Here is a 114,241-nt window from a genome sequence, read left to right on the forward strand (position 1 = left end):
TTCCGCCGGCCCGCCCGGGCGGCGTCGTGACGGTCAAGGGCGGCGGCGATTTCTACCTCGTCGGCAGCCGCTTCGCCGTCAGCGGCAGGAACTCGGGCAGCCTCCTCAGGATGCTGCCGCCCGTCGTGCGGATCCGCAGGGGGTCGGAGCAGGCGGCGCTGCGCTGGTCGGTCGAGCGGATGCGGGAGGAGCTGCGCGAGCAGCGGCCGGGCAGTTCGCTCATTGCGCAGCACCTCGCGCACATGATGCTGGTCCAGGCCCTGCGGCTGCATCTCGACGACGGGCCCGCCGGCGGCGTCGGATGGTTCTTCGCCCTCGCGGACAAGCAGCTCGGCGCCGCGATTTCCGCCATCCACGCCGACCCCGGGTATCGCTGGACACTGAGGGAACTCGCCGAGCGTGCCGGCATGTCCCGCTCGATCTTCGCCCTGAGGTTCAAGGAAGCGGTTGGGGAGACGGCAATGGACTATCTGGCGCGCTGGCGCATGCTGCTCGCCGGTGACAGGTTCGAGAACACCGCCGACCCCGTGTCCGTCGTTGCCCTGTCGCTCGGCTACGAGTCCGAAAGCGCCTTCAGTACAGCCTTCAAGAGGGTCATGGGCTGCACGCCCAGGCAGTATGGCCGCGACGCGTCCCTGCCGCGCGATCCGCCCGACGGCACCGGTCCCGCCCAAGCCGATCGGCAGGGTCCGGCGCCGCCCCGTGTCCGCGGCGAGCGCGGGTCCGTTCATTCGCCGATGATGCGCGCCTCCCGCACAGAACCGAAGTCGCCGTGACCGGGCCAGGCTCGCCCGCCGGAATAGCGCAACTCGCTTCCGGCAAGATCGCTCTCGTCCGCGAGCCTCATGTTGACGCCCATCATGGCGGTTCCGAACTTTTCGACGGCGCCTTCGGTCAGCGTGAAATGCGTCGTCGATCCGCACCTGGGGCAGAATCGGACTTCATTGCCCGGCTCCGCCTTGTCCTCCCGGATGTAACTGCTCGCCGCTCCCTCGACCCGGACCTGGGATGGATGGAAATAGGCCCAGCGAACGCCCGCTTTGCTGCAAAGGGTACAGTTGCACTCGTTGATGTAGTCCGGTCGCCTGTCGAACTCGATGCGGACCTGGCCGCAGTGGCAGGAGAGCTTCAGTATGAAGGGTCCTCCTCGAAACTGGTGGAACATGCGGGCGGCATGCACGGACGGGCGGATCGCTTCGTCGCTCCGGTCGGCCGACGTCCGGTACGGCCCGGCATCGAGGTCCTGAAGCCCCTGATCGACCTCGGATGCCGACCACGACGTCGCCGGGCCGAGTCCGCCGGAAGCCGCCCGGACGAATTTGTATCAGAATAAGCCAAGGTTCTCGTCGGCTGGGGCTTCGACCGTCGCGGCTGATACAAACCGTTACAATGGCCGACAATCCCGGCACAGGGCTGCGACAGGCAGCGGTTAGGTTGATCCTCGAAGCGGCCGGGACGACGGAACGGGACATCCTCCCGGTCTCGCAAGCCAGCGTCCGCGACGATCTCGGCACCGGCACCCCCTCGGACGGCATTTCGGCCAGGAATGCCTATCGATTCCTCGAAAGGCGCACGAACGATCCCCGGGAGTACGGGATGGATCGGAAAGGCCTGTCACGCTCATCGAACGCCGGACCCAACGAACCCCGTGCTCCGCGGGAAGATCCGGCACAGCCAATGGAGACTGCATGATAACCCTCACCGTCAACGGCTCGGTCATCGACCTCGCGGCGCCTGACGACAAGCCCCTCCTGTGGGCGCTGCGCGAGGACTTGGGCATCCTCGGCGCCAAGTACGGCTGCGGCGTCGCCCAATGCGGCGCCTGCCGCGTCCTCGTGGACGGTCGATCGTCGCCCTCCTGCGCGATTTCCCTCGGCGAGGTCGCGGGCGCGTCCGTGATCACGGCGGAAGGCCTCGCCGGCGCGGACGGCGCGCTGTCCGTCGTGCAGCGGGCCTGGATCGACGAACAGGTGCCCCAGTGCGGCTTCTGCCAGCCGGGCTTCCTAGTCGCCGCGACGGCCCTCCTGGCACGCGTACCCAGCCCCACCGACGCCGACATCGACGAGGCGATCACCAACATCTGCCGCTGCGGCACCTATCCGCGCATCCGCCGCGCGATCCATCGCGCCTCCGCCATGCTGGCCGAGGGGTAAGGGAAAAAGCCATGCCCCGCCACCTGTCACGACGCACCTTCCTCATCACCGGTGCCGTCATCGCCGGCACGGCCGCCACCGCCGCCGTCGCCGGCGTCGGCTATCTGTCCACGATCGATGTGGACGGATCCGCCGGTTACATCGACGGCGACCGCGCCGTCCTCAACGCATTCGTCGTGATCCACCCGGATGGCCGGGTGGTTGTCAACGTGCCGCGCACCGAGATGGGTCAGGGCATCCACACCGGGCTCGCCATGCTCGTCGCCGAGGAGTTGGACCTGCCGTTCGACGGGCGCATCACCGTCGAGCATCCAATCGAGGATCTCGCGGCGTACGCCAACTGGGCGCTGCCCCTCGGAACCCGTCCGGAGGAAGCGAGCGGGCCCGCCGTCTGGATCGGCCGGCGGATCCTCGGCGCCCTGCGTGCGAACGCGACCGGCGGTTCGTCGTCGATGTACGGCCTGTGGACGCCGATGCGTGCCGCGGGCGCCGCGTCGAGGCACATGCTGGTCACGGTGGCAGCCGCGCGGCTCGGCGTGCCGGCGGCCGAGCTTGCGACCCGGGATGGCGCCGTCGTTCACGCGGGCTCGGGACTGGCGATCCCCTATGCCGATCTCGCGCTCGACGCGGCCGCCGTTTCCCCGCCCCGGATCCCGGCGCTCAAGTCCGAAGCGGACTGGCGGCTGATCGGCACGTCCCAGCCTCGCCTGGACCTGCCGGCGAAAGTCCGGGGAGCCCCGGTGTTCGGCGCCGATGTGGTGCTGCCGGACATGCTGCACGCGTCGATCCGCCAGGCGCCGGTGTTCGGAAGCAGTGTCGTCCGGGTCGCCAACATGGCGGAAGTCCGCACGCAGCCGGGTGTTGTCGACGTCGTCGTGATCGATGGCGAGAGCGTGGCGGTGATCGCCCGATCCTGGTGGCAGGCCGAACAGGCTGCCGGCCGGCTCGATGTTGAATGGACCGGGACGGACGCGGACGATGTCTCCAGCGCCGGTCTGTCGGAACGGATGCAGGCGCTGCTCGACGGCGGCGATGCCTACGAGAACCTTGCGGAAGGTCCCGGCTTTCCTGACGGCTCGCCGATCATCCTCGAAGCGGCCTACGAGGCGCCGCTCGTCGCCCACGCCTGCATGGAGCCGATGAACGCGACCGTCCTCGTCCGAAGCGATGGAACGGCTGAAGCATGGGTTCCGGCGCAATCTCCGATAGCTCTACGCTGGGGTGTCTCGAGGGGCGCGGGCCGGGCCGGCGTCGATCTGTCGTCCGTCACCTGCCATATCCTGACGAACGGGGGCGGCTTCGGTCGCCGGACCGAACTGGACGTTTCGCTGCAGGCGGCGTATCTGGCGGCGCTCTTCCCGGACCGGCCCGTGAAACTGATGTGGTCGCGCGAAGAGGATATCGGCCGTGGCGTCTTCCGCAGCCATGCCGCCGGGCGCCTGCGTGCCGCCCTGGGACCGGACGGCCTGCCGGTCGCCTATGAGGCGGTCGTTGCGGCACAGTCCCTCCTCCAGTCCTTCCGGAGCCGCTTGATGCCCATCGGCGACGGCGGCAGCCCCGACGGCGACTTCACAACCGTCCAAGGGTTGGACAAGCCCTATTACGGCATCGCGGCGCGGCGCGTGGCTTCCCATCACGTTCCTTCTCACCTCCCGATCGGCCACTGGCGTTCCAACGGATACTCTTTCAACACCTTCTTCGCCGAATCCTTCATCGACGAATGCGCGCATCTGGCCGGGGCGGATCCCGTGGATTACCGCCGCGCCCTGCTTCGCGACAGCCCCCGCCATCTCGCCGTGCTCGAGCGCGTCGCTGCGTTGGCCCGCTGGGGCGAACCGCTGCCCCGGGGCCGGGGGCGCGGGATCGCCATCGAGGAAGCGTTCAGGAGCATCGTGGCCCAGGTCGTCGAGGTCACCGTGGCCACGGACGGCGAGATCACTGTCGATCGGGTCTTCTGCGCAATCGACGTCGGCATCGCGGTGAATCCGGACGCGGTGATCGCGCAGATGGAGGGCAGCATCTTCTACGGACTCACCACCGCCTTGATGAGCGCGATCACGATCGAGAACGGCGCGGTGGTGGAATCGAATTTCCACGACTTTCCCATGCACCGCCTGCACAACGCACCGGACGTCGCCGTCGAGATCATGGACAGCGGCGAGCTCCCTGGCGGTGCGGGAGAGCCGGGCGTCGTCCCGGTCGCTCCCGCCCTTGCCAACGCGATCTTCGACGCCACCGGCCGGCGTCTGCGCTCGCTGCCGCTTGCGGCCACCGAAACCGTCGATGAGGGGCGTACCCGCACGGTTCTGCCGGGGAGCCGGGCATGACGTTCCCGAAACTTCCCGGTCCGGTTCCCGGTGGGCGAGGCGGCGGCGCAACCACTTGGCAAGTCCAATGGTCTGACCGCGTGCGCTTCATTCGTTCCTGGATCACGGAGCCGTTGCGCGTCGCCGCCGTGGTGCCGTCGAGCGCATCGCTCGCCCGACTCATCACGTCGGAAATCGGAGCCGCGCAGTCGCCGGTCCTGGAACTCGGCCCCGGGACCGGCGTCTTCACCAAGGCGCTGCTCGACCGCGGACTTGACCAGGCCGATCTGACGCTGGTCGAATATGGGGCCGAGTTCGTGACGGTTCTGCGCCAGCGGTTCCCGCAGGCGAGAGTTCTGCACCAGGACGCCTCCAGGCTTTCGGCCCTCGACCTGTTTCCTGACGCGGCGGCCGGAGCGGTCGTGAGCGGCCTCGGCCTCCTCTCGATGCCGCCCCGGACCGTCATCGCCATACTCACGGGCGCGTTCGCCTGCCTGCGGCCACGCGGGGCCTTCTACCAGTTCACCTATGGTCCGCGCTGCCCGGTCGCCCGGCCTATCCTCGACCGGCTCGGGCTGAAGGCGCAGCGCATCGGCGGCACCGTCAGCAATCTGCCGCCGGCGTCCGTCTACCGCATCAGCCGGCGCGGACCGCATCGGCCGGGATGGCGAAACCTGTCGCCATGACCGGCCCGCCGGCGCCGTGGTCCGCGGCGCCCGGGCCGCGCGACCCGTGTCCGGGCGAACCGACCGCGGGCCATCCGCCAAGCCGGGCATTCCTGCCGGCTGGCCAGACCAGGGAACCGACAAGGGGATGCGAAGAATGATGAAATGGACCGCAGACGACATGCCCGCCCAGAACGGGCGCTCGGTCGTCGTCACTGGGACCGGCGGCCTGGGCTACGAATGCGCCCGGCTATTGGCGCGCGCCGGGGCGGACGTCATCCTGGCCGGCAGAAACCCGGCCAAGGGCGGCGAGGCGGTGGAGCGGATCCGAGCAGCCGACCGCGATGCCGCTATCGGCTTCGAAAGGTTCGACCTGGCGAACCTGGCCTCGGTCACCGCCTTCGGCGAAAGGATGCGGGCGACCCGCACACACCTCGACCTGCTGATCAACAATGCCGGCATCATGGTACCGCCGACACGGCAGGAAACGGCTGACGGGTTCGAGCTCCAGCTCGGCACCAACCATCTCGGGCACTTCGCCCTGACCGCGCAGCTCCTTCCCTTGCTGCGGCATGGGAAACGCTCCCGTGTCGTCACGTTGAGCAGTATCGCCGCCCGGAGCGGGACGATCGACTTCGACGACCTGAATGCCAGACGGTCCTACAAGCCGATGTCCGTCTATAGTCAGTCGAAGCTTGCCTGCCTCGTTTTCGCCTTCGAACTGCAACGGCGCAGCGAGGCCAATGCCTGGGGCATCGAGAGCGTCGCCGCGCATCCGGGTATAGCGCGAACCGACCTTCTCTACAATTCCACGGGCCGGTGGGACATCAGCCGCCTGGTTCGATCGGTCCTCCCGTTCCTGTTTCAGCCGCCGGCACGGGGAGCCCTGCCGGTCCTCTACGCCGCGACATCGCCGGATGCCAAGCCGGGTGGGTATTACGGCCCCGACAGATTGGGCGAGACGCGCGGGTACCCCGCTCCATCCAGGGTCCCGCCCCGGGCTGTGGACAAGGCGGTGGCCGCCCGGCTCTGGGAGGTATCCGAGGCGCTGACCGGCGTGACCTTCGGTGTATAGGGCTCCAGACAGTAATCGATTCCATGGCCGTGTTAGAGCAAGAGCCGGTCTTCATCGGTTTGGGTATGACACCTCCAGCGGCAGCGGCAGCGGCGAGCGCGTTGCTGATGTCGTCGCCAGAGTGACCAGGCGATAGCCGCGGTAGGACCGGGGCTTGGCGGGCCGGCGAGCCGCTCGCCTGGCACCGCCCGAACCGGGCCACGCTGAGCAACCTCTTCCACAACCCGATCTACGCCGGGGCCTATTCCTACGGCCGACGGCCGACCGATCCGCGCCGCCAGAAGGCCGGGCGGCCCGGGACCGGCCGCCGGGTCGCCGCCCCGGGCGACTGGGCGGTGCTGCTCAAGGACCGCTTCCCCGCCTACATCACTTGGGAGCACTATGAGGCCAACCTTCGCCAACTCGAGGCCAACATGGCGCAGGCCACGGGGGTGAGCCGCGGCGGGACCGCGCTGCTGTCGGGACTGGTGGTCTGCGGCCGCTGCGGCCAGCGGATGACCACCCAGTACAGGAGCAACGGCCACGCCGCGCGCTACGTCTGCAACCGGGCGGCATCCAGCTACGCCGCGCCGCTGTGCCAATCCCTGGTCGCGGCGACCGTGGACGAGGCGGTCACGGCCCTGGTGCTGCAGGCGCTGGAGCCGGCCGCCCTCGAGGTCAGCCTGCGCGCCGCCGAGGACCTCGCCGCCGAACGCGCCGCGGTGCAGCGGCACTGGGCGCAGCGGCTCGAGCGGGCGCGCTACGAGGTGAAGCGGGCGTTCCGGCAATACGACGCGGTCGAGCCCGAGAACCGTCTGGTCGCCCGCACGCTGGAACGGCACTGGGAGGCGGCGCTGGCGGCCGAGGCCGACCTGCGGGCCGAGTACGAGCGCTTCCTCGCGCACCAGCCCGCCGTCCTCAGCGGCGAAGAGCAGGCGGAGATCCGCCGCCTGGCCGCGGATCTGCCGGCGCTCTGGCACGCCCCGACGACGACCATGGCGGACCGGCAGGCCGTCGTCCGCCAGATCCTCGACCGGGTGGTGGTCGGCGTGGAGGGCCACAGCGAGACCGTCACGCTGGAGTGCCGGTGGGCCGGCGGCCACAGCACCCGCACCACGCTGGCCCGGCCGGTCGCCCGCCTGGAACAGCTGAGCACCTACCCGGCGTTGCTGGAGCGGGTCGCCGCCCTGCATGCCGACGGCCGGACGGCGCCGGCGATCGCCGACACGCTCAACGCGGAGGGCTGGGTCCCGCCCAAACGCCGCGGTCCCTTCTCGGCGGCAACTGTCCGGGGCCTGCTCTACCGGCAGGGGCTGAAGCGGTGGCCCAACGAGCGGGCCCGGCGCACCATGACGGCATCCCCGCACGATTGGACGCTGGAGGCCCTGGCCCGTCACCTGGACATCCCGAAGCCGACGCTCTACGCATGGCTTCGCAAGGGCGTGATCACCGGCCGGCTGGTCACCGGGGAGGGCAAGTCAGTCTGGATGATCCAGGCCGACGACGCCGAACTGGCCCGGCTACGGACCTTGCACGCGACGCCACGCATGTGGAACCCGGGCTCGCCCGACCCTGTCGAGGACGGCCCGATGTAATTACGGAGGCATCATGTCTGGTCGATCTCAATGGTCCACCGCGTTCCCGCGACATTCACCAGGGTGCTGATCGGCGTGTTCTCGGGGGCGAAGGTCAGGTAATACGTGAGCTTGTCCGGTTCGGTGAGGGAACGACGGACCAGCAGGCCACGGTTCCATCCAGGCTGAAGAGAGGAATACTCCCCGTAGGCCCAGTCGTACAGGCGTGCTCCCTTGGTGCCATCGCCGGCGCTCAGCCGCTGACAGTCCCCGGTCCCGAAGCGCGTCGCGGCGCGTTCCTCGACAGTATCGAAGCCGGACGGAGCACGCGGTTTGCCGGTCACCGCCAGGACGTAGCCGATCGGCTGGCGCTCCAGCCGCAGCCGCAGCGCGTAGCCGCCCCCATACACGCTGTCGGCCGTCACCCACGCGCACGGGACACCCGCCGCGATGGTCAGCGGTGAGGCCATCTCGGCCTGGAGGGCAGCGCCGCGGAAAATGCCGGTCGGTCAGGCGCGCCACTCGCGGACAGCGATCGAGACAGCCTTGATGGTCAGGCTGGTGTTTCACCAGTCGCTGTGCCAGACCGAGGGGCTGCTCGGATCGCTGCTGGACCTTCTGGGCATCGACCTCCCGGTTCCCGATCACACGACGATCAGCCGGCGGGCGGCATGCCTGACGCCGGCGCGGCGGACTGCCCTGCCGGATCCGCGGTCACCCCGCCGCGTGCAATCCGCCCCGGATCAGAGCCGCGAAAGTCTCGACGGCTTCCGCCTCCCCGCAACGGCCGCGTACCACCGCGGCCGACATCGCTTCGCCCGCGCCGACCAGACCGACGCAGAGACGCTCCAGATCGGGTGCCGGCAAGCTGCTGTGCGGCCGCAACACCGCCACGAACATCCGGACGCAGTTTTCGACCAGCTCCTGGAACACCGTCGCCTTGTCCTCGCTTCCCGCCAGCGCCGCCCCCACCGCGTGAAACTCTCCCTTCGTATCGGCGGCACATTTTATGTAGGCGTCCGCGAGGACCTCGCTGGTTTCCCGCAGGTCGCGCCGGTTGTCGGCCATCGCCTCCCGGAAAGCGTCGACCCGCTCGGTGTCGATCCACCTGTAGAGCTCGATCAACAGGCCCGACCGCGTTCCGAAGTGATCGTAGGCGACGGGCTTGGAAACGCTGGCACGCGCGGCCAGGTGCCCGAGCGTCAAGCGGTCCGCCCCCTCTTCGCGGATGATCAGGAGCGCCGTGTCGAGCAGCTGGCGCCGCCGCTCCTCCTTGCAGAGCCGCCGCGACGCCGTCCGGGGGGACGGACCGTGCGCAGTGCCCTTCACGTCATCGACCTCTTGCATAACCTACCATCAGTAGCTAGTCTGATTCCTACGATTGGTAGGTTATACCGTGACGCAAGGAGGCATAGCAATGTCATCGCATCCCATTCTGCTCGTCGGCGGTTCCGGAATCGTCGGCCACTGGACCGCACGCTTCCTGCGCGCCGCCCATGCCGACGTGCCGCTGCTGATCGGCGGCCGGGATCTTGCCAAGGCTCGGGAGGCCGCCGCCCGGCTTGGCAACGCGGAAGGGGTGGCGCTCGATCCCTCCGCCGACGATCTCGGCCTGGGCGACCGTCCGGTCGGTGCCGTCGCCGTCCTGTTCACCGACGAGAGGGTCGCCGGGCTGCGCTTCGCCCAGGCACGCGGCGTGCCGCACGTCAGCATCTCTCCCGGAATCGCCGAGATCGCGCCCGAGGTCGCGGCCTACATCCATAAGCCCGATGCCGCGCCGGTCGTGCTCGGCACCGAATGGCTGGTCGGCGCCACGACCGTCCCGACGCTCGAATTCGCCAAGGCGTTCGGCCGCGTCCATGACATCGCCATCGGCGCGCTGCTCGACGAGGAGGACGCCTTCGGCCCGGCGGCGGAAGCCGACCTGGAGCGTCAGACCAGGACCATGCCCGCAGCGCTTGCCCGTCGCGACGGCGCCTATGTCTGGCGCGTCGGCGACGACGCCAAGGGCAGCTTCCGCGCGGTGGACGGCACCGTGATGGAAGCGTCCGCCCTGTCCCCCAACGACGTCCTCGGCCTCGCGAACGCGACCGGTGCGCCGAACGTGCGGTTCGATCTCGCGGTCGGAGTGAGCTCCTCCCGCCGGCGCGGCGAACCGATGTCGACGGAGATCGTGATCGGGCTGGCCGGCGAGGACCATGCCGGCCGGCCGCTGCGCACCCGTCATGCCGTCGTTCACCCGCAAGGGCAGATGCCGCTGACGGGGCTGGGCGTCGCCATGGTCCTCGAACGGCTCGCCGGGGTCGATGGCAGGCCGTCACCCCCGCCGGGGCTCTATTTCCCGCACCAGCTGCTCGAACCCGCCGCCTATCTCGCCCGCCTCGACGGGATCGGCGCGCGCATTCTCGAACTGGAGGTGCCGTGATGCGCCAGGGTGCCGGTGCATGCGCCGGCGCCGTGAACGACACCCGGCCGACCGCAGACACCCGGAACGACCGGGCGGACGGCATATTCCTCGAAACCTCGGTCCGTACCGGCGATTTTGCGGCGACAGCCGGACCCATCCGGGTCATGCCTGTCCTTCACGGGCATCTTCGGGGTCATGAATGCCACTCCGGGGCGATGGCGGGGACCAGGAGCACGGCCATCGAGGCTATCGTCCGCACCGCCGTCGTCTCGGCCACGACGCCGGACAAGCCCACGGTCCGGGCGCCGTTCCGGACAGTCAGGAAAGTCTCTTCCTGACGGCGAACCCGACCGCGATGGCAAGCATGACCGCCGTGACCCCGTAGAGAGCCAGGGAAATCGGGCTCTGGAACAGGATCCCGACATCGCCGTCGCTGATGCTGAGCGCCCGTCGGAAACTGTTCTCCATATCGGCACCCAGCAGGAGGCCGAGAACGATCGGCACCAGGGAAATGTCGAGCTTGCGCAGCGCGAAGCCCAGGAGGCCGAAGCCGATCATGACCATCAGGTCGAAACTGCTGTGGCTGATCGAGTACACGCCGACGAAGCTGACCATCACGACGAGCGGCATGAGCACCCATGTCGGCAGCAGGAGCATCCGGGTGAACATCCCGACCATGGGCAGATTGAGCGCGAGAAGCACGACGTTGGCCACGTACAGCGCGGCGATCAGGCCCCACACGATATCGGGCTGACGCTCGAACAGCAGCGGGCCGGGCGTGATGTTGAGCGAGATCAGCAGGGCCAGCATGACCGCCGTGGTGCCGCTACCGGGAACCCCCAGCGTCAGCATCGGGATCAGCGCGCCGCCGGCCGCCGCGTTGTTGCCGGCCTCCGGTGCGGCGACCCCCCGGGGGTCTCCCTTGCCGAACGTACCGTTCTTGTCCGAGACGCGTTTCTCGGCGATGTAGGAGAGGAAGGCGCCCAGCGAAGCCCCGGCCCCGGGCAGGACGCCGGCTACGAAGCCGATCAGCGAGCCGCGCATCATCGCACCCAGGCTGATCCGGATATCGTTCAGCCTGGGGAGCACGCGTCCCACCCGGGGCATTTCGGCGGTGGGTTCGTGGGAGGTTTCCAGGAAGATCAGGACCTCGCTGATGGCGAACAGGCCGACGATCGCGACGATCGGGTCGAAGCCGTCGTAGAGTTCGAACTGGCCGAGCGTGAATCGCTGGACACCGCTGGCAGGGTCGAGGCCCACGGTCGCCAGGAGCAGCCCAAGGAAAGCGGCGATCAGCGTCTTGGCCGGGTTGGCGCCGGTTATGCCGCCGATCGTCGCGAACGCCATCACGTAGAGCGCGAAGTACTCGGTGGGCCCGAAATGGATGGCGGCGCCGGCAAGCAGCGGCGAGAACAGCGTCAGCCCGATCGTCGCCAGCGTGGCACCGACGAACGAGGCGACGGCCGATATGGCAAGAGCCTCGGAGGCCCTCCCGGACTTGGCCATGGGATAGCCGTCCAGGGTCGTCATGATCGCCGGTTCATCGCCCGGGATGTTGAGCATGATGCTCGATATGCGGCCGCCGTACATGCACCCGTAGTAGACGCACGACAGCAGTATCATCGACGAGGCCGGGTTGAGCTGCAGCGAGAAGGCCAGCGGGATCAGGATGGCGACGCCGTTGACCGGACCGATACCCGGCAGGGCTCCGATGATGGTCCCGATGAAGCAGCCGAATATGGCCAGGCCGAGGTTGCCCGGGGTCAGCGCTACCGCGAACCCGTCGAGCAGAGACGTCATGATGTCCATGGGGTTATCCGACGGTTTGGGGCCATAGCGGCAGCGGCAGGTCGAGGACCTGGTCGAACAGCACGAACAGCACGAGGGACAGGGCGGTACCGGTCGCGAGGGCCGGCAGCCAGCGCGCCCCGAGCAGCCGCGCCAGGAAGGTCACGCCGAGCAGGGTGGCCACCGGGAAGCCCAGCGTCTCCAGCAGCAGGGCGTATCCTCCCAGGACCGCGACCGCCAGAGCCTGGCGAAGCAAGGGCCGTCCTCCGGCCCATCGCGGGTTCGGATCCGGCCGCAGGATCAGGAACAGGCTCAGTATTCCGAGCGGCACCGCGAGCAGGCGCGGGAAGGCCGCGGGGCCGACCGGGTCCGAGAATCCGGCCTCGAAGCTCCCCGCGGTCACGAAGGCCCACGCCGCCAGTGCCGCGAACAGCAGTCCGGCGATGCGGTCGCTCACCTGATGATCCCGATCGCCTTGGAAATTTCCCGCATATCGGCGACCTGCTCGTTCACGAAGGCCTGGAACTCCTCGCCGCCGCGCCAGATCGGCACGAGACCCTTGGACGTGGCGGTTTCCTTCCACTCCTCGGACTCGTACAGGTTCTTGAGGATGTCGACCCAGCCCCGGTACGCCTCGTCGGATACCTCGCCGCCGGTGTAGAAGCCGCGCCAGTTATAGCCGGTCACGTCGATGCCCTGTTCCTTGGCGGTCGGCACGTCCGGGAAGGCGGGGATCCGCTCGTCGGAGAGTGCCGCGAGAATGCGGACGTCGCCGGACTCGACGAAGCCTGCAACCTCCCCGAGGTCGGTGACGACGGTGCCGACATGCCCGCCGAGCATCTGGGTCACCGCGGGCCCGCCGCCGTCGAACTGGACCCAGCGGATCTTCCGCAGGTCGGCACTGGTCACGCCGGTCTCCTGCGCGAGCATGAGGAGGCGGATATGGTCCCAGCCGCCGATGCCCGAAGATCCGGCGGCCACCACCGAACCCGGATCCGACTTCAGCGAGGCGAGAAGCTCGGCGAGGTTCCGGATCGGAGACTCCTTGGGAACCAGGACGACTCCGACATCGGTGCCCAGCATGCCGATCCAGCGCATGACGTCGGCATCGGCCGGGTACTTTCCCTGGGCGATCTGCGTGATGCCGACCGTGCTGGTGGCGACGATAAGGTTCTCTGCACCGGGACGCTTGGAAGCGACGTTGGCATAGGCGACGGCGCCGACGCCTCCCGCCATGTTGGTGACCTGCACCGGCCCGGGAACAAGGTTCTGGTCATAGAGCAGTTTGCCCACGGTGCGGCAGGTGAAATCCCAGCCGCCTCCCGGATCGGCCGGAGCGATGCATTCGACGTTCGCCGGCGTGAAGGCGCTCAGCGAAACTATCAAGGCGGCACCGCCGACGATGCGTTTCAGGGCCGTTATCATGATCTGGCGTTCCTCTCCATTTTTATCATTGAAGCGATGACGTTCCCGAGGAGGCGAGGCGGATCTCCCTCATGTCACGAGACGTTCGCGGGCACCGCCAAGCACCGAGCCGCGGAGCCTGGACTTGCGGATCTCGGTCTCGAACGCTGCCAGGACGGCATCGCGTCCCGATCGCACATGGGCGGCTATGGCCTGGACAGCCGCCTCGGCGTCTCCCGCCCGGATGAGCGTCACGATCCGGCTGTGCTCGCGATGCGCCGTGTCGCGGCCTTCGGGCGTACTGGCGAGCAGCCAGCGCGCGCGGTCGATGCGCAGCATGATGTCCTCGACCGCCCGGATGAGAAACGGGTTTCCGGACAGGCCGGCCAGCATGACATGCACGTCGCTGCCGATCCGGAACCATGTCTCGGGTGCCGCGTCGTGCAGCCCGCGATCGATCGTCGCCTGGATGGCATCCAGCTGTTCCGGCAGGGCGCGGGCGCAGGCCAGCCGCACAGCCTGCGATTCGACGATCTCCCGCCACTCGTAGACGGAGGCCAGCTCCCGCTCGCTGATCGGGGCGACGCGGTAGCCGCGGTGTTCGCGAACCACCAGCCCCTCGCGTTCCAGGCGCAGCAGCGCCTCGCGGATCGGTGTCCGCGAAGCGCCGACGAGCGCTTGCAGGTCCCGCTCGGAGACTCTCTCCCCAGGCACCAGGTCGAGTTCCAGGATGAGCTTGCGCAGCCGCGCAAACACCTGGTTTCCGATCTGCCTGCTGCCGTCGCCGTCGTTCCCCATCGAAAACCCTCGACTCCGCTCTGGCCTTGCGCCACCGGTTGGGTGTAGACGGTATGCCAAATTGGTCGACCACCGCAACCCCCAACGAGCCGAAAGGACGAGCATGCTAGAGCGCACGACTGACGATCAGACGATCCGTATGGAGGGCTTTCCCACCGAGGTCACGGTGATCGATGTCGGCCCGCGCGACGGGTTGCAGTCCGAGGCCGGATGGATTCCGACGGAAGAGAAGATCGCCCTGATCAACGGCCTGATAGACGCCGGGATCCGGCAGCTGGAGGCGACATCGTTCGTGTCGCCGCGGGCGGTTCCGCAGATGCGCGACGCCGCCGAGGTGATCGCCGGAATCGACCGGTCGAAGGGCGCGGCGCTGACCGCCCTGGTGCCGAACGCCCGGGGAGCCGAACGCGCCGCCGCCGCGGGGATCGACGCCATGGTGGTCTTCCTGTCCGCCTCCGAAAGCCATAACCGGAAGAATGTGAACCGTTCCGTCGCGCAATCCCTGGACGGCTTCGGCGAGGTATGCGGGGTCGCCGGCGAGGCCGGCATTCCCGTGTACGGCGCGATCGCGACGTCCTTCGGCTGTCCCTTCGAGGGCTCCGTTCCGGTAAGCCGGGTCGTGGACATCGCCAAGGCGTACCGGGACCTCGGCATCACCCGCCTGACGCTGGGCGACACGACGGGCATGGCGACACCCCCCATCGTCAAGGCGACCTGCCGCGCGCTGTGCCGGGAGTTGCCGGACATCGAGGTGACGCTTCACTTCCACAATACGCGCGGCGTCGGGCTCGCCTGCGTCTACACGGGGCTCGAGGAGGGGGTGACCCGCTACGAGGCGTCGATCGGGGGCCTTGGCGGCTGCCCCTTCGCCCCAGGTGCCACCGGGAACATCTGCACCGAGGACCTCGTCTACATGCTCGACGAGTGCGGGGTCCGCTCCGGCGTCGACCTCGCGCGCCTGGTGGAGGTCTCGCGACGGCTTGAGCGGGTTATCGGCCGGACGCTGCCGGGTCAGGTGATGAAGGCCGGGCCGCGGCTATCGCTCTATCCCGTCGACTCCGTCGCGACGGCTTGCGGTTGAGGTGAAGTCATGACCACTCCATTGGACGGCATCCGCGTCGTCGATCTCACGCGCGTCCTTTCGGGACCGTTCTGCACCATGCTGCTCGGCGACATGGGTGCCGAGGTGATCAAGGTCGAGCCGGAGAACGGCGACCCGGTCCGCGAACAGGGCACGATCCGCGAGGGCCTGAGCTGGTACTTCGCCAGCTTCAACCGCAACAAGAAGTCGATCGCGCTGGACCTCTACTCCGAGGAAGGAAAGGAGATCCTGGCCCGCCTGATCGCCACCGCCGACGTCCTGGTCGAGAATTTCAGGCCCGGCGTGCTGGCCAAGATGGGTTTCGGTCCCGAGCGCCTGGAGGAAATCAACCCCCGCCTGGTGACCTGCAGCGTCAATGGCTACGGCAGCACCGGCCCGTATGTCGACCGTCCCGCCTTCGACTTCATCGCCCAGGCGATGAGCGGCTTCATGAGCGTCAACGGGGCGGCCGACCAGGAGCCCATGCGCAGCGGTCAGCCGATCACCGATTTGGTGGCCGGCCTGTACGCCGCCTTCGGGATTTTGGCCGCCCTGCGGTCCCGCGACATGACCGGCCGGGGCCAGCGCGTCGAATCGGCGATGGTGAACGGGGCGGTCAGCCTGATGGCCTACCTGGCCTCCGAGTTCTTCGCGACCGGCCAGGTGCCGCCGCGAACCGGCAACGATCATCCCCTCGTGGCGCCATACGGGCTCTTCCAGGCATCCGATGGGGAGGTGGCCGTGGCACCCAGCAACGATGTCGTCCTCGGCCGTTTCCTGGGAGCGCTGGACCTGCGGGACTTGTTGAGCGATCCGCGCTTCGACGACAATCCGAAGCGCTTCGGCCGGCGCGCCGAGCTGAAGACGATCATCGACGAGCGCATGCGGACCCGCAGCCAGGCGGAGTGGATCGCCAAGCTAAACGCCGTCGGCGTTCCCTGCGGCAAGGTGCAGGACCTGGCCGAAGTCTTCGCCGATCCCCAGGTCAGGGCGCAGGAAATGGTGATCGACGTCGACCACCCGGGCGCCGGAACGGTCCGCATGCTGGGCTTTCCGGTCAAGCTCGCCGGGACGCCGTGCCGCGTTCTCCGTCCGGCACCGCCGCTCGGCGGCGACACGGGCGACGTGCTTCGGTCGATCGGCCTTTCCGAGAAGGAGATCGGCGATCTGGAGGCGGCGCGGATCGTGCGGGTCGCGGCCGAACCGCAGGGTCATTACATGCCGCGGAAGCCCGAGCCCGCGCCGTGACGGTGCCCGCGAAGCGGACGGCGGGCACGGCGCCGAAAGGATAGTATGGAAACCAACTTTTTCCGTTGATTCGGTATTCCCCTTGGTATACCAGTCGGTATGCGGACTCGCGGACCGGTCCGAAGACCGCGCGCACGAACAAGAACGGCCGCGGCCGCCCGGCGTGACCAACGCCCGGGAGAAGACAAGGCCCGGCCGTACAAGGGCCAGATAAGGGCCAGACAAAGGGAGGAAGAATGAAAACGAGCATCCTGGCGATCGCAGCGGCCGTCGCCCTGTTCACATCGCCCGTCCACGCGCAGAAGCTGCAGCTGTCGCACAATGCGGCGCCCGGCAATCCTAAATCCGACGCGTCGCTGCTGTTCGCGAAACTCGTCGCCGAGAAGACCGAGGGGCGCGTCCAGATCGATGTCGGAGGCAGCGCGCAGTTCGGCGAGGACGCCGAGGCGCTGACCAACATGCGCCTCGGGACCATGGCCTTCAGCGCGAACTCCCAGGGCACGACATCCGGCGTGGTTCCCGAGATCGCCGTGCTGGGCCTGCCGTTCCTCTTCCAGGACCTGCCCCAGGCCTGGAAGGTCGTGGACGGCCCCGTCGGCGAAACCATCAGGAAGGCGGCGGATCCCATGGGGCTGGTCGTCCTGGCCTACTGGGACAACGGCATCCGGCACACCAGCAACAATGTCCGCCCGATCGAGAAGCCCGCGGACCTCGCTGGCATCAAGGTCCGCACGCCTCCCGATCCGATGACGGTCGACATCTTCAAGGCTCTCGGCGCCAACCCGACGCCGCTGGCCTTCTCCGAACTCTACATCGCCCTCCAGCAGGGGGTGGTCGACGGCCAGGAAAACCCGCTGATCAACATCTACTCCTCGAAGCTCCACGAGGTGCAGAAATACATCTCCCTGACCAGCCACAAGTACGAGACCACGGTCCTCCTCGCCAGCAAGGTCGTCTTCAACACCTTCTCCGACAAGGACAAGGAAGCGATCCGGGCCGCGGCCAAGGAAGCCGGCGAGTTCAACCGCCAGCGTTCGCTGAACGACGAGATCGAACTCCGCAAGACGATCGAGGCGACCGGGGTCCGGTTCAACGAGGTGGACACCGGGCCCTTCGTGGAGAAGACGAAGCCGGTCTATGACCTGTGGCGCGCCAAGTTCCCCGACCTTGTGGACCTGGTCGTCAAGGAAGCGGCCGCGGCCAGGCAGTGATGCGGCAAGGGATGCCGGGCTCTCTCCTTGCCCGGCGTTCCTTTCCCACGCTGGAAGACGGGCACCGGCGGCGCGAGGCGGCGAAATCGCGGGACCACCCTGCCCGCCCCGACAATGAGGATACTGACTGTGTCACAGATGCACAGCGTGTACGAACAGATGCGCGAGAACATCCTGTCGCTTGGCATGAAGCCGGGAGAGAGGTTCAGCGAACGCACCCTGGAAAGCCGTTTCGAGGCTTCCAGGACGCCGATCCGGGCGGCTCTCTCCCGTCTCGAGGGCGAGGGGCTGGTGTGTCGCGACGAGCGCGGCTGGTCGGTCACCCCGATCTCCTTCGGCGAGATCGAGCAGGTCTCGGAATTCAGGCGCTGCATCGAGCGCGACGCGATCGCGCTGGCCTGCGAGCGGGCGGATCCCGGCCATATCGACGTCGTCGTCGAGATGGTGACCTCCTGCACGATCGACGGGCCCAGGGCCGAGTGGCATCGTGTCGGCACGGAGCTTCACGTCGAGATCGCCCGCATGAGCGGAAACGCGTTCTTCGTCCGGGCGATCGAGGACGTCATGCTCAGGCTGGCGCGGGCGCGGTGGCTCGAGGTCTGGACGGCCGAGGGGCGAGAACGCTCGATCCGCGAACACCTGCACATCCTGGAGCTGATCCGCGAGCGACGGCGCGACGAGGCCGTGGAGGCGATCACGACCCACGCGTCCGATGCCTGCCGGCGAAGCCTGGCCGCTCTCATGGGAGACACGAAGCAGCGCCGCGGGCTCGCCATCGTCGGAGGATTCGCATGAGCGCGCGAACGGGCGCCGGCCCGCTTGGCGGTATCAAGGTCATCGAGCTGGGCGCGTTCATCGCCGGCCCGTTCTGCGGACAGATCCTCGCCGACCTCGGCGCCGACGTCGTCAAGGTCGAGCCGCCGTCCGGCGGGGACGCCATGCGGCAGTGGGGCGCCGTGCAGCGGGACGGCAAATCCCTCTGGTGGCCGGTGATCGCCCGCAACAAGCAGTCGGTCACGCTCGACCTGCGCACCGCGGACGGCCAGGAGATCGTCCGCAAGCTCGCGCGGGAGGCCGACGTCCTCATCGAGAACTTCAGGCCCGGCACGCTGGAGAAGTGGAACCTCTCTCCCGAGGCGCTCCAGGCGGACAACGAGCGCCTGATCGTCGGCCGGGTATCGGGATTCGGCCAGACCGGGCCTTACCGGAACCGCGCCGGGTTCGGCGCCATCGCGGAAGCCATGGCCGGCCTGCGAAACCTCGCGGGATATCCGGACCAGCCGCCGCCGCGGGTCGGGGTCTCGATCGGCGATTCCCTGGCGGGCATGTTCACCGCCATCGGCATCCTGGCCGCCCTGGAAGCCAGGCACGGGTCCGGGCGGGGCCAGACGGTGGATGTCGGCATCACCGACAGCATCCTGGGCGTCCTGGAGAGCGTGGTGTCGGAATACAGCGCCACCGGAGCGATCCGCCGGCGCACCGGCTCGACGCTGCCCGGGATCGCGCCCTCCAACCTCTACCCGACCGGAGACGGCTCCTGGATCCTGATCGCCGGCAACGGGGACGGCATCTTCCGCCGCTTGGCGACGGCCATGGGGCGGCCGGAACTCGGCGAGGATCCCCGCTACGCCACGCACCGCGAGCGGGGCATCCGCCAACGGGAGCTGGACGATCTGATCGCGTCGTGGACCCGGACGCGCACCATGGCCGACCTGCTGGACCTCATGGAGGAGCACGGCGTTCCCGCCGGTCCCGTCAGCGATGCCGCTGATGTCGCGGGCAACCCGCACTTCCGGGAACGCGGATCTGTCGTCGATATCGAGACCGAGGATTACGGGACCCTCGCCATGCAGGGCGTCGTGCCGCGGCTTTCGGAAACACCGGGGACGATCCGCTGGGTCGGACCACCCCTTGGCGCCCACACCGACAGGATCCTGGCCGATCGGCTGGGCCTGGACGAGCAGGCCCTGGCGGGTCTGCGCGCCCGCGGCGTGATCTGAGCGACGCCTGAAAAGAACAAAGGAGAAAACGACAATGGCGAGTCCGACGGTATTCACGGCGATCCAGCGGCTGGTCCACGGCCGCGGCGTCATCGCCCAGCTTCCGGCCGAGATCGACCGCCTGCACGCGCGCAAGATCCTCATCGTCACGGACCCGGGCCTGGTGAAGGCCGGGATCGCCCCGCGCGTGACGGAACTGCTGGGCGGGCGCCGCGGCGATCTCTTCACCGAGGTCGAACCGGATCCGAGCATCGAGACGGTCATCGCCTGCGCCGAAACGGTGCGCCGGGAGGGCTACGATCTCATCGTCGGCCTGGGCGGCGGCAGCGCGCTCGACGTGGCCAAGTGCGCCTCGGTCCTGGCCCGCAACGAGGGCGACGTGGCGCAGTACCTGGGGATCGACAAGGTGGAGCGCCCCGGCGTGCCGAAGATCCTGATCCCGACCACGTCGGGAACCGGCAGCGAGGTCACCAACGTCGCCGTCCTGAGCCTGAAGGCCGACAAGACGAAGAAGGGAATCGTCAGCCGCCACCTTCTCGCCGATACGGCCATCCTGGACCCCGAACTCACCCTTGGCCTGCCGCCGGCGGTCACCGCCTCCACCGGCATGGACGCGCTGACCCACGCGATCGAGGCCTATGTTTCCCGCTTCGCCCAGCCGCTCACCGACGACTTCGCGCTGAAGGCCATCCGCATGATCGCCTCGTCGCTGCGGACGGCGGTCCACAACGGCCGGAACATCCAGGCCCGGGAGAGCATGCTGACGGCCAGCCTCTACGCGGGCCTCGCCTTCGGCAGCGCCGCCACCGGCATGGTGCACGGGCTGGCCATGCCTCTGGGCGGGCGGTTCAACGTCCCCCACGGCGTCGCGAACTCGGTCCTGCTGCCGTACGTGATGCGCTGGAACATGGTGAGCGCGCTGGACCGCTACCGGGACATCGCCATCGCGATGGGGGAAAAGGTCGAACAGCTTCCCGTCCGCACGGGCGCCGAACGGGCCGTCCTTGCCGTCGAGGCCCTGTCGCGCGACATCGGCATCCCGGCTTTCCTGGATGACCTGGACATTCCGCGCTCGGCGATCGAATCCCTGGCGTCCGACGGCATGACGAACAGCCGGCAGGTGCTGCCCAACCCTCGCGACGTCACCTACGAAGGCCTTGTCGGCATCCTTGAGGACGCCTTCAGGAAGGAAGCCTGACATGCGCATCCCCTCTTCCGTCTCGATGATCGAGGTCGGCCCGCGCGACGGCCTTCAGAACGAGAAGCAGATGCTTCCGACCGACGCCAAGATCACGCTCGTCCGCAGGCTCGCGGCCGCGGGGTTCCGCGAGATCGAGGTGACCTCCTTCACGCACCCGAAATGGATCCCGAACCTGGCGGACGCCGAGGAGGTGGTCAGGGCCGTCGGCGATCTGGACTTCAAGGCCTTCGCCCTGGTGCCGAACCGCCGCGGGCTCGACCGCGCCGTCGGGGCCGGGATCAAGGGCGTGACCTTCGTCTTCTCCGCCACCGACGGCCACAACAAGCGCAACCTCAACCGGACGACCGAGGACTCGATCAGCGAGATCCTCGTCCTGGAGGATGAGACGCGGCGCATGGGACTGGATACCCGCATCTCGCTCTCGGTCGTCTTCGGCTGCCCCTTCGAGGGCGATGTCCCGGAGGAACGGATCCTGTCGATCGTCGGACGGCTCGCGGACGCCGGCTCCACCCGGATCGGGCTGTGCGACACGATCGGCGTCGCCGACCCTGCGCAGGTCCACCGCCTGTGCGCCCGCCTCATCGGGCAGTTCCCGGCGGTCTCGTTCGAGCTTCATCTCCACGACACCCGGGGCCGGGCGCTCGCCAACATGCTGGCGGGCCTCGATGCCGGGATCACCACCTTCGACGCGGCGGTCGGAGGACTGGGCGGCTGTCCCTATGCTCCCGGAGCCACCGGCAACGTGGCGACCGAGGACGCGGTCTCGATGCTGGCCGCCATGGGCGTGCGGACGGGGATCGACGAGGGCGCCCTGCTCCACGCGGCTTCCCTGCTGGCCGACTGGCGGGACCGCCCCCTGGACAGCGCCACCTGGCGTACCAGCATGGCCTGCAAGGCCGCCTGAAACGGTTATCACCCGCCGGCGCGCGGCAACGAAGAACGAGCGAGAAACAGGATGACACCCAGCACACCCCATGAGTCCCAGGGTCCCGGCAAGGACGGCCTGGTCCGCTACGACATGCTGATCGGCGGCGAATGGACGGCGGCCCGGTCCGGCGAGGTCTTCGAAACCCAGAACCCCTATACCGGGAAGACCTGGGCGCTGATCCCGCGCGGCGGCGAGGCGGACGTGGACCGCGCCGTCGAGGCCGCCCACGCCGCCTTCAACGGCGACGCCTGGAGGTCGATCAACGCGACCGGACGCGGAGCCCTGCTGCGCAAGCTCGGCGACGCCCTGGCCGACCATGCCGAGCGCCTCGCCCATATCGAAGTCCGGGACAACGGCAAGCTCCTGACCGAGATGCTCGGCCAGACCAACTACATGCGGCAGTGGTATTATTACTTCGGCGGCCTGGCCGACAAGGTCGAGGGCGCCGTGCTGCCGATCGACAAGCCCGGCAACTTCACCTACATCCGGCACGAGCCGATCGGCGTCGTCGGCGCCATCATCCCCTGGAACTCCCCGCTGTTCCTGACCGCCTGGAAGCTGGCCCCGGCACTCGCGGCCGGCAACACCGTCGTCGTGAAGCCGTCGGAGTTCACGTCCGCCTCCATGCTGGAGTTCGCCCGGATCTTCGAATCCGTCGGCTTTCCGCCCGGCGTCCTGAACGTGGTGACCGGCTTCGGCGCGGAGGTGGGGCAGCGCCTGGTCGAGCACCCCCTGGTCTCCAAGATCGCCTTCACGGGATCCGAGACCACGGGCAAGCGGATCTACCAGGCCGCGGCCGCGACCCTGAAGCGCGTGACCCTGGAGCTCGGCGGCAAGTCGGCGAACATCGTGCTTGCCGACGCCAACCTGGACAACGCCGTGAAAGGCGTCGTCTCCGGCATCTTCGCCGCCAGCGGCCAGACCTGCATCGCCGGCTCGCGCCTGCTCGTCGACCGCCGGATCCATGACGAGTTCATCGGTCGGCTGGTGGCGTTCGCGCGCACCGCGACGCTCGGCGACCCGATGCTGCCGACGACCCAGGTGGGCCCGGTCACGACCAAGCCGCAGCTCGAGAAAGTCCTCTCCTACCTGGACATCGCGCGGAACGAGGGGGCCGAGGCCGTGCTCGGCGGCCGGCAACCGAGCGATCCCCAACTGAGCGGCGGCTGGTTCGTCGAGCCCACCATCTTCACCGGCGTCAACAACACCATGCGCATCGCCCGCGAGGAGATCTTCGGGCCGGTGCTGTCGGTCATCCCCTTCGAGGACGAGGACGAGGCCGTCTCGATCGCCAACGACTCACCCTACGGCCTCGGCGCCGGATTGTGGACCGAGAGCATCTCGAAGGCCCACACGCTGCCGAACCGGCTGCAGACCGGCATGGTCTGGGTCAATACCTACCGGGCGACGAGCTACATGGCGCCGTTCGGCGGGTACAAGCAGAGCGGCATCGGGCGGGAAAGCGGACAGGAGGCGATCAAGGAGTACCTGCAGACCAAGACCGTCTGGATCTCGACCGAGACCGAGGTGCCGAATCCCTTCGTGATGCGCTGACGTCGCGAGGATACCGACGGCAGGAAACGGGCAAGCCCCGATCCTGCGAAACTCAAGGTAGCATCCAGATTCAAGGATGGCCTTGAGCCGGCCGGGGCGGGCGAGCCCGCCTCGGCATGCGGCTTTCAGCTTCAGGAGGCCGGGCTCCATACCCGCCACACCCGATGAACGCCGGATGCATCCCGATCCATGCGCCGACGTCTTCACGAGCATCTGTCCGGAAAGACCCCTCCTGCATGGCGTCCGGCGACCTTGCCGGAAGTCGGGGAAACCGGAATCCGTGTAGCCTTCCCACCCTGCGCCGATGTGTATCCATCGTATCTACGCCGAGAGATCAGATGCGTACTGAAATCGCTAAATGGGGCAATAGCCTGGCGGTGCGCCTGCCGAAGCGGATCATCGAGCAGGCCGGGCTCACGGAAGGCGCGGCCATCGAACTGGCCGTTGAGTCTGGCGCGGTCGTCCTGCGTCCAGCTCGGCCGCGCTACACCATCGATGAGCTGCTGGCTGGCATGACACCGGAGAACCAGCACGAGAGCTTCGATGATGGCCCGGTCGGCCACGAGCTGATCTGATGGCCGTGCCAGGTCGCGGCGATCTGGTCTGGATCGATTCTACGCCCAACGCGGTCCACGAGCAGGCCGGGCGACGACCGGCTCTGGTGCTCTCGCCCCGGGAGTACCACCGACTCACGAAATTCGCCGTCGTGTGCCCGATCACCAGCACGATCAAGGGGCACCCTTTCGAGGTCGTTCTGCCCATGGGCCTGGGTTTCTCCGGTGCCGTGCTGACCGACCAGGTCAAAAGCATCGACCGCAATGCAAGGCGGATCGAACCGGTTGGGAAGGCGCCCGACAGTGTGATCCAGGAGGTGCTGGCTCGGATCGGCCCTCTGCTCGGAATTCAGTAATCCCGGCTCTTTTGAACCGCACCGGGTTTACCGGACGCCGGCAATCTTGGTCCACCCGCATTTCCGGTGCAACGCGAACGCGCCGAAGGGTGAGGATAATCACATAAGGGAAAACGCCTTTTCTCCGCGATCGATCTGGAATGCAACCGGCCGATCGACCTGCTGCCCGCCCGCCAAGGTGACGCGGTCGCGGCCTCGCTGAGGGATCGTCCAGGCACTGAGACGCTGTGCGGTCGTGATCTTCTGCATGCAGCAGATCGGCCCGGTGCTGGCGGATCCGCTTCTCCAGATCGGCGACCATGTCCGACAACTCGGCCCGCTTGTCCTTCAGCGCCGCAACGACAGGTGCCTCGGCCATGACGACTATTCTCTTGATGGCAAAAGAGTATGGCCATCAGCTCAAAAACCCTGGGCGCCCCGGTACCCGGCGGCGAATGCTGCATAAGGCCGTCATTCCGCGGTGAAACCCTCGATCCGGAAGCGTTTGCGTCCTCCCTGACTGGCGAGACGCGTGGTGGACCACGATTCAGGACAGAAAAATCGATAATCAAAGAGCGATGTACACCGGGTATACATCGAATAAGACGTAGACATTCTTGCTACAGATTAGTGATTCTGCCAGTGGTTTCCAAGGTGCCTCGCATATCTTGAAGTCCCACTGAACGCGCTCTTTCACTCGGCGGGCGAATTTTTGCACCCTTGGCGATCTCGGTAGAGCGTATTATTCAGAGGCTACATTGCGCAATGCCCTTTGCAGTGTGATCGACGATGTGGACGACCGCGGAAGCGCGAGAATACCGGCGGTCGGATGGCTGCTCTTGTTCACCGTCGTCGCGGCCATGCCCTTGACGATAGTGGAACTGCCGCCGTTCAATGACTATACCAATCATCTGGTCCGCCTGCGGATGATCGCCCAATGGGGGGCCGATCCCTACCTGGACGATTTTTATCAGATCGTGTGGGCCGTCGTTCCGAACTTGGCGATCGATCTGATCCTCCCGCCTGTGATCCAGCTCGTCGGGGAGTTCGCGGCCGGCAAGCTATTCATCGTCAGCCTGTTCGTCCTGCAGATGACCGGCATCGCGGCGATCCAGCGCGCCACCTATGGCAGGGTGACGGTTGCTCCCCTGCTCGGCACCCTTTTCCTGTACAACCTGTGCCTGCTTTATGGATTGATCAATTATCTCCTGTCGGTCGCCTTGGCATTGTGGGCGGTCGCCGGCTGGCTTCATCTCCGGCATCGGGGGCTTGCCCTGCGTTGGGCCTATCTGCTGGTCGCCTATGGCGTGCTCTTCCTGACGCATCTTTCCGGCGTCGGCCTGTTCGGTTTGGCCTTGGGATGCATTGAACTGAGCGCGCGCCCGATAACGCGCAGCTCGTTCCCGCGACATGCAATCCGGATACTGGTTTCTCTCGGCCCCTCCCTTCTCATCGTCCCGGTATTGATGTCCCTGGGATCCGCGACCGATCTGGCGGCGAGCGAGACGCGTTGGCTCCTGCACCGCAAGAGACTCGCTCTCGACTGGCTTGTTGGAAGCTACTATCCGGTGCTGGATCTTGCCTTCGCCGCCGCCCTGGCCGCCGTCGCGTTCTGGGCGTTGCGGCGCCGGATCATGATCGTCGACCGCCCCGGCATCCTGCTGCTGATTTTCGGCGCGGGGCTGTTCGCCGTCGTCCCTTTCACCCTGCTTGGCGCCGTCTTTTCCGACCTCCGCCTGGTCATAGGCATCCTGTTCCTGACATTGGGCTTCGTCCGCCTGGAATTCGAGAACGCCCGGCAGGTCCGCGTTTTCCTCGCCGGTATAAGCGGCTTGCTGCTGCTGAGGGTCGGCAGCGTCGCGGTCGCGTTCCTGACGATGTCGCCGATCATCGGCGAGTTCCGCCAATCTCTCGCCAACATCCGGCCCGGCAGCCGGGTCATGGTGATGGCCGACGACCGGCATCACCGATCCCGATTGCTGTGGACCACGGGCTACGCCGAGGACAGGGACGTCTTCTTCGCGTTGAACCAGGCCCCGGCGCTGGTGGTCACCCACAGGTCAAGTTATGTACCCATCGTCTTCGCGCAGCCCGGAAAACAGATTCTCGAAGTCCGGCCGGAATACAGGGATCTCCGCAATCCGGAAGACCAGGCGCCGCTGGTCCGCCACCTCCAGAAACGTCCTTCGCCCGAAACCCAGGATCCAGGCCAACGCTTCAAGGATTGGCAGAGGCGGTTCGACTATCTGTACGTCCTGTTCACGCGGCCCGACGATCCCGCTCCCTTTCCCAACCTGGAACTCCTCGCCCAGGGCCAGCACTTCCGGCTTTATCGCCTGCCGCACTGAGGGAAGGGTGTGACGAGACAGCTGAGTCTCCTTGACGACGGGGTGCCGCCGTCTGCCGTGTTTCCCGCAGGCTGTCGGGTCCATGAACCCAACTTACGGCCTGGGTCCAGACGCCGGGTGACTACTAGCGATGAACTTACCGACGTGACATTGCAAAGGATAGCCATCGCGTCCAGCCGGCAATTTGGATCAAGCCCATGAAATCCTGGAATTTCCCACTCTACCCGCTGTTGATGGCCGGCTACTGCCCGATTTACATGATGGCGGCGGATCAGGGTATGACCGACGTCGTCAATGTGATCAGGCCGACGATTGCCTGCGTCCTGCTGGCACTGCTCCTGATGGTAATTCTCAGCGCCATGCTACGCGATCGGGACCGTGCCGCCTTCTGGGTGGCGATGATTGTCGGCCTGATCTTTGGGGGCAAGTTCGCCCAACGGATCATCGCCCGTGTAATCGAAGGCGCCACGGAACCCGTGGCGGAACTCTTTATCTTGGCAGGGATGACGGCAGTTGCAGTCCTGCTTGCGATCTTTGTCAGGCCCGGTCACAACATGACCCGCATTGCCAACGTCATAGCGGCCGTGATGGTGATCTTTCCGACCACGGCTCTGCTGCAGCGCGAGTTCAGCTTCTCCGGCGCCGCGGCTGACACGCGCTTGAGTTTACCGGAAAGCTCCGGATTTCATGGCGCCATGGATACCGGTATTCGACCGAACATCGTCCATGTCGTTCTCGACGGCTATTCGCGGCAGGATGTCCTGGCAGATCTGTACGAATTCGACAACACACCCTTCCTGAACAGGCTGCGCGACATGGGGTTCGCCGTGGCAGACCGGGCCACGACGCCGTTCAATCAAACATTACTGGTCATGAGCAGCATCTTTTCAGGTACGATGCTGGAGGGCAGCCAGCGTGCCCAGTCGGGAATCGAGCTGCGCGATACTGTCCGGAGTTATCTCCGCCACAATCCAGTAATGGAAACCCTTTCGCGGCTTGGGTATCGGACCGCTGCCGTGGATGTCCGCTACGATCCCGTCAGGATGGATTTCCTCGATCAATTACTGGAAGCCAACGCGATCACTAATTTCGAGGCGGCAGTCTTCCAACGCACCTCGCTCTATTTCATAGCCTATAATTTGGGTCTTGCGAGCCCCAGCATCTCGCACGAGGTTTTCACGAAGCCTTATGAATCTGAACTGACCGACCCATTCTTCCTGTATGTCCACCTGCTGGCACCTCATCCGCCATTCGACGTGAACAGGCATGGCCAAGCCATCAGACCGGAAGGCGGTCACAGGGGAATGGTGGATGGCAATCACCTGACGGACAACAGTGATCATCGGCGTGAACTCTACCAGCGTGGCTATGTCGAAAAGCTGGAGTTCGTCAACCAAGGCGTCCTGTCGATGGTCAGGCGCATCATCAGCCGGGCCATCGAGCCCACTGTCATAATCATCCATGGCGATCATGGCGGCGGGCTTCACCTCAATCACGCCAATCTGGCCGACACCTGCGTCCAGGAACGGTTTTCGCCTCTTGTCGCCGTCTATGCCAGCGATGATCGACTGCAGCGCGCCCTTCCAACCGACCTGAACTTGGTGAACCTCTACCGGGTCGTCTTCAACACATACTTCGGGACGGAGATGCCGCTTCTGCCGAACCGGAGCGTCTTCGCCAACTGGATGAATCCTGCCCGGCAACAGACGGTGCCGTCGGAGCGTCTCACCGCGGCACCGGGGCTTTGCACGCAAGTCGAGGCCAGCCCACTCCAGAAATAATCTGCCGGCGTAGCTTGCTCTGGTGCAGGGAGGCGGGAAAGCGGATTGTTGCCCTACTTCCTTGCTTGTCAGGAGGCTCGGATAGACTCCGGGCGATCCGGGTTTCGACCTCCTGGGCCGGCCGGTCGGGCGTGCGAGCGCAAGGTGTCGCCAATGATGCGCTTGTCGCGGCTCATCGTCCCTTCGGCCCCGGCCCTCGCGTTGTAGCCCGAGGTTCGCTGCCGTCCCATGCGGCCCTGCTCGGCGATGGCCTGGATATGGCAGTCGCGCTGGGTTGGGTCCGTTTCGGTGGAGTCGCTCAGAACGGCCGTCGCCCGTGGCGGCACGACCACCGCGGCCCCTTGAGAGTGCACGGCCACAGCATCGTAAACCCGGTCCTGGTGATAAGCACCGTCAGCGACGGCTGCGGCAAGTGGCTCCTCAACCTGATCAAGCAGAGGTTCGAGTTCGGCGGCATCGTCGACTTCCTTGCTGGTCAGGGTCGAGGCGACGATCGTGCCGGTCTTCGCGTCGACACCCAGGTGCAGCTTACTCCAGGCCCGGCGGCGCTGAGTGCCATGCTTTTCGACCAGCCATTCGCCCGGCCCGCTCAGCTACACCCCGGTGCTGTGGACCAGCAGGTGCACCGGTTCATTCGCCGCCCGGGGCTGAAGGGCCACTGCCAGCGTCCTGGCCCGCCGGCTCAACGTCGAGTGATCCGGGTCGAGTGATCCGGCACCGGCAGGTCCAGCCCCATAAGCCCGAGCAGGGAGCCGACCAGTCCCTGGGGCTGGAGCAGCCGGCTGGTGGAACACCGCCCGCAGGATCAGCGACGTCTCGATCGCCAGGTCCGAGTAGCGCGCCTGACCGCCCGGCGTGATCCGAGGGGCTGCTCGCCAGGCCGCGACCGCCTCATCGGCATTGTACTTGTGCGGCATGCTCAGGCAGGGCGATCAGGCGGGGGCCTGCCCTGTATCCGACATCGCCCGGCCGGGCAACCGCGGCATCCCTGCACCAAACCAGCATGCGGCTCTCAGCTTCGGCGGGCCGGCTTCTATACCCGCCAAGCCCCGTGGCCGCCAGACGCAGGCTGATTTATTCGCCAACGTCACTCCCGATCGCAACCATAGTGGCGTCTTATCCAGGATTGAGTCCGAAACTTAGGAATTTCTGCTCATATGAAATCTTGCCCGACCCGTCTATGTTACATGTAACAGCTGGAAAGATATGCCATGCCTTCGACCGTCCGTCACCGTGTCCAGACCCACCGGGCGCAGCTTCGCGCGCAGGGACTGAGGCCGATCCAGATCTGGGTGCCGGATGTCCGCTCCCCCACGTTCAAGGAAGAGGCGCGGCGGCAGTCCCGTGCCGTTGCCGCCGCACCCGACGAAGCCGACACCATGGACTTCCTGGAGGATATCCAGGATCTTGGCGATGATGTCGGCGACAGGCCGTGAGGCGTGGCGATCTGGTCACCATCGCTGGCCGGATCGGCGGCGATTATGACGGCAAACCCCGGCCCGCGGTGATCATCCAGTCCGACGATTTTCCGGACACCGACAGCGTCACCGTTTCGCTGCTGACCTCCATCGGCATCGACGCCCCACTGCTGAGACTGCGCATCGACCCGGCGCCGGCCAACAACCTTCGCCAGACCTCCTGGGTCATGATCGACAAGATCGCGACCGTCAGGCGAAGAAACATAAGGGCCGTGTTCGGCCGCTTGAGCGATGCCGAACTGGTCCAGGTCAACCGCGCCTTGCCGGTGTTTCTCGGGATCGCGGGGTGAGCTCGACTTTGGCCATCCTAAATGGGACTGCGGACGACGTTGGCGCATAAATCGGCCTGCGTCTGGCGGCCACGGGGCTTGGCGGGTATAGAAGCCGGCCCGCCGAAGCTGAGAGCCGCATGCCGGTCAAAGTCAACCAGAGCTGTCGCCATAAGGTTGCGAAGGCTCGGTACCGCGTGCAGAACTGGTCAGCCTACGATGCGGCGCTGCGCCGGCGTGGTTACGAGGGCGAGCCCGTCAGCAGACCATTTTCCGCCACTCGCCGCGGTGATCATCCCGCCCCGATGGGCCGTCGTGCCAAGATCCACTTGAGGTCTTCAGTGCTGAGGTGGGGTGCCGGATAAATCCTGCTTGCCATCCCGCCAATCTGGGAAGCAAGGCCATGCTCCGGTATCTCTCATTCCATACGCTCAGCCAGTTTACCAAAAATGCTTGCCATCTCACCGCTCAGCCGGAAACCGTATCAGGCACTCGGCAACCGGGCACCGATGGCGGTGTGGCGTGACGGCGTCACCGGCCCGCTCGGCGCCACGGCTGTGGATATGACGCTGCGCTCGGATAACGCTCGCGCGCTGCCCACATCTCCACAGCCGCAACCAAAGGTGAAGGTAGCTTGATTTTACTTTAGGAGCGGCTTCCTCCAACTAGAGCTGTACCCGACCAGGTCGATCCGCCCGGGACAGCTGATCCAATGCGTTGCGCCATTGGCGCAACCTAAGATTGTCGGCCCGCATCACCTCCGCCCTGCATCGAGCCGTAGGTTGCGTCCATGGCGCAACACAGTGCGGCGAGTGGAGCGACCGGCTGCGAGGACCGGAGCGGTTCAACCTGATCGGGGACCGCTCTAAGCAGCCGGTCTCCGTGGTCCTCAAGGGCCGGTCCAGCTCAGTCAATTGCTCAATGAACCTGTGCCGAGGATATAATCTCATCGTTCCAGCACATGCGGGGCAACGTTATGACATGATTTTCAAAGATAAGTCAGCGCGACGGGGACGAAATGGCGGTAATCAGGGGAACCGACAAATCGGAAACCATGTATGGTACGGCCTCTGCCGACACCATCTATGGCTACGGCGGCAACGACAGCCTCTACGGCAGGGCAGGCAATGACCAGATCTGGGGCGGTGCCGGCGCAGACAGGATTTGGGGAGAGGAGGGTGCGGACAGGATCTGGGGAGGGAACGGCAACGACATTCTGCGCGGCCAGACGGGCGACGATAACGTCTACGCAGGCAACGGCAACGACACGGTCTACGGCGGGATAGGCAACGATATCCTGCACGGCGATGCCGGAACCGACAAAATCTGGGGCGATGCCGGCAACGACACGATCAAGGGTGGGACCGGCATCAGCTATCTCTACGGCGGTGATGGCAACGACCATCTGCACTACGACCCAACCAGCGACAATATCACCAATATCGGTACTTACTTGTCACCGACGGTTCTGGACGGAGGCAATAGTTACGATACGCTTTACCTTTACAGCCATGCCACTTTTACAGAGACCGGAACCGGACTGGTCAAGCGTGCACAAGTCGAGATCGACATAGAGTATGCCGGCAATTTCCTTTTCCTGGAGGGGCCGAGGCGAGTAGACCCATACATCAAGACCGGGACCTTCACGAACATCGAAGTGATCGTCGCCGGGGACAACACGCCGATTGACTTTTGGGGTTCCCAAGACAATAGGGGCATGACGGTCATCGGTTCCGGAGCCGATGATACGTTCACCAGTTCTTATGCGATCGACACTTTCGACGGAGGGGCCGGAAACGATCTTTTCCGGATGGTCGAGGGGTCGGGCGTCGATCGCGTATTCAGCAACGCCACCGACAGCGACACGTTTTACTTTACCGCCTATGATAACGGCGCTGCCGACATCACGGGTTTCAATGGTGCCGGTGTCGCCGGTGGAGATAAAATCATCTTTGCTGCATATAGGGAGTTTTACCCGGAAGCACCAGAGACCTATCTTCGCGTGTCAGAGTGGGACGACTACACAGAATTTTACTTCGGTGACGGAGCCATCTATGCGAAGGTGGATGCCGTAGGGCTAAAGCTTGGCCTGGATTACGATTTCCAGATCACCTGACTAGTGCAGGGACTCATTGAAGGGATGCAGCGGGAAGGCGCCTGAGCTTTTCCAGGATGGTCTCGGCGGTGCTCTGGTTGCAGGAAGGCGGGAAAGCGGATTGCTGCCCTACTTCCTTGCTTATCAGGAGGCTCGGATAGACTCCGGGCGTCCGAGATCGAGCATGCGGTTGAGGACGGTGACGGCGATCCGGGTTTCGACCTCCTGGGCCGGCCGGGCGTGAGAGCGCAAGGTGTCGCCAATGATGCGCTTGTCGCGGCTCATCGCCCCTTCACAACCCAAACCAACAATGCTGTACCCCTTCTCCGGCGTCCAGGTTATTGGTGGCGGAACATAAACGGGCGATGCCTGCCCGCAAGGGGCGGCCGGACAAGGTTCAGTTTCTCCACCCCTTGCCCGGCACTCCCTGGCATACTCCTTAGCCAATCAGGAAGTTCGCCTCGCTCAGGTCACTGGTCTGCAAGCCGACAAAGGTGATCGCGCCGACATCGGCACCGAGATCGAGAGAAATTCCGTAGGACTGCTGACTTAGATCGGCTAGAGGATCGAAATCCGGGCCGAAGCCGCTCAAGTCTATGACGTCCTGGCTCTTGTCGAAATCAAGGATCGCATCGGTACCGGCGGTATCGGGACGAAAAATGAACCTGTCTGCTCCGCCGAGTCCGACGAGGAGGTCGTTCCCCTCCCCTCCCTCGATCGTGTCACTGGCATTGCCGCCGATGATTACATCATTACCGGCATCTCCGACCAGGGTGTCCGGCGCGTGATTGTCCAGATCCAAATTGGCTACGGCCCTGATCAGGTCGTCACCCTCCCCACCGAAGATCGCGTCGGCCGCGACATCGCCGCCGCGCAGATCATCATTTCCGGTTTCGCCGAAAACCCGGTCTCCGTCCGGATCATTCCAGACGACGACGTCGTCGCCCTCGCCGCCGTACACGACGTCAGCACCAGCCATTCCGCCGACATTGTCGTTGCCGGCACCGCCGAAGATCAGGTCATTACCGCCTCCTGTGGTGATGATATCACTGCCGACGTTGCCATCGATGGTGTCATCACCCTCCCCGCCGTCGATCGTGTCGTCGCCCTCAAGTCCGTTGATGAGGTCCGCTCCGGCGAGGCCCTGGATCATGTCGGACTCAGGAGTGCCAACCAGGAAATCGTCTCCGTCGATACCGATAATATTGGACATTTTTTCATCCTGTTACTTGTAAGGGAAAGCCACCCACCTCTTTGGCGAGACGCATGGCGTGGCCGTGTCAAGTAATCGACACAAAAGAATTGGGTTTCATCATGTGCGTCTGAGCGTTCAAGATCTGATCAGCAGGTCCGACCCGTGGCACTGGATCGAGTATTGTTTGCCTTGGGCCGCAGCACCGCTATTGCGATCTACGTTTCTCGACGGCGAAGCCGGGCGCCGCAGACCGGACCCGAAAGCGGTGCGCATCATGATCCGGTATTGCATCGGCGGACGCCGGAACGCGGGTCCGCGGCGTCAGGAGCCAGGACCTGCCGTCTGCTTTCCGGGGCCTGATCAGGGAGGGTCCCAGCTGGCCATGAGCGCCTTGAGGCCGTGTATGGCGAAGTTCGGCTGCCACGAAGGTTCCTCGATATCCTGCAGCCGCATGCCGGGTAGACGGCCGAGAATGCCGATGAAGGCCTCCTGGCCCTCGATCTGGGTAAGCTGGGCGCCCAGGCAGAAGTGTATTCCGCCCCCGAACGAGAGCGGCCTGTTGTTCGAGCGGCCAAGGTCGAGACTATCAGGTTCATCGAACTTGGCGGGGTCGCGGTTCGCTGCCCCGACCAGGCACAGCACGACCTGGCCCTCGGCAATGGTCGTTCCGGCGATTTCGGTATCTTCGAAAGCGGTGCGGCCGACAAACTGCACCGGTGAGTCGTAGCGCAGCAATTCGGTCACGGCCGAGGGAAAGAGGCGCGGATTCAAGTGTAGCCGTGCGAGTTGGCCCGGGTTGCGGTGGAGAGCCAGCAGGCCGTTGCCGATCAGGTTGCGTGTCGTCTCGTGGCCCGCGGCGAAGAGCAGCCAGACATTGGCCAGCAGCTCGTCGTTGGTCAACCCGCCTTCGTCCCCGACCTGCACCAGGGCAGTAACCAGATCGTCTCCGGGGTCGCGACGGCGCCGCTCGAAGAGATCTGTGAAATACGCGCCCTGCTCCTCGAACATGGCATTGGCTTCGCGTAATTCCGATTCATTCATCGGAACCGGGTCAAGCATGCGGGTGCTTATCGCCGTTTCGTGGAAAAGCCGCCTGTCCTCCGCCGGAATTCCCAGCAGATCGCATATCACGGTGACCGGCAGGACGTGAGCGAAGTCGCGGATCACATCCATGGTGCCACGGGGCACAAGCTGATCAAGCAGTTCGCCGACCAGAGTCCGGATGCGCTGCCGCATCGATTCCACCCGGCGGGCTGAAAAAGCCTTGGTGACCAGTCCGCGCAGACGCGTATGATCCGGCGGCTCCTGCATCAGCATGGTCATGGCCATCAGTCGGAACGCCGTCTGGTCCATCATGCTGCGTCGGTAGATGTTCTCGAGAAGAGCCCCATACCGGCGTCCGAAACGTCGATCCCTGAGAATCTCGGAGCAGACGTCATAAGAGGTTGCGAGCCAGTAGTTGCCGGCGGGGTCCCATAGCAAAGGGCTTTGCTGGCGCAGCCAGTGGTACGTCGGGTAAGGATTTCGGATGAAGTCCGGATCTCTTGGATTGAACAGAGGAAGCGGACGCTTCGATACCATGTCGACTGTGATGTCTTCCATCATGATGCTTCCGTGGGATCTTCGGGAGGTTCGACACTGGGTTGTACTATTGTGTTCGCAGCGCCGAACATTCGGCCTGATATTTCCGGGTATTTCGCCGAGTGGATTTCAGCCTCGGCAAGTCGAACGCGTTTCGGTCAGTTTGGAGGCGCCAGGTGGCGGGGTGCGGAAGTTCCCGTGTCCGTCGGCGAAGAACCGCCGTTCCGGCCGCCTTGTCCGGCAGCCCGTTCCGAACCTTCGTCCGGTGCCTCTGCTGGGCCGTCAGGGGCCGTGAGTTTCATAACGACGAGATCGACCTTCTCATCGGGCCCGAATGGTCCCGGAACTTTCTGGCTGACGGGTGGCAGGCTGATCAGGTAGTCGGCAATGGCCCCGACATCCGATTTGCTCAGGTCGGCGAAAGCGCGCCAGGGCATGATCGGTGCCAGAATGCGTCCGTCAGGCCTGACCCCGGTCTGCATCGCGGCGATGATGTCATCCCTGGTCCAGCCGCCCAGCCCGGTTTCCCGGTCAGGTGTCAGGTTGGATCCGAAGAAGACACCCATGCCCGCCATCTCGAAACCTATGTCCGAACCGGCCAGGCGACGGAACGGGTCGGGCTTTCCGAGAAAATAGCCTGGTGTGTGGCAGTCGTTGCATCCTCCCAGATTCACCAGATACCGGCCCCGCTCGATCTGATCCGCGGAAGCCGCCTCGCGTGCCGGCAGCGGCGACTGGACATGCCTTTCGGCATGATCCGCTGTCGCCGGATGGAATATCCATGCCGCCATTACGGCACTTGCCGAAATGGCGAGCAGCACCACCGGCATCCGAAGTGATCCGTGCCTGCGTATCGGCTGGGTTTGGGGTGCCTGTTCGCCTGTCATGGGTCGATGCTCCTGTCCGTCTGACAGTCCCGAGAATGCGGCGGGAACGCTGCGGCGTTATTTCAGGAAACAGGAGTCGTGTTGCGTCTGTAACCCGCTCCGCTGCTGCCCGTTCGAGTGAACATGAGGCCCCGATGTCTTCGAGTGAACATGAGGCCCCGATGTCCAGGCATCTCCGCCCGTCCTGGGCTCAGTGCCCCGTATGATCAGGGGTTGGAGTGTGCCCAGCCCGGGGCAGTTGCCGTTCGCGAGCCTTGCGCATATTTGGCGGTGTTTCTCCGAGCCGGAGGGGAAGCTGCACATCATGCTGACCGTCCGAGATCGTTCTTGCGCGAGCATGCCGATCCGGATCGGCAGGGGCCGGGAATGCGCGCATGTTCCGGTCGTAACCACGGCCCGACATTCTGAAATCGCCTTCAAACAGATCGTCTGTAGGTCTGCCGGGGAGATGCGGCGTCCCGCGGCTGCACTCGGAATCTTGGATTTATCCCAGGGCCGCCCGGTGCCGCGAAACAATCGGCAGGGTCATGATGATCGGAAAATACGGGTTCTTCTTCGTATCGGGGCGCGGAAACCATGACGGCGGTGATGGTTATGCTTGCACGCTCCGCGGTTCACGCCGCCTGTGGTTCAGAGTTCGGATAGGGACAGCACGTCTGCTGGCTCGGGTCAGGAAGGAACATCACGACCGGCGGGAACGGGAATGGTTCAGCAGGGCGCGCAGGCAACAGCTGCATGACATCGGGGTGAACCGCATCGGATGCATGATCCATCCGGATCCGGAGCGGTTCGAGACGGGTCGGAGATGAGGCGCCCTATGCTTATCGTCACTCCTGCGAGGGGTTCCCCGATCAGATTTCAGAATGGTTCGACCGCGGCCGTGAATATGTAGCCGACTCCTCGTTCGGTCCGGATCATGCGAGGTGCGTTGGGATCGATTTCGAGCTTGCGCCGCAGCCGCAGGACCTTGACGTCGATACTGCGATCATAGACGTCCTCATGGATCCGCGTCGCCTGCATCAGGTGGTCGCGCGTCAGGGGCCGCTGCGGTGCCTCCAGGAAGGCCAGAAGCAGGGCATACTCGCCTTTCGTGAGGGCGACCTGATCGCCGCTGGGATCGAGCAGCCGGCGGGCCCGCCGTTCAACGCGCCAGCCACCAAACCTGTAGCCGCCGCGTTCCGGCTCCCGCGAGCGGCCGGCCCTGCCCATTTCCTGGCGTCGCAGCACCGCACGCACGCGTGCCATCAGTTCCCTGAGGCTGAACGGCTTGGTCAGATAGTCGTCCGCGCCGAGCTCCAGGCCGAGGACGCGATCGATTTCATCGCGGCGGTGCCCGGTGGTGATGATGATCGGCACGTCCGAGTGGGACCGGATCTGCCTGAGGAGGTCAAGACCGTCCTCCTGTCCAAGCCTCAGGTCGAGGATGATCGCACTGGGTTGCCGGTTCGATAGATGTCTGCCCAGTTCAAATCCGCCGGCAATGGCGACGGCCGGAACACCATTGTCCTCGAAGTAGCTCGTGACCATGCGCCGAATGGACGGATCATCGTCGATAACCAGTATGTATCCCGTCATCAGGGTGTCGCGCCGGGCACCGGCATCCATGCGTCCATCCGTGTTGCAACAGGCGGCGTTTCCTGGTTCTTCCGGCATGCTGGATGAATGTCCTTGCAAGTCCATGGATTTCCCTGTGTGGGGCAGGGCACCTGCCACCCAGGCCGGGGGCACCCGCCGAAGCGAGGTGGAGCACTGCCTGATGCGCCTCACAAAGCGCCAGCGTGAGACAACCGTACGGTCCTTGTGCGGCACTGGCGTGGCACGGAGAACCGGTCTTCCTGCCGGAGCAGCCGCATGTGATCCGGGTCGATACGGGGTCCGCTGCCTAGCATCGCAATGACACCCAAGCAAATTCTACAAAGATCATAGCTCCAAGAGGTAACGCGAGGTAGAAAATTACGGATGTAAGAAAATTCCGGTGCTTTGCAGTGATGCCGTAGCGCCCGTGCGCTTCAAATGTTCGTGAGGATGCATCAGGAGGCGTCATGTCATCGCAGATATCCGATCCAGAGGAACCCCCTCGACGCAACCCTCGCCGGTGGCGCGGAACGAAATCCGGAGGTGCCGGCGGTTCGAAGCGGGTGTGCTTGGCAGCGGTTGCCAGTGCCGCGGCGATCCTCACCCTGATCAGCGGCTTCGATGCTGTCCTGACCGCGTCCGTGGCAGAGCCGTCGCGACTGCCCGAGCGATACGCGGTCCGGACCGATGAGCCGCTGACTCCGATCCGGAACGTCCCCGAGCCGCGTACCGCCGGCGCAATGCTCGGCGAGCGGCTGTTTGCGGATCCCCGTCTATCCGGGGACGGTTCGCGCAGCTGTGCCACCTGTCACGATCTCGGCACCAATGGCGCTTCAGGGCGGAAACTCGACGAAGGGCTCGACGGGTCGGAGCTTCCCCTCAACACCAGTACCGTGTTCAATGCCGCGCTCAATTTCAGGCTCAACTGGGAGGGTGCGTTCCGCACCCTGGAGGATCAGGCACGGGCCACGATAGAGAATCCCCGCATCATGGGCAGCAGCGTCGATGAAGTCGTTTCCAGGCTGGCCGCGGATCCGGACATGGCGGCCAGCTTCCGGGATGCCTATGGGCGGGAGCCCGATGTCGCAGGCCTCCTGGCGGCACTCGCCGATTTCGAGCGGACGCTGGTGACCCCCGACAGTCCTTTCGACCGATGGCTGGAAGGGGATGACGGCGCCCTTTCGGCGGAAGAGCTGGAAGGCTATGAAGAGTTCAAGTCGCTCGGGTGCGCCGCCTGCCATCAGGGAGGCAACGTCGGAGGCAACCTTTTCCAGAGACACGGCATCTTCTACCCGCTGGCCTCGCCCGAGCCGGAGCTCCTTCGCGTGCCCAGCCTGCGGAACATCGAAACCACCGCACCCTATTTCCATGACGGCAGTGCCCCCACCCTTGAAGTCGCGGTCCGGAGGATGGCCAGGGCCCAGCTCAACTCCCAGCTGACCGATCGGCAGGTAAGTTCCATCGTCGCTTTCCTACGCGCACTGACCGGAAATTTCCGGGGCCGCCAGGTCGGAGCGCCGTGATGAGGGTCGGCTCGTTCGCGGCCGGAGCGGTCGCTCTCGTCTTGCTGCTGACGTGGATAGCCTTCCGCGGCATGAGTGCCGAGCTGGATGACTGGAAGCATGCCTCGACCGTACTGGAAAAGATCGAAACGGCGAGGAACATGATCGATCGAAATGTCCTGAGCGCCCGCACGGGCATTCTTCGGAACTATGATCCGATCGTCCGGGAAATCGGCCTCGTGCGAAGCAGTGTCGAACGCTTGCGCTCCGATACGGTCGGTGACGCCGAGATCGGTGATGCGGTCGGTGCCCTGCAGGAGGCCTTGGTACGGGACGAGAGATTGATCGAGGAATTCAAGAGCCGCAATGCCTTGCTGCAGAACTCCCTGGCCTATTTCGTCGTCCTGAACCAGAACCTCGAGGGCCAGAGCCAAAGCCAGGGCCAGAGCCGGGACTTTGCCGGGCAGATCGGGAGACTTGCAGCCGCCATGCTGCGGCTGACCCTCGATACCACGCCTGGATCGGCCGCGCATGTCGATGCCCAGCTGGATGTCCTGTTGATCACGAGCATTGCGACAGGAAACGTGGTGGCTGCGCAGCCCTTGCTGGAGCACGGGCGCATGCTTCGCGATCAGCTTCCCGCGACGGACGCCCTGCTCAGGGATCTCCTCTCCTCCCCGGCCTCGGGACATATGGAAGCTGTCCAGAGGCTGATCGAGGAGCGTGCCGCAGCCGCCGGGGCCGCAGCCAGCATGTTCCGGTACATGCTTTATATCATCTCCGTGCTTCTGGTATGCATGCTTGTATATCTCGGGGCACAGTTGCAGGCGCGGGCACGGGCGCTTCGGTTCCGGGCCGATTTCGAGCACGCGATCGCGGCCATCTCGACCCGCTTCCTGTCTTCAGGATCGGCTGATCCGACGTCGCATGTCGAGCGGGCGCTTTCGGAGCTTGCCGCCTGCATCGGTGCGGATCGCGCCTACTTCGTCGATGGCCGAATGGCAGGAGATTACCAGTGGAGCCGGAACGGCGTAGACCCGGCACCGGGTTGGCCTGAGCGGATGCGACGGCTTGCCGCGGCTTTCGAGCGCGGCGACAACGGAACCATCCATGTTCCGGCGATCAGGCGAAGCGCCCGGGCGACGACCCGCGCCAGGACCGGCCGGGAGATCGACCGCGGACCGGGCGACGCCATCGATCAGATGGCCGACGCCGGTCTCCACGCATGGGTCGGCGTGCCGTCCCCGGACGCCGAAAGTCCGGGCGGCATTCTGGGTTTCGACGCCCTGCGTCCTGGACCGATGACCAGGTGGCATGATTACGGCCTGTTCCGCATGGCATTCGACACCATATCGGCAGCCGTCGAGCGCGATTGGCTGACCCGCGAGAAAGAGCGGCTGGAGGCCGGCCTGCAGCAGGCGCGCCGGATGGAGACGGTCGGCGCCCTCGCCAGCGGAGTCGCTCACAACTTCAACAACATCGTAGGGGCAATCCTCGGTTATACCGAGATGGCGCGGGAGAGAGTGCCGCCGGACGGCCGGCTGGCGGAGAACCTCGACGAGATCCGGCTCGCCGCTGAACGGGCCCTGGCCCTGGTCGATCAGATCCTCACGTTCGGCCGGCGCGGCATCTCGCAGCGGAAGCTGACGCGGGTCCGGGATCTTGTCGACGAGACGGCCTCCATGCTCGCGGCATCCCTTCCGCCACGGATCGAACTCAGGGTCAGGGACTCTTCCGGAGATACCAGGATCCCTGCGGACCCGGCCCGCCTCCAGCAGGTGCTGATGAACCTGGCCGCCAACGCGGCGCAGGCGATGGACGGTGAAGGGGTCATCGACATCGCCATAGCGGCGATCGAAACCGGAGATGCGGTACGGCTTGGGTCGGACGAGCTGGGTCCGGGTCGGTACGCAACGCTCAGGGTTACCGACGGGGGCCGAGGCATGGACACGGCGACCCAGGAGCGGATCTTCGAGCCTTTCTTCACGACCCGGTCGGACGGAAACGGGCTCGGCCTGGCCACGGCGCGCGAGATAGTGCGCGAGCATGGCGGTGCGATCTCGGTCCGAAGCGCTCCGGGGGAAGGAACGACGTTCGAAGTCTGGCTGCCGTACGCCATCCCGGAAAGCCGTCCGAAGGAGTCGGCGCCTGGGCGGCAGCTTCCGGTGACTTCCCTGCGTGGCGAAGGTGAAACTGTCCTCATCCTCGACGGCGATGGTCAGCGATTGCTCCGCCTGGAAGAGATCGTGGCCGCGCTTGGCTACGAGCCGGTCGGGGTCACACGGGCGGAAGAGGCTGCGCGATCGCTCGGTCGGCCGGGTTCCGAGTTCGTGGCGGTTCTGATCTGCGAGCCCCGATCGTCGGCCTTCGACGTTTCAGCGCTTCTTCGCCGGGAAGCACCGGCGCTGCCGATCATCCTGGCAACGACATCCGCTGCCGATATCCACCCCCCTGCCCTCGCGGCCGCCGGCATCCGCGAGATCGTCCACAGTCCCGTGACCCCTGCGGAGCTTGCCCGCGCCTTGTCATTCTGTCGGAAAAGCCAGGAGACGGCCGCCGGATAAGCAAGCTGGGGCACCAGGGTTCCCGCCCCTGCCGGCGGGATATCTGCCTCCTCCTTGTGTTCAGCTGCCCGGCGTCTCCTCGATAAGCTTCGACCTGACCTCGGCGGGCGCGCCCTCCGCCCAGAGCAGCAGGGCGTCCAGCGCCGGACACAGGGACTGGCCCCATTCCGTCAGGTGATACTCCACCTTCGGCGGAACCTGGTGGTGGACGATGCGCCCGACCACGCCATCGCTCTCCAGCTGGCGCAGTTGCTGGATCAGCATCTTCTGGGAAACGCCGGGGATCGCCCGCTCCAGATCGGAGAAGCGCCGCACCTGGCCACCGAACAGCTGGAACAGGATCACGAGCTTCCACCGACCCTCCAGAACCCGGAGCACGTTCTGCACGCTCTGAGCCCCGGAATGAGGCGTATAGGATGCCCGCTTACCTTCAGGTGAGTACCTTACTTTTTCGTCCGTACTTGTCATCCGGAAAGCCTAGTAGCAATTTTCCACCGACGCAAAGTAATCCAGGAGAGAGCATATGGACACGAGAATGCCGATCGCGATCACCGCCCTGGAGATCGCGTGATGCCCGCCCTTATCGATCCGGCCGAGTTCCAGGGGCGCCGCGTCGTCGTTACCGGCGGCACCAAGGGTACCGGCCGTGCGACGGTCCGAAGATTCCTGGCGGGCGGCGCCCAGGTCCTGACCGCCGCTCGCAGCGGTGCCCATGGCCCGGAGGGGGCTCGGCTCGTGGAGGCGGACCTGACCACGCCGGAAGGATCCTCGAGGCTCGCCGAGGCGGCCCTGGAGCACCTCGGCGGCGTGGACATTCTGGTGCATGTGCTGGGGGGCTCCACCGCGCCGGGTGGGGGATTCGCGGCCCTGACGGACGATGACTGGCGCGCCGAGCTCGACCTGAACCTGCTTTCGGCGGTGAGGCTTGATCGAGCCCTGCTGCCGCAGATGATCGCGCGCGGCGAAGGGGCCGTCGTCCACGTCTCGTCGATCCAGAGGCGACTGCCGCTGTACGACTCCACGACGGCCTATGCGGCCGCCAAGGCCGCCTTGACGACCTACAGCAAGGCGTTGTCCAAGGAACTCGGGCCCAAGGGCGTGCGGGTCAACGTCGTCTCGCCGGGCTGGATCTACACGGAAGCCTCGGACGCCCTGATCACCCGGATCGCCGACAGCACCGGCGGGACGCCGGAAGCGGCGCGCCAAAGCATCCTGGACGCTCTCGGGGGCATCCCCCTGGGACGTCCGGCCCGGCCCGAGGAAGTGGCCGAACTCATCGCCTTCCTGGCCTCGGACCGGGCCTCGGCCATCCACGGCGCGGAACACGTCATAGACGGCGGAACGGTGCCGACGGTCTAGGACCCGTCGGGCTTTTCCGGCGCCTGATCGGCGGATCGCGTCCCGCGGCGTCGCATAGGAGCGCCGTGGGACGCGATCCGGCACGATCCCTCAGCCGATCGATCCAAGAAAGTCCGAAAGGATGAGGTTCACCTGCTCCGGTTGCTCGAGCGTCGCGCTATGTCCGCAAGCGTCGAGGATATGGAGACCGCACCCGATGCGCTCCGCCATCACGGCGCTCTCCGCGGCGGGGCGGGACCGGTCCTCGCATCCGGCGACGATGACGGTGGGAGCCCGGACCCTGTCCAGGACGTCCAGGGCATCCTCCCGGCCGAATATCAGGCGACCGAGAGGCGCGATCGTCCCGCGCAGGCGGGCCGCGTCGTACCGGGCGATCTGGTCGCGCAGGAGGATCGGCAGGTCCGGAGACCGGGTCGCGACATCCGGCGCGAAGAAGAGCGGGATGATATGCGACATGATCGCGTCGTTCACCCGTCCGTCGCGCTCGACCGCATCCAGCATGCCGAAATAGGTGCGACGGTTCGCCTCCGGTTCCGCGCCGAGATAGCTGTTGAGCAGGGCGAGGCCGGTCACCCGCTCCGGTGCCATGGCCGCGAGATGCGCGCCCCACATGCCGCCCATCGACGAACCGACCACCGCGAAGCGCTCGATTCCGAGGCGGTCCATCAGGGCGAGCATCTGCGCGGCGAGATCGGCATGCCGGCGCGTGTCCGCCGGCATCGGCCCGGAGTCGCCATGGCCCCACATCTCGGGGACGATGAGGCGGTATCGCGAATGCAGGGCATCGATCTGGGGCCGCCACATCCGCCAGTCCCAGAGGTAGCCGTGGCCAAGAAGCACCGCCGGCCCCCGGCCGCACTCGACCATGGAAAGCGGGCTGCCGGCGATCTCGAAAACGCGGCGGGTGGGCGGGTTGCTTTGAGTCGTCATCGTCTTCCCCGTGAGATAGGTGGCGGCCGCACGGCCGCCGGTCCCCGGCATGGCGGGATGCCTCGCCGGGTCGCCGAAGGGCGGTTGTCGAAGTGTCGGCCTACAGGCCGTGCCTGGCGCGGAGCCGCGCCGCCGCCTGCTCGCCGATGATCGCGCACGGCGCCTGGGTATTGCCCGTGGTCACGCGCGGCAGGATGGAGCCGTCCGCGACCCGAAGGCCTTCGACGCCATACACGGCGAGCGAAGCGTCGACGACCGACATGTCGTCGCGCCCCATCTTCGCCGTGCCGCATTGATGCCAGTAGGTGACGGCCGAATCGCGGATGAAGGCATCCTCCCCGTCGGCATGGAGGACGCCCGGAATGGCTTCGCGCGTGACATAGGGCTTGAACGCCTCGGCGTTTCCGAGAGCGCGGCACAGCCTGACGCAGGCCCGGGCCGTTTCCAGGTCGGCGGGGTCGGACAACATGTTGGCGTCGATGGCCGGCGGCTTGCGGGGATCGGCATCGCGCAGGCGGACGCGACCGCGGCTCTTCGGCAGCGCCAGCCCCGCGAACATCGTCCAGCCATGCTCCGGCACGCCGAGTGCCGCGGTGCGCTCGCTCGGCACCGGAAACTCGACCTGGCAGAACAGCAGGTCGGGGGCATCGAGTTCGGGGCGGCTCTTCCAGTACAGCGTGGCTTCGCTGCCGCTGTTGCGCGGTGCGATCGCCTCCTTGCATTCCCAGGTGCAGCCGAAGGAGACATGGTCCTGCATGTTCCGCCCGACTCCGGGCAGATGCCGGAGGACCGGGATCGAATGCCGCTCCAGCTCGGTCCGGTCGCCGATGCCCGACAGCATGAGCAGCTTGGGCGTGTTGATCGCGCCGGCGGACAGTATCACCTCGCAGCCTGCCCGGATCGCGAAGATGCGTCCGTCCTTCTCGACCTCGACGCCGCATGCCCGGCGACCGTCGAACAGCACGCGCCGCACCTGCGCGCCGGTCAGGATGGTCAGGTTGGAACGATCGGACCAGGGGTGGACATAAGCCCGGTACAGCGACTGGCGCCGGCCGTCGCGCACCAGCATGTCGGTCAGGGCCGCGCCGCCCGGCCCTTCCATCATGGCGCCGTTCGGGCTCCCGAACGTCGGGATGCCCAGTTCGCCCGCCGCGCCCAGCATCGCGTGCGCGAGCGGGTTGGGATCCTGGGCGGGCTGAACCCAGACGGGGCCGTCGGTGCCGCGGTAGCGCGGGTCCGGGGTCCCTCGCCAGTTCTCGATCCGCCGGTAGATGTCGAGGACCGAGTCGTAGCCCCATGCGGCATCGCCGGCTTCGGACGCGAAGAAATCCCAGTCGTTACGATGGCCCCGCGCCCACACCATCACGTTCACGCTCGAGCCGCCTCCCAAGCCCTTGCCCATCGACATGGACAAGGTGCGGCCACGAAGATGCGGGTTGGGTTCGGCCTGGAAGCCCCAGTCGCGCTCGCTTCCGAGATTGGTCGGCCAGCGGGCGGGATCCAGCACCGATTCTGCCTCGTCGCTTCCGCCGGCCTCGATCAGGAGGACTCGCACGTCGGGATTCTCGGCGAGACGACGGCCGATGACCGAACCCGACGCACCCGCGCCGCAGACGATGAAATCATGGTCGGTATCCGGTTCGGCGGCGAACCGCCGCCGATGTTCCTGCGGGTGATGGCTTGGCATCGTTTTTTCCTTTTTCGCGGATGCTTGTCGAGAGCCGGCAGTGCGGGGGAGCCGGCGCCGAAGATCAGGGAAGATCAGCGCGTCTTGCGCGGGCTTTCCGTCGCGGCCCGGTCGATCACGTCGGCGACGACCTTGGGCTGGGTCATGAAGACCGCGTGGCTGGCCGGCACCTCGGTGACCTTGGCGCCGATGCGGTTCGCCATATGGCGCAGCATGCGGAGGTCGAACGCCTTGTCATCGGTCGCGATGACGGCCCAGCTCGGCCTGGAACGCCATGCGGCCTGGGTCAGCTTGGTCCCGAAGGCCGACAGGTTGATCGGCACCTGCGAGTCGCGCATGAAGGCGGCGTCCGCGTCGCTCGCATCGGCGGCGAAGCCGATCTTGAAGTTCTCCGCCTTCACGACGCCGAAGCCGTCGCCCTGCGTGTCGATGACGAATTCGGCGGGTGTCACAAAGCCTTCATATTGCTGGGCCGTCGTTTCGCCCGCGTCGGGCGAGAGGGCGGAGACATAGACCAGACCGGCGACCTTCGGATCGACGCCTGCTTCGGTGATGACCGTGCCGCCCCAGCTGTGGCCGACGAGGATCGTCGGACCGTCCTGCCTGGCGAGCGCGCGCTTCGTCGCGGCGACGTCGTCGGCGAGCGAGGTCAGCGGGTTCTGGACGATGGTGACGCGATAGCCCCGCCGCGTCAGATCGTCATGGACGCCGCGCCAGCCCGACCCGTCGGCGAAGGCGCCATGGACCAGCACGACGTTGCGGACCGCCCGCTCCCCGATACCATGGGGGCCGTGGTTGGCCTGCTGAGCTTGGGCGGCGAACGGCAAGGCGACTACGACCGCGGCGACGGCGACGGCGCGAAGTTTGTTCATCATCGGAGATTTCCTTTCTTGAAGGATGGACGGCTCAGGCGGCCAGCGTGAGGCGAACGTCAAGGCCGCCGCGGGTGGCGTGCGAGTAGGGGCAGACGACATGCGCCTGCTCGACCAATTCCCGGGCGAGGCCGGCATCGATCCCCGGCAGAGCGATCGTCAGCGCGACGTCGAGCCCGAAGCCCTGGCCGTCGTCGCGCGGGCCGATGCCCACGGCGGCGGTGACGCTGATGTCGTCGGCGATCTTCACCTTGCGTTGGGCGGCGACGAACCTGAGCGCGCCAAGGAAGCAGGCGGCATAGCCGGAAGCGAACAGCTGTTCGGGATTGGCGCCTTCGCCACCGGCCCCGCCGAGTTCCTTGGGCGTGACGAGCGCGACGCTGAACGCGCCGTCGGTGGTGGCGGCGTGGCCGGTGCGGCCACCGGTCGCCGTGGCTGCGGTGCGATAGAGGATGTTCATGGCCATCTCCTATAGTTCGATAATTGTTATCGTGATAACAAAATGCTTAACACCCCGCATTTCCCTCGTCCAGAGAAAAATATCGCGATATTTATTTTCGCGATCGCATATCCCATATAGCGGGTGAAGGAGCATGCCATGACGAACGAAACCAACCGCCCGGTCCCGTTGGACGACCAGCTTTGCTACGCCATCTATTCGGCGGGCATCGCGATCCAACGCGCCTACAAACCCCTGCTCGACGCGCTTGGATTGACCTATCCGCAGTATCTCGTGCTCAACGTCCTATGGCGCGAGGACGGCCAGACGGTCGGGCGCATCGCCGAGCAGCTCGCGCTCGAATCGAGCACGCTCACCCCGCTGCTGAAACGGCTGGAGGCGGCCGGCCTGATCCGACGGACGCGCAATCCGGAGAACGAGCGGCAGGTAGTCATCGCGCTGACAGACCAGGGGCGCGCCCTGGAGAACAGGGCCGGATGCCTCGGCGAAACCCTGCTCGAGGCGTCCGGCCAATCCCCTGCGGAATTGGGAGACATCAACGTGAAGGTCAGGCGGCTGCGGGATGAGATCTACAGCCGCATCGGGCGCTGGAGCCTCGACCGTATCTGAAACCGGTGCGCAGTCGTGACGGGATCGAATGGAAACGGTGTGCCGCTTGGACGCGACTGCGCCAGATGCCGGTAGGGCTTGCGTGACCTTTCTCCCTGTTTCCTCCGAAACCCGATCGCCCTGGATCTGAAGCATCCGCGAAACCTAGCCCCACTACAGTCCTGGAACGGCTTTCCGGTGGACCGCGGACAAGCCGGTCGAGGAGGGCAAGGGCCAGTCATCCTTATTGGATGCCGATATCCGTAGGGTTGGTGAATAGGGCAGCCGCAGGTGCCGGATCTGTCCGCTCGTCAGCCCGTCATCATGCTGGAGCATTGGGAACGTGGCCCATCAGTTTCCCTTCCGCCGCACGCGCGCATCCCCGCCGATCCGGCACGGCGAATATTGGAATTCTCCGACTGCCCAAGGTAGTTCGCCACGTGGTGATTGGATCGTCAGCGGGAGAAAGTAGGGCGCTCATCGAGCGACAGAACCTCAACATCAGGGAGAGTCAGATGGGCACAGAAAACCGCATTCTTGAAGTAGAGACCACTCACGGCAAGGTTGTCACCGAAGACAATGGACGAGATGCATCCACTCTTGTTCTGATTCACGGCAATTCTTCTTGCCGACGGGTCTTCGATCGTCAGTCCGAAAGTGAATTGGGTCGGACCTATCGGCTCGTCACGTTCGATCTACCTGGCCACGGCGACTCCGAGGACGCGGTCCACCCTGAACACACCTACACGAGACCCGGACTCGCCGACGCGGTCGTTGAGATGCTCGCGAAACTCGATATCTCCGAGGCTGCGCTGCTGGGTTGGTCCCTCGGCGGGCACATCGCGATCGAGATGCTCGGGAAGTTCGGCGGGGTGCAAGGGCTCATCCTCACCGGGACACCCCCGTCAGAAGCGGTGGCATGGCCGAGGGCTTCAGGCGTCCTCCCCATGCGGGGCTGGGCGCCCGTCAGGATCTGTCCGCCGCCGACATCGACCGGTTCGCGCAGATGATCTTGGGCGAACCGGTCGAGCCTTTCCTTCGAGAAGCCATAAGACGAGCCGACGGGCGATGCCGCAGACTGTTGTTCGAGGCGGCGCTTGCAGGCGCAGGCGTCGATCAGCGCAAAGCCGTCGAATCAAGCTCGATCCCGATCGCGGTCATCAACGGCAGTGCGGATCCGTTGGTAAACCTCGACTACATCAGAGAGGTCAGATATGCCAACCTCTGGGAACGGAAATGCCATTGCCTTGACGGCGTTGGTCATGCGCCGTTCTGGCATGCAGCAGACGAATACAATGTAATATTGCGAAGGTTTCTTCAGGGCGTATTTTCTGAATGAGATCGACGTAACCGCTCGGCCCGGCCGGACCAGAGAGCGCGTGGTGGCGGGATGATACGTCCCATCGTCACCTTTTCCCGGTCGGGATTATCTCAGCCACCCCGTCTGCCTGTGCCATAACGCTCCGCCCATCCGGAGCGGATCGATTCTACGGCGGTTCCCAATTCAATGGCGCGAGCATCAGGTCCCCGGCATCGCTTTCGTCCGGACGGCGGCCCAACCATGTGGTCCAGCCGAGCCGCCCCTGGTGGCCAAGCTTGAGCTTCGGAACCTGATCGGCGCGCAGGATGAGCCCGAGGGTCCAATCCAGTTCGTCTCCGACATAGTTGCGCACCAGCGGCACCATCAGGCCGACGCTCTCCCCACCGGGTAGCAGCCGCTCATACTCTGCCAGGGTCAGCGGCCCCATGACGATGCGAAAGCGGTGATAGAACAACCTGATGCGCCGGCCCACCGTGGCAGTGACGCCGAGCGTGCCGTTCTCAGGATCCGCACCAAGCGCCAGGCGCTGGCCCGGTGCGATCTCGACCCATTTCGGATCGAACTCCCGAATAGTGACCGGCATCGAGTAGAAGGCGCTCAGGATGGCCTGAAGCCCTTCGGCATTGCGGGTGTGGGAACCGAGGCGCCCGGCGAAGTGCAGCTTGGCGAGATCCGGCATCCCGTCCCTGCCCCGAAGCTCCGGCATGCCATACCCGGCCAAGGCGCCGATCCGGGCAGCGAAGCCATCCTCGCCGGGACGGTCGTGGGACACCGTCGGCTCGCTCGCCGCCCAGGCGCGGAACAGCAGCGAGGCCATGCGGTGATGGAAGATGTCGGCGAAGCAGGCGAACGCTTCATCGCCAGCGTTATGGAGACGCTGATGGGCGTATTCGGTCAGGTGCAGCGGCAGCGGACCGTTGGGACCGAACAGGCCGAAGAAGAAGGTCATGATCCGGGTATGGCCACCGTCCGGCCCGACGCTTTCCAGCGCGCGGGGCGGAAAGATCGTGCTCGGTGACTGGCCGAGCCGAACCGGGTCCTCCTCCGGATGCCGCGACTCCCCTATCCTCGGACCGGGCGTGGAGCTGGCATCGATGCGACGCAGCAAGGCGAAGAAATCGAATTTCTCAGGCGCCCGGTTCGCCTCGCGGAGGATTTCGGACAGGGCTTCATGAGCCGGCGGGACGGCGCCAATGGGCATCAGGCCTGCCGCCGGCGCCCGAGTTTCATCCGCCATCGCATGATCTCTCCGCGCTGCCTCGTCCGCAGGACGCTTTCCGTGAATGAGTTGATCGAGACGTACTGGGCAAAGAAGTGCTCCAGCACCGCGGCGAAGGGAAAACAACCGATGCCCTCGAAGGCGGCTTCATCAAGCGTCGTCTCGATCTCCAGGCCGCGCGCCACCGCCGCAAGGCCGCCCGAAGGAAGACGGCGGACGATGGGACGCGACCGGATATTGCGCGTACCCGCAACCTGCCGCATGGCGCCGGCGTCGCCGGGATCGGCGTATAGCCGGAGCAACGCCCGCAGGGCATCGGCTCCCCCGTCACCGGTGTCGGTGAGCGAAAGATGGTTGAGCGAGAGATGGCTGATCAGATGCCAGGCGACCTCTCCTTCGGCGGGCGATGGACGGGGCCTGGTGGGACCGGCGATGCAGCGGATCCGGGCGACCGGTGCTCCGATCTCCAGCGTGAAATCGGTCTCGCCGCGACCGACGGGCATCAGCAGCGGCAGGTCGCGGTTGGTACACAGGCACCGGACAGCCAATTGCCGCAGGCTGGGTCGGTAGGGCGCCGCGTGTGCGTCGACGATGGAGACGAAGACGTCGCTCCCCCCATAGGATGTCCGCTGCCCTTCCCTTTGCTCACGGCTGGAGACGAGCCGCGGCGCGCGCCGGATCGTGTAATAGGAGCCGCCGGCCGCTTTCGGTTCCAGATCCTGGATGGCATAGAAGGGACGGAAGACCGTGGCGGCCGATCGGTCGTCGTGTTCACCCTGGACATCCAGCACGGAATGCACCTCGACATCGAGCGGACGGACCCGGTCGACGGGAAGATGGTACTCGAAGGTCCGCTCGCTCACGATGATGCGATCCGCCTGCCGCTCGAACAGGTTGACGATCGGGCTGGCGAACAGGACCATGGATTCGCGGGTGAGGCCGCGTTGCAGCCGCGGCTCGGCCCGGCGGAGCAGGAAGACGAGTTCGAGGTCCTCGCCGCTCGACGACCGGACGGCGTCCGCCAGCCCTCCGATCTCCACGAACAAGGCCCGCTCCGGCAGGGCGAAATATTCCTGCAAGGCCCGATAGCCCGTGAAGGAACGCGCCGGGAAGGGCAGCAGCGCCTCATCGTCGCCGAACCCGACATGCAGGACATGGGCGGCGGCGATCACTTCCTGCCAGGGCGAGGGCCGGACGATGGGCCGGGCGACGACAGCCGTCACGTCGGCCAGCAGCTGTTCGGCCAGCGCGCCGCCGGTACCGCCGGCCGGCGGCAGGTAGAGCCGGAGCGACTTAAGCTTCAAGCGGTCGAAGGGCATGCCGTTGGTCGTGCGAAGCCGCACCCGCAAGGCGGCCGCCATGCCATGCCGCTTGTCGATGGCCAGTCCCGATATCTCGGACGCCGCCGCGAAATAATCGACGGCGGCGACCGTGATCGGCCAGAGGTGGACATCCTGCGCGGTCCTGAACTCGCACTGGGTGACGGCATCAGCGGCCAGTTGCCCCACCAGGGACGTCCCGCGCGGTATCAGGTAGCCGTTCTCCAGCCGCCCGCCCTCCCGGTCCGGATCGAAACGCGCGATGCCCAGCGACGGCGTAGGCGCCAGGAAATGAGGATAGACCATTTCCAGCAGGTGCTGGGTGAAGGCGGGAAAGCGGGCGTCGAGCTTCAGTTGGACGCGCGCGGCCAGGAAGGCAAAGCCTTCGAGCAGACGTTCGACATAGGGGTCGGAGACGTCGGCCGTATCCATGCCGAGCCGGCCGGCGATCTTGGGAAAGGACCGGGCGAACTCGCCTCCCATTTCCCGGATGTGGTGAAGCTCCTGATTGTAGAAGCGCAGGAAGGTTTCGTCCATCTACTCCGCCTCGGCAGGTTGCTCGGCTATCCTGACGGTGTTGCGGTCCCGGTCCACCTCCGTCCGGAGCCTCAGGCGAAGCGGCACCGGCTGCGCCCAGAGATCGGCCTCGATGATGAAAACCAGCGTGGTGTCGCTGGAGCCGGCCGGAAGCAGCTTGACCTGGACGCCGCTCATCAGGCGGGGTTCGAAAACCGTCAGCGCTTCCTGGATCGCCCGCTCGAAGTCGCTGCGGTCCGTGGTGCCGCCGCCTTGCCCGGCCATCGGCCGCACGCCGTAGTTCAAGACACTCGAGGCGATCTCCGGATGATCGGAGAGATCGACCGACGAGCCCAGCGGGGTCGCGTTCAACAACCAGGAAACGTCACGCAGGATGACCGCGCGCAGCTGCGAGAGCGAAAAGGTGCGCCCGCCGTCCTGAGCCACTCCCTCCCCGCCGTCCGTGAGGCGGTCCAGGAGGGAGGGCTGGACGAGATCGCGATAGCTGGTTTTGGGCATATGGGATGACCGGAGCTGGGGGAGTGGCTTCGAACCGGCGTTGCCGTCAGGTCACCTTGTCGGTGGCGCTGTTGGCGATCTGGCTCCAGGCGCTTTCGCCGGCATCGACCAGTTGGCCGGCCTTGTCCTGTTTCTTGTAGGCGATCTTGCAGGCGCCGAAACGGAAGACAATCGATTCGTCAGGGGCGGGATCGCCGTAGCTCCATTCGATGCGCTCGACCGCCAGCATGGAGAAGGTCCAGGTCAGGAACACGTTGGACTGCGCCTGGGTGCCCGCTCCCTTGTCGCCGGTCGATTTCAGCAGCACCAGTTGCACATTGTCGAAATGCGCGCCGCTGCCGCAGGCGACGAAGAGATCGGCGGACGCCGTATCTACCTGTTTCCTGATCGAGAACGCCTCGAACTCGGCCTTGCCCGCGCCGGCGCCTGCGGTATGCGACGTGATGTTGAGCTTGTTCTCGAGCGAGAAGCTCCACTCGTCGCCAAGGGTGATCGCATTGGCCTTGAGCTTCGACTCACCCTTAGGATGAATGCCGCTCTTCGAGGCTTGCGTGAAGAGAAGATAGGCATCGAAAGACATGATGAACTCCGGTGGAGAAGGATGATTCCTGAACTCACGCCAGCTTGGCGGAAGGCAGCCGGGACACGAGGCGAAGCGAAACCGTCAGCCCTTCGAGCTGGAAATGCGGTCTCAGGTAGAAGCGGGCCTGGTAGTAGCCTGGATTGTCCTGGACCTCCTCGACGATGACCTCGGCGGCGGCCAAGGGTTTCTTCGCCTTGTCCTCCTCGCTCGCAAGGTTCGGCGACGAGTGGACGTAGTTCTGTATCCAGCGATTGAGCCAGGCCTCGACATCCGACCGGTCCTTGAAGGAACCGATCTTGTCGCGCACCAGGCACTTCAGGTAATGGGCGAAGCGTGACGTCGCGAACATGTAAGGCAGCCTGGCACTCAGCTCGGCATTGGCCGAGGCGTCCGGATCGTCGAACTTGATCGGCTTGTTGAGGGTCTGCGCCCCGATGAAGACCGCCATGTCGGTGTTCTTTCGGTGGAGCATCGGCAGCAGCCCGTTCCGCGAAAGCTCCGCCTCGCGCCGGTCGCTGATCGCGATCTCGGTAGGACACTTCAAGTCCACGCCGCCGTCGTCGCTCGGAAAGGTGTGGGCGGGAAGTCCCTCGACCAAGCCTCCGGATTCGACCCCGCGGATCTGCGACATCCAGCCATACAGCTTGTAGGAGCGGGTGATGTTGACGCCCATCGCGTAGGCGGCGTTGCACCAGAGATACTTGCCGCTGTCACCGCCGTCGACGTCCTCCTCGAAGGCGAATTCGGCGACGGGGTCGGTCTTGCTGCCGTAGGGCAGGCGTCCGAGCGTGCGGGGCAATGTCAGCGCGATGTAGCGCGAGTCCTCGGAGTCCCGCAGCGATCGCCAGGCCGCGTATTCCGGCGTCTGGAAGATCTTGGTGAGATCGCGCGGATTGGCGAGTTCCTGCCAGGATTCCATGTTGAGGAGCTGAGGGGCCGCGGCAGCGATGAAGGGGGCATGCGCCGCCGCCGCGATCTGACCGAGGGACGCGAGCAGCTCGACGTCGGGCGGCGTGTGGTCGAAGTGGAAGTCGCCGATCAGGCAGCCATAAGGCTCGCCGCCGATCTGGCCGAACTCCTCCTCGTAGATCTTCTTGAATAGCGGGCTTTGATCCCAGGCGATCCCCCGGTACTTCCGCGCGGAACGCGCAAGTTCCTTCTTGCTGGTGTTCAGCACCCGGATCTTCAAGGTTTCGTCGGTTTCGGTGTTGAAGACGAGCTGGTGAAGGCCGCGCCATGCCGCTTCCAACTGCTGGAAATCGGGATGATGGATGATCAGGTTCAGCTGTTCGGTCAGCTTGCGGTCGAGTTCCGCGACGATCGCCTGGATCGTGGCGACGGCATCGTCGCCGATCAACCGGGTTTCGGCCAGCGCCTGCCCTGCCAAGGTCGCCACCGCGCGCTCGATCGCGTCGCGGTACTGTTCGGTGCGCGGCTTGAACTCGCGCTGAAGGAGCTGGGCGAAGCCGTCGTCGGTCAGGGTGGCTTCCGCGACAGGCGGTGCCGCCTGCTGCATCCGGTCCGGACTCATGACTGTGCTTCCCCTTGGTCCGATGCGGCGGTCTCTTCAGAGCCGGCCGACGTGCCGGCCCTGGCCGACACGGCCTTCAGCAACTCCGGGTCGGCGAGAAGCCGGCCCAGCAGGCGTTCGGCACCGCTCTTGCCGTCCATGTATGTCAGGAGGTTGCCGAGCTCCGTCCGGGCATCCAGGAGCTTCCGGAGGGCATCGACCCGGCGCGCCACGGCGGCCGGCGAAAAGTCGTCCATCTGCTCGAACGTCAGGTCGACCGGCAGGCTTCCTTCGCCGGTCAGGGTGTTTTCGACGCTGATCGCCACCCGTGGCTTCATTGAGCGAAGCCTTGCGTCGAAATTGTCGACATCGATCTCGACCATCTTGCGATCGGCCAGATCCGGCAGCGGCTCGACGCGCTTTCCGGAAAGATCGGCCATCACCCCCACGACGAAAGGCAACTGCACCTTCCGCTCGCTGCCGTAGAGCTCGACGTCGTACTCGATCTGGACACGGGGCGCCCGGTTGCGACGGATGAATTTCTGACTGCTGGCTTTCAACATGATTTAATCTTCGTCCTCTTCGATCGGTCCGGGACTGCGAAGCCCGGCCACGTTGCGGAACTGGGGAGCGCCGTCGGGCGCCAGCTCCATCAGCAGCTCGAGAAAATCCCGCGACACCATCTGCTTGGCCCGCTCCAGCAGAACGGGGACGGGACTCGACGGCTCGTTCGTGCGGTACCACTGGCAGATGCGGTCAAGCAGGCCGATCACGTCGGCGCGGCTGGCGATTCCGCCGGCCACCGATTGCGTCGGACCGTCCTCCCGCCCGGTCTCGGTATCGGCTGGTTCGGCCGTGCGCCTGGGCCGTTGATCGTCGATCACCGACTTGACCTGCGCCAGCAACCCCTTCAGCGGGTCCAGCCGGATCGTGTCGCCTGGTCCGACACGGGTCAGGATGCTGGCTTCGATGGCGGCCAGCGAGGCAAGACAGGATGCGATCGCGGCGCTCGCCTCGTCGAGCGCCGCCGAGCCGGTCTCGCCGAACGCTCCCTCGACCTGAGCCAGCGTCGGACCATCGCCGTCCGGGTTGCCATGCCGGACCGCCTGCCAGTCGTTGAAGGTGAAGCTGCCGACGCCGCGGGCGGCCGCAAGCGGAATACGCCGGATTTCAGCCAGCAATCCGGCTGGATCACGGAGATTGGCAAGCGCGTTCAGGCGTATCGTCTGATCGCCCCCGTCGTCCGGGTCCGGAGCCGGGTGCAGTTCGTCCCAGTAGCCGTCCAGGTAACCGGCGATCAGCGAGAGACCGCCGGCAAGCCCGGCGAATCCCTCGGTATTGAGCCAAGCACGAGCCAGGGATATCGCGATGCGGATGTCCTTGCTGCGCCCGGCAAGCTCACCCCCCAGTTCCGCGATACGCCGCCAGTCCGGCGCTTCACCAATGGCGGTCTGGTCGCCGGCCTGCCGCTCGGGGCCGGCACGGGTGGCGCGTTCGAAATCCAGGAAGCCCGGATCGTAGTCCAGGGGTTCACCGCACAGGGACGCTCCGTCGATCGGCTCAAGCAATTCCGCATGATCAGCGCTTCGCATCTTTCGCCTTCCGGGCCTGCGATAAATAAGCGATGTCGATCCGATGGTCGTTCGACACTGCATGCCGTGATTATTAAGTCATCTACCGGGAAGATCGTCATACGGCATTGGCATATCGGTATGCCGCCGATGAGACGACTTCGGATCACATTGGCGAATATCGTTATTACTCTAACGCATGGAAGAACAATTCGAGACCTGTCTATCTTGAGGCCACCAAATCCAACATCAAACAAGCCCACAATAGGCGGACCGCGCGAATGTCGTGGAACAACAGGGTCATCTGGTCGGAGGGATTGTTCCTGCGGCCGCAGCACCTTCAGCAAGCCGATCGCTACATGGAGAAGTTCGTACGCGGCCGGACCCAGGCGTTGCGCGGTTACGGCTGGGGGTTCACCGAACTCCGGATCAACCGTGAACTGCTGAGCCTCGGCAAGATCGCCATCGAGTATGCGGCCGGCGTCATGGAGGACGGCACGCCTTTCGCCATCCCCGACGAAGCCGACCAGCCGGCCCCCTTTGCTCCCCCCGGCAACCTGCGCAACGCGGTCATCCATCTGGCGCTGCCGGCCTATCAGCCGGGCGCCGCCGAAGCGGATGCCAGGACCGGAGACGAAGTCGTCACCCGCTACAGGGTCGCTGAACAGGATCTCGCCGACGGCAATGCCGGAGAACGGGAGCAGGTCGCGATCGACATCGGCCGCCTGCGCTTCCGGCTGATCGCCGAAGGCGCCGAACGGACGGGCTTCATCTCCATGCCGATCGCCCGCCTGATGGAGGTCCGAGCGGACCATCAGGTCGTCCTCGACGAAAGCTTCGTTCCTCCGGCGCTCGACTGCGCCTGCTCATCGGTCCTGGCCGGCTACGTGACCGAGATCGAGGGACTGCTGCATCACCGCGGCGAAGCCCTGGCGGCCCGCGTCTCGCAATCCGGGGCCAAGGGCGTCGCGGAAATCGCGGATTTCCTGATGCTCCAGATGATCAACCGTCACGAACCGTCCTTCGCTCATCTGAGCCGGAGTTCCACGGTGCACCCCGAGACGCTGTACGGCCTGATGGTTCAGCTTGCCGGCGAGCTTGCGACATATGCCCGCCCGGACAAGCGGACGCTGGCATATCCGACATACCGGCACGAGGATCTGGCGGCGACGTTCCAGCCCGTCATCCAGTCGATCCGCCAGTCGCTGAACACCGTCCTGGAGCAGACGGCGATCCAGGTTCCGCTCCGTGAGCACAGGTATGGGATTCATCTGGCCGAAGTGAACGACCGGACCCTCTTCCGGACCTCGGCCTTCGTGCTGGCGGTACGCGCCGACGTCGAAGCGGAGCGGTTGCGCCGCGCCTTCCCGTCCCAGGTGAAGATCGGCCCGGTCGAGAGGATCAAGGAACTGGTCAATGTGGCTTTGCCGGGAATGGTGGTCGATCCGCTTCCGGTGGCGCCCCGCCAGATCCCGTTCCATGTCGGCGTGACTTACTTCGAGATCGACCGGAACAGCGCCTTCTGGAAGGAGATGCAGACCTCCGGCGGCCTGGCGCTGCATGTCGCGGGCGATTTTCCCAACCTCGAAATAACCCTCTGGGCGATCCGCGGCGACTGATCCATTCGCCCCGCTTATCCGTCCAGCCGTGGAGGCACGAACCCATGCCATTGGTCTTGCGCGTCGAGGGACCGGGAGCGATCCGGTACCGCGGATCGGACTTGCCCGAGTTGATCGAGATCGACGACCTGCTGACGGTCGGCCGCGACGAGAGGAACGACCTCGTCCTGAGCGACGAACGACGGGGCATCTCGACCGAACATTGCCGCATCGAACGCATCGACCGGGAATACAGGGCGACCGACCGTAGCCGCAACGGCACCTTCCTCAATGACGACACCGTGGCGATCGGACCTGACAATCATCCTTCGCTGAAGGCCGGCGACGTGATCCGGGTCGGCGAATTCGCCCTTCATGTCGTCTCGGTACAGGCGCCGATGCCGCTGCCAGCCCTGGAAGAACCGGACCTTCCCGTCACTCCCGACCTTGAGGCCGTCTCCGAACCGCATTCTCCCAACCCTCCCTTCCCCAGGCCGGCACAGTCGATGGGGCCGCTCGACGAAGACGAAGAGCCGGCCGAAGACATGACCTTCCGGGACGCCGCCGCCAGGAACTCCTTCGCGGACCACCTGCGGCCGGAAGCCTCGGTCTTCGTGGCACCCGCCGTCGGGCACCAACGGATTCCGGACGACTGGGAGTTTTCAGCCGAAGCGCCACCCCGCGACATCGGAGAATTCGACCGGCTCCCGCCGGCTGCCGGGTCCGAGCCGGTCGGCATCGACAAGCCGGCGGAAGACCTTGCGTCCAAGGCCGTCGATACGATGCTCGGCATCTGCGGGCTGACGCGGGGCGACGTGCCGGACGATCGCCTTGTCGACGTAATGAGCCGCATGGCGCACGCCTTCCGCATAGCGGTCGGCAATCTCCACGAGATGCTGGTCGCACGCTCGGAAGCCAAGCAGGAATTCGGGGCCGAGCGGACGATGATCGCGCGGCTGGACAACAATGCGCTGAAGTTTCCGATGGACATGAACGCCGCCCTGCGGACGCTGATGATGAACGACATGGCCGGCTTCCTGCCGGCGGAGCAGGCGGTCGCCCAGGCATTCGACGATATCAAGGCACATCAGGTAAGCCTGCTGGCCACCACCCAGGCGACACTCCAGATGCTGGTGCGCCAGTTGGCGCCGGGATCGGTCACCGCCGGGATAAAACGCGGGCACATCACCGGATGGGTGCCGTTCCTCGGCAAGGCGCGGGCCTGGGACCGTTATGTTCAGTTGCACGGCAGCATCGACGACGACCTGGCGGCCGGCGACATGAGAATGCCGGCCGACATTTCGTCCCGTGCCTTCGCCCCGCGCACGTCGGGTCGGCAGCCGTTCCGCCGAAGGGCGAAGCCTGCAACTCCCGCGACCGGGAGGCCGAAGCCATGACCGCCGACCAGACCGCAATCGTTCCCGCCGATGTCTTCCTGGGTCTCCAACGGGGCTACGACACGCTCGATCCGCCAGGGCAGGATTCGTCCAGGCCGTGGGAGCGGATCAGCCTCGGCCGTACCAGTCCGCTCGTCATGGCGGCGGCGCCGCTGCTCAGCCTGTGCGGGCGCATCAAGAGCCAGGCGTCGCATGCCGACGTCGATACCCTGCGCCTGCATGTCCTGGGCGAGATCGACCGTTTCGAGCGCAGGATCACGCCGCTTGGCCTGTCGGCGCGATCGATCCGGGCGGGCAAATACGCTCTCTGCGCGACGATAGACGATATCGTTCTCAATACTCCCTGGGGCGGCAACAGCGTCTGGACGACCCGGAGCATGGTCGGCACGCTGTTCAGCGAAACCTGGGGCGGCGATCGCTTCTTCGATCTGCTGACCCAACTGAAGCGGGACCCCGGAAACAACATCGACCTGATCGAGCTGCTCTATTACTGCATCAGCCTTGGGTTCGAGGGAAAGTACCGGATCGCGCCGCGCGGCGCGTCGGAACTCGTCACGATTCGCGAGGACCTGTATCGGCTGATCCGAAACGTCCGGGGCGACTTCGAGCAGGACATCTCCCCGCACTGGCGCGGGACCGGCCTTGGACATCGCGGCCCCGATGCCGTCGTGCCACCCTGGATCACCGCGGCGGTGGCTGCGGCCTTTCTGCTCCTGATCCTCTCCGGCCTCGCTCTCGCGATCAACCAGCGCTCCGATGGCGCATTTGCAGGATTGGCCGCCCTGCCGCCGGCCGGCGGCGTCGATCTGATCCGTGCGGCCCCTGTTCCTCCACCTCCCCCACCGCCGGAGGTCGCCGCCGGCCGGACAGAGGCGCTTCGGACGTTTCTGGAACCCGAGATTCGTGAGGGGCTGGTTTCGATGCGGGAGGATGCACAGACCATCGGCGTCCGGATCGCGGGCGACGGCATGTTTTCCTCCGGCCGCGCCGACGTGCTTGAGCGGTTCAAGCCCCTGCTCGGTCGCATCGGCCAGGCGCTGAACGACCAGCCGGGCGAGATCCTGGTCACCGGCCATACCGACAGCCTGCCGATCCGCTCCCTCAAGTTCCCGTCGAACTGGGACCTCTCGCTGGCGCGAGCGAGGGCGGCGGCGTCCCTGATCGGCGGCGCCATGGCGGATCCGTCGCGGCTGACCCCCGAAGGGAAAGATTCAAGCCAGCCGGTCGCCTCGAACGACACGGACCAAGGGCGCAAGCTGAACCGGCGAATCGAGCTGGTCATCCTCAAGGCCCAATGAGGGGAAATTCGATGATCGATGCCCTGAAGCTGCCGATCTCCCTGCGGACGGGATTCATTCTCTGCGGGCTCGCCGTCGTTTCCGGGGCGGCCTTCGTCATCGGACCGCTGATTTCTATCGGCGGCGCCGATCCCTTCTCCAGCCTTGCCGGCCGGATCGGCTTTGCCGCGCTGGCACCGGGGATCTACGGCGTGACGAGGCTGGTCGAGAGCTGGAGGACGTTCCGGCAGAATGCGGCCATGCTCGATTCGGCGGTCAGGCCGGAAGCCGATGCCGCCGGCGGGGCCGAATACGCCCATGAGAGCGCGGAGATCGCCCAACGCCTGCGGGAAGCCCTGTCGGTGCTCAGGAAGCGCCGTTTTCCGGGAGCCGCAGGCAAACGCTGGCTGTACCAGATCCCCTGGTACGTCATCATCGGACCGCCGGGTTCCGGAAAGACGACGGCGCTGGTGAATGCCGGCCTCAGCTTCCCGCTTGCCGACCGGTTCGGCAGGAATGCCATGCGCGGCATAGGCGGAACGCGAAGCTGCGACTGGTGGTTCACCGACGAAGCCGTGCTGATCGACACCGCCGGCCGCTACACGACCCAGGACAGCGATGCCGGCAAGGACCATGCCGCGTGGCTTGGGTTTCTGCGCCTGCTGAGGCGATATCGCCGCCGTCAGCCCCTGAACGGGCTGCTGGTGGCGATCGCGGTCGACGAGGTGACCGAAGGCCGGGAGGAGGCGCGTCTGGCGCATGCCCGGCTGATCCGCCGGCGCATTCAGGAAGTCCAGGCCGAGTTGCGGATCCGGCTGCCGGTCTACCTGCTCCTGACCAAGGCGGACCTGATCTCCGGCTTTACCGAGTTCTTCGACGATCTCGGCCGAGAAGGCCGGCAGTCCGTCTGGGGCTTTACCTTCGACCTGGATGGCGACCGGCAGGAAGATGGAAAGGACGACCGTGGCGTCGCGCCGGTAGACCGCTTCGGCGGTGCGTTCGACGCGCTGGTCGGCCGGCTGGACGAAAGGCTGATCGACCGGCTGCATCAGGAACGCGACGGCGCCCGGCGCAATGCCGTCTACAGCTTTCCGCACCAGGTCGCCAGCATCAAGGACGCGCTGACCCAGTTCGTCGAGGAGGCGTTCCGCCCGAACTCCTTCGAGCAGGAGATCATGCTGCGCGGTGCCTATTTCCTCAGCGGCACCCAGGTCGGTACGCCGATCGACCGCGTCCTGGCCGCCATGAGGAGGAGTTTCGGGATCGGTCCTCAGCCGAAGGCGGCCGGTATCCAGCCGAAGCGCAGCTATTTCCTGACCCGCCTGCTGCGCGAGGTGGTGTTCGGCGAAGCCGGATTGGCGAATGCCGATCCCCGGATCGAGCGAAATCGGCGCCGCATCGCCTGGAGCCTCCATGGCGCGATCGCCGTCCTGTGCGTCGCGGCGGCCGGGGTGGCGGGGATCGGCTACATGCTCAATCGGACGCTGATCGAGAAGGTCGAAGCCGCCGCGGGCGACTATGCCTTGAAGGCGCGGGAGATGGACCTGGACCAGGTCGGCGATTTCGACCTCGCCCGCGTCCTGCCCCTGCTCAACGAGGTGCGCGACATCCCGACCGGCTATGCGGAACGAGATCTCCCGCGCTCGTGGCTGGCGGGCCTGGGCCTGGACCAGACCGAAAAGCTCGGCTCGCAAACGGTCGGCGCCTATCGGCGCATCCTCGGCTCCGTGTTGCTGCCGCGCCTGATCCTGAGATTGGAGGACCAGCTCCGCAAGCGCCCTGACGAACCGGAGTTCCTCCATCAGGCCCTGAAGGCCTATCTCATGCTCGGCGGACAGGGGCCGATGGACCGCGCGTTCGTCGAGCGCTGGTTCGAGTTCGAGCTACGGGCATCCTACCCCGACCAGCAGGATGCCCGGCTGCGACAGGATCTCGGCGGCCACATCAAGGCCCTGCTCGAGCGTCCGCTGCCGCAAGTCGGCCTGGACGGCGATCTGGTGAGCCAGCTCCGCGCCGTCCTGAAACAGACTTCGCTCGCCAAGCAGACGCTCGACGCGATCGCCGCCGGTCCGGAGGCCGCCGCACTTCCCGGCTGGACGATAGCCGATCATGCCGGCCCGGCCGGCACCTGGGTCTTCCACCGCGCCAGCGGCCTGCCGCTCGCCGACGGCATTCCCGGTCTGTATACCCGTGACGGCTTCTTCAGGACCTTCCTGCCGTTGCTGCCCCATTACGCCGAAACGATGCGGCAGGAGGCGTGGGTCCTTGGCAGCGGGCCGGTAAAGATGAGCCCGGAAGCCGAGGCGGAGCACGAACGCGATACCGTCGGTCTTTATCTCCAGGCGTTCGCGCTCCGATGGGACAGGTTGCTGGGCGACGTCGCCGTCAATTCCGCGAAATCCTATGACGACGCGTTGCGCACGCTGAGCATCCTGTCTTCGCCGACCTCTCCGATCCGCCTTCTGGTCGTCTCGGCCGGCACAGAGACCAGGCTCGCACAGCCGGCCGGCGACGCGGCGCCCCCGAACCGTCAGGCGATGGCCGACGAGAAACTCGCCAAGCTCCTGCTTCGGCAGCGGAACCCCGACAGCATCGCCGCGCTGGCAGAGCGCTTCAGCGCCGAGCATTTCCGGGAACTGCACGCGCTGAGCATGGTTCCGCCCGGCAGTTCGGCCAGCGCCCAACCTCGGATCGACGAGGTGATCGTCAGCCTCGGCAATCTCTACCGCTCGCTCAACCAAGCCCGCTTCGGGGGAACAAGCTCCGGGGACGCACGGGGCGACGGTCAGATCACGCCGCTGCAAGACAGCGTCGACGGTGCGGCTGCCCTGGCCGAGATCGATGCGCAGGCCGCCAGCCTGCCGGCTCCCGTGCGTAACTGGATCACCGGCATCAGCCGGACCAGTTCCTCCATGTCGTCGGACGGCGTTCGTCAACGGCTCACCGATGCGTGGCTTGGAAACGGCGGTCGGTTCTGTGCCCAGGCGACGGCCGGCCGCTACCCTTTCGACAGGACCGGTACCGACGAAATCTCGCTCGAAGACTTCGCCCGGCTCTTTGCGAAGGGCGGGCTGATCGACAGCTTCTTCGAACAGAACCTGGCTTCCTTCGTGGACAAATCCGCCCAGCCCTGGCGATGGCGCAAGCTCGGCCCGGTCGATTTGAAGTTGTCGCGGGAGTCCCTTGCCCAGTTCGAGCGGGCGGCGCTGATCCGCGACAGCATGTTCCCGCCCGGCAGCACCAGACCGGAGGCCGGCTTCCGCCTGACGCTGGTGCGTACCAGTTTCGGGACGAGCGGGATCGACGTCTCCGTCGGCGGCAGGACCGCCAGCCTTGCTCCGGGAAGCGCCCAGTCGGCGCAATTGAGCTGGCCCGGGAACGATCCCGCCACCGGTACGAGCGTGACCTTCAAGTCCGGTCTTCCCAACTCCCGTCCGACCGCGATCGTCATCGACGGTCCCTGGTCGCTGTTCCGCCTGCTCGACCGGAGCCTGCTCCAGGCCGACGCCGCGACGCGCGATCGTCTGACGGTCCGGATCGCCAGCGGTCCCGCCGAGGTCGATCTCCTCCTTCAGGAAAGCAGCCTTGCAAACCCGTTCGGGGCTAATCCCGTCAGCGCATTCCGCTGTCCCAGAACCCTCTGACCAGAGGCCCTTTTCATGACCGTTTCACGCATCGGCTACTACGGCAAGCTTCCCGCCAGAGCCGACTTCGTCAGCCGCCGTCTTCCCGAGGAGTTCGTCAAGCCGTGGGATGCCTGGATACAATCGGCTCTCTCGGCCGGCGAATCCTGGGGCGGCGAGGTCTGGAGGCAGCGCTTCCTGGCATCGCCCACCTGGCGTTTCGCCCTGCCGGCCGGCACATGCGGCCGTACCGGCTGGACCGGTGCCCTTCGCCCGAGCGTGGATGCGGTCGGGCGCTGCTTTCCGTTCGTGCTGGCGGCGGAACTGCCGGGTGCTGCTGACATCCTCGCAGTCATGGATGCCGGTTCCGGATGGTTCGAGACATTGGAAGCGATGGCCGGCGCTACTGCCCGGCCCGACTTCGATCTCGGATGGCTGGACCGGCCGGTTCCGTCCATCCGGTCAGCCGCCGGCGGGAAAATCCGATGGCCGTCGCTCGGCGCCGCGCATTCCGTCGGGCTCTGGCACGAACTCCCCAGCATCCTTGCGGTGACGACGGCACTGCGCCGAAAGCCTGCATCCGGGCGGGCGGCGGCGCTCTGGTGGACGGCCGGCACGCCGGCCTTCGGCTCCGGCATCGCGCTCACTGCGGGACTGATCCCTCCCGCCGCCTTTCCTGCCCTGATCGACGGTTCCTGGGGCGACCATGGCTGGACGGTGACGGACGGCACGGCGCAGGCCGACGATCCGGAACCGGCCCCGCCGGAATGGGATCGGACGGCATGACGTCGATCGTAGGGAGATCGCCATGCGGCTGATCGTGAAGTTCAACCTGGTGATCACACTGGCTTGCGTCACCGGCCTGATCGTGTCGGCCCTGCTGATGCGGGAAAAGTTCGTTACCGATGCCCGTACCGAAGTCCTCGCGAATGCCCGGATCATGATGCAGTCCAGCGATTCGATCATGCGCTACACCGAGCAGGAGGTCACCCCGCTGCCGCAGGCGCTCGGGCATGACAAATTCGTCAGGGCGGCGGTACCGTTCTTCGCAGCCGGGTCGATCTTCGAGGACCTGCGCCGGCACTACCCGGACTATTCGGTTCGCAATGTGGCACTCAACCCGACCAATCCGCGGGATCGTCCGACCGAGTCCGAAGCCGATATCGTAAACGGTTTCCGGTCCTTTCCTGACCGAGCCGAAATGGTGACCGAGCGGCAGACGCCCAATGGCCCGATCATGAGCCTGTCGCGCCCGCTGGTCGCGGCACCGGAGTGCCTTGCCTGCCATAGCACGCCGGCAAATGCGCCGAGTGCCATGATCGACACCTACGGCAGCGCCAACGGCTTCGGCTGGCAGCCCAATGAGACCGTCGGGGCGCAGATCGTTTCGGTACCCCTCAGCCTGCCGCTCGCGCGGGCCGAAGAGGCCGTCGCTCACCTGCTCCTCACCTGCGGAACGGTCTTCCTGGCCGTCCTCGCCGTGCTCAACCTCTTTCTCTATTACCTTGTCGTCAAACCGATCCGGGACATGGCGAAGATGGCCAACGATGTCAGCCTGGGCAAGCCGGACACGCCGGAATACGAGCGCCGGGGCAGCGACGAGATCGCGACCCTCAGCCTGTCGTTCAACCGGATGCGTCGCAGCCTGGAAGGTGCCATTCGAATGATCGAGGGCACATGACCGCCTTGCCGGAAAACACACACGACAGGGGGAGCATCGTCGATGGAACTGCCCTGTGAATTGGGTCGCTATGTCCTGCTGGAGCGTATCGGTTCCGGTGCGATGGGGTCCGTATTCCGAGGTGAAGATCCGGTGATCGGACGTCCGGTGGCGGTCAAGGCGATCCACGCGAGCTTGCTGAACCCCGGCGACCGGGACCAGCATCTGGCGCGCTTCAAGGTCGAGGTGAAATCGGCCGGACGCTGCCAGCATCCGAACATCGTCGCGATCTACGACTACCTGGAGCAGGACGGCGACCCCCATATCGTGATGGAACTGGCACCGGGCAGATCGCTCCAGCATCTGATGACCGGGCGACGCCGGTTCCCGGTTACGCTTGCGGCCGATCTGATCGGGCAGTTGCTGGCGGCTCTCGGCCACGCGCACGGGCGCGGCGTGATCCACCGCGACATAAAGCCGGCCAATCTCATCATTGATGGGGATCGGCGGCTGAAAGTCACCGATTTCGGCATCGCCCGCCTTGGCGGGGGCGATATCACCGTCAATGGGATGATGCTCGGCACCCCCGCCTTCATGGCCCCCGAACAACTCAAGGGCGACGATCTGGATCACAGGGCCGACCTGTTCGCCGCCGGGATGGTGCTGCTGCATCTGGTCACCGGTCGTTTACCTTATGAGGGGGCGAGCTTGGCCGGTTTGCTGGTCGAGCTTGCCTCCGACCGCCCTGTCGACCCCCACCATGCCGGCGACGTCGATCCACGCCTGACGCCTGTGCTGAAACGCGCCCTGGCGAAGCATCCCGATGACCGCTTCGAGACCGCCGGCGCCTTTGCGGAGGCCCTTGCATCGGCCGTGTCGCGGCCGGACGACAGCGAGCTCTGGCCTTCCGAAGCGCCAGCGGCGACAGGCTGCCTGCAATCCGACTTCATCCAGCGCGTCGAGCGCGAATTGATGGAAGTGACCGGACCTGTAGCCCGCATCCTGGTGCGCGAAGCGGGGAAACGCGCGGCGTCGGAGGAGCAAATCGTCTCCCGGCTGGCGGCCGGCATTCCCGATGCGCGAAGCCGCGACCAGTTCCTCCATGCGTTCGCGGAGCGCAGGCCGAAGGTGCCCTCCCCCTCTCCCCCTCCCTCTCGCGAGCTCGGCAGTGGCGCTGGACTGCCGATCTCGCCCCAGGCGCTGGAAGCGGTACAGACTCTGCTGGTCAGCTTCGTCGGGCCCTTCGGGCGCATCCTGGTCCGCCAGGGATCGGTGCGGGCGGCATCCATCAGCCAATTCTATGACCAGTTGGCGGTTCACATCAAACACGAGAAGGACCGGGAGGCGTTTCGTAGGAAATTCTTGGAAAGAATCCCGCCGAAGTCTTGACGGCGTTCCGGACACTGCGGCCCCGGCACATCGTCGGTATAGGAATATCGGTAGACCGGCTTTGCATGAACCCCTCGTGTTACCGAATGGTAATTGTAACGCGACAATCCCCAACCGCCGGTATCCGGCAGTCCGGGCATGCCCGTTGAAGAAAGATCGCTGCGATGACGATCATTACCCGCGACACCGTATTCGACCGGCTCGGCGAGTTCTCGATGAAAACCCTCCAGGGCGCCTTCGAGTTTGCGACCTTGCGCGGCGATACTTACATCGAACCGGTCCATTGGCTCGATCGCTGGCTGCGTGCCGAGGACAGCGATGCCTCGCTGATCCTCGAGCGGCTTCAGGTTCCGCGCGACGCCTTGCAGAAGGACATCGAAGCCGCGCTGTCGAGCATGGTCCGGGAACGCTCCTCCCGCCTCGACTTCTCCCGCGAGCTTGAACTCCTCATGGAGCGGGGCTGGATCGGCGCAAGCCTGCTGTTCGGCCAATCCAGGATCCGCACCGGGCACCTGCTGCATGGCATGATCGAGGACACGCGATTGCGCCGGCTGGCCTGCGATATCTCACCGCTTTTCAAGCGTGTCGAGGCGGCGGTCATCGCGGAGCGCTTCGGCGACCTGACGCGGGGATCGTCCGAGGAAGGCATCGATCCTTCAGGCGATTCCACCCCGGTAGCGACCGCCCATCTCGCCGGTCACGAGACAGCCTTGGGCCGATACGTTACCGACCTGACCGCGGAAGCGGAGGCCGGGCGGATCGATCCGGCGACGGGCCGCGAACGCGAGGTCCGGCTGATCGTCGATATCCTGATGCGGCGTCGGCAAAACAATCCGATCGTCGTCGGAGAAGCCGGCGTCGGCAAGACCGCCGTCGTGGAAGCCCTGGCCGCACGGATCGCCAAAGGCGACGTGCCGCCGGCCATGCGCGATGTGAGGCTGATGTCGCTCGATCTCGCCGCTCTGCAGGCGGGAGCTTCGGCGAAGGGCGAGTTCGAGAACCGCCTGAAACAGGTGATCGCCGAAATCGCCGGATCGGCAAAACCCATCGTCCTGTTCATCGACGAGGCGCATTCCCTGATCGGCGCGGGAGGGGCCGCCGGAACGGGCGACGCCGCCAACCTGCTCAAGCCGGCATTGGCGCGGGGGACCCTGCGTACGATCGCCGCTACGACCTGGGCGGAATACAAGAAGCATATCGAAAAGGACCCGGCGCTGTCACGCCGGTTCCAGGTCGTCCAGGTCGACGAGCCGGACGAGGAGCGCGCCGTCGCCATGCTGCGCGGGATGGTACCGGTCTTTGCCGAACATCACGGGATCGCCGTTCTGGACGAGGCGGTCGTGGCGGCGGTCCGATTCTCGCACCGATATATCCAGGGCCGCCAGCTGCCGGACAAGGCCGTTTCGGTGCTGGACACGGCCTGTGCGAGAGTGGCGCTGAGCCGGAACGCCGTGCCGGCAGGCATCGAAGACTTGATGCGGCGGATCGAGCGTCTCGATACCGAACTGACGGCCCTGGCGGCGGAGCGGCGCGTTGGCCGCCTGGACGAAGCGCGGGAGGACCTGCTGTCGGGCCGATTGACGGCGGAACGGTCGGCACTGGCGGGGCTCCAGGCGCGCCATGCCGAGGAGTCCGCCCTGGTGTCGGAGATCATTGCACTGGAAGCCCGTCTGCGCGATCGGGAATCGCGGGACGAACTCGATAAGCTCCGGGGGCTGCGCGTCGACCTCGCGGCACTTCAGGGTGGTCGTCCCCTGGTGCTGCCCGCGGTCGACGAACAGGCGGTGGCAACCGTGATCGAAAGCTGGACCGGTATCCCCGTCGGGCGGATGCTGTCCGACGAGATCGACGCCGTCCTGACTTTGGCCGATACGGTGAAGCGTCGCGTCATCGGCCAGGACCACGCGCTCGACGCCATCGCAAGACGGATCGAAACCGCCCGGGCCGGCCTGGACGACCCATCCAAGCCCAAAGGCGTGTTCCTGCTGGTCGGTCCGTCCGGCGTCGGCAAGACCGAGACCGCCCTGGCGCTCGCGGAAAGCCTGTTCGGCAGTGACGACAACGTCGTCGCGATCAACATGTCGGAGTTCCAGGAGGCTCACACCGTTTCGACGCTGAAAGGCTCGCCGCCGGGCTATGTCGGATATGGAGAGGGCGGGCGCCTGACCGAAGCGGTGCGCCGCAAGCCCTACAGCGTCGTCCTGCTCGACGAGATCGAAAAGGCGCATCCCGACGTCCACGAGATCTTCTTCCAGGTTTTCGACAAGGGCTGGATGGAAGACGGCGAAGGCCGGAGGATCGACTTCCGCAATACGATCATCCTGCTGACGTCGAATGCTGGGTCCGATCTCATCTTGCGGTTGTGCAAGGATTCCATGCGGCTGCCGGCGCCCGACGACGTCTCCCGCTCCCTTCGCGATCCCCTACTGGAGGTTTTCCCGGCGGCGCTGCTCGGCCGCCTCTCGGTCGTTCCCTATTATCCGCTGACGGACGCGATGCTCGATCGCATCATCGGCCTGCGCCTGGACTCCGTCCAGAACCGCATCGAAGCAAGCTGGAATGTGCCGTTCACCTATGCCGAGACGCTGGTCAGCCATATCCGCGCACGCTGCTACGAGGTGGAAAGCGGAGGAAGGATGATCGACGCCATCATGACCGGAACGCTTCTGCCGGATATCAGCCGGGAGGTCCTGAGACGGTTGCGGGACCGGCAGCCGCTGACCGGTATCCACGTCGACGTGGACCAGGGAGAACTGCGCTACGAGTTCACGTGAGGCTTTCGCGCTGCAGGATTGCATTTCGTTACGTTACCGGCGTAACCGTCTTCCGACATGCTGACATACGACGGCAGCTTGAAGCGACGATGATCCGAAGTCACACGAGGCAAGCGGATGGCCCCAAAGCCGGGCGACCGCGAAAGACGTAAGGTGAATCAGGATCATGCAAACCGGTTTCGGAACAAGCGTCGGACGTCCCCGTCTGCGGTCGGTCGGCTCCCCTCCCCGGCAGGATGGCGGACGGCAGACATCGCCGCACCGGCGGATCAATCTCGCGGGTGTCGATCTCAATCTGTTGGTGGCGCTCGAGGCGCTGCTGGTGGAGCGCAACGTAACGCACGCAGCCGACAGGGTCGGTCTGAGCCAGCCGGCGATGAGTCGCGCATTGGGCCGGCTGCGAGGCTTGTTCGATGACGAGTTGCTGGTGCGATCGTCCTCCGGCCTCGTGCCGACCGCGCGTTCCGAACAACTGGCGGCCGAACTGCCCGAAGCCCTGAACATGCTGCGCACTCTGCTGGCATCGCGGGAAACGGCGCCGGGATCGTGGGAAGCCACGGTCAACATCGACCTTCCCGATCATCAGGCGCTGGACCTGTTGCCACGGCTGCTCCCCCGCTTGCGAGAAGCGGCGCCGGGCGTCACCGTCGTCACCGCCCCTCTCGGCAGCCGGACGCTGCGCGCCCTTGAAAGCGGCGCCGTCGATCTTGCCGTCGGTCAGCTCAGGACCACTCCCTTCGGCTTCTACCGCCGCACCATCCTGACCGATCGGTTCGTCTGCCTGCTGCGCGCGGGTCACCCGGCACTCCAGGGCGGGACGCCGGAGCCGGAAAGCTTGGTCGGCCTCCGTCATGTCGCGATCGCACCGCCGGCCCTGGAAGAGCCCGGCCTTGTCTACGATGCCGTCGCGATGCTGGAAATCCCCGACCCCAGTCCGGTCGTGGTCCAGAACACGATGGCGGCGGCGATGCTGGTAGCCGAAACCGACATGGTCCTGACCATCCCGCGCCGGACCGCGACCCGCATCGCGCGGATGCTGCCGCTGGCCATAACGGCACCCCCGACGCCCCTGCCGGCCTACGAGCTGTCGCTGGTGTGGCACGAGCGTCTTCATCGCGATCCGAACTGCGCGTGGCTGCGCGGCGAGCTGGCGGCCTCCCTGGCCCCGGCAGCCGGCTCGTCGGCTGGGCAGGCCGGCGCACACCCCCTTGCCGGGGCCGCGTGAAAGCCGCCTCCCGGCGACCATGGACCCTACCGATCCTCATTCCGAAACGGGAGCATAACGCCATGCCCTATCCGGCCGCCTCAGGCGATCTTCTGACCGACAACCGCTATGCGGAATTGACCTCGCCGGCGCTCGACGCAAGGAAAACCAAGCTCAGGTGGATGAAGGGCGTGGAACGGATCGGCGAACCATTCCTGTTCGAAGCCAAGGTCATCAGCAGCGAACCGATCAGGGATTTGTCTCCCCTGATCGGACAGTCCGCCACGACGGCCCTGAAGCTGTCGGGAGGAAGGACGCGATACTACAACGGTCTCATCACACGTTGCCGCTACGTGGGCATAGACGATACCCGGCGTACGAACTACCTGCTGGAAATCCGTCCATGGCTTTGGCTGCTCGACCAGCGGCGAAACTCGCGCATATTCCAGAAGAAGCCGACGCTGGAAATCGTCAGGACCATCTTCGCCGATCATCCGCAAGCGACATTCATCGACCGCACGAAGCCGAGCGGACTGCCGCCGCTGGAGTATGGTGTCCAGCATGAAGAGTCGGACCTTGCCTTCGTCAGCCGGCTGCTGGAACGCGAAGGGATCTATTACTACTTCGATCATTCCGCGGACCGGCATGAACTTGTCCTGGTCAACGACACTTCGGCGCACAAGCCATGCGATCCGGAAGAGATCGAAACCCATCTGAACCTGAAGAATCCGGGCATCCGCGACGACATCATCTGGGAATGGCAGGAGGAAGCGGCCCTTGTCCCCAGCCAGGTGATGCTGAACGACTACGACTTCGAGAAACCGAACGCCGATCTGAAGTGGATCTGCCCGGTCGCCGGGACTGCACCGGGAAAACGCGAGACCTATCATCATCCGGGCACCTACCGGTCGCTGTCCGAGGGACAGGTGCTTGCAAGGCTCCGTGCCGAGGAAATCGCCTGCCGGCAATCCCGCGTCACGGTTTCGGGAAATCTTCGGCCGCTCAAGCCCGGCTATGTCTTCAAGGCGGGCAACCCCTTCGACGTGACCGAAGGCGCCGGCACTCGCCAGACCAGGAACAGCTATCTGGCAATCGGCGTGACCTTCGAAATCCAAGGAGAGGGCGGAACCCGCGAGGACGGCGACCAGGATCGCTGGTTCCTGTACCGGGGCCGGGTCGAAGCCCTGACGGCGACCACCCCCTACCGGCCGCCCCTGCGGACCCCTGCACCGGTGATCGCCGGACCGCAGACGGCACTCGTCGTCGGTCATCCCGGCGAGGAGATCACGACCGACCGCTTCGGCCGCATCAAGGTGCAATTCCACTGGGATCGCTACGGCAAGAAGGACGGCAACAGCTCCTGCTGGGTCCGGGTCGCCCAAAGCCTGGCGGGACAAGGATGGGGCGGACTGGCGACACCGCGCATCGGGCAGGAAGTCGTCGTCGCCTTCGAAGGCGGCTGCCCGGACCGTCCGCTGGTGATCGGTGCGGTCTATAACCAGACCAACATGCCGGCCGCCAACCTGCCGCGGGATGCGACCCGCTCCGCCTTCAAGACCCGGACGTCACCTGACGGGTTCAGCGCCGGCAATGAACTGAGGTTCGAGGATCTTCGTGGATCGGAGCATGTCTACCTCAAGGCGCAGCGCAACCATGTGGTCGACGTGACCAACCTGTACGCGGTGGAGGCCGGCGGAAGCGCTACGATCACGTCGAAGTCCCGCACCGTTCTGGAAGGCGCCATGGTTCCAGGCGGCGCGATGGGCAGCAGGATCGAGGTGACACCGCAAGGAATCGCTTTGCGCGTGACCGGCCCGGCCGGGGTTCAAAGCCTCGTGCTGGGGCCGGACGGAGTCACCCTGGAGGGTCTGACGATCAGGCTGATGTCCAAGGGAATGATCTTCACGTCTCCCGTACCCCTGCCCCTGCCCCCGTCCATCGCGGCGGCGTTCCAAGCGACCCAGGTCCTTCTGGTCGCGAAAGCCCGGACGGACGCCCAGCTGGATGCCGCCGAGGCCGAGCGCGACCGGACCTGAGAACCGCGCACCGGCGCCAGTTTCGGAGCTCGGCATCGGCCGTGAAGGCGGCATGGGTCCATGCCGCCTTCCGGCGCCGGCTAGAATGCGTCGACCGGGTAGCAGGTCACGATCTTGTAGCCGCCTTTGCCATCCGTCTCGATGACGGCGGTCAGCGACCGGAGCTTGCCGTTCCGGCATTCCGCGTAAGCGCCTTGAACTCCCATCGTGCCTTCCGCGATCCTGACAGTGATGGACGACGAGCCGACGGATACGTTCGCCAGACTGATCCGCTCCTTCTTCTTCGAGGATTTGATCCGCTCGAGATCGCGCTTGCCACTCGACGTCTTGAAGTAGGCGGAAAGTGCCTCATTCTGGTCGCCGGAAGACTTGAAGGTCGAGAATTTCGTTCCAACCCGGAAATTATTGTTGAAGCGGGCGATCAGTTCGGCATCGCTCTTGTCGGCATGCCGTTCGCGCGAATGCATCGGCGCTCCATGGTGCGACGGAGCGCCTTCCGACTTGTCGAGCACCCGCTTGGCATCTTTGTTCTTGAAAGTGGTGGATTGCGGCATTCCGGTTTTCCTCTGTTCACGATCGCGGTCATGGGGACTGCAAGCTTGTAACCGCAGGTACTTCGAGGAAGAGCGCCGCCGATGGCATCAAGTCTAATGCGATGCGGAGACTCGCGGATCATGTTTTCCTCTCCTGCTCCGTTACAGGCGGACAGGATCGGGGACGTTGACTACCGAATGATTTCAAGTTTCAGCAACAGTATTGCAGACGTAATCTTGGCGGTGTCCGGCCTTATGTAGCATCCGCAGATGGTTACCGAGTTGCCAGGGGTCTTTGACGTGAAACGATGCTCTCGATCGTGTCCCACGGCCTGGCCCGGAACGGGCTCTCCTGCACCAAGCCATGGGACACGATCCGTTCCCGGAACGGTTTAGGGGATGCCATCGCGGGTGGCCTCCTCGATCACATGCCACCCTGTGCGGGGCCGGAGGACGCGAAACGACATCTCGGCATTCCGCACGCCAATGCCGAAAAACGCTACCTTGCTCGACCCCAGCGCGTAACACCGGCGGCGTGACCCGGCTGAACCGACCGTCGGAGAATCCGGCGCGGCTCGACGATGCGCCGGCGTCAGCCCATCCTGCCGACGAACAGCTTCTCCACCCTCATGTCGCGGAACGTGTACGGTGTTCCCCCGACGCCAAGCCCTGGACTGGCGCAGGCCGGCGAACGGCATCCGTCCACGCGGAACGCCGTGTGATCGTTCACCATGACCGCGGAACCGCCGAGCCGGGCGTAAGGAAGGGCGTTGGCCCGGCCGATCGCCCCGTCGAGGTCGTCATAGGCGTAGACGCAGACGACGGGGCCGAACACTTCGTGGGTGGACAGGCGGCAATCGGGCGGCGGTGCCGAAGATCAGCGCGACGCCATGATGGCGGCGCTCTTCGGGTGCAGCGAGATGGCGTGGGTGAACAGGGCCTCCAAGCTGAAGCCGAAGCGGGCGAGGATCAGGACCGACATCAGGACCGCTCCCGAAAGCAGCAGGACCGCCTTGATGATCTGGACCCAGGCCGTCGCCAGCATTCCGCCGAAGGTCACGTAGAGCATCATCAGGATGCCGACCGCTCCGACCGCCCTGTGGTAGGGAAGGCCGAACAGCAGCTCGATCAGCTTACTCGCCCCCACTATCTGCGCGATCAGGTAGAACCCGTGACGACCGGTCGTTCCACCATCTCCCCGTCCGCTGAGCGGTCAACCGAAGAAGCCGAGCACCTCGTCGAGTTGCACGACATGGCAATAGATCATGTTGATGATCTCCAGCTCCCGATGGTGCAGCTCCATCGTCGCGGCGGCGCAGCAGTCGTCGACGACCACGACGCCGTAGCTCTCGTCCGCGAGGCTCCGCACGGTCGAGGAGATGCACTGGTCGGTGAAGATGCCGGAGACGATGACGTCCTTGATGCCCATGTTGTGCAGCAGGGGACGCAGGTTCGTCCCGGTCAGCGCGCTGTCGGTCGTCTTCATGACGACGATCTCGTCGCCCTGCGGCGCCAGTTCCGGCACGATCTGCCCGTCCGGACGGTCCTTGGGCAGCAGGAGGTAGTTGAAGCCGGGTTTCTTCTGGCTCAGCGACCGGTCGCGTCCGTCGTTCTTGAGGCAGGCGATGCGGGCGAAGATCACCTCGACGCCGCGCTTCCGGCACTCGGCCAGAAGACGCTGGTTGTTGGGGATCACGGTGTTCCGCATGTGCTCGAAGAACGGACGCTAGCGTTCGGTTTCCTCCGGCGCTTCCTTGTCTTCCAGGTAGGTCGTCTGGATGTCCACGACCAGGAGCGCGGTCGTGGCCGGATCGAGCCGGATGTCGTCCGGCTCCTCGGCGGTGGCGTAGTAGAAGGAGCGGTAAGCGGTCTTCCAGCTCATGTCGATGATTCCCGTTTCGCTATGGCTCTCACGATGATGGCGCCGATCTCGCGCGACGGGAACAAGCCGCCCGGCCGCAGGATCAGGATGCCGATCATGGCGATGGCAAGGACGACCTCGGTAAGGCCGATCACCTGCTCGCTGAAGATCCTGGCGCTGTTCAGGGCGCCCTCCAGCGACCGCAGCCCCTCGAAGGCGCCCGTCACGAGGAAGGTCCCGACGACGGCTCCGGTCACCGTGTTGGCGCCTCCGATCACCAGCATTCCCAGGATCACGAAGGTCTCGCGCAGATAGAAGACGTTGGGCGAGAACGAGGTGATGAAGTGCCCCCACAGCGCGCCGCCGATCCCGGCGAACAGCGCCGCCAGGACGAAGGCGCGCCAGCGCAGGTGCGGGATGTGGACGCCCAGCGCCCCGGCGGCCACCTCGTCGTCGCGGCTCGCCCTCAGCAGGCGGCCGGGGTGAGCCTCCCCGACCGTCCGCGCGACGTGTCAGGCGGCTTGCCGGGCCGGGGGCGAGGCGGTCGCCTCGCCCGACACGTCGATCACGACCTTGCCGCGCAGTCCCCGTGCGGCGCCGTTCTCCAGCAGTTCGTGCGCCTCAGCCATGCGGGCGAGCGGCAGCGTCGCGCCGATCACGGGCTTGACCAAGCCGCGCTCGACGAGGCTTGTGAGCGCGTCGAGCTTGCCTCGGTTCTGGCGGGTGAACACGAAGTGGTAGGCCGCGTTCTTGCCCCAGGCCTCGACGAGGTTCTGCGGCTGTGCGATGTCGACGAGGCTGACCACGCGCCCGAATGCCGCGAGCGTGAGCGGGCTTCGCGTGAGCGTGTCACCGCCGATCGTGTCGAAGACGACGTTCACGCCCTCTCCCCCGGTCAGCCGGGCGACCGCCTCGACATAGTCTTCGGCGGTGAAGTCGATCGCCTCGTCGGCGCCGAGCGAGTGCACGAAGTCGTGGTCGCGGGCGCGCGCCGTCGTGATCACCCGCGCGCCGATCGCCTTCGCCACCTGAACCGCGATCGTGCCGACGCCGCCCGCGCCGCCGTGGATGAGGATCGTCTCGCCGACCTTCAGCTGCGCGCGCTGGACGAACGCCTCCCAAACCGTGCCGCCAACGAGCGTCAAGCTCGCCGCCTCAAGGTGCGTGAGATTCCGTGGCTTGCGGCCGACGAGTTCGACGTCGGCGACGTGCTGCTCAGCGTAGGAGCCGGCGTCGCCGAAGATCTTCGGTGTGTAGTAGACTTCATCGCCGACTGCGAACTTGCGAACGTCCGAGCCCAATTCCTCGACAACGCCCGAGATGTCATGGCCGATGATTGCGGGCAACGGCACGTAGTCCGTGTAGTCGCCGCGGCGGATTTGGTAATCGAGCGGATTGACGGCAGTGGCATGCACCCGCACCCGCACTTGGTGCGGGCCGACCTCCGGCACCGGCACCTCGCGCAGCTCGAACGCGTCCGGCCCGCCAAAGCGGGTGAGGACGGCTGCTTTCATGGTCTTGGTCATCACGATTTCCTCTCGGTAATAGAGGCATAGGCGGGCTCCATGGCCCATGGTCCCCTTGGGACTCTGCCTATTTGACTTGTCGTGATTGCTCTCGGTAGCGGGTCTGGCCTAGGATCAGTTTCAACGAAGCTTTGAAAGCGACGCCATGGACGTGAACGACTTGAACCTGTTCGTGCGCATCGCTCAACTCCGAAGCATCAGCTCTGCAGCCCGCGACTTGGGCCTCACTCCGGCGGGAGCGAGCGCCAGACTGGCGGCGCTCGAGAGAAAGCTCGGGGCCAGGCTCCTCCACCGAACAACGCGACAGGCGACCTTGACCGAGGACGGCCTCGCCTTTCTGCCGCATGCAGAGCACGTTGTACTCGCAGCAGAGTCCGCCCGAGCGGCGCTCGGGCGGGAGCAAGCCGTGCCGCGCGGCACCCTGCGGGTGGCGGCTCCGGCCTCGTTCGCGCGCATGCATATCGTGCCAGGTCTGCCCGACTTCTGCAGGCAATATCCCGAGTTGGCCCTCGACTTGCGCATCTCGGACAGCGTTGTCGATCTCGTCGAAGGTGCCTTCGATGTGGCGGTTCGCTATGCCGAGCTCAGCGACTCGTCCTTCGTCGCGCGGCGGCTCGCTCCAGATAATCGGGTGCTGGTCGCATCGCCCGAGTACATCGAACGGCGCGGGCGGCCGAACACGCCCAACGACCTCGCAGAACACGCCTGCCTCGTTGTCGGTACGCTCGATCTCTGGACCTTCCGAGGAAAGGGTGGAGAGCTGATCGAGCGGCGTATCGCCCCAGGCCTACGAATCAATGACGGCGGTGCCGTGCGCGATGCGGCCTGTGCGGGGCTCGGCGTCGCTCTGATGGCCACTTGGTGCGCTGCGGACGAGCTTCGATCTGGCGCCCTCGTACCAGCCCTTCCCGAGTACCCGCTCGTCTCGACACAGACGCTTTGGGTGCTTTACCCAAGTTTGCGCGAACTGGCACCGAAGGTGAGGGTCTTCATCGACTGGCTTGTCGAGCGATTTGGGCGGCAACCGTACTGGGACCGAGGCCTTGAGAGCATCTTAGGGAACAGTCAATGACGCTCGCTCCTGGGCACTCAGATTACTGGGAGATTTTCGTTCACCTTACCTGCCTGATGTTGGTGAGAAACTGCCTACGGCGTTGCCGTTGCGGGGAGAGCCGGATACAGGGGCAGCCCATCCGCTGCCTCCGAGCCCTGCATGCCCGACGAGGCGAAAGAACCCCGCCGCCACAAGATCCCACGGGCGCACCACAAGGTTGAGAACTGGGCCGAGTACGACGCGGCGTTGGTTCGGCGAGGCAGCTTGACGGTGTGGGTGTCGCCCGAGGCGCTGGCGGCCTGGACACCGCCGAGCACGAGCCGGCGCGGTCGGCCCCAACGCTACTCCGACATCGCCATTGAGGCCGGGCTGATGCTGCGCCTGGCGTTCGGTCGCCGGTGGCGCCAGACCGAGGGTCTGCTGGGCTCACTCGTGGGCTTGCTCGGCCTGGATCTGCCGGTCCCGGATCACACGACCCTTTCCCGGCGCAGCGCCAACTTGGCCGTCGCCACGGCGCTGAACAAGGCCAGCGGGCCGGTGACCGTCGTCATCGACTCCACCGGCCTCAAGGTGTTCGGGGCCGGCGAGTGGCAACCGGAGAAGCATGGCGGCAAGCCGCGCCGGACTTGGCGGAAGCTGCATCTCGCGGTCGATCCCGACACCGGCGGAGCCCGTCAGCCAGACCATTTTCCGCCACTCGCCGCGGTGATCATCCCGCCCCGGTGGGCCGCCGTGCCAAGGCGACAGGGCGGAAACGGTTCCGACCCGGCGCGACCGGCACATCCTGGTGATCCGGGAGCGCGGCCGGCTCGGTTGGCAGAAGGCGGTCGGATACGGCAGCCGCTCCCTCTGAGAGGTCGCCATGCTGCGCTACCAGGTCCCCATCGGCCGAAGCCTCCGGACCCGGACCCTGCGCGCCCGGAAGGTCGAGGCGACCGTCGGATGCACAGTGGTGACTACTCTCGGCCCTGAAGGGCCGAGCTTCCGCGCCTCACAACGCAGCGTTCCTGTTTCCGTCCGGCAGCCCGGCTCGATCCACAGGCCGACACCCGAAGTCCTCGGGCCTTGATAACCTTTGACGCATTGAAATCGGCGTTTTCGTGGTGACCGCAAGCGACACACAGAAACTCCGCCTGGGAACGCCGATTGTCGGCATGGATGCAGCCGCAGACGCTGCATTCCCGGCTGGTGTTCGGCGCCGGCGTGGTCCTGAGTTCTCCGCCGTACCACGCGGCCTTGTACTCCAGCATCAGCCTGATCTGATGGGGCGCCACGTCCAGTATCGACCTGTTCAGCCCTGACTTGGCCCTGACATTACTCCCCGGCTGCTCGATCGTTCCGGCCGCACTCGCCGTCATGTTCCGCACCTTCAGGTCTTCGACGACAATGACGCCGTGGTTCTTGGCTATCGCTGTCGTCGCCTTGTGCGCGGCATCCTTCCGCCGCCGCGCGAGACGGGCCTGGAACCGGGCGACGGCAAGACGCGCCCTGGCCTGATTTCTCGACCCCTTCGTCTTCCTGGCGACCTTGCGCTGAAGCGTCGCCAGCTTATGCCTTTCCCTGTCCGTGGTTCGCGGAAGCTGGATCACCTGCCCCGTCGACAGCACCATCGGCTTCGCGACGCCCATGTCTACCCCGACCGCCGGCCCCAGGTTCGGCATCGGCTCCGGCATCTCGATCTCGCACTGGATGGAGACATACCAGCAGTCGGCTTCACGACTGACCGTCGCAGTCTTCATCCGGCCTTCCATCGGACGATGCCGGACCCAGGCGACCCATCCAGCCTTGGGCAGGAATATGCGATCCGCCTCCGGTTTGAACTGCTTGGGATCGGGATACCGGAAACTATCGCGATCTCCCCGCCTGCGAAACCGCGGACAACCGGCGCGGCCTTCGAAGAAGTTCTTGAAAGCCTTGTCGAGATCGATGATGGCCTGCTGCAACGGATGGTTCGGCACCTCACGCAGCCAGGGCGCCTCGGCCTTCAGCGCCGGCAGTTCAGCGATCTGGGCGTAAGCGGTCAATCTTCTCGGATGGCTGCGGTGATATTCAAGCTTCCGCTGCTCGAGACACAGGTTGTAGACAAACCCGCACGCCCCCGCTGTCTGCCTGAACAGGGCCTCCTGCTCGACGGTCGGATACACGCGATAGCGGTATGCCTTGAGCCTGATCATGGCATGAGAGTATTCGGTCTCTCATCAGGAGGCAAGCTCATGAGTATTGAATATCGCAGAGGTCGTAGCGTCGTTTGTTCTCTGCACGTTCATTTGGTCTTCGTCACGAAGTATCGTCGCGGCGTCCTCAGCGACCGCGCCCACGAGGTGCTGCGCGACGTCTTCCTGGGTGTCTGTGCCGAGTTCGGCGCGCGGCTGAAGGAGGCGAACGGCGAGGACGACCACGTCCACCTGCTGATCGAGTACCCACCCACGGTTCAGCTTTCCAAACTGGTCAACAGCCTCAAGGGTGTATCGAGCCGCCTGCTGCGTCAGCACGACTTCCCTGAAGTGGCGCAAAGGCTCTGGGGTGGACATCTCTGGAGCCCATCCTACTTCGCGGCATCCTGCGGCGGCGCGCCGTTGGAGATCGTCAAGCAGTACATCGAGCAGCAGCGCCGGTAGGACTTCGGCGCGGACGCACCAAGGGCGCCTATCCCGGCCCTGAAGATGCCGGGTTTGCGGCACCAAGTAGTGGGATCAATCGACTCCTTCAAGGTGCCTTCGGAACGCTGAACGCCGTTGATCCAGTTGAAAGCTTTGCGGGTTCCGATGCTGTCGAGCGCCTTTGCCATAATTCTGTTCCTTGCATGTTGGCCGCCGTCCAAGGATCGGCGTGAGTTCATGGCGCTGATCGCGATCCCCGCCGTAGCCATGCCCGTTCGATTGCTGTAACGGCCGCCTTGACGGCAGGCTCGGTGATATTGGCGACGATCGGCACGATGATGATTGTCGCGCCCAGCACGCGCAGAGGCAGCGACCAGTCCTTCAACACGTCTCCGACAAGCGAGATCACCAGAAGAACGCTCGGATAGACCGCGAGCCAGACCATCGCCGTCTTTTTCAGGCGTTCGAGTATCGCGTGTCGCACCCCCGGCCGCTTTCACCCTTTGAGCCATTGACTGACGCGCTCGGCCAGCATGACCACCGTGGGATTGGTGGCGACAGACGGGACGTCGGGGAAAATGGAGGCGTCCGCGACGCGAAGATTTGCAACGCCGCGCACGCGGCCCTGATAGTCCGTCACGGCATTCGGATCGTCGTCGGCTCCCATCGGCGCGGTGGAGGTTGGGTGATGATAGATGTCGAGCGACGCCGGCAGCGACGCCTCCAGTTCCGCCGGCTCGATGATAGAGGGGCCGGGGACCAGTTCCTGCGCGATGATCTCGGAGAGCGGTCCCTGGCTCGCGATCTTGCGGATCATCTCGATGCCCTCGACCATCAACTCCCGATCTTCGGCTTCGCCCAGGATGTTGAGGTCTATGACGGGCGCGGTCCCGGGATTCCGGTCGCGAAGTTTCACGGTGCCGGTCGATCTCGGGCGGGTCAGCGCCAGCGCGAGCATGAAGATCGCTCCGGTGGGCGAGTCCGCCGGATTACCATAATGGACAGCGCTCACATGCAAGTCGCCGTCATCCGGCCCGCCCTTCGAGGACCGCGCCCAGAGGATTGCGCCGACTGGAGGGATCGGTAGCCCCAATCGCTCGGGACGAGCCGCCCAGACCGTGGAATAGAAGGGATGCTCCTGCAATCGCTGCCCGACCGGCAGATCGGCGACCACAGGAATATTCTGCGCCTGGAGATCGGCGGCAGGGCCGATCCCAGAACGCAGCAGGATTGCAGGCGATCCATATGCGCCGGCTGACAGGACAATCTCACCGCCGCTGATCCGTTCGCCGTTGGCGAGGATCACCGCTCGCGCCGCTGCGTTCTCGACTTCGACACGATCGACAAGCGTTTCGCTGCGGATTGTCAGGTTCGCTCGCGCGCGAACGGCGTCTGAAAGGTAGGTCATGCCCGTGTTGAGGCGCTGACCCGTGCGATTGTTCATGGGATAAGGGCCGGCTCCGAAAGGTGACTCGCTGTTGAAGTCCTTGACGCGCGCGAATCCCGCCAACTCTGCCGATGCAATGAACGCCTGCTGCATGTCGGAAATTTCGTCGTCTTGGAGCTGATGAATCGGCTCCGGTCCGGAGCGGCCGTGGCATTGGTCGGATCCGGATACGGTTCGCTCGCTCGCTTGGAATGCCGGCAGAACATCGCTGATGGACCACTGTGGGAGACCCGCCCTCGTCCAGCGCTCGAAATCGACGGCCGGAGCGCGCATCCAGACGCCCGCGTTCACGGCGGAAGAACCACCAAGCACCTTGCCGCGTGGAACCGGAAACGACTTATCCCCCCAACTCGGCTCGGACGTAAATCCCCAATCATGGTCCGGATCGCCGCCAATGACGGTCTGGAGTCGAACCGCATCGGGGTAAGCGTGCGGCGGATAAGACTTACCCGCCTCGATCAACAGCACACGACGCGACGCATCTTCGCTGAGGCGATTGGCCAGCACGGCACCAGCAGAACCACCACCGACAATGATGATGTCAAATTCGGGCTTGCCACCGGCTACCTCTGAAGGAATAGGGCGATCAATGCTGAAGACCGCCTTCTCATTGTTGTTGGCCACGAGTGAATTTCCTTTTAGCTCTACCGGATGATCGGCCAGGATTTACGCCGTCGACTTCGTACAAACTCCGGTGGAAGATCAGGGAAAAATCCATTTGACGGAATAGGTCTGTCGGTCCCATCATACTGGACACAATGTCCGCAATCCTTTCGATCGAATCGCTTAGCGGCCTTGTGGCGTTTTCGGTCGCTGTGGAGTCTGGTAGTTTTGCGGCCGCGGGGAGGAAGCTCGGATTATCCGCTTCGGCCGTTGGCAAAGCCGTGGAGCGACTTGAAGCACGTTTGGGCTTGCGACTGCTGAATCGCACAACCCGATCCCTTGCTCTGACCGGCGAAGGCGAAGTTCTATACCGATATGTCACCCGCATCCTGAAAGACCTTCAAGATGCAGAGCGGGAGCTTTACCTGGTCCAGAAGACGCCACGAGGCCGACTCAAGATAAGCGTGCCGACGGTGATAGGGCGAAAGATCGTGATGCCGGCGCTTCGCGACTTCCAGACCTGCTTCCCGGACGTAACGACCGACATCAGCCTCGATGACGTGAAAGTGGATATAATTGAGGGTGGCTACGACCTGGTGCTACGGCTGGGTGATTTGGAGGATTCAACCCTACGCGCGCGGAGGATCGGGCCGCATACCTTCATGACATGCGCGTCGCCCGAATATCTGGCTCAACATGGCACACCTCAGACACCCTCGGATCTCAGCGATCATTGTTGTATCCATTATCGTTTCCCCACGACCGGGCGACCGGAAATATGGGGGTTCAAGGGTTCGCCACTGGCGAAGCCGATCAAGCCGGCCATCATTCTGAATGATGGCGAGGCCCTCGGGTCCGCTGCGCTCGGCGGGCTGGGGATTATTCAGGCACCAAGCTATCTTGTGAAAGAAGACGTTGCGGCGGGACGCCTTCAGCCCGTCCTTGCGGATTATACGGACGAACGCGGCAGCGTTTGGCTTGTTTGGCCGCCAATGTCCGCGCAGGTTCCAAAAGTTCGCGCATTTATCGACTTCATCGCCGAGCGAATCTTTGAAAAGCTATATTGAGCCAGCTTGCTAGAGCGGCGAGCGGTACTTGGGGCAAAAGGCCGGGCAGGCATGAGGCGGGCTGGGGTTGGTTGTGATCGGCCCTGGTGCCATCTTTCCTGATGTGTCCGCCCTTGAGAAACTTTCACTTTCCGGCCTGTCGCGCGGCGACCTTGAAGCCCTGACCGAACGCCTGCTGGCAGAGAATGCCGCGCTGAAGCAGGCGATTGCGGACTTGCGAGCGGAGATCGCCACACTCAAGGGCGTGAAGGGTCGGCCGGTGATCCGGCCGAGCGGCATGGAGCGGAAGACCGAGCCTAAGCCGGAGGGCACCGACAGCCGACGCGGGAGGAAGCGCCGTAAGACCGAGCGGCTGGTCATCCACGAGGACCGGATCATCAGGGCTGACGTACCGACCGGCTCGCGCTTCAAAGGTTACGAGGACTTCGTCGTCCAGGATCTCGAGCTGCGCCCGCACGTCGTTCGCATCGTAAACCAGCGACGAAGGCACCTACTCGAGCGCCGTCACGCGCGTAAATTCCTGGTCATGGATAAGCGGAAGACTTGCCCACGGATGGGAGCCCTGGCGTGGTTGGATCAGGCGGCAGCGGCAGCGGTGTGAGGGGCGATGTTCATGCGGCCAGGATCGGCGGGGTTGCCGGCGTCGGGCGGTCGCCAGTTGAACGGCAGCAGGGTATCGAGCGCCTGGATCCTGGTCCGTCCGATCCGGCCGATGACGTCGGTCAGGTAGGCTTCCGGGTTGATCCCGTTCAACCGGCAGGTTTCCACCAGGCTGTAGATCACGGCGGCGACCTTGCCGGCGGCATCCGAGCCGATCACGTTCCAGTTCTTCCTGCCGACGGCTATGCCGCGCAGCGCCCGCTCGGCCGTCAGGTTGTCGATTTCCAGGATGCCGTCGGCGGCGTAGCGGACCAGGGCATCCCACTGTGCGTTCATGTAGCCGAGCGCCTTGGCCAGTTCGCTGCGCGGCGCCACCTGGCTCAGCCGCTCGGTCAGCCAGATCCGCAGAGCATTGAGCAGCGGCACCGCCTCGCTTTGGCGCACCGCCAGGCGTTCCGCGGGCGGCAACCCGTAGATCCGCCGCTCGATGCGGTACAGCGCGGCAATCTGCTTCACGCCCTCGGCGGCAACCGGCGAGCCCTTGGCGCGCACCAGATCGACCAGCTTGCGGCGGGCATGGCCAAGGCAGCCAGCCTCGACCATGGTGCCGCCCCGATACAGGTGATCGAAGCCGGAGAAGGCATCGGCCTGCAGCGTGCCGGTGAAGCCCGCCAGGTGCTGGCCCGGATGCTTGCCAGCCCGTCCGGCGGAGAAGCGGAACACCGCGATCGAGGGCTCGGCGCTACCGCGCGGCCTTGTGTCGTCGGCGTAGACCCAGAAGCGGCCGTCGTGAGTACCGGAGCGGCCAGGATTGAGTACGGTCACCGGCGTGTCGTCGGCATGGATTTTGGTCCGCCGGAGCAGCAGTTCGAGCAGGCGGTCGGCAATCGGCGCCAGATCGCGCGCGGCCGCCTCGACCCAGCCGTACAGCGTGGTGGTGGCGAGCAGAACGCCGAGCCGGGCGTAGTGCGCCGCCTGCCGGTGCAGCAGCATGTGATTGAGGTACTTGGCGATGACGACCTGAGCAATCGTGCCGGCGGTGGGCAGGCCGCGCTCGATCGGCCGGTCGTCAGGCGCCGGTGCCTGGGCCAGCTCGCCGCAGGCCCGGCAGGCGAACTTGGGCCGGACGGTGACGTGAACCTCGGCATGGGCCGGCACGAGGTGGAGCTGTTTGCTCTCATCCTGGCCAATCCGGGCCATCTCCCGGCTGCAGCACGGGCACTGCGTGCTGGCGGGCAGGATCTCGCGGACCACCTGCGGCAGACTATCGGGCAAAGGACGCCGGCCCCCGCGATTGCGGCGGCGCCGTCCGGTCGTGTCCGCGCCTGAGGGTTCCGCCTCGCCGGGATCGGCTGGCGCAGGTGCTGCCGTATCGAGCAGGCTGAGCTGGTCCGGGTTCATCCTTTCCGAGGAACGGCCGAAGATCCTGTGGCGCAGAACCGCCAGGAACGTCTCCAGCCGTTCGTTCTCGCGCGTCAGCACCGCGACCCGACGTTCCAGCGCGGCGATCCGCTGGAGCGGATCATCCATCGGGTTCGCAGGATTGCTGTCGCGCGGGGCTTCATCCATGTAAAGAAAGTATCCGCATCGGCCCTCCTGGTAAACAGCAGCAGAAGCAGTAACATAGAAGTAACGTAACCTCTGTTCAGACGATAAAGAGAGGCTTCGCAATGGGCTTTGTCTTGGCGGATCGCCAGTCCAGACCGTCAACGAGCAGCGACATCTGGGCCCGGCTGATCGTCACGATGCCATCCGCCGGGCTTGGCCAGATGAACTTTCCCTCGGTCAGGCGTTTCTGCATCAGCAGAAAGCCGGTGGTGTCGTACATCAGAACCTTGATCGTGTGCGCCGAACGTCCCCGAAAAACGAAAAGATGGCCACTGAAGGGATCCTGGAGCAGCACTGTCTGGATCTGTGCGGCCAAGCCGTCGATGCCGCGGCGCAGGTCGGTCCGACCCGCTGCCAGGTAAACACGCACGCCATCCGGCAGCCCAATCACGATCGCCTCTCGACAACATCGAGCAGCCGGTCCAGGGTCATGGCGTCGAAGCCACGCCCAATCCGGAGGACGCTACCCCCCTTCAGAACCAGTTCGATCCGGTCATCCCGCGGTTCCGGGACACTCACCACCGGTTCGGCGACATGGACCGCCAGAAACGTCGCCGCGGTTTCTGATCCGGCCGATGATGTCAGGGCGTCGGCGGCCTGCGCTTTGAGCCGGGAGTTCCAGTAGCCCAGCGTGCCCGCCTTCAGCCCATGCTCCTCACTGTACAGCCGCAGCGACAGGCCGCTGCTCCTCCAGCCCGCCACGTGATCCCGCCAGAACTGCTCCCGGTCTCCCAAGTGCCCGCCATCGGCCATCGCAGCCTCCATCGATTTCCTGCCATCAGGAAAACTCGGCTTCAACAGACCGGTGGAAAAGGTGCCTTCGTCGCTGGTTTACCTTGGTCTTGGACGGACGGCCTCGGATGGAGGCGGCCCGGACTTGCGGCATGGACCGTCAAACGCTGTGCGACTGGGTTCACCGCTACAATGCCGAAGGGGTTCGGGGCTTGTCCGATCGCAAGCCTCCTGGGGGCATCCCGAAGCTCACGGCCGGGCAGGAGGCGGAAGTGGCGGAGTGGGTTCGTGCCGGCCCCGATGTGGCGGAGGATGGCGTGATCCGGTGGCGCCGGAAGGATCTGGCGGCGCGCATCGAGCGGCGGTTCGGGGTCGTGCTGGCCGAGCGCAGCGTCGGCGCGTTGCTCAAGCGCCTGGCTTTCCGGCACGTGTCGGTTCGGCCCGTGCATCCGCAACAGGACGCGCAAGCCCTTGAAGCGCATAAAAAAACTTCGCCGCCCTGATAGTCAGGGCAGTACCCGAGGCGGCCAGGAGCAAGCCGGTCGAGGTATGGTGGCAGGATGGGGCGGAGGGGCCCCATGCCCGTGTCGGCCAGCAAGGCACCTTGACCTATGTCTGGGCCGATCACGGCAGCCGGCCGCGCGTGGCGCGCGACCTGCGCTATGAATGGACCTACCTGTTCGGGGCCGTCTGTCCCGCCCGGGACGTCGGTGCCGCTCTCGTCCTGCCCCGGGTCAACATCGACGCCATGAACCTGCATCTGGCCGAAATCGGCCGGCACGTCGCCAGCGGTCACCATGCGGTAGTGGTGCTCGATGGTGCCGGCTGGCACAAGCCGGGCGACAAGCTGAAGGTGCCGGACAACATCAGCCTGCTCCATCTGCCGCCCTACTGTCCGGAACTCAATCCGGTTGAGAACATCTGGCAGTTCCTCCGCCAGAACTATCTCAGTCATCGCGTCTTCGACTCATATGAAGCCATCGTCGATGCCTGCTGCAAGGCTTGGACGGCTCTCACAAGTACTCCGCAGCGCATCCGATCCATCGCAACCAGATCATGGGCGAAGGTCGATGTCTAATGCCGTTGGTATAAGAACAAATCCGCCCAAGAAAAAACAAATCTGAGGGAGAGAGCAGTGTACGTTTGCATCTGCAATGCTTTCACGGAAAAGCAAGTTTGCACGGCGATCCGCAAGGGAATATCAACACCGTCCGGCCTGTTCCGACATCTCGGTTGCGTTCCGCAATGCGGGAAGTGCGTGCCCACGGTGCGGTACATGGTGAAAGAGACTGACAATCTTTCGAGCGCCTCCGTACATTATGATGAGATTGATCATTTTGGATTGCAGGCTGCCGGATAATGGCCGCAGTTTCCCAATAGTTTCCATAAGCACGGTCCTTGATGACCGGCCTTGGCATGCCGGCGTTCAGTCGGATTACCTGACCGCCGCGGGATCGGGCGAAGTCTGCCCGCCCGGTGATTTCTGCACCAGCGTCCATCAGATTACTGTGTTACCGGATAATTGGATCCGGAGCGATCTCGGAACTTCTGAAGGCATGAGCCGCGATGTTGCGGCATCCATGTTGCCTCATGTCCTCGAACATCTCGGTGATCGCTGGATTGGTCAACGCGCTGACCGCAGCCTCCGCCGACACAAGCCTGATCAGGGCCATGGTGTTCGGCGACATGTCAAGCGCGTTCCAGTGAGCGGAGAATTCCTGGAAACCATTGAGTCTGACCAGCTCGGCGATCCAGCTCTTGGAACGCTCCCGATAGCCGGTGGCATCGAGATCAGCTGGCCGGTCGAAGAGCAGCAGGTAAAGTGCCATCTCACCCTCCGTGGCCCTCACCGCGGTGCGTGGCAAAGGCCGACTATCGGCATTCAGAACAGCGCTACGATATTGAGCCATATTACTTGCCACCACCCGTACAAACGCTTGGATGCCGCCGCGTCACATACTGGATCCTGTAACCGCCAGCGGCGTCTTGATCAGCGTCCGGAAAAATCCAACTTTCTACCGTCAATCATCAGCTGCCGGTGTCCGGAAACAAGGATCTTTCCAGGCGGTTAGCCCTCGATTGTCGCTTCAGTGGGCCATGAAGACCGGCACGCTGGCCATGGCCAGGATGTGGCTGGTGGCCCCGCCCAGTATCATCTGACGCAACCGGCTCTGGGTGTAAGCGCCCTTGATCAGCAGGTCACCACCAAGCTTATCGGTCTGCTCCAGGATGGTCTCACCAATGCCGCGATGCTGCGGAACATGAAGGGCGTGCGCCGGGATTCCAGCCCGGACGAGGGCGCGAGTCATCTCGTCCCCGGACGGGCCGGCGACCAGGCTACCCTCGACGGTAAGCACAATGACCCGGTCGGCTTGCTCAATCAGCGGGCGGGCAAAGGCGACCGTGCGCGCCGTCTCGGTGCTGGCGTTCCAGGCGATCACGATCGTCCTGCCGATCTGCGAGGGCGATCCGGGCGGCGCCACGAGGACCGGGCGACCGCTGTCGAACAGAAGAGTTTCCAACACAGCCATGCGCGGCGGGGTGGCGCCGCGGGAGGGCTGGCCCACGACCGTCAGGTCGAACAGCCGGGCATGCTGGCCGATGAACTCGTCACCCGGCGGCGCCTCGGCTCGGAAGGCTGCCCACGGACCGCCCGCTTCAGGCTTGGTGTCGACCGGGATCTGACGGTCGCGCAGGTAGACCTCGAAGGTTCTGTGCGCGCGTTGGATACCCTCCCAGTCCTCGCGCCGGAACTCCTCGATTACGTAGGGCGCGCCGATGCCGCTGGCCGCGATGCTGCCGGCGAAGTCCGGGCGGACGTGCAGCCCTTCCAGGTAGCTGGCGAACCGGCGCGCCACCAGCACCGCCGATTGCAGGGCCGATGGCAGAAACTCACTCTCTTCGATCGGGATCAGAAGGTTTTTCATCGCTTCATCCCCTCTGGATTGGCTTCAGCCATCCGCCTCGGACCAGCGCGGTACTACAATGACTGCCACTTCCACCATTGCAGCCCCGCCATTGGGTCGGACACCGCGATGCGCAATTGCTTTCCTTGACGGGCCATCACAGCATTGCAGGAAGGATCAATCCGGATCGACAAGTCGGGCTGGATCCTATCGATATCCGGCCGGTGGAAGAGCCGCCTGGCGACCCTGAGCGATTGCGCACCGCAGTCACACCACCTTTCCCCTGACTCCCGGCGGATGATCTACTGCGTCTTCTGACGTGGGTCGTCTTCAGGGTTCACGTAGTTCAGCCCCCACGGCCCTATGGAACTGATCTGAACAACCGTTTCCTCGTCGGTGTAAGCGAAATGCGTCATACCGGGACTGAAGGCGAAGAAGCTGCCCGCAGGCAGGGGCTGGGCCTTGTCCTTTTCGGCGGTCTCTCCGCTGCCGAGCTTGAACGTGCCCGATATCACAGTGACGACTTCAGCAACCGGATGCGTGTGAGGCGAGATGTGATAGTTGCTCGGCAACTTCAGCCGCAGGACGAACGGCTCCGCCTTGCTCGGATCGCCGTACAGCAAGGACGCCTCAGCCCCTTTTGGAATAACCGGCGGGGCGGCTGACCACTTGATCTCCTGTGGCGTCAGAATCGTATGAACTTCGGGATGCTCCCCTGTCTGAGCGGCTGCGGCACAACCCGTTCCTATCAGGAAGAGAATGCTTGTTGCTGCCAAGACGGCGTTCATAATGCACCTCCCTGGATTTCCGAAGCTTTCGTGTCTACGGCGCAGAGTCTCCAGGCAAGCCATATTGCGCGCTTTTCAAGCGGCACACATTTGCAATAAAGATAGAGCCGCCCTCCGACAGCAGCATTGTATCGCCGCAATTCGGCATACGGTCATCCTTTAGCCCACCGTTGGCGTGAAAGACTTGAACCGCAGGGAAGGTGAGAGAGGACATCAAGATCGTGATCCGCTGCAGGATGACACTGCCGTGCCGGCTGCTCCGATCGTCGAGCAAGAGGTGGAATAGAGGAAGCGGCCATATCATCTCGCTTCTCAACGGTGTGCGAGCCCGCGGAACTGAAATCAATCCATGCCAGCCGATCCGAGCCTTTCTGAATGTGACAGCAGCCGGAAACCCTTACCGTCCCCGGCGGACTTGGATGCGGTCTACGAGGCGGCGCTCACCCGGTACTTCGCTGATCGGCACTCCAGGGTCGATGACTTCGTCGGTCGGCATTTCTCCCTCCGGGGCACCTTGAAGATCCACCGCCGGGCGTTGGGCCTGGACATCCTCCGGGCACCGGTCAACCTGATGTTCACCGTACCGACCGCGACACTCAAGCTCTGCGCGACGCTGGCACGCTGGGCCGGGAAGTCCGACGCCGCTCACTGGCTCGACACCCGCAACCTGTTCCTCGAGACCGCGGTATCCCGCCACATCACCGAGTTGATCGAGGGTGAGCTTCTCGCCGGCCCCGGGGACAGGGCAGGACAGCAAGACCAGAGCGATCCGCTGGCCGAGGCGATGCTCGCCACCCCGGCGATCCGGACACTCCTCGCGCAAGCCGCGACACAGGGGAATGACCGCGGCGCCCACGCGTTCGAAACGCGGCTGCGCCAGGCGTTGACCGCCTACGGCGGCGCCCGTACCGCCGCGGGAGAGATCACCACGGCGGCTGTCAGCCTGTCCGTCGGCGCCATCGTCTTCCACCAGATGACGCCCGGCATGCTCACGCTCGGCCCCAGCATCGCCGCCGTGCTCGCCCACCAGGCAGCCATCGAGGCGTTCCCGCTGGGCGTCGGCTTGGGTGCGCTGTGGTACTCCTTGCTTCCGGTGTCCCCTTCGACGGAGCTGGTGGTCGGCATCACCGTCGGCCTGGCACTCCTTGGCGCTACCCTGGCGGCCTTCGCCGGGATCCTTGCCGATCCGATCCAGCGACGCCTCGGCCTGCATCAGGCACGGCTGCACCACCTCCTCGACGTCCTGGAAGCCAACCTTCGCGGTAGGACGGCGAGCAGCTTGAGAGTGCGGGACCACTATGTTGCCCGCCTGCTGGATGCTCTGGATTATGCCGGTCTGGTTCTGCGCCTGACGCGCACGGGCTGAGCATGTCTCGATTTCGATCCTGCTGCTACCACCCGGCCGACACTCCTATGCCGCAACGAATATGCTTAATGCGACAATACTCGTCATGACATGGCCAAAAAGTCATCAAATGGAAAATACATTGAAGCTTGGGAGAATGGGTCACACAATGAGATCCAACAAGACACAGATGGACAAAGCGCCATGGATCCCGCTTCGTACCCTGACGTGACGCTCAGAAGCTTTTCCACCAGCGCGAAAGCCGCGGATTACCTCAAGAACGAAGACTTTGTCTTCATGGAGGCTCCTGGACGTTGGCTGCGCCTTGAAGAGACAGGGCCGGTATATGCCCGGATCGTGCCAACCGCGGGAACCTTTCAGGTTCGGGTGTGCCGGTTGCAGAGGGGAACGTAGATCGCGCCCCGCCAACGCATACTCGATCCGGGGAGCCTCCTCATTTGCCTAAGACGCGGCCGATAAGTTGTATTTTCAACCTTCTTCACTGTCCATGATGTGACTAGGGACGAGGCAGTACCAGCTGGAGATAGATTCATCTGTTTCTGCCAGCGCTTCATACGGAGAGGTGGCAGACAGGCGCCTACAAGAGTTCTCACCTTCAACAGCCCGCACGTGCCATGTCCAGCGCGGCCCCCAAACCGACCAATTGCCTAGATCGATTTGGTGGTTGACCGCTTCCAGCGTGGCGGAGTATCGGCAGTTTTTGAGCTTTGCCCTGGAGAGTCATCGTGGTGGATGCTTTGCCAGCCGGTCCTGGCTCGGCGCCAGTGTCCAGTGATCGGCGGTTCCAGCTTCTCGTCGACGCCATCAAGGACTACGCCATCTACATGCTCGATCCGCAGGGGATCGTGAGCAGCTGGAATCCGGGGGCGGAGCGGTTCAAGGGCTACAAGGCCGAGGAGATCATCGGCCAGCACTTCTCCCGCTTCTACACCGAAGAGGACCGGCAGGCCAGCGTGCCGCGGCAGGCGCTCGCCGCCGCCTCGGATGAGGGGAAGTACGAGACGGAAGGCTGGCGGGTCCGCAAGGACGGCAGCCAGTTCTGGGCGAGCGTGGTCATCGACCCGATCCGCGGCGAACACGGAGAACTCCTGGGCTTCGCCAAGATCACCCGCGACATCACCGAGCGCAAGAACGCTCAGGAGGCCCTGCGCCAGAGCCAGGAGCAGTTCCGCCTGCTGGTCCAGGGTGTCACCGACTACGCGATCTTCATGCTCGACCCGACCGGGCGCGTCACCAACTGGAACTCGGGCGCGGAGCGGATGAAGGGCTATGCCGCCGCCGAGATCATCGGCCAGCATTTCTCCCGCTTCTACACCGACGAGGACCGGGCCGCCGATGTTCCGAACCGGGCGCTGCGGACAGCGGGACGGGAGGGGCGGATCGAAATGGAGGGCTGGCGGGTTCGTCAGGACGGCCGCCGCTTCTGGGCGAATGTCGTCATCGACGCCATTCGCGACGAGACCGGAGGCTTGATCGGCTTCGGCAAGGTGACCCGCGACATCACGGAGCAGCGGCAGGCCCAGAAAGCCCTGGAGGAAGCGCGTGAAGCTCTGTTCCAGGCGCAGAAGATGGAGGCGGTGGGCCAGCTGACCGGAGGCGTGGCGCACGACTTCAACAATTTGCTCCAGATAATCAGCAGCAGCCTGGAGGCCGTGGAGCAACGGCTCGCGGCCGGACAGATCACCGTGGGCCAGCACATGGCAGCGGCCCGGACCGCGGTGGATCGGGCCGCGTCGCTGACGCAGCGGTTGCTTGCCTTCGCCCGCCGCCAGCCTCTCAAGCCGGAGTACACGAACCTGAACGCGCTCGTGCCTGGAATGCGGGACCTGGTCCAGAACTCGGTCGGGGAGGCGGTTCAGGTGGAGATGAGGCTGTCCGAAGGGCTCTGGCCGATCCGGGTCGACGCCAACCAGGTGGAGAGCGCGCTGCTGAACCTGGCGATCAACGCCCGTGATGCCATGCCCGACGGAGGACGGCTTGTCTTCGAGACGTCCAACATCCGGATGAGCAAGGCTGATGTGGCGTCGGAATCCGGAGTGGCGCCCGGCGACTACGTCATGCTCGCGGTGACCGATACCGGCAACGGCATGACACCCGATGTCCTGTCCCGCGCCTTCGAACCCTTCTTCACGACGAAACCCGTCGGTCAGGGAACCGGCTTGGGGTTGAGCCAAGTTTACGGCTTCGCCCGGCAGTCGGATGGGTGTGTACGGCTCGAGAGTGAGGTTGGGCGGGGCACCTCGGTGAAGCTGTATCTGCCGCGCTATCATGGGGCGGAGGAAATGAGGTTGGTTCCCCAATCAGCCCCTGAACCCCAGACGCTGGTGGCAGGGGCTGTTTTGGTGGTGGAGGACGAGGCAATTCTCCGCATGTTGCTGGTGGAAGTCCTGGAGGAGCAGGGCTACACGGTGCTGGAAGCCGAGAGCGGAAATGCTGCGTTGCCCCTCATCACCTCTGCGGAGCGGATCGACCTTCTGGTGACCGACGTAGGCCTGCCCGGCATCAACGGCAGGCAACTTGCGGAGATGGCGCGGTCACTGCGGCCTGACCTGAAGGTGCTGTTCCTGACCGGCTACGCCTACACTGCGATGGACAGGGAAGTGCTGGGACCGGGCACGGAGCTTCTCAGCAAACCTATTCCCATTGACAGATTCTGTTCCAGGGTGCGTCGCATGCTCCAGGGCAGTTGAGATTTCCTGACCTTGCCCCGCCCGACCGGCCCACCCGGCTGGTGAGCGATGACACTGCCCCTCACTCCTGCTCGCCTTTTCGGGGTGCAATCAGGAAAGGCTTGTCGCCCCGGGCGATGCGGTCGAGCAGGCGACGCACCCCGCGGGTCCGCTCGTCGGCCGCCGCGACTAGCCGGTCCAGCGCCTCGAAGTCGAAGCTCACCGGCGCCAAGCGCGCGGGTTCGATCAGATCCGCGTCCGGCGCCACCGCGGCTTCCCGGGGCTCAGTCGCCAGTTCCGCGAACGGCGGGGTCAGCGCCCGCCTGGGCCGGCCGCGCGGTCCGCCCCTGGCCCGGCGCCGGGCGGCGGTTGTCTCGGCCCGAATCGGCAGCAGGTGCTTGAGCCCGTAGAGCCGCCGCGCCCCCTGTCCGGTCCGGCCGGTCACCTCGGCGGCGCCCTCGAGCCCGACCAGCGCATCGAGCATCCGCGACGCGCCCTCGACCGAGCAGCCCAGTGCCTCGGCCAGGGCCGAGACGCTGAGCAGCGGCGAGGCGGCCAGCAGGTCGACCGCCGCCGGCAGCCGGGAGTTGGACCGGCCGCCGGCGCGTCGGGCGACCCGGGCGCGCGCCGCCAGCCATTCCCGCTCCATGGTCAGCAGCAGGTCGCGGCCGTCGGCGGCCTCGCGCCGGACCGCGTCGAGGAAGCGCACCGTGAAGCCGTCGGGATCGGCCGCACCCGCGCGCAGTGCGTCGCCCCCAGTAACGGCGGCCAGCAGGTGGATCATGGTCCCGTGCTCGCGCAGGTACAGCGGTACGGCGGCGCGGATCGCCGGCCGGCTGCCCTGCCCGGCCAGCCACTCCAGCATGCCCAGCGCGGCGGCGAACAGGGCCGGCCGGTCGCGGCCGCCGGCCCGCAGGCTGTCCAGGGCGGCGTCGCGCAGGGCCGCTTGGTCGGCATCGGACGCTGCCAGCCACCCCCGCAGACCGACCGCGTGGTTCAGGCCGGTGGTGTCCCGGCCGCGGTCGATCGGCGGCGCGGCGGGGTCGGTCCGGAGCGGCAAACCATGCAGGTGGGCGGCCAGACGGAAGGGATTGAACCGCGCCGGATATATCGGAGGCCATCTGGCTTGAGTCACGCCGCCATGGCAACGTCCTTGGTTTGTGAACCGCACCGGGTTTGCCGAAGGCTCCGCCTCGCTGTGAGCCGACACCTCCGGGCGTGTCCCCTCCCAACGGTCGGGGCCAGGCTCTACTCGCTGCGCTCCTCGTGCCGCGCGAGCGCGTCACGGCCCTCCGGGTGACGATCCCTCACGCCGGCTACGCCCCGACGGCGGCCTGCCCGGCCCGGGTCGCGCGGCCTGGACGGCCGCGCTCCACCGCCGTGCCACGGCCTTGAGCCGCGGCGGCGGGCCGTCCCGCCTCGGCTCCGCCATCGGCCGGCAGGCGCCTCCCGGCGGCCGCGCTCGCTTGCAGGACGGCCAGCGCCGGCCGCAGGGCTGCCGGCCCGGCTCCACCGGATCCGCCAAGCCCCGCGTCCGGACGCATGACCGTCCCGCGCGCTCGCTCCGAACCGCTCTCTCGACGCCGGCATCATAACCGAGGGGCCCCCCCGGGCCGTCAAGGGCGGCGCCATGCTCGGGCAGCGGCACCGCGCGACCCGCAAGGCGGACCCCGATGTCTCCCGCTCCCCGTCCCCTCCGGCCGCCTCGCGGCTCGCGCACCGCCGCCGCCCTGCGCGTGGCTTGCGGCCTCCGGCCGGAGCTGCGCTCCCCTTGACCGCTCTCCCCCTCGTTCGCCCAAGGCGCGTCGACAGAGGCGCGGCAGCGCGCCCCGCGACGATGGCGCGCGCCAGATCCCCCCCGCCGACGGCAGGACGGGAAAAAGAGGGAACCCGCGCGACCGGTCAACAACAGCCGAACCCGGAGTCCAAGCCATGACGCAGACGCACACCCCGCTGAAGCTCACCCTGTCCTCCCACGGCGAAGCCCTGCGCAAGCTGAACGACACGGTCCGCCTCAAACTCCGCCAGCAGCACGAGGAGGCCAAGCTGCGCGCCGAGGAGCTCACCCGCCAGTCGAAGCTCTGGCTCGAGGCCAGGCGCTACCCGGCCGACGCCCCCGCCGGCCAGGTCCGGGCCGACGTGCTCGCCGGATCCCACGATGACGCCGCGAGGGGCATCCGGGCGCCCGAGCTGCCGGGCTACATGCACCGGCCGACCGGCTCCGATGCGACCGCCCGGACGCTCCCCGCCCCGGCCTTCTGGATCGTCTGGCAGGACGGCCGGCCGCAGCCCATGACGCCCGGCGAGATCCACCGCGAGAGCCTCCGCCTCATCAACCTGCACGACCTGGGGGAGATCCGCCGCTCCGCGCTGAGCGACCGGCTGCGGCGCGAACGCGAGGCGATGGTGCTGACCCTGAAGCATCACCGCCGCATCACGCCGCTGGTGAAGTACACCGACCTCGACCCCGCCGAGGCGGCCGAGCGCTTCGAGGCCCAGGTCAGGGCCTTCCTGACCGACGCCAGCTTCGCCGACTGGGACGGGGCGCTCGCCTGGTGCCAAGTCCAGACCGTCTACGGCGCCTGCCTCAACGCCTACTCGAACCTCAACACCACGGCCGACCAGATGGGCCGCATCGCTGCCGAGGGGCGCGCCCTGCGGGCCGAGGTCGGCAGCCGCGACGTCGGCGAGGACAATCTCGAGCGCCTGCGCGACCGCTACCGCAAGCTCGAGAAGCAGCACGCCTTCTGGGAATGGCGCCTCGAAGCCGCCTGCGAGGCCTACCGGCGGATCGTCGCGACCGTCCAGGTCACCGACAGCGGCGACATCCCGCTGTTCCGGAACCTGGCCTCGGAATGGACCCCGCCGGCGGGCGGCGCCCGACGGTCCGGACGAAAGCACCGCCCGGCCTGACACGGACCGCCGGGGAGCCGGGATGACGCCCCGGTTCCCCGGTCCCCGATGCCGACCGCCGCCAAGGCGGCGCGGGGAGCGCTCCCGCGCTCCCCGCGCCGTTCCCGAACCCGTCGCGTCGGCCCGAAACCCGTCGCCACCGCCGCTCCCTGCCTCCCGCCCGCGCGCCGGCACACGGGAAAAGAGGAGCCGGGCGTCCTCGCGAAACGAAGGCAGGACATCCCGCCACCCCGCGGCCGGACCGCCGGCCCGGCATCCAGGAGATCGACGCCATGACCACCTTCAACGCTCCCGCCTTCCGCCTGTTCTTCAACACCGGCAAGCGCTTCATCGAGACCGGCGCCGCCTGGCCCAACCGCGCCGGCACCGGCTTCAACGTCCAGCTCGACAGCCTGTTCGGCTCCCGTCCGCTGTTCCTGGTCCCCAACCTCGACCGCGACGGCCAGCCGCAAGGCCCGGCCCCCTTCAAGGTGCTCTACCCGACCGGCCGCATCCGCTCCGACGGCAGCTACCACACCCGGGCGTGCGGCGTCGCCCATGTCAGCCGCGACACCCACGGCTACGACCTCTACATCGCCGATCCCGCCGGCAACATGCGGCTGTTCCTGCGGCCCGCAACCGATCCGGCGCACGCCGCCAACGATCCGCCCGGCGACGACTCCGCGACCGCCGACGGGATCGGCCACGACCCCGATACCGGCGAGATCCTCGACGAGGAGACGGCGGTCCCGGACCGGGTCGCCGCCGGTCGCCGGCGCCGGGCCGCGGGGGCCTGACCGCCCCGGCCTGCCCAGCACGGCGGCGGGGGACCGGCCCCGATCGCCGAAGCCAACCCGGCCGGGCTCCCGCACCGGTGCCCGGCCCTCCCGGAAAAACCCGCCCCGCCGGCCAGCGGCGGTCCGGCGGCGATGCCGAAACAGGAGACACCATGAGCACTCTCCAGGACGATCCCGACACGACCAGCCCCCCGGACAGCCTCCGGGCCGGCCGGCCCGGCTCTCCGGGCGTGCCCCCCTGCGGGGGTCGGGCTCTACTCGCTGCGCTCCCCAAGCCCCCTGGACGGGGTCTTGGCCCTTCGGGTGACGATCCCTCACGCGGTTCCGACGGGTGCCGCCCGGCGGGCCGCTTCGACCTCGCGCGGCAGGTCACCGACCGCATCATCGCCCAGCTCGAAGCGGTCGACCCCGCCGACTGGCGCTGCCCGTGGAACAAGGCCGGGGCATCCCGCCTCCCGGTCAACGGCTTCACCGGCAAGGCCTACACCGGCACCAACACCCTCCTGTTCTGGCTTGAGGCGCGGCGCCACGGCTACGCCAGCCACCGCTGGCTGACCTTCAACCAGATGCTGAGGCTCGGCGGCCGGCTGTCCGAGGAGACCCTGGCGCGGCCGAAGGGCCGGCGCGACTGCGTCGGCATCCGCTACGGCACCTTCGAGAAAAAGGTCGCACCCTGGGTCGACCGCGACGGCCACATCCGCGACACCGAGACGGTGCCCTACGCCAAGGCCTTCCGGGTCTTCAACGTGGACCAGATCACCGGCCTGCCCGACCGGCTCTACGCCGGCCTGCCCGCCGACCACGGCGAGACCACCCGCCGGCGCATCCGGGACTTCGTCGTCACCGCCGGGGTCAACCTCAGCCACGGCGGCGACGAGGCCTGGTACCACCCGGCCAGCGACCAGGTCAGGATGCCGTTCCTCTCCCGCTTCGTCGAGCGGTCCGGCGCCGAGGGGCCGGAACACTACGACGCCACCCTGCTGCACGAGATCGTCCACTGGAGCGGCCATCCCGCCCGCCTCGGCCGGCCCGACCTGGCCGCCCCGGACGTGCGGGCCACAGCCCGCGAGGAACTGTGCGCCGAGTTCGGCGCCGCGATCCTGTGCGCCTATTTCGGGGTGGCCGGCCGGCTCCGGCACCCCGAGTACATCAGCCACTGGCTGGCCCACCTGAGGTCGGACAGCCGCGCCCTGTTCACCGCCACCCGGCAGGCGCGCCTGGCCTTCGAGTTCCTGCTCGAGCGCGGCGGCCTGCCCAGCCCCGACGAGGAGCCGGCGCCGGCCGGCGACGCCGCCGGGCCGTCCGCCTGGAAATGAGAGACGGGGCGGGGTCCCGACAAGAAGGAGGTGCGACGGACCCGGTGACGCGCCCGACCCCGGCCCCCGCCGATCCCGGCGGGGGTTTTCGCTTTCCGGAGGATCACGACCGATGCCAGACTTCCCGCTCAGCATGCTCCGCCACAGCCCGCGCAACATGCGCTCCGTCGGCAAGGACGACGGCCTGGACGAGCTCGCCGCCTCAATGCGCGAGCGCGTCGCCCGCGGCCAGCCGCCGCTGATCCAGAGTCTGCGCGGCTGCCGGATCAGCCCCAAGAAGATCGAGATCCACGCCGGCGGCCGCCGGCTGTCGGCCCTGCTCAGGCTCCGCCGCGAGAAGGTCATCCCGGCCTCCCTCCCGGTTCCGGTCGAACTCGACCGCCCCGAGGACGCGGTCGAGATCTCGATGGTCGAGAACCAGATGCGGATCCCGCCGCACCCCTACGACCAGGTCGCCGGGTTCCGGAAACTGGCCGAGCAGGGACTCGACCCGGACCGGATCGCCCAGCGCTTCGGCGCCCGGGCCTTCTGGGTCCGGCAGCGCCTCGCGCTGGCCGGCCTGCACCCGGACCTGCTCGACCTGCTGAAGCGCGACGCGCTGCCGATCGCCTGCGCCCAGGCGCTGACCCTGACGGCGGACCAGGACCGGCAGCTCGACTGCTGGCGGCAGCTCCCGCCGTGGCAGCGGGACGCGTGGCAGATCCGGCGCATCCTGCGCGACGCCAGGACGCCGGTGGGCGCCGCCCTGTTCCCGATCGCCGACTACGTCGCCGCCGGCGGCGTCATCGAGCGGGACCTGTTCGACGAGCGCGACCAGGGCACCATCGGGAGCCCGGCGCTGTTCGCCGCGATGCAGCGGGCCGAGGTCGACCGGCGCATCGCGGCGCTGAAGGCCGAGGGATGGGCCGAGGTCATCGAGTGCGACCCCGGCCTCGGCTGGAGCCGTCACGCCCGCGACCTGAACCTCGAGGAGATGGCGTGCGCGGGCCAGCGGGGGCTGACCGAGGACGAGGCGGCCGAGTGCCACCGCCTCCTGGCCTTCATCCGGGAAACCCCCGATCCCGGGGATCCCGCGGAGGAGCGGGACGCCCGCCAGGCCGGGATCGACGCCGAGCGGCGGCTCGAGGCCCTGGACACGCTGGCCAAGTCCGGGGTCTACAGCCCGGAACAGCGGGCGGCCGGCGTGGTCCTGGTGCTCTACGACCCGCCCGGCAGTCTCCAGGTCCGGGAAGGCTACGCGCGCCGGGCCGACGGCCCCGCCCCGAGCGCTTGCGCGGACGCGCAGGACAGCCAGCCGGGCGATGCCGGCTCGGGGACGCTTCCGCGCCGGGGGATCCCGCCGGGGCCGACGGTGCTCCGGAGGTCCCCGACGGAGGCAGGCCCTACGCCGCCGCGGTGCTGCAATCGCTCGCCGCCGCCAAGAGCCACGCCCTCCAGGACCTCGTCAGCGGCGATCCCGAGACGGCGGTGCGGATCGCGGTCCACCAGCTGATCGACGGCGGCTACCGGCTGAACCCGGGTCCCGCCGGAGCCGACCGCGTCGGCTGCGGATGGTCGAGCACGTTTTCGCGCGGGAGAACCCGGTCCTCGACGACGGCCTCCGGGAGGTGCTGGGCCGGATCGGGCTGGCCGACACGGCGGTGGTGCCCGCCGCCCGCGACGACGCCTATGCGCGGCGTCATCCCGAGCGGTGGCGCGCCCTCCTGGACGCCCCGTACCCGCTGGTGCTCCAGGCCTTCGCCCTGCTGGTGGCGCGCGGCGTGGGAGTCCAGGCCGGGACGATGCGCAGCCCGGAGATCTTCGCTGCAATCGCCCGGGCCGGTCGGCTGCGCATGGCGGACCGCTGGCGGCCGGACGCCAGGTTCCTGGAGGGCCTGACCAAGGCGCAACTCCACGCGATCCTGACCGGCAACGGGCTCGGCGCGCTGTCGGAGCGCTGGCGGGAGTGCCGCAAGCCCGAGCTGGTCGAACACATGGCGAAGCTGTTCGGCGGCTGTCCGCCGGTTGGCTGCGGCCCGGCGCTCCAGGCGGCGTGCCTGGACCTGATCGCCGACTGGGTGCCGGCCGGACTGGACTTCGACGTCCCCGGGCCGGACCCCGGACCCGTCCGGGAGGCGGCGGAATGACGACCGGCCTGGCGCCCGAAGCCCCGGCTTCCGGCCACCGCGGGAACCGGCCGCCCGTCAGGCCCACGGCTCTCCCGGCGCCGACGCGGCGGGAGAGCCGTGGGCGGAAGCCCGGGCGGAACCCCGCCGGTCCGGCCCGGTCCAGGGAGGCCCCGCCATGACGCCCCACGAGGCGGCGTACGCCGAGCTGGCCGGCTTCCTCGTCGACCTGGCCGGGCGGCTCGATCAGGAACACCACGACCTGATCTGGGATCGCCTGATCCGGATCGACCTGCGCCTCAGGGCCCTGCAGGCCGGAGAGCCTCCTCCCCGGTCCGCCGCGCGGTGGCGCCGGCGGCACCGCATCCTTCCCGGCCTGCCGGGACCCGACGGCGCGGCCCCGGCCGCCGCGAAGCCGGTCCCGGGGCACGGCTCATCCCGCTGAAACCCTCCCTCCACGATCCCCCGCCGCGAGCACGCCCCGGCGGGACCCCACCGTATCCGCCACCAGACAGGAGACAGGACATGCCTTGTTCGCTCACCCGCACCCAGCGCTGGATCCTGGCCGACTGCACCCGCATCGCCCTCACCGGCTGGCTCCTCACCGACCCGGCGGTCGAGCGGAAAGCCCGCCGCCTCGCGTCCACGGCCACCACCCTGTTCGGCCTTCAGTTCGGCCGCTTCGCTGACCTGGCGATCGCAGAGTTCGGTGCCGGCTACCAGCCGGGCAGCATCCTGCCCGGCGTCCGCTTCCCGCTCAGCATCGAGGAGGCCGCCGCCCTCGCCAACGACATCGAACTGGAGCTGGCGACCGACGACCAGCTGCACGCGGCCGGCCTGATCGCCGCCCACAGCCCGTTCGCCCAGCCGGAAGTCTGCTCGCGCGACTGGCGCACCTACGTCGCCATGCTGACGGCGCTCGGCCTGTCGATCGACGACGAGACCCGCGGTTGGCGCGACCTGGTCCGCGAGCGGCTGCGCTCCTTCCGGCACGCCGTCTCCGGGGCCGACGCGGCGGACTGAGCCGCCGGTTCTCGCTCTCCCCCCTGCACGAGGCTTGACGCCATGCACGCTTACCGTCTCTCCCACCACGCCGGGCGGATCACGGACCCGCCGGAGCCCACCCGGCGCCACACCCTCCAGCCCGGCCCCGAGCCGTCCGGCGGATCGCCGGCGACGCACGGAAGCACTCCGGCCCCCATTCCCGGAACCGACGCCGGAATCGCTGCCGGAGGGTGCCGCCGCGCCCGGCCGAACCGGACGGCCCCGACCCGGGGGCCGGCATCATGAAACGCGTCCTGACCCTGGCGGAAAGCCTGCGCGCCCGGGCGTTCCTGGTTCGGGCGATGCCGGACGAGATCGATCCCGAGGCGCTGGCGGCACACCTGGAGGAAGCCGCGGACCGGATCGAGCAGCTCGAACTGCGGCTGGTGGCCCAGCCGACCCGCGTGCTGTGGCTGCACTGACCGGCTTGCCGCAGGCCGGACCGGCGCGATCCCGCGCTTCGCCCGGCGAGCCATCGCCTTCTTCAACCCGATCGTCCTGGAGTCAGCATGATGAAGAACCGCCATCCCCTGCTCGCTACCGGCCGCGCCGCACGGCCGGGTTGCTACGCCGCCCTGCCCGGCACCGGTCCGGCAGGCGCCCGCTGCTCCGGCTGCGTGCTGCTCGTGCCCGAGGGCTCGAAGTTCGTCTGCGCACAGTACCGGCGCCTGACCGGGCGCAAGGGCAAGCCGATCAGCCCCGACACCGAGGCCTGCCGGTATTTCGAACGGCGCGGGGTCTCGAGCCGCTGATCCGGACCCCCGCGCCCGGGCTTCGCGCCGCCGGGGGAGAGCGGGCCCTCTCGGCCGCGCTCCCCCGGATCGCCTCGCCGACGGTTCGCGCCGCCTCCGCGGCGGCAGGCGGTGCCAGGCGCGGCGGGCCGTCCCTCTCCCCGCCGGCCTTGTCTCGGAATCCCTCGGCGCGCCCCGCTCCGCCGGTCGCGGCCGCACCCCTGCGCTCGCGACGCGGCACCGCCGAAGCCGGGCCTGTGGACCCGGCCCAGCGGGTCAGCCGCTCCCTTCAGACCGGCATCGTCCCGACAGCGGTCATCCCGGCGACACCGGGATCCGGCAGCCGGAAGCCGGACCCCGGAGCATCCGGCGCCAGGATCGGATCAGCACGTCATCCCCGACGGCATCGACAGGGAAGGCACTCCAAAGAGCCCGGAAGGCCATCGCGGGAAGGAAGACGGTGCCGACGGGACGCCGGTCCGAGGGCTGCCGGCAGTGGCACCCCGGCCGGCACCGGCCGAGGCCCCTGCTCCGCCAGCAGCCTTTCAGGCCTTGACCCGGAACGTGCCCTTGATATTCCCGGGGTTGGCCACGGCGATCTGGATATGGGTCTGCCGCCAGAAACCCGAGGTGCGGTAGATCCGCTCCCCCTGCGGGAACAGGCCGCGAACGGTGTCATACGGAGACTCGCCGCTGTCCAGCACGAGCCTGTGCAGGTGGTTGATGACGGCGCAATCGAGATACCGCCTGGCCTTCACGTTCTTGGGAACCGGCGATCCGGCGGTGGTCGAGGCGTCGATCAACGACGTATAGGCGACCTCGATCGCCTCGGCGCCGTCACGCGTGGTCGCGTCCAGGCAGTTGCCGAGGTCGATGACGGCGCCGACGACGAACGCCGTCCTGTAATCGCCTTTGCCGACCTTCCACTCGGCCCACTCGCGGGCACGGATCGGGTCGGATTCCCAGAAGTAGACCCCGCCGCCCAGCCAGTCGTACCGTTCGACCGACGCGACCATGGTCTCTCCGCCCAGGATCCGCTCGCCGATCTCCCCGTCGCAGCCGTGATAGCCCAGGACGAACGACGGCTGGAGACGGCTCATTTGCCTTTGGCGCGCCCGACCGAGCTCCGCGTCGCGATCCGTGCCGCCGATCCCTTGAGCGTCGGCCGCCTCGACAGCACGACCGCGGCGCCCCTAGCCGCCGTGTAGAGGTATTCGGCCATCTGCTGCGGGCCCTTGCTGTACCGCTTCGTCAACGTGCCCTTCGCGGTGAGCACGCCTTCGGCCCGCAGGACATCGCGCGCCCTGCCGGGATCCCCCCCGATATTGTCCTTCAGGTTCTGGGCTGCCGCCCTGATCTTGCCGACCGCGATGCTCATCCGCCTGCCTCCCGTTCATCGCGCATCCTACCAAGCGCGTCGGCTCGACCGCAAGAGAGGCGGCATGCATCGTCAGGTCGGCGCCGGCGCTTCGACCGCCGGCGCCGGCGTGTCGCCCGCAGGGTCGGGACGGCGCAGGAAGGGGACGGTTCCCGCCGTCCGGATCCCGCCCCCGCCGTCCGAACACGATGCCGACACAAATGGGGGCGTCCCGTTCCGCGATGGCGTCCGGGACATTGCGGTCCGGGTGACCGCCGGGAGAGCGCCGCCCCCCATCACCGGCCGATCCAGACCGGCGGCAGATCGCAGGCGATCCCCTGCTTTTCCCGGCGTTGGGTCCGGCGGCATTCCTCGGCCATCGCCCGCGCGTCGTTGAGGGCGGCGACCTGCGCCAGGAACGCGGCCCCCTGGACCGCGGCGGCGCCCTGCCGCGCCCCGTCCCAGCGCCCGACGCCGTAACCGGCGCCGGCCAGCAGCAGGCCGGCCGCAGCCAGCATCGCCCCCGTCGCGAAACCCGACCGGCGCACGATCCGCGCCGCCTCCCGCCGGGTGGCCAGGCCCGCCGCCTCGGCGACGCGGCGGACCAGCTCGGCCTCGCCCTCCGGCGTCAGGCGCCCGGCCCCGCCCCTGGCCGCCTCCCCGGCGGTCTCCGCCGCCTCCATGACGGTGAGCAGCGCCAGGCGCAGCGGGCTGTCCTCCTCCATGCCGGCCCTGGCGCAGAAGTCCTCGACGCGCCGCGCCCCGCCGCTCACGGCAGCCAGTCCGCCTGGGTCGTCCGCTCGCCCTCGAGGTCGCGCAGCCATTTGCGGACCATGAACGCGTAGGTCGGGTCGAGCGGCCTGCCGTCGCGCCCCTCGGCGCCGGAGGCGGCGGCGTAGAAGCCGATGCCGGCCCTGCGGACCAGATCCATGCAGGCCAACCGCTTCATCAGGATCGGCACCGCCCCGGCCCGGACCATCGCCGCCAGGCCGGGATCGTCCAGCGTCCGCCCGAACGCGCCCGCCATCGTCCTGCCCTCCCGGATCACGCCCTCGTTCATCACCAGGAAGACCCGCCGGGGACGGAAATACCCCGCCTCCCAGATCGACAGGACGTGCTTGAGGTCCTCCTCCTCCGGCCCGAGGAAGTAGAGCGCCAGCGGCTCGATGCCGTACTCGCCGCAGAACTCGACCGGCAGCAGGTCGCGGCCGTATTCCTGGAGCACCCGGTCGCCCCCGCCGAGATCGAGGACGGCGGAGCGCCGCTCCGCGACCATCCGGTTGAGCACGCCGGACAGCCACTGCTTGACGTCGGGCAGTTCGTCGGTCTCCGGGACCAGGGCCTCCGGGAACATGCCGGCGAGCGTCCGGGAGCGCGCGTCGCCGTCGGCCACGAGGACGTCGCGGCCGCGGTCCCGCGCCCGCCACACCAGCTCGGACAGGCCGGTGGACTTGCCGCCGTACCCGCGCCCCAGCCCGACCGCGAGCACCGGAGCGGGGGATGCCCGACCCTCATCCTTCGCCATCACGTCCTCCTTCCGGACCGTTCGTTGACCTTCGACCTGAAGCGCGCCAGCACGTCGTCGGCATCCGGACCCGGCGCCGCACGGTCCGTGACGGGGCTTTCCGGCGCCGCGACGGACGGAGGCCCGGTCCGGACGGCGTCCCGCCGGCAGGCCGGCGGGACCTCGCGCCGGGACGCGGCAACGTCCCTCCGGACGCGCCACCAGGTGTGGCGGACCGCTTCCGGGGTGAGCGGCCTTCCCTCCGGGGACAGCAGGCCGAGCCCGGCGAATCCGCCGGCCAGGGCCTGCCAGCCCGGCCGGTCCTCCCGGAACAGCGCCGCGAAGGCGTCGTGCCTGGCGTGGAGCCAGCGGTACAGCGGCGAGCGCCGCGACGCAGACCGGGCAATTCCGGCGATGGCCTCCAGCTCCGAATCGGCCTCGGTCCTCATCGCCACCCCCTCGCACCGGGGCCTTCCCGCCGGCGGCCGTGGACCGTCCGTTGACCTCGCCGTTGAGGTTCCGTGGACCCTCCGTTGAGCAGGCGCGGAAGCTCCGCGGCCCGGAAAGCAGGCGGCGCCGAGGCGACCGACCGCCCAGGACCGTCGGCTCCGGTCACCGGCGGCGGAAGGCTATCGCAAGATAAAAGACGCCTCCCCACACCACCCTCCCCACCCCTTTATTTTCGCGGTTTCCGGTGTCCCCACCCCTTGGCCGATCTCCCCGGCGTGGGGTAGACTACCGCGTTACAGTAGTCTTTTCCGGGAGGGAAGTGAAGTGGCTGGCCGGGTTCCCCTCGCCCGGACGCGGGACGGCTTCATCGAGCGGTGGCTGAAGCCCGCGCCCGGAACGGCGCCGCCGACGGGCGGACGCGTTCCCCTGCCCGGCCTCGGGAAACCTCCCGCCGTCCGGCGCGGCACCGCCCGACTGGCGGGCGGGTCCGGGTCGCCGTACCGCCGGCGCGCGACGGTGATCGTCTCCTTCCACCGGCTGCGCGGCGCGGGATACGCCAAGCTGCACGCGCACCTCCGCTACGTCGAGCGGCCCGGCGCCGGCGAGCGGGCGGTGGCGGCCGAGCTGTTCTCCGCCGGGAGCGACGGCGTCCCGGGGCATGAGAGGATCGCGGCGTGGCGGGACGACCGGCACCAGTTCCGGGTCATCCTGGCCCCGGAAGACGGCCATCGGCTCGACATGACGGCCTACACGCGCGCCTTCATGGCCGAGCTGGAGGCGGCCCTGGGCACCCGGCTCGAGTGGGTCGCCGGCATCCACGAGAAAGCGGACGCCGCCCACCCGCGGAACCGCCACGCCCACATCGTGATCCGCGGCGTCGACGACACCGGGGCGGACCTGGTGATCGGCCGGGAGTTCATCCGCCACGGGATGCGGCGCATCGCCGAGGAGCTGGCGACCCGGCAGCTCGGCCAGATGAGCCAGCGGGAGCTGGACGCCCACCTCGCCCGGCGGGCGGAGCGCGCCGGGGAGCGGGTCCGCGCCGCCGGCCGGCGCGGGGACGGGCGCGGCCATGACTGACTTCACCGTCGCCCAGATCATCGCCCACCCGGAGCCGTTCGTGCAGGCCGCCCGGCTGTGGATATCGTCCAACGCCGCGCTGCTGGCCGGCTGGGCCGCGGGCGCGCTGGCAATCGCCGGGGTGGCCGGGTTCGGGGCCGGCGCGGTCGCGGACCGGCTGCGCCGGGCGGCCGGGGAGCGGCGCCGGTACGGCGGCCTCCGCGCGGCCCGGAAGGCGGGGCTGCTGCGCAACCCCGGGCTGGAGCGCTCCGGCATCCCGATCGGCCGGATCGGCCGCAAGCGGCTGTGCTGGGTCGACCAGGAACCGGTGCTGGTCACCGGCGGGACCCGGTCGGGCAAGGGGACCGGCGTGATCCGGCCGGCCTGCCTGACCTACGGCGGGCCGATGGTGATGTACGACGGCGGCAAGGGCGAGCTGTTCCGCGACACCTCGGGCTGGCGCGCGCGCTTCAGCCACGTGCTGAAGCTCGACCTGACCGACCCGGACGGCGTGCACTTCAATTTCCTGGACGAGATCGACCCGGCCAATCCGGTCGCCGGCGCCGACAACCTCGCCAAGGCGGTGCCCCGCCCCGACGACGCCGACGGCCATTTCGAGCCGGCGGCCGATCGGCTGATCGCCGCCGTGATCCTGCACGTGCTCCACGCCGCGGCGGCCGACCGCCGGAACATGGCCGAGGTCGTGCGCCTGGTCTCCCGGGGCGACGCCGGCATGCGCGACGTCATCCGGAGCGCCGCGCACCCGGTCGCCGTCGACCGGGTCAACGGGCTGTTCGGCGGGGCCGTGCTCGGCAGCGGCGCCGACGAGGGCATGAAGTACCGGCAGAGCGTCTACAACAGCGCGCTCGTCCGGCTGTCGGTGTTCGAGGACCCGGTGGTGGCGCGGATCACCGCGCGCTCGGACTTCCGGATGCGGGACCTGTTCCGGCTCAGCCCGCTGCTGCGGCCGGTGTCGCTGTACCTGACGACGCCGGCGAGCGAGGACGACCGGCTGCGCCCGGCGACCTCGCTGTTCCTGTCGCTGCTGATCGGCGCGATCCTGCGCGAGCAGCCGGCGCTCGACGGCGAGCCGCGCTGCCTGCTGGTGATCGACGAGTTCGCCAGCCTGCGCATGGAGATCCTGCAGACCGCGATCACCAAGATCGTCGGGTGCGGCGCCACGATGCTGCTGGGCGCCCAGTCGCTCAACGCGCTGCGCCAGGCGCCCTACGGCCCGTACAACCAGTTCCGGGACAACATCCGCTGCCACGTCGCGTACGCCGCCAACGACGGCCTGACCCAGCAGGAGATCTCCCGGTCGTGCGGCACGGTCGCGGAGCGGCGCACCTCGGTGAGCCGCGGCCGGCCGGCCGCGGGCTGGGGCCGGACACACACGGAGACGCGGAGCGAGGTGGAGCGGCCGGTGCTCGACGCCGGCGGGGTCCGGGCGCTGCCCGACCGCGACGAGCTGATCCTGATCACCGGCCAGCCAGTGATCCGCGCCCGCAAGATCCGCGACTTCAGGGATCCGGTGCTGAGCCGCCGCCTCGGCCTGCCGCCGGCCCCGATGCGCGGCCGCGACGGGCGCTACCCGGGGCTGCCGCGGTCCCCGGACCCGCAGGGACCGGGGCCGCGCGCGGCGCCCGCCGGGCCGCCGCCCGCGCGGCCGAAACGCGGGCGCAAGCTGATCGCAGCCCCGAGAGCGACGGATGAGGAAGGTTGAGGTCAAGCTCTACCTGGATCCCGACCTGGCGTCCCGGGTGGCCGAGGCGACCACACGGTTCCGGTCGGCGGGCCGCAAGGTCAGCCGCAACGACGTGCTGGAGCAGCTGATCGAGGACGGCTTCCGGATGTGGCGCCGCGAGACCGAGGCGGTCGGCCGGGTCGAGGCCAGCATCGCCCGGCTGCTCGACCGGTCGGCCCGGCACGACCGGCTGCTGCGCTCGATCCTGCTGACCCTGGCCGACGGGGACCAGGCGGAATACCGCAGGGTGGTCGGGATCATCGAGCGGGAGGACGGCGATGCGGCCTGACCCGGCGGTTCCGGACCTGACGGCGGCCAACCGGGCGGAAAGCCTGCGCCGGCGCCTCGAGGACCTGGAGGACGCCTACGGCCCGACGATCCGCGCGGCGCGGACCCTGGCCGGGTGCACGGACATCGCGGTGAACGAGGACGGCGCGATCTGGATCACGGTCGGCGGGCAGGACAGGCCGGCCGGCGCCCACCTGTCCGAGCAGGCGGCCCGGCGGATCGTGGCCCTGGTGGCCGACATCGACAGCCACCCGGTGGAGAAGGCGGCGCTCTCGGCCAACCTGCCGACCGGCGAGCGGTTCGCGGCCCTGCTGCCGCCGACCGTGCGGCGGATCGTCTTCTCGATCCGCCTGCCGCCGGGACGGATCTTCACCCTGGAGGACTACATCGCGGCCGGCATCATGGCCGAGGCCCAGGCCGACACGCTGCGCCGCGCGGTGGCCGAGCGGCGCAACATCCTGATCGTGGGCGGCACCGGGGCGGGCAAGAGCACGCTGGCCAACGCGCTGCTGGCGGAGCCGGACTTCCGGGCGAGCCGGACCTGCATCATCCAGGACCAGGACGAGCTGAAATGCAGCGGGCCGAACGTGGTGCGCGCCTTCACCGGCCCGATGACGGCGCGCGAGCTGGTGCGCGAGTTCCTCCGGCACAATCCCGACCGGATCGTGATCGGCGAGATCCGCGACGGCCACACGGCGCTGGAATGGATCTCGGCGAGCAACACCGGCCATCCCGGCGGGCTGTCGACCGCCCACGCCAACTCGGCGGCGCACGGCCTGTCGCGGATCTCCCGGCTGATCGGGCAGGTCGCCGTCAACGTACCCCACGCCGACATCGCCGAGGCGGTGGAGCTGGTCGCCTTCCTCCGGCGGGAGCGGGACGGCTCGAGGCGCTTGGCCGAGATCGTCCGGCCGGCGGGGCACGACGGCGGGCGGTACCTGACCGAACCCGCGTGACGGGATTGCGCCCCGCCGCGAAATCTGCCACACTGACTACCGCGGATCAGTAGTCAAAAACTTGGGAGGTAGACCGATGCGAACCGCTTATCCGTCTGTCACCATCGGGCTGATCGCCGTCCTGGCCACAGCCCCGGCGCTGGCCCAGTTCGCCGGCGGGGGCACCGCGGCACCCTTCCAGCAGGGCATGAGCACCGTGCTGAACTGGGCCTTCGTCGCCGGCGTCGCGATCGCCCTGTTCAGCTTCCTGCTGGCCTGCGTCTTCCTGTTCATGCGGAACCTGATCGGCTTCGCCGGCGGCGTGCTGGGCGTCGTGATCGGCGGCGCGATGATGGCCAACGCGCCGACCCTGGTCCAGTCCCTGACCGGCCTGACCAGCGCGTTCTGACCCGTGGAGACGGGGCGCACCTACAAGAGCCTGGAGGTGCCGCCGAACTATTTCGGCTGCCACATCCACGTCGCCCTGATCGCCATCCTGACGCCGGTGGCGGCGCTCCTGGGGTTCCTGTTCCTGCCCTGGCTGGCGGCCCTGCTGCTGGTCCTGGGCGCCCTGGCGCTGTCGGCGGCGATCTTCGGCATCGGTGCCTGGCTGGGCCGCGCCGACCCGTTCTGGGTCGAGGGCGGGCAGCGGCACCTCCTGGACGAGGAGAGCTACCTCGATGTTTAGGATCGGCGCCAGCCGGGGCGCCGCCGCCGTTCCGCTGACCGAGCGGCTGCCGTGGGCCTACTTCGCGGGGCGCGGCATCGTGTTCCTGAAGTTCGGCGGGTTCCAGCGGACCCTGCGGTTCCGCGGCGGCGACGCCGCCAGCATGGGCGAGGGCGAACTGGACGCGGCCATGGCGCGGCTGCACGACGCCCTGCGCCGGGTGCGCGGGCAGATGAGCCTGCACCTCGAGGCGCGCCGGGTCCGGGCGGCCCCCTATCCCGGGGGAGAGCTGTCCGACCCCGACCGGCGCCGGCAGTGGCCGGACCCGGTCTCGTTCCTGTTCGACGAGGAGCGGCGGGACGCCTACGACCGGGCCGGCGCCCATTTCGAGACCGAACGCTACGTCACCTTCGTCTGGCGGTGCGCCGCCGCGGCGGCGCAGCGGGCGCGCTCCCTGTTCGTGACCGGCCGGGGCGGCGGCGGGACCGGCAAGGAGGGAGAGCGGGAGCTCCACGAGTTCGTCCAGGCCAGCGACACCGTCAAGGGGCTGCTGGACGGGGTCATGAAGGAATGCCGCTGGCTGGACGACGGGGAGACCTTCGACTTCCTGCACAAGGCGGTCTCCACCGGCGGCCACCCGGTCCGGCCGTCGCACGGCAAGGCGCGGATCGACTACGACGTCGCCGACTGCCGCGTGGTCGGCGGCGCGGAGCCGATGCTGGGCGGCTGCCCGATGCGGGTGATCTCGGTCAGGAACGCGCCCGACACGGTTCCGGCCGCCCTGGCGGCGCTCGACACCGTGCCCTTCGAGCACCGCTGCACGCTGCGCTGGATGGGCCTGGAGCACGGCGAGGGCCTGCGGCGGATCGAGAGCCAGCTGCGGGACTGGGAGATGCTGGGCATCGCCATGGTCCCGATGCTGATCTCGTACCTGCTGAGGAGCGACCGGCAGAAGACCAGCGAGGCGGCCAACGCCATGGCCGAGGACGCCCGCGAGGCGCTGCACGCCGCCCGGCGGGATGAGCTGACGATCGGCTACGCCAACCTCAACGTCGTGCTGTGGGACCGCGACAGGATCGGGCTGGAGGGGCGGATCCGGACGGTGACCGACATCCTGCAGCGGCTGGGGCTGACGGTGACGAGCTACGCGGTGGCGCCGGTGGACACCTGGCTCGGCACCCTGCCCGGCCACATCTACGCCGACCTGCGCCGGCCGATCCGGACCAGCGTCAACCTGGCCCACTTCGCGCCCTACTCGTCGGTGTGGAGCGGCGACGCGCGCAACGGGCATCTGGGCGGCGCGCCCCTGCTGATCGCCACGACCGACGGCTCGACGCCGTTCCGGATCAACCTGCACCGGGGCGACCTGGGGCATACCCTGGTCCTGGGACCGTCCGGCGCCGGCAAGACGACCCTGCTGAACGCCCTGTGCGTCGGGTGGCGCCGCTATAAGCGCGCCAGGGTGTGCATCTTCACGATCAAGGGCGGCGGCGAGATCCTGACCCGGATGCTGGGCGGCGTCTCCTACGATGTCGGCGCCGTCGGCCGGGACGCCCTCGGCTTCCAGCCGCTGCGCCACGCCGACGACCCCGACGAGCGGATCGAGCTGCTGGACTGGATCCTCGGCCTGCTGCGCGACCAGGGGGTGGCGGTCGACACCGGGGTGCGCGAGGAGGTCACCGGCGCGCTGGACCTGATCGCCGGCAACCCGCCCCGCCGGCGGACCCTGACCCACCTGTCGGGATACCTGGGCCGCCCGGCGCTCAAGCGGGCGATCCAGCACTACGCCCTCGACGGCGGGAACTACGGCCGGCTGCTGGACGACGACGAGGACCGCATCGCGCTGTCCGACATCCTCAGCCTGGACATGACCGAGCTGCTGAAGAAGTCCGACATCGCGCCGCATGTCCTGGCGCACCTGTTCCGCTACGTGGAGCGCCGGGTGTTCACGGGCGATCCGGTCCTGCTGGTGGTCGACGAGGCGTGGCGGTTCCTGGGCGACGCGCTGTTCACGGCCAAGTTCGAGGAATGGCTGCGCGCCGCGCGCTCCAGGAACGTCGTCGTGGTGTTCGCCACCCAGAACATGAAGGATGCCTTCGACGGCACGATCGGCCGGGTCCTGGCCGACGCGGAGAACGTGCCGAACATCATCCTGCTGCCCAACGACCGGGCGCTCAGCGAGAAGGGCCGGAGGCCCTACGAGCAGCTGGGCTTCAACGAGCGGGACATCGGGATCGTCGGCCGGGCGTGCCCGAAGCGCCAGTACTACTTCACCTGCCCGGCCGGCCGGCGCCTGTTCGACCTCGAGCTCGGCCAGCTCGGCACGACGCTCTGCGCCTCGACCTCGACGGAGGACCTGAAGGCCGCCCGCCGGATCCTGGCCGACCAGCCGGACAGGTTCGCCGAGCGGTTCCTGGACGCCAAGGGCGTCGGCTGGGCCGCCGAGTACATCCGGCAGGAACGGGAGGACCGCGAGGCGGCCGGAACGGACGCCGCCGCCGCATAGCAGGAGGATCAAACGATGCGCCGCATCACGCTGGTTCTCGCCGGGACGCTTCTCGGCGCACCGGCCCTCGCCGAGACGATCACGATCGGCCCGGGCCAGAGCGTCACCGACGCCGCCCGGCGCCTCGCGCCCGGCGACACCCTGCTGCTGGCGCCCGGCACGTACAACGAGTCGGTCGACCTCAGCGGCCTGCACGGCAGGGAGGGCGCGCCGATCACGATCCGGGCCGCGGCCGGCCCGGGAACCGCCGTGATCAACGGAGGCAGGAACACGGCGGCGGTCCAGGCGAACCGCATCAGCCACGTGGCGGTCCGCGACCTGGTCGTCGTCGCCAACGCCGGGGGAACCGACGACGACGTGGGCGGCTTCAAGATCTGGGGGAGCTGGGACAATCCGGCCCGCCACCTGGAGTTCACCGGCAATACGATCACCGGCCGGGGGCAGGACGGCTTCAAGCTGTTCCAGGGCGCCCACGACGTGCTGGTCGCCGGCAACACCCTGGACGGCGACTGGCGCCAGGAAGCGATCGACAACGTCT

At 66.7% G+C, this 114,241-nt stretch carries 105 protein-coding genes and 8 pseudogenes (2 of these 113 running past the window's edge); 65 read left to right on the top strand and 48 right to left on the bottom strand.

The window, feature by feature from the left end; genetic code table 11:
- Positions 1-776 carry the 3' portion of an AraC family transcriptional regulator gene (locus JL101_RS31865; protein ID WP_203099437.1) on the top strand. 274 nt of this gene lie to the left of the window's left edge, so only the last 776 of its 1,050 coding nucleotides appear in the window; the start codon falls outside the window, past its left edge; it ends in the stop codon at positions 774-776.
- Here JL101_RS31865 and JL101_RS31870 read toward each other — a convergent pair.
- On the bottom strand, positions 728-1,165 hold the full coding sequence (locus JL101_RS31870) for a GFA family protein (RefSeq protein WP_203099438.1): 438 nt from the start codon (positions 1,163-1,165) through the stop codon (positions 728-730). The genes JL101_RS31865 and JL101_RS31870 overlap by 49 nt on opposite strands.
- A gap of 523 nt (positions 1,166-1,688) precedes the next feature.
- Between JL101_RS31870 and JL101_RS31875 the strand changes: the two genes are divergently transcribed.
- The 5 genes from JL101_RS31875 to JL101_RS31895 all read left to right on the top strand — a co-directional run bounded on the left by JL101_RS31875 (position 1,689) and on the right by JL101_RS31895 (position 7,773).
- Positions 1,689-2,153 carry a (2Fe-2S)-binding protein gene (locus JL101_RS31875; protein WP_203099439.1) on the top strand — a complete coding sequence of 155 codons (465 nt, stop codon included), beginning with the start codon at positions 1,689-1,691 and terminating at the stop codon, positions 2,151-2,153.
- Positions 2,154-2,164: 11 nt separating this feature from the next.
- On the top strand, positions 2,165-4,480 hold the full coding sequence (locus tag JL101_RS31880; protein ID WP_203099440.1) for a xanthine dehydrogenase family protein molybdopterin-binding subunit: 2,316 nt from the start codon (positions 2,165-2,167) through the stop codon (positions 4,478-4,480).
- Positions 4,481-4,560: 80 nt separating this feature from the next.
- Positions 4,561-5,145 carry a class I SAM-dependent methyltransferase gene (locus JL101_RS31885; protein WP_228435616.1) on the top strand — a complete coding sequence of 195 codons (585 nt, stop codon included), beginning with the start codon at positions 4,561-4,563 and terminating at the stop codon, positions 5,143-5,145.
- Between the two features lie 136 nt (positions 5,146-5,281).
- The gene (locus tag JL101_RS31890) at positions 5,282-6,199 is read left to right on the top strand and encodes an SDR family oxidoreductase (RefSeq protein WP_203099442.1); all 918 of its coding nucleotides are present in this window, start codon (positions 5,282-5,284) and stop codon (positions 6,197-6,199) included.
- Between the two features lie 227 nt (positions 6,200-6,426).
- Positions 6,427-7,773 (top strand): recombinase zinc beta ribbon domain-containing protein, encoded by a 1,347-nt coding sequence (locus JL101_RS31895; protein ID WP_267133577.1) that lies wholly within the window; start codon positions 6,427-6,429, stop codon positions 7,771-7,773.
- Positions 7,774-7,799: 26 nt separating this feature from the next.
- Here JL101_RS31895 and JL101_RS31900 read toward each other — a convergent pair.
- A pseudogene (locus JL101_RS31900) lies at positions 7,800-8,204 on the bottom strand (IS701 family transposase); the annotation flags it as partial.
- Between the two features lie 46 nt (positions 8,205-8,250).
- Between JL101_RS31900 and JL101_RS37035 the strand changes: the two are divergent.
- Positions 8,251-8,370: pseudogene (locus JL101_RS37035) on the top strand (IS5/IS1182 family transposase); the annotation flags it as partial.
- 96 nt (positions 8,371-8,466) lie between these two features.
- On the opposite strand, the gene JL101_RS31910 reads toward JL101_RS37035, so the two are convergent.
- Positions 8,467-9,081: a TetR/AcrR family transcriptional regulator gene (locus JL101_RS31910; RefSeq protein WP_203102608.1), complete on the bottom strand. Its 615-nt coding sequence runs from the start codon at positions 9,079-9,081 to the stop codon at positions 8,467-8,469.
- Between the two features lie 88 nt (positions 9,082-9,169).
- Between JL101_RS31910 and JL101_RS31915 the strand changes: the two genes are divergently transcribed.
- Positions 9,170-10,177 (top strand): hypothetical protein, encoded by a 1,008-nt coding sequence (locus JL101_RS31915; protein ID WP_203102609.1) that lies wholly within the window; start codon positions 9,170-9,172, stop codon positions 10,175-10,177.
- 300 nt (positions 10,178-10,477) lie between these two features.
- On the opposite strand, the gene JL101_RS31920 is transcribed toward JL101_RS31915, so the two are convergent.
- The 4 genes from JL101_RS31920 to JL101_RS31935 form a co-directional block, all read right to left on the bottom strand.
- Complete coding sequence (locus tag JL101_RS31920; protein WP_203102619.1) at positions 10,478-11,968, bottom strand: tripartite tricarboxylate transporter permease; 1,491 nt, start codon at positions 11,966-11,968, stop codon at positions 10,478-10,480.
- A gap of 4 nt (positions 11,969-11,972) precedes the next feature.
- On the bottom strand, positions 11,973-12,404 hold the full coding sequence (locus tag JL101_RS31925) for a tripartite tricarboxylate transporter TctB family protein (RefSeq protein WP_203102621.1): 432 nt from the start codon (positions 12,402-12,404) through the stop codon (positions 11,973-11,975).
- Positions 12,401-13,372, bottom strand: coding sequence for a Bug family tripartite tricarboxylate transporter substrate binding protein (locus JL101_RS31930; RefSeq protein ID WP_203102623.1), 972 nt, complete (start codon positions 13,370-13,372; stop codon positions 12,401-12,403). Before JL101_RS31930 ends, JL101_RS31925 begins: the two co-directional genes overlap by 4 nt.
- A gap of 69 nt (positions 13,373-13,441) precedes the next feature.
- A complete protein-coding gene (locus JL101_RS31935) occupies positions 13,442-14,107 on the bottom strand; it encodes a GntR family transcriptional regulator (RefSeq protein ID WP_203102625.1) in 666 nt (221 codons plus the stop codon).
- Positions 14,108-14,252: 145 nt separating this feature from the next.
- Between JL101_RS31935 and JL101_RS31940 the strand changes: the two genes are divergently transcribed.
- The 10 genes from JL101_RS31940 to JL101_RS31985 all read left to right on the top strand — a co-directional run bounded on the left by JL101_RS31940 (position 14,253) and on the right by JL101_RS31985 (position 24,282).
- Positions 14,253-15,230, top strand: coding sequence for a hydroxymethylglutaryl-CoA lyase (locus tag JL101_RS31940; RefSeq protein WP_203102627.1), 978 nt, complete (start codon positions 14,253-14,255; stop codon positions 15,228-15,230).
- A 9-nt stretch (positions 15,231-15,239) separates the two neighbouring features.
- The gene (locus JL101_RS31945; protein ID WP_203102629.1) at positions 15,240-16,478 is read left to right on the top strand and encodes a CaiB/BaiF CoA transferase family protein; all 1,239 of its coding nucleotides are present in this window, start codon (positions 15,240-15,242) and stop codon (positions 16,476-16,478) included.
- A gap of 236 nt (positions 16,479-16,714) precedes the next feature.
- Positions 16,715-17,689, top strand: a complete 975-nt coding sequence (locus JL101_RS31950; protein ID WP_203102631.1) for a DctP family TRAP transporter solute-binding subunit — start codon at positions 16,715-16,717, stop codon at positions 17,687-17,689.
- A gap of 138 nt (positions 17,690-17,827) precedes the next feature.
- Positions 17,828-18,484 (top strand): GntR family transcriptional regulator, encoded by a 657-nt coding sequence (locus tag JL101_RS31955; protein WP_228435631.1) that lies wholly within the window; start codon positions 17,828-17,830, stop codon positions 18,482-18,484.
- Positions 18,481-19,689: a CaiB/BaiF CoA transferase family protein gene (locus JL101_RS31960; RefSeq protein ID WP_203102635.1), complete on the top strand. Its 1,209-nt coding sequence runs from the start codon at positions 18,481-18,483 to the stop codon at positions 19,687-19,689. Before JL101_RS31955 ends, JL101_RS31960 begins: the two co-directional genes overlap by 4 nt.
- A gap of 34 nt (positions 19,690-19,723) precedes the next feature.
- Positions 19,724-20,887, top strand: coding sequence for an iron-containing alcohol dehydrogenase (locus JL101_RS31965; RefSeq protein WP_203102637.1), 1,164 nt, complete (start codon positions 19,724-19,726; stop codon positions 20,885-20,887).
- Position 20,888: 1 nt separating this feature from the next.
- Positions 20,889-21,794: a hydroxymethylglutaryl-CoA lyase gene (locus tag JL101_RS31970; protein WP_203102648.1), complete on the top strand. Its 906-nt coding sequence runs from the start codon at positions 20,889-20,891 to the stop codon at positions 21,792-21,794.
- Between the two features lie 51 nt (positions 21,795-21,845).
- Positions 21,846-23,372, top strand: coding sequence for an aldehyde dehydrogenase (locus JL101_RS31975; protein WP_407697461.1), 1,527 nt, complete (start codon positions 21,846-21,848; stop codon positions 23,370-23,372).
- A gap of 338 nt (positions 23,373-23,710) precedes the next feature.
- Entirely contained in the window at positions 23,711-23,947 is a 237-nt protein-coding gene (locus JL101_RS31980; protein WP_203102650.1) for an AbrB/MazE/SpoVT family DNA-binding domain-containing protein, read from the top strand.
- On the top strand, positions 23,947-24,282 hold the full coding sequence (locus JL101_RS31985) for a type II toxin-antitoxin system PemK/MazF family toxin (RefSeq protein ID WP_203102651.1): 336 nt from the start codon (positions 23,947-23,949) through the stop codon (positions 24,280-24,282). The genes JL101_RS31980 and JL101_RS31985 overlap by 1 nt, the downstream gene beginning before the upstream one ends.
- 99 nt (positions 24,283-24,381) lie before the next feature.
- Here the strand turns inward: JL101_RS31985 and JL101_RS31990 are convergent, their stop codons facing one another.
- Positions 24,382-24,531 carry a hypothetical protein gene (locus JL101_RS31990; RefSeq protein WP_203102652.1) on the bottom strand — a complete coding sequence of 50 codons (150 nt, stop codon included), beginning with the start codon at positions 24,529-24,531 and terminating at the stop codon, positions 24,382-24,384.
- A gap of 569 nt (positions 24,532-25,100) precedes the next feature.
- Here JL101_RS31990 and JL101_RS31995 point away from each other — a divergent pair.
- Positions 25,101-26,609, top strand: coding sequence for a hypothetical protein (locus tag JL101_RS31995; RefSeq protein WP_203102653.1), 1,509 nt, complete (start codon positions 25,101-25,103; stop codon positions 26,607-26,609).
- Positions 26,610-26,806: 197 nt separating this feature from the next.
- On the top strand, positions 26,807-28,390 hold the full coding sequence (locus JL101_RS32000; RefSeq protein WP_203102654.1) for a sulfatase-like hydrolase/transferase: 1,584 nt from the start codon (positions 26,807-26,809) through the stop codon (positions 28,388-28,390).
- A gap of 68 nt (positions 28,391-28,458) precedes the next feature.
- On the opposite strand, the gene JL101_RS32005 is transcribed toward JL101_RS32000, so the two are convergent.
- Entirely contained in the window at positions 28,459-28,983 is a 525-nt protein-coding gene (locus tag JL101_RS32005; RefSeq protein WP_203102722.1) for a transposase, read from the bottom strand.
- Positions 28,984-29,307 carry a transposase gene (locus JL101_RS37040; protein WP_407697462.1) on the bottom strand — a complete coding sequence of 108 codons (324 nt, stop codon included), beginning with the start codon at positions 29,305-29,307 and terminating at the stop codon, positions 28,984-28,986. It lies immediately after the preceding gene.
- Positions 29,308-29,601: 294 nt separating this feature from the next.
- Here JL101_RS37040 and JL101_RS32010 point away from each other — a divergent pair, with 294 nt between their 5' ends.
- From JL101_RS32010 to JL101_RS32025, 3 genes are all read left to right on the top strand, one after another.
- The gene (locus JL101_RS32010; RefSeq protein ID WP_203102655.1) at positions 29,602-29,826 is read left to right on the top strand and encodes an antitoxin MazE family protein; all 225 of its coding nucleotides are present in this window, start codon (positions 29,602-29,604) and stop codon (positions 29,824-29,826) included.
- Positions 29,823-30,158, top strand: a complete 336-nt coding sequence (locus JL101_RS32015) for a type II toxin-antitoxin system PemK/MazF family toxin (protein ID WP_203102656.1) — start codon at positions 29,823-29,825, stop codon at positions 30,156-30,158. The genes JL101_RS32010 and JL101_RS32015 overlap by 4 nt, the downstream gene beginning before the upstream one ends.
- A gap of 997 nt (positions 30,159-31,155) precedes the next feature.
- Positions 31,156-32,253, top strand: a complete 1,098-nt coding sequence (locus JL101_RS32025) for a calcium-binding protein (protein ID WP_203102658.1) — start codon at positions 31,156-31,158, stop codon at positions 32,251-32,253.
- A 123-nt stretch (positions 32,254-32,376) separates the two neighbouring features.
- Here the strand turns inward: JL101_RS32025 and JL101_RS32030 are convergent, their stop codons facing one another.
- From JL101_RS32030 to JL101_RS32050, 5 genes and pseudogenes are all read right to left on the bottom strand, one after another.
- A complete protein-coding gene (locus JL101_RS32030; protein WP_203102660.1) occupies positions 32,377-32,517 on the bottom strand; it encodes a hypothetical protein in 141 nt (46 codons plus the stop codon).
- 154 nt (positions 32,518-32,671) lie between these two features.
- Positions 32,672-33,445, bottom strand: a complete 774-nt coding sequence (locus JL101_RS32035) for a calcium-binding protein (protein WP_203102662.1) — start codon at positions 33,443-33,445, stop codon at positions 32,672-32,674.
- A gap of 342 nt (positions 33,446-33,787) precedes the next feature.
- Positions 33,788-35,032, bottom strand: a complete 1,245-nt coding sequence (locus tag JL101_RS32040) for a cytochrome P450 (protein ID WP_203102664.1) — start codon at positions 35,030-35,032, stop codon at positions 33,788-33,790.
- Between the two features lie 242 nt (positions 35,033-35,274).
- Positions 35,275-35,799: pseudogene (locus JL101_RS32045) on the bottom strand (hypothetical protein); the annotation flags it as partial.
- Between the two features lie 954 nt (positions 35,800-36,753).
- The gene (locus JL101_RS32050; RefSeq protein ID WP_203102666.1) at positions 36,754-37,500 is read right to left on the bottom strand and encodes a response regulator; all 747 of its coding nucleotides are present in this window, start codon (positions 37,498-37,500) and stop codon (positions 36,754-36,756) included.
- Positions 37,501-38,033: 533 nt separating this feature from the next.
- Between JL101_RS32050 and JL101_RS32055 the strand changes: the two genes are divergently transcribed.
- A complete protein-coding gene (locus JL101_RS32055; RefSeq protein WP_407697464.1) occupies positions 38,034-38,993 on the top strand; it encodes a cytochrome-c peroxidase in 960 nt (319 codons plus the stop codon).
- The gene (locus JL101_RS32060) at positions 38,993-41,536 is read left to right on the top strand and encodes a two-component system VirA-like sensor kinase (RefSeq protein ID WP_203102668.1); all 2,544 of its coding nucleotides are present in this window, start codon (positions 38,993-38,995) and stop codon (positions 41,534-41,536) included. The genes JL101_RS32055 and JL101_RS32060 overlap by 1 nt, the downstream gene beginning before the upstream one ends.
- A gap of 60 nt (positions 41,537-41,596) precedes the next feature.
- On the opposite strand, the gene JL101_RS32065 is transcribed toward JL101_RS32060, so the two are convergent.
- Positions 41,597-42,004 carry a winged helix-turn-helix transcriptional regulator gene (locus JL101_RS32065; protein WP_228435618.1) on the bottom strand — a complete coding sequence of 136 codons (408 nt, stop codon included), beginning with the start codon at positions 42,002-42,004 and terminating at the stop codon, positions 41,597-41,599.
- 102 nt (positions 42,005-42,106) lie between these two features.
- Here JL101_RS32065 and JL101_RS32070 point away from each other — a divergent pair, with 102 nt between their 5' ends.
- The gene (locus JL101_RS32070) at positions 42,107-42,895 is read left to right on the top strand and encodes an SDR family oxidoreductase (RefSeq protein WP_203102670.1); all 789 of its coding nucleotides are present in this window, start codon (positions 42,107-42,109) and stop codon (positions 42,893-42,895) included.
- 90 nt (positions 42,896-42,985) lie between these two features.
- On the opposite strand, the gene JL101_RS32075 is transcribed toward JL101_RS32070, so the two are convergent.
- The 4 genes from JL101_RS32075 to JL101_RS32090 all read right to left on the bottom strand — a co-directional run bounded on the left by JL101_RS32075 (position 42,986) and on the right by JL101_RS32090 (position 46,844).
- The gene (locus tag JL101_RS32075) at positions 42,986-43,825 is read right to left on the bottom strand and encodes an alpha/beta fold hydrolase (protein ID WP_203102672.1); all 840 of its coding nucleotides are present in this window, start codon (positions 43,823-43,825) and stop codon (positions 42,986-42,988) included.
- Positions 43,826-43,925: 100 nt separating this feature from the next.
- Positions 43,926-45,512 (bottom strand): GMC family oxidoreductase, encoded by a 1,587-nt coding sequence (locus tag JL101_RS32080; RefSeq protein WP_203102674.1) that lies wholly within the window; start codon positions 45,510-45,512, stop codon positions 43,926-43,928.
- 74 nt (positions 45,513-45,586) lie between these two features.
- Entirely contained in the window at positions 45,587-46,384 is a 798-nt protein-coding gene (locus tag JL101_RS32085; RefSeq protein ID WP_228435633.1) for an alpha/beta fold hydrolase, read from the bottom strand.
- A 34-nt stretch (positions 46,385-46,418) separates the two neighbouring features.
- Positions 46,419-46,844: an organic hydroperoxide resistance protein gene (locus tag JL101_RS32090; protein WP_228435619.1), complete on the bottom strand. Its 426-nt coding sequence runs from the start codon at positions 46,842-46,844 to the stop codon at positions 46,419-46,421.
- A gap of 138 nt (positions 46,845-46,982) precedes the next feature.
- On the opposite strand from JL101_RS32090, the gene JL101_RS32095 reads away from it, so the two are divergent.
- From JL101_RS32095 to JL101_RS32100, 3 genes are all read left to right on the top strand, one after another.
- Positions 46,983-47,453: a MarR family winged helix-turn-helix transcriptional regulator gene (locus JL101_RS32095; RefSeq protein ID WP_203102680.1), complete on the top strand. Its 471-nt coding sequence runs from the start codon at positions 46,983-46,985 to the stop codon at positions 47,451-47,453.
- Between the two features lie 494 nt (positions 47,454-47,947).
- Entirely contained in the window at positions 47,948-48,442 is a 495-nt protein-coding gene (locus JL101_RS37045) for an alpha/beta fold hydrolase (protein WP_203102682.1), read from the top strand.
- Positions 48,352-48,771, top strand: coding sequence for an alpha/beta fold hydrolase (locus tag JL101_RS32100; RefSeq protein WP_203102727.1), 420 nt, complete (start codon positions 48,352-48,354; stop codon positions 48,769-48,771). The genes JL101_RS37045 and JL101_RS32100 overlap by 91 nt, the downstream gene beginning before the upstream one ends.
- A gap of 148 nt (positions 48,772-48,919) precedes the next feature.
- On the opposite strand, the gene tssG is transcribed toward JL101_RS32100, so the two are convergent.
- Genes tssG through tssA form a run of 7 tightly spaced genes read right to left on the bottom strand, consistent with a single transcriptional unit; the run spans position 48,920 to position 56,011 of the window.
- A complete protein-coding gene (gene tssG / locus JL101_RS32105; RefSeq protein ID WP_203102684.1) occupies positions 48,920-49,990 on the bottom strand; it encodes a type VI secretion system baseplate subunit TssG in 1,071 nt (356 codons plus the stop codon).
- Entirely contained in the window at positions 49,954-51,828 is a 1,875-nt protein-coding gene (gene tssF / locus JL101_RS32110; RefSeq protein ID WP_203102686.1) for a type VI secretion system baseplate subunit TssF, read from the bottom strand. The genes tssG and tssF overlap by 37 nt, the downstream gene beginning before the upstream one ends.
- On the bottom strand, positions 51,829-52,326 hold the full coding sequence (gene tssE / locus JL101_RS32115) for a type VI secretion system baseplate subunit TssE (protein ID WP_203102688.1): 498 nt from the start codon (positions 52,324-52,326) through the stop codon (positions 51,829-51,831).
- A 46-nt stretch (positions 52,327-52,372) separates the two neighbouring features.
- On the bottom strand, positions 52,373-52,906 hold the full coding sequence (locus JL101_RS32120; protein WP_201082500.1) for a type VI secretion system tube protein Hcp: 534 nt from the start codon (positions 52,904-52,906) through the stop codon (positions 52,373-52,375).
- 34 nt (positions 52,907-52,940) lie between these two features.
- Positions 52,941-54,440, bottom strand: coding sequence for a type VI secretion system contractile sheath large subunit (gene tssC / locus JL101_RS32125; protein WP_203102690.1), 1,500 nt, complete (start codon positions 54,438-54,440; stop codon positions 52,941-52,943).
- Entirely contained in the window at positions 54,437-54,982 is a 546-nt protein-coding gene (gene tssB / locus JL101_RS32130) for a type VI secretion system contractile sheath small subunit (protein ID WP_203102692.1), read from the bottom strand. Before tssB ends, tssC begins: the two co-directional genes overlap by 4 nt.
- 3 nt (positions 54,983-54,985) lie before the next feature.
- Entirely contained in the window at positions 54,986-56,011 is a 1,026-nt protein-coding gene (gene tssA / locus JL101_RS32135; protein WP_203102694.1) for a type VI secretion system protein TssA, read from the bottom strand.
- A 260-nt stretch (positions 56,012-56,271) separates the two neighbouring features.
- Between tssA and tssK the strand changes: the two genes are divergently transcribed.
- From tssK to JL101_RS32185, 10 genes are all read left to right on the top strand, one after another.
- A complete protein-coding gene (tssK, locus tag JL101_RS32140; protein ID WP_203102696.1) occupies positions 56,272-57,609 on the top strand; it encodes a type VI secretion system baseplate subunit TssK in 1,338 nt (445 codons plus the stop codon).
- A 44-nt stretch (positions 57,610-57,653) separates the two neighbouring features.
- Positions 57,654-58,985 carry a type VI secretion system-associated FHA domain protein TagH gene (tagH, locus tag JL101_RS32145; protein WP_203102697.1) on the top strand — a complete coding sequence of 444 codons (1,332 nt, stop codon included), beginning with the start codon at positions 57,654-57,656 and terminating at the stop codon, positions 58,983-58,985.
- Positions 58,982-60,283 carry a type IVB secretion system protein IcmH/DotU gene (icmH, locus tag JL101_RS32150; RefSeq protein ID WP_203102698.1) on the top strand — a complete coding sequence of 434 codons (1,302 nt, stop codon included), beginning with the start codon at positions 58,982-58,984 and terminating at the stop codon, positions 60,281-60,283. Before tagH ends, icmH begins: the two co-directional genes overlap by 4 nt.
- 11 nt (positions 60,284-60,294) lie before the next feature.
- Positions 60,295-63,906, top strand: coding sequence for a type VI secretion system membrane subunit TssM (gene tssM / locus JL101_RS32155; protein ID WP_203102699.1), 3,612 nt, complete (start codon positions 60,295-60,297; stop codon positions 63,904-63,906).
- 15 nt (positions 63,907-63,921) lie between these two features.
- Complete coding sequence (gene tagF, locus JL101_RS32160; RefSeq protein WP_203102700.1) at positions 63,922-64,671, top strand: type VI secretion system-associated protein TagF; 750 nt, start codon at positions 63,922-63,924, stop codon at positions 64,669-64,671.
- A 22-nt stretch (positions 64,672-64,693) separates the two neighbouring features.
- Positions 64,694-65,566 (top strand): Tll0287-like domain-containing protein, encoded by an 873-nt coding sequence (locus tag JL101_RS32165; RefSeq protein ID WP_203102701.1) that lies wholly within the window; start codon positions 64,694-64,696, stop codon positions 65,564-65,566.
- 42 nt (positions 65,567-65,608) lie between these two features.
- A complete protein-coding gene (locus JL101_RS32170) occupies positions 65,609-66,934 on the top strand; it encodes a serine/threonine-protein kinase (RefSeq protein ID WP_203102702.1) in 1,326 nt (441 codons plus the stop codon).
- A 164-nt stretch (positions 66,935-67,098) separates the two neighbouring features.
- Complete coding sequence (tssH, locus tag JL101_RS32175) at positions 67,099-69,708, top strand: type VI secretion system ATPase TssH (RefSeq protein ID WP_203102704.1); 2,610 nt, start codon at positions 67,099-67,101, stop codon at positions 69,706-69,708.
- A gap of 166 nt (positions 69,709-69,874) precedes the next feature.
- Positions 69,875-70,933, top strand: a complete 1,059-nt coding sequence (locus JL101_RS32180; RefSeq protein WP_203102706.1) for a LysR family transcriptional regulator — start codon at positions 69,875-69,877, stop codon at positions 70,931-70,933.
- Positions 70,934-70,995: 62 nt separating this feature from the next.
- Entirely contained in the window at positions 70,996-72,948 is a 1,953-nt protein-coding gene (locus JL101_RS32185; RefSeq protein ID WP_203102708.1) for a type VI secretion system Vgr family protein, read from the top strand.
- 80 nt (positions 72,949-73,028) lie between these two features.
- Here JL101_RS32185 and JL101_RS32190 read toward each other — a convergent pair whose 3' ends face one another.
- The 6 genes and pseudogenes from JL101_RS32190 to JL101_RS32215 form a co-directional block, all read right to left on the bottom strand.
- The gene (locus JL101_RS32190; RefSeq protein ID WP_203102710.1) at positions 73,029-73,502 is read right to left on the bottom strand and encodes an RNase A-like domain-containing protein; all 474 of its coding nucleotides are present in this window, start codon (positions 73,500-73,502) and stop codon (positions 73,029-73,031) included.
- A 571-nt stretch (positions 73,503-74,073) separates the two neighbouring features.
- Positions 74,074-74,349, bottom strand: a pseudogene (locus JL101_RS32195) (aldehyde dehydrogenase family protein); the annotation flags it as partial.
- Between the two features lie 18 nt (positions 74,350-74,367).
- Positions 74,368-74,649, bottom strand: a pseudogene (locus tag JL101_RS32200) (sodium:solute symporter family transporter); the annotation flags it as partial.
- Between the two features lie 45 nt (positions 74,650-74,694).
- Positions 74,695-75,363, bottom strand: a pseudogene (locus tag JL101_RS32205) (cysteine hydrolase family protein).
- Positions 75,360-75,851: pseudogene (locus JL101_RS32210) on the bottom strand (branched-chain amino acid ABC transporter permease); the annotation flags it as partial. The pseudogenes JL101_RS32210 and JL101_RS32205, both read right to left, overlap by 4 nt.
- Before the next feature lie 3 nt (positions 75,852-75,854).
- Positions 75,855-76,868: a zinc-dependent alcohol dehydrogenase family protein gene (locus JL101_RS32215; RefSeq protein WP_203102716.1), complete on the bottom strand. Its 1,014-nt coding sequence runs from the start codon at positions 76,866-76,868 to the stop codon at positions 75,855-75,857.
- A gap of 145 nt (positions 76,869-77,013) precedes the next feature.
- Here JL101_RS32215 and JL101_RS32220 point away from each other — a divergent pair, with 145 nt between their 5' ends.
- Together JL101_RS32220 and JL101_RS32225 are read left to right on the top strand one after the other, a co-directional pair.
- A complete protein-coding gene (locus JL101_RS32220; RefSeq protein WP_203102718.1) occupies positions 77,014-77,940 on the top strand; it encodes a LysR family transcriptional regulator in 927 nt (308 codons plus the stop codon).
- 141 nt (positions 77,941-78,081) lie between these two features.
- Positions 78,082-78,991: pseudogene (locus JL101_RS32225) on the top strand (IS5 family transposase).
- Here the strand turns inward: JL101_RS32225 and JL101_RS32230 are convergent.
- On the bottom strand, positions 78,879-80,096 hold the full coding sequence (locus JL101_RS32230; protein ID WP_228435620.1) for an RNA-guided endonuclease InsQ/TnpB family protein: 1,218 nt from the start codon (positions 80,094-80,096) through the stop codon (positions 78,879-78,881). The pseudogene JL101_RS32225 and the gene JL101_RS32230 overlap by 113 nt on opposite strands.
- 39 nt (positions 80,097-80,135) lie before the next feature.
- On the opposite strand from JL101_RS32230, the gene tnpA (JL101_RS32235) reads away from it, so the two are divergent.
- A complete protein-coding gene (gene tnpA, locus JL101_RS32235) occupies positions 80,136-80,540 on the top strand; it encodes an IS200/IS605 family transposase (protein ID WP_228435621.1) in 405 nt (134 codons plus the stop codon).
- Positions 80,541-80,757: 217 nt separating this feature from the next.
- On the opposite strand, the gene JL101_RS32240 is transcribed toward tnpA (JL101_RS32235), so the two are convergent.
- Both JL101_RS32240 and JL101_RS32245 read right to left on the bottom strand, forming a co-directional pair.
- Positions 80,758-80,967 (bottom strand): hypothetical protein, encoded by a 210-nt coding sequence (locus JL101_RS32240; RefSeq protein WP_203104512.1) that lies wholly within the window; start codon positions 80,965-80,967, stop codon positions 80,758-80,760.
- A gap of 51 nt (positions 80,968-81,018) precedes the next feature.
- On the bottom strand, positions 81,019-82,593 hold the full coding sequence (locus JL101_RS32245) for a GMC family oxidoreductase (protein ID WP_203104514.1): 1,575 nt from the start codon (positions 82,591-82,593) through the stop codon (positions 81,019-81,021).
- Between the two features lie 134 nt (positions 82,594-82,727).
- Between JL101_RS32245 and JL101_RS32250 the strand changes: the two genes are divergently transcribed.
- Both JL101_RS32250 and JL101_RS32255 read left to right on the top strand, forming a co-directional pair.
- The gene (locus JL101_RS32250) at positions 82,728-83,639 is read left to right on the top strand and encodes a LysR family transcriptional regulator (RefSeq protein ID WP_203104516.1); all 912 of its coding nucleotides are present in this window, start codon (positions 82,728-82,730) and stop codon (positions 83,637-83,639) included.
- 67 nt (positions 83,640-83,706) lie between these two features.
- The gene (locus JL101_RS32255) at positions 83,707-84,240 is read left to right on the top strand and encodes a hypothetical protein (RefSeq protein ID WP_203104518.1); all 534 of its coding nucleotides are present in this window, start codon (positions 83,707-83,709) and stop codon (positions 84,238-84,240) included.
- On the opposite strand, the gene tnpC is transcribed toward JL101_RS32255, so the two are convergent.
- From tnpC to tnpA (JL101_RS32270), 3 genes are all read right to left on the bottom strand, one after another.
- Positions 84,216-85,808: an IS66 family transposase gene (gene tnpC / locus JL101_RS32260; protein ID WP_203104520.1), complete on the bottom strand. Its 1,593-nt coding sequence runs from the start codon at positions 85,806-85,808 to the stop codon at positions 84,216-84,218. The genes JL101_RS32255 and tnpC overlap by 25 nt on opposite strands.
- Positions 85,809-85,884: 76 nt before the next feature.
- Positions 85,885-86,238, bottom strand: coding sequence for an IS66 family insertion sequence element accessory protein TnpB (gene tnpB, locus JL101_RS32265; protein WP_203104522.1), 354 nt, complete (start codon positions 86,236-86,238; stop codon positions 85,885-85,887).
- Positions 86,235-86,612 carry an IS66 family insertion sequence element accessory protein TnpA gene (gene tnpA, locus JL101_RS32270; RefSeq protein WP_203104524.1) on the bottom strand — a complete coding sequence of 126 codons (378 nt, stop codon included), beginning with the start codon at positions 86,610-86,612 and terminating at the stop codon, positions 86,235-86,237. The genes tnpB and tnpA (JL101_RS32270) overlap by 4 nt, the downstream gene beginning before the upstream one ends.
- 2 nt (positions 86,613-86,614) lie before the next feature.
- Between tnpA (JL101_RS32270) and JL101_RS32275 the strand changes: the two genes are divergently transcribed.
- Positions 86,615-87,657 (top strand): IS630 family transposase gene (locus tag JL101_RS32275; protein ID WP_407697465.1). Its coding sequence is split into 2 segments (ribosomal slippage): positions 86,615-87,062 and positions 87,062-87,657, totalling 1,044 coding nucleotides; the frame shifts between segments, so codons are not numbered across the junction.
- Between the two features lie 57 nt (positions 87,658-87,714).
- Positions 87,715-87,939, top strand: a complete 225-nt coding sequence (locus JL101_RS32280; protein ID WP_203103865.1) for a (2Fe-2S)-binding protein — start codon at positions 87,715-87,717, stop codon at positions 87,937-87,939.
- A 151-nt stretch (positions 87,940-88,090) separates the two neighbouring features.
- Here the strand turns inward: JL101_RS32280 and JL101_RS32285 are convergent, their stop codons facing one another.
- From JL101_RS32285 to JL101_RS32295, 3 genes are all read right to left on the bottom strand, one after another.
- Entirely contained in the window at positions 88,091-88,408 is a 318-nt protein-coding gene (locus JL101_RS32285) for a hypothetical protein (RefSeq protein WP_203103863.1), read from the bottom strand.
- Positions 88,409-88,666: 258 nt separating this feature from the next.
- The gene (locus JL101_RS32290) at positions 88,667-89,506 is read right to left on the bottom strand and encodes a universal stress protein (RefSeq protein ID WP_203103861.1); all 840 of its coding nucleotides are present in this window, start codon (positions 89,504-89,506) and stop codon (positions 88,667-88,669) included.
- Positions 89,507-89,787: 281 nt separating this feature from the next.
- Positions 89,788-90,273: a cupin domain-containing protein gene (locus JL101_RS32295; protein ID WP_203103859.1), complete on the bottom strand. Its 486-nt coding sequence runs from the start codon at positions 90,271-90,273 to the stop codon at positions 89,788-89,790.
- 415 nt (positions 90,274-90,688) lie between these two features.
- On the opposite strand from JL101_RS32295, the gene JL101_RS32300 reads away from it, so the two are divergent.
- On the top strand, positions 90,689-91,639 hold the full coding sequence (locus JL101_RS32300; RefSeq protein ID WP_203103857.1) for a DUF6635 family protein: 951 nt from the start codon (positions 90,689-90,691) through the stop codon (positions 91,637-91,639).
- 824 nt (positions 91,640-92,463) lie between these two features.
- On the top strand, positions 92,464-94,329 hold the full coding sequence (locus JL101_RS32305; protein WP_407697466.1) for a hybrid sensor histidine kinase/response regulator: 1,866 nt from the start codon (positions 92,464-92,466) through the stop codon (positions 94,327-94,329).
- Positions 94,330-94,390: 61 nt separating this feature from the next.
- Here JL101_RS32305 and JL101_RS32310 read toward each other — a convergent pair whose 3' ends face one another.
- A complete protein-coding gene (locus JL101_RS32310; protein ID WP_203103855.1) occupies positions 94,391-95,443 on the bottom strand; it encodes a hypothetical protein in 1,053 nt (350 codons plus the stop codon).
- Positions 95,444-96,240: 797 nt separating this feature from the next.
- On the opposite strand from JL101_RS32310, the gene JL101_RS32315 reads away from it, so the two are divergent.
- From JL101_RS32315 to JL101_RS32355, 9 genes are all read left to right on the top strand, one after another.
- On the top strand, positions 96,241-97,221 hold the full coding sequence (locus tag JL101_RS32315) for a hypothetical protein (protein ID WP_203103854.1): 981 nt from the start codon (positions 96,241-96,243) through the stop codon (positions 97,219-97,221).
- A 272-nt stretch (positions 97,222-97,493) separates the two neighbouring features.
- Positions 97,494-97,997 carry a hypothetical protein gene (locus JL101_RS32320; protein WP_203103852.1) on the top strand — a complete coding sequence of 168 codons (504 nt, stop codon included), beginning with the start codon at positions 97,494-97,496 and terminating at the stop codon, positions 97,995-97,997.
- 152 nt (positions 97,998-98,149) lie between these two features.
- Positions 98,150-99,313 carry an ArdC family protein gene (locus tag JL101_RS32325; protein WP_203103850.1) on the top strand — a complete coding sequence of 388 codons (1,164 nt, stop codon included), beginning with the start codon at positions 98,150-98,152 and terminating at the stop codon, positions 99,311-99,313.
- 112 nt (positions 99,314-99,425) lie between these two features.
- Entirely contained in the window at positions 99,426-100,805 is a 1,380-nt protein-coding gene (locus JL101_RS32330; protein WP_203103848.1) for a ParB/RepB/Spo0J family partition protein, read from the top strand.
- Positions 100,806-100,863: 58 nt separating this feature from the next.
- Positions 100,864-101,439 carry a hypothetical protein gene (locus JL101_RS32335; RefSeq protein ID WP_203103846.1) on the top strand — a complete coding sequence of 192 codons (576 nt, stop codon included), beginning with the start codon at positions 100,864-100,866 and terminating at the stop codon, positions 101,437-101,439.
- 157 nt (positions 101,440-101,596) lie between these two features.
- On the top strand, positions 101,597-101,863 hold the full coding sequence (locus JL101_RS32340; protein ID WP_203103844.1) for a hypothetical protein: 267 nt from the start codon (positions 101,597-101,599) through the stop codon (positions 101,861-101,863).
- Between the two features lie 80 nt (positions 101,864-101,943).
- Entirely contained in the window at positions 101,944-102,441 is a 498-nt protein-coding gene (locus JL101_RS32345; protein WP_203103842.1) for a hypothetical protein, read from the top strand.
- A gap of 263 nt (positions 102,442-102,704) precedes the next feature.
- The gene (locus tag JL101_RS32350; RefSeq protein ID WP_203103840.1) at positions 102,705-102,884 is read left to right on the top strand and encodes a hypothetical protein; all 180 of its coding nucleotides are present in this window, start codon (positions 102,705-102,707) and stop codon (positions 102,882-102,884) included.
- 87 nt (positions 102,885-102,971) lie between these two features.
- Positions 102,972-103,214: a hypothetical protein gene (locus JL101_RS32355; RefSeq protein WP_203103838.1), complete on the top strand. Its 243-nt coding sequence runs from the start codon at positions 102,972-102,974 to the stop codon at positions 103,212-103,214.
- 524 nt (positions 103,215-103,738) lie between these two features.
- Here JL101_RS32355 and JL101_RS32360 read toward each other — a convergent pair.
- The 5 genes from JL101_RS32360 to JL101_RS32380 form a co-directional block, all read right to left on the bottom strand.
- On the bottom strand, positions 103,739-104,293 hold the full coding sequence (locus JL101_RS32360; RefSeq protein WP_203103836.1) for a hypothetical protein: 555 nt from the start codon (positions 104,291-104,293) through the stop codon (positions 103,739-103,741).
- Positions 104,290-104,571, bottom strand: a complete 282-nt coding sequence (locus JL101_RS32365) for a hypothetical protein (RefSeq protein ID WP_203103834.1) — start codon at positions 104,569-104,571, stop codon at positions 104,290-104,292. The genes JL101_RS32360 and JL101_RS32365 overlap by 4 nt, the downstream gene beginning before the upstream one ends.
- A 275-nt stretch (positions 104,572-104,846) precedes the next feature.
- On the bottom strand, positions 104,847-105,323 hold the full coding sequence (locus JL101_RS32370; RefSeq protein ID WP_203103832.1) for a hypothetical protein: 477 nt from the start codon (positions 105,321-105,323) through the stop codon (positions 104,847-104,849).
- Positions 105,320-106,075, bottom strand: coding sequence for a hypothetical protein (locus JL101_RS32375; RefSeq protein ID WP_203103830.1), 756 nt, complete (start codon positions 106,073-106,075; stop codon positions 105,320-105,322). The genes JL101_RS32370 and JL101_RS32375 overlap by 4 nt, the downstream gene beginning before the upstream one ends.
- Positions 106,075-106,503, bottom strand: coding sequence for a hypothetical protein (locus JL101_RS32380; protein WP_203103828.1), 429 nt, complete (start codon positions 106,501-106,503; stop codon positions 106,075-106,077). The genes JL101_RS32375 and JL101_RS32380 overlap by 1 nt, the downstream gene beginning before the upstream one ends.
- Positions 106,504-106,828: 325 nt before the next feature.
- Here JL101_RS32380 and JL101_RS32385 point away from each other — a divergent pair, with 325 nt between their 5' ends.
- The 8 genes from JL101_RS32385 to JL101_RS32420 form a co-directional block, all read left to right on the top strand.
- A complete protein-coding gene (locus JL101_RS32385) occupies positions 106,829-107,584 on the top strand; it encodes a hypothetical protein (protein WP_203103826.1) in 756 nt (251 codons plus the stop codon).
- Positions 107,577-109,286, top strand: coding sequence for a type IV secretory system conjugative DNA transfer family protein (locus tag JL101_RS32390; RefSeq protein WP_203103824.1), 1,710 nt, complete (start codon positions 107,577-107,579; stop codon positions 109,284-109,286). The genes JL101_RS32385 and JL101_RS32390 overlap by 8 nt, the downstream gene beginning before the upstream one ends.
- Positions 109,273-109,596 carry a hypothetical protein gene (locus JL101_RS32395; RefSeq protein WP_201081851.1) on the top strand — a complete coding sequence of 108 codons (324 nt, stop codon included), beginning with the start codon at positions 109,273-109,275 and terminating at the stop codon, positions 109,594-109,596. Before JL101_RS32390 ends, JL101_RS32395 begins: the two co-directional genes overlap by 14 nt.
- The gene (locus JL101_RS32400; protein WP_203103822.1) at positions 109,586-110,551 is read left to right on the top strand and encodes an ATPase, T2SS/T4P/T4SS family; all 966 of its coding nucleotides are present in this window, start codon (positions 109,586-109,588) and stop codon (positions 110,549-110,551) included. Before JL101_RS32395 ends, JL101_RS32400 begins: the two co-directional genes overlap by 11 nt.
- Before the next feature lie 76 nt (positions 110,552-110,627).
- Positions 110,628-110,939, top strand: coding sequence for a hypothetical protein (locus JL101_RS32405; RefSeq protein ID WP_201081843.1), 312 nt, complete (start codon positions 110,628-110,630; stop codon positions 110,937-110,939).
- A 3-nt stretch (positions 110,940-110,942) separates the two neighbouring features.
- Positions 110,943-111,218, top strand: coding sequence for a hypothetical protein (locus JL101_RS32410; protein WP_201081842.1), 276 nt, complete (start codon positions 110,943-110,945; stop codon positions 111,216-111,218).
- The gene (locus JL101_RS32415; protein ID WP_203103820.1) at positions 111,211-113,703 is read left to right on the top strand and encodes a hypothetical protein; all 2,493 of its coding nucleotides are present in this window, start codon (positions 111,211-111,213) and stop codon (positions 113,701-113,703) included. Before JL101_RS32410 ends, JL101_RS32415 begins: the two co-directional genes overlap by 8 nt.
- Before the next feature lie 15 nt (positions 113,704-113,718).
- Positions 113,719-114,241, top strand: the 5' portion of a protein-coding gene (locus JL101_RS32420) for a right-handed parallel beta-helix repeat-containing protein (RefSeq protein ID WP_203103818.1). It continues 1,373 nt past the right edge of the window; the window shows 523 of its 1,896 coding nt (coding positions 1-523); its start codon is at positions 113,719-113,721; its stop codon lies off the right edge, out of view.

This window comes from Skermanella rosea, assembly GCF_016806835.2.
Classification (GTDB): domain Bacteria; phylum Pseudomonadota; class Alphaproteobacteria; order Azospirillales; family Azospirillaceae; genus Skermanella; species Skermanella rosea.

Excerpts from the sequence above, each read along its gene's own strand:
- JL101_RS31970 (WP_203102648.1), top strand. The coding sequence starts at position 20,889 with ATGCGCATCCCCTCTTCCGTCTCGATGATCGAGGTCGGCCCGCGCGAC.
- JL101_RS32390 (WP_203103824.1), top strand. The coding sequence starts at position 107,577 with ATGACTGACTTCACCGTCGCCCAGATCATCGCCCACCCGGAGCCGTTC.
- JL101_RS31955 (WP_228435631.1), top strand. The coding sequence starts at position 17,828 with ATGCACAGCGTGTACGAACAGATGCGCGAGAACATCCTGTCGCTTGGC.
- tnpA (WP_203104524.1), bottom strand. The coding sequence starts at position 86,612 with ATGGAGGCTGCGATGGCCGATGGCGGGCACTTGGGAGACCGGGAGCAG.
- JL101_RS31965 (WP_203102637.1), top strand. The coding sequence starts at position 19,724 with ATGGCGAGTCCGACGGTATTCACGGCGATCCAGCGGCTGGTCCACGGC.
- JL101_RS32375 (WP_203103830.1), bottom strand. The coding sequence starts at position 106,075 with ATGGCGAAGGATGAGGGTCGGGCATCCCCCGCTCCGGTGCTCGCGGTC.
- JL101_RS31980 (WP_203102650.1), top strand. The coding sequence starts at position 23,711 with ATGCGTACTGAAATCGCTAAATGGGGCAATAGCCTGGCGGTGCGCCTG.
- tagF (WP_203102700.1), top strand. The coding sequence starts at position 63,922 with ATGACCGTTTCACGCATCGGCTACTACGGCAAGCTTCCCGCCAGAGCC.
- JL101_RS32335 (WP_203103846.1), top strand. The coding sequence starts at position 100,864 with ATGGTCGAGCACGTTTTCGCGCGGGAGAACCCGGTCCTCGACGACGGC.
- JL101_RS32085 (WP_228435633.1), bottom strand. The coding sequence starts at position 46,384 with ATGAACAAACTTCGCGCCGTCGCCGTCGCCGCGGTCGTAGTCGCCTTG.
- tnpA (WP_228435621.1), top strand. The coding sequence starts at position 80,136 with ATGAGTATTGAATATCGCAGAGGTCGTAGCGTCGTTTGTTCTCTGCAC.
- JL101_RS31875 (WP_203099439.1), top strand. The coding sequence starts at position 1,689 with ATGATAACCCTCACCGTCAACGGCTCGGTCATCGACCTCGCGGCGCCT.
- JL101_RS32345 (WP_203103842.1), top strand. The coding sequence starts at position 101,944 with ATGCCTTGTTCGCTCACCCGCACCCAGCGCTGGATCCTGGCCGACTGC.
- JL101_RS32070 (WP_203102670.1), top strand. The coding sequence starts at position 42,107 with ATGCCCGCCCTTATCGATCCGGCCGAGTTCCAGGGGCGCCGCGTCGTC.
- JL101_RS32065 (WP_228435618.1), bottom strand. The coding sequence starts at position 42,004 with ATGACAAGTACGGACGAAAAAGTAAGGTACTCACCTGAAGGTAAGCGG.
- JL101_RS31945 (WP_203102629.1), top strand. The coding sequence starts at position 15,240 with ATGACCACTCCATTGGACGGCATCCGCGTCGTCGATCTCACGCGCGTC.
- JL101_RS31990 (WP_203102652.1), bottom strand. The coding sequence starts at position 24,531 with ATGCAGAAGATCACGACCGCACAGCGTCTCAGTGCCTGGACGATCCCT.
- JL101_RS32315 (WP_203103854.1), top strand. The coding sequence starts at position 96,241 with ATGACGCAGACGCACACCCCGCTGAAGCTCACCCTGTCCTCCCACGGC.
- JL101_RS32060 (WP_203102668.1), top strand. The coding sequence starts at position 38,993 with ATGAGGGTCGGCTCGTTCGCGGCCGGAGCGGTCGCTCTCGTCTTGCTG.
- JL101_RS31940 (WP_203102627.1), top strand. The coding sequence starts at position 14,253 with ATGCTAGAGCGCACGACTGACGATCAGACGATCCGTATGGAGGGCTTT.
- JL101_RS32120 (WP_201082500.1), bottom strand. The coding sequence starts at position 52,906 with ATGTCTTTCGATGCCTATCTTCTCTTCACGCAAGCCTCGAAGAGCGGC.
- JL101_RS31920 (WP_203102619.1), bottom strand. The coding sequence starts at position 11,968 with ATGGACATCATGACGTCTCTGCTCGACGGGTTCGCGGTAGCGCTGACC.
- JL101_RS31930 (WP_203102623.1), bottom strand. The coding sequence starts at position 13,372 with ATGATAACGGCCCTGAAACGCATCGTCGGCGGTGCCGCCTTGATAGTT.
- JL101_RS31915 (WP_203102609.1), top strand. The coding sequence starts at position 9,170 with ATGTCATCGCATCCCATTCTGCTCGTCGGCGGTTCCGGAATCGTCGGC.
- JL101_RS32000 (WP_203102654.1), top strand. The coding sequence starts at position 26,807 with ATGAAATCCTGGAATTTCCCACTCTACCCGCTGTTGATGGCCGGCTAC.
- JL101_RS32050 (WP_203102666.1), bottom strand. The coding sequence starts at position 37,500 with ATGGATGCCGGTGCCCGGCGCGACACCCTGATGACGGGATACATACTG.
- JL101_RS31960 (WP_203102635.1), top strand. The coding sequence starts at position 18,481 with ATGAGCGCGCGAACGGGCGCCGGCCCGCTTGGCGGTATCAAGGTCATC.
- tssF (WP_203102686.1), bottom strand. The coding sequence starts at position 51,828 with ATGGACGAAACCTTCCTGCGCTTCTACAATCAGGAGCTTCACCACATC.
- JL101_RS32030 (WP_203102660.1), bottom strand. The coding sequence starts at position 32,517 with ATGAGCCGCGACAAGCGCATCATTGGCGACACCTTGCGCTCTCACGCC.
- JL101_RS32230 (WP_228435620.1), bottom strand. The coding sequence starts at position 80,096 with ATGATCAGGCTCAAGGCATACCGCTATCGCGTGTATCCGACCGTCGAG.
- JL101_RS32405 (WP_201081843.1), top strand. The coding sequence starts at position 110,628 with ATGCGAACCGCTTATCCGTCTGTCACCATCGGGCTGATCGCCGTCCTG.
- JL101_RS31975 (WP_407697461.1), top strand. The coding sequence starts at position 21,846 with ATGACACCCAGCACACCCCATGAGTCCCAGGGTCCCGGCAAGGACGGC.
- tssG (WP_203102684.1), bottom strand. The coding sequence starts at position 49,990 with ATGGCGGATGAAACTCGGGCGCCGGCGGCAGGCCTGATGCCCATTGGC.
- JL101_RS32035 (WP_203102662.1), bottom strand. The coding sequence starts at position 33,445 with ATGTCCAATATTATCGGTATCGACGGAGACGATTTCCTGGTTGGCACT.
- JL101_RS32320 (WP_203103852.1), top strand. The coding sequence starts at position 97,494 with ATGACCACCTTCAACGCTCCCGCCTTCCGCCTGTTCTTCAACACCGGC.
- JL101_RS32290 (WP_203103861.1), bottom strand. The coding sequence starts at position 89,506 with ATGAAAAACCTTCTGATCCCGATCGAAGAGAGTGAGTTTCTGCCATCG.
- JL101_RS32040 (WP_203102664.1), bottom strand. The coding sequence starts at position 35,032 with ATGATGGAAGACATCACAGTCGACATGGTATCGAAGCGTCCGCTTCCT.
- JL101_RS32190 (WP_203102710.1), bottom strand. The coding sequence starts at position 73,502 with ATGCCGCAATCCACCACTTTCAAGAACAAAGATGCCAAGCGGGTGCTC.
- JL101_RS37040 (WP_407697462.1), bottom strand. The coding sequence starts at position 29,307 with ATGCCGCACAAGTACAATGCCGATGAGGCGGTCGCGGCCTGGCGAGCA.
- JL101_RS32285 (WP_203103863.1), bottom strand. The coding sequence starts at position 88,408 with ATGGCACTTTACCTGCTGCTCTTCGACCGGCCAGCTGATCTCGATGCC.
- JL101_RS32400 (WP_203103822.1), top strand. The coding sequence starts at position 109,586 with ATGCGGCCTGACCCGGCGGTTCCGGACCTGACGGCGGCCAACCGGGCG.
- JL101_RS32025 (WP_203102658.1), top strand. The coding sequence starts at position 31,156 with ATGGCGGTAATCAGGGGAACCGACAAATCGGAAACCATGTATGGTACG.
- JL101_RS32365 (WP_203103834.1), bottom strand. The coding sequence starts at position 104,571 with ATGAGCATCGCGGTCGGCAAGATCAGGGCGGCAGCCCAGAACCTGAAG.
- tssE (WP_203102688.1), bottom strand. The coding sequence starts at position 52,326 with ATGCCCAAAACCAGCTATCGCGATCTCGTCCAGCCCTCCCTCCTGGAC.
- JL101_RS32080 (WP_203102674.1), bottom strand. The coding sequence starts at position 45,512 with ATGCCAAGCCATCACCCGCAGGAACATCGGCGGCGGTTCGCCGCCGAA.
- JL101_RS32250 (WP_203104516.1), top strand. The coding sequence starts at position 82,728 with ATGTCCGCAATCCTTTCGATCGAATCGCTTAGCGGCCTTGTGGCGTTT.
- JL101_RS32185 (WP_203102708.1), top strand. The coding sequence starts at position 70,996 with ATGCCCTATCCGGCCGCCTCAGGCGATCTTCTGACCGACAACCGCTAT.
- JL101_RS32415 (WP_203103820.1), top strand. The coding sequence starts at position 111,211 with ATGTTTAGGATCGGCGCCAGCCGGGGCGCCGCCGCCGTTCCGCTGACC.
- tssM (WP_203102699.1), top strand. The coding sequence starts at position 60,295 with ATGATCGATGCCCTGAAGCTGCCGATCTCCCTGCGGACGGGATTCATT.
- JL101_RS31950 (WP_203102631.1), top strand. The coding sequence starts at position 16,715 with ATGAAAACGAGCATCCTGGCGATCGCAGCGGCCGTCGCCCTGTTCACA.
- JL101_RS32340 (WP_203103844.1), top strand. The coding sequence starts at position 101,597 with ATGACGCCCCACGAGGCGGCGTACGCCGAGCTGGCCGGCTTCCTCGTC.
- JL101_RS32215 (WP_203102716.1), bottom strand. The coding sequence starts at position 76,868 with ATGACCAAGACCATGAAAGCAGCCGTCCTCACCCGCTTTGGCGGGCCG.
- JL101_RS32350 (WP_203103840.1), top strand. The coding sequence starts at position 102,705 with ATGAAACGCGTCCTGACCCTGGCGGAAAGCCTGCGCGCCCGGGCGTTC.
- tssA (WP_203102694.1), bottom strand. The coding sequence starts at position 56,011 with ATGCGAAGCGCTGATCATGCGGAATTGCTTGAGCCGATCGACGGAGCG.
- tagH (WP_203102697.1), top strand. The coding sequence starts at position 57,654 with ATGCCATTGGTCTTGCGCGTCGAGGGACCGGGAGCGATCCGGTACCGC.
- JL101_RS32095 (WP_203102680.1), top strand. The coding sequence starts at position 46,983 with ATGACGAACGAAACCAACCGCCCGGTCCCGTTGGACGACCAGCTTTGC.
- tssH (WP_203102704.1), top strand. The coding sequence starts at position 67,099 with ATGACGATCATTACCCGCGACACCGTATTCGACCGGCTCGGCGAGTTC.
- JL101_RS32165 (WP_203102701.1), top strand. The coding sequence starts at position 64,694 with ATGCGGCTGATCGTGAAGTTCAACCTGGTGATCACACTGGCTTGCGTC.
- JL101_RS32240 (WP_203104512.1), bottom strand. The coding sequence starts at position 80,967 with ATGGTCTGGCTCGCGGTCTATCCGAGCGTTCTTCTGGTGATCTCGCTT.
- tssK (WP_203102696.1), top strand. The coding sequence starts at position 56,272 with ATGTCGTGGAACAACAGGGTCATCTGGTCGGAGGGATTGTTCCTGCGG.
- JL101_RS37045 (WP_203102682.1), top strand. The coding sequence starts at position 47,948 with ATGGGCACAGAAAACCGCATTCTTGAAGTAGAGACCACTCACGGCAAG.
- JL101_RS32330 (WP_203103848.1), top strand. The coding sequence starts at position 99,426 with ATGCCAGACTTCCCGCTCAGCATGCTCCGCCACAGCCCGCGCAACATG.
- JL101_RS32360 (WP_203103836.1), bottom strand. The coding sequence starts at position 104,293 with ATGAGCCGTCTCCAGCCGTCGTTCGTCCTGGGCTATCACGGCTGCGAC.
- tssC (WP_203102690.1), bottom strand. The coding sequence starts at position 54,440 with ATGAGTCCGGACCGGATGCAGCAGGCGGCACCGCCTGTCGCGGAAGCC.
- tnpC (WP_203104520.1), bottom strand. The coding sequence starts at position 85,808 with ATGGATGAAGCCCCGCGCGACAGCAATCCTGCGAACCCGATGGATGAT.
- JL101_RS31870 (WP_203099438.1), bottom strand. The coding sequence starts at position 1,165 with ATGTTCCACCAGTTTCGAGGAGGACCCTTCATACTGAAGCTCTCCTGC.
- JL101_RS31985 (WP_203102651.1), top strand. The coding sequence starts at position 23,947 with ATGGCCGTGCCAGGTCGCGGCGATCTGGTCTGGATCGATTCTACGCCC.
- JL101_RS32295 (WP_203103859.1), bottom strand. The coding sequence starts at position 90,273 with ATGAACGCCGTCTTGGCAGCAACAAGCATTCTCTTCCTGATAGGAACG.
- icmH (WP_203102698.1), top strand. The coding sequence starts at position 58,982 with ATGACCGCCGACCAGACCGCAATCGTTCCCGCCGATGTCTTCCTGGGT.
- JL101_RS32170 (WP_203102702.1), top strand. The coding sequence starts at position 65,609 with ATGGAACTGCCCTGTGAATTGGGTCGCTATGTCCTGCTGGAGCGTATC.
- JL101_RS32010 (WP_203102655.1), top strand. The coding sequence starts at position 29,602 with ATGCCTTCGACCGTCCGTCACCGTGTCCAGACCCACCGGGCGCAGCTT.
- JL101_RS32380 (WP_203103828.1), bottom strand. The coding sequence starts at position 106,503 with ATGAGGACCGAGGCCGATTCGGAGCTGGAGGCCATCGCCGGAATTGCC.
- JL101_RS31890 (WP_203099442.1), top strand. The coding sequence starts at position 5,282 with ATGATGAAATGGACCGCAGACGACATGCCCGCCCAGAACGGGCGCTCG.
- JL101_RS32325 (WP_203103850.1), top strand. The coding sequence starts at position 98,150 with ATGAGCACTCTCCAGGACGATCCCGACACGACCAGCCCCCCGGACAGC.
- JL101_RS32355 (WP_203103838.1), top strand. The coding sequence starts at position 102,972 with ATGATGAAGAACCGCCATCCCCTGCTCGCTACCGGCCGCGCCGCACGG.
- JL101_RS32305 (WP_407697466.1), top strand. The coding sequence starts at position 92,464 with ATGCTCGATCCGCAGGGGATCGTGAGCAGCTGGAATCCGGGGGCGGAG.
- JL101_RS32075 (WP_203102672.1), bottom strand. The coding sequence starts at position 43,825 with ATGACGACTCAAAGCAACCCGCCCACCCGCCGCGTTTTCGAGATCGCC.
- JL101_RS32090 (WP_228435619.1), bottom strand. The coding sequence starts at position 46,844 with ATGAACATCCTCTATCGCACCGCAGCCACGGCGACCGGTGGCCGCACC.
- JL101_RS32100 (WP_203102727.1), top strand. The coding sequence starts at position 48,352 with ATGGCCGAGGGCTTCAGGCGTCCTCCCCATGCGGGGCTGGGCGCCCGT.
- JL101_RS31880 (WP_203099440.1), top strand. The coding sequence starts at position 2,165 with ATGCCCCGCCACCTGTCACGACGCACCTTCCTCATCACCGGTGCCGTC.
- tssB (WP_203102692.1), bottom strand. The coding sequence starts at position 54,982 with ATGTTGAAAGCCAGCAGTCAGAAATTCATCCGTCGCAACCGGGCGCCC.
- JL101_RS32180 (WP_203102706.1), top strand. The coding sequence starts at position 69,875 with ATGCAAACCGGTTTCGGAACAAGCGTCGGACGTCCCCGTCTGCGGTCG.
- JL101_RS32220 (WP_203102718.1), top strand. The coding sequence starts at position 77,014 with ATGGACGTGAACGACTTGAACCTGTTCGTGCGCATCGCTCAACTCCGA.
- JL101_RS32395 (WP_201081851.1), top strand. The coding sequence starts at position 109,273 with ATGAGGAAGGTTGAGGTCAAGCTCTACCTGGATCCCGACCTGGCGTCC.